The organism is Megalodesulfovibrio gigas DSM 1382 = ATCC 19364 (assembly GCF_000468495.1).
Taxonomy (GTDB): Bacteria; Desulfobacterota; Desulfovibrionia; order Desulfovibrionales; family Desulfovibrionaceae; genus Megalodesulfovibrio; species Megalodesulfovibrio gigas.
The window spans coordinates 1,861,848-1,977,190 of sequence record NC_022444.1 but is presented as its reverse complement, the minus strand read 5'-3'; the positions used below and the strand labels follow the sequence as shown (position 1 = coordinate 1,977,190).

Annotated in this window: 99 protein-coding genes, 5 tRNA genes and 1 pseudogene (2 of these 105 cut by a window edge); 46 read left to right on the top strand and 59 right to left on the bottom strand. The window is 64.6% G+C overall.

Annotated features, from left to right (window positions below):
- Window positions 1–576 carry the 5' portion of a putative MerR family transcriptional regulator gene (locus tag DGI_RS17150; RefSeq protein WP_021760531.1) on the bottom strand. It extends 63 nt beyond the left edge of the window, so the window shows 576 of its 639 coding nt (coding positions 1–576); it begins with the start codon at window positions 574–576; its stop codon lies off the left edge, out of view.
- A 239-nt stretch (window positions 577–815) separates the two neighbouring features.
- On the opposite strand from DGI_RS17150, the gene DGI_RS08625 reads away from it, so the two are divergent.
- Window positions 816–1,193, top strand: coding sequence for a hypothetical protein (locus tag DGI_RS08625; protein ID WP_034607244.1), 378 nt, complete (start codon window positions 816–818; stop codon window positions 1,191–1,193).
- On the opposite strand, the gene DGI_RS08620 is transcribed toward DGI_RS08625, so the two are convergent.
- Window positions 1,174–2,973, bottom strand: coding sequence for an ABC transporter ATP-binding protein (locus DGI_RS08620; RefSeq protein ID WP_021760529.1), 1,800 nt, complete (start codon window positions 2,971–2,973; stop codon window positions 1,174–1,176). The two genes, DGI_RS08625 and DGI_RS08620, sit on opposite strands and share 20 nt — an antisense overlap.
- 65 nt (window positions 2,974–3,038) lie before the next feature.
- Window positions 3,039–5,498: a sensor domain-containing protein gene (locus DGI_RS17145; RefSeq protein WP_051286375.1), complete on the bottom strand. Its 2,460-nt coding sequence runs from the start codon at window positions 5,496–5,498 to the stop codon at window positions 3,039–3,041.
- Window positions 5,499–5,649: 151 nt separating this feature from the next.
- Here DGI_RS17145 and DGI_RS18750 point away from each other — a divergent pair, with 151 nt between their 5' ends.
- The 9 genes from DGI_RS18750 (at window position 5,650) to DGI_RS08575 (ending at window position 15,318) form a co-directional block, all read left to right on the top strand.
- Complete coding sequence (locus DGI_RS18750; RefSeq protein WP_021760527.1) at window positions 5,650–6,429, top strand: 3'(2'),5'-bisphosphate nucleotidase CysQ family protein; 780 nt, start codon at window positions 5,650–5,652, stop codon at window positions 6,427–6,429.
- Between the two features lie 105 nt (window positions 6,430–6,534).
- Window positions 6,535–7,677 (top strand): NADP-dependent isocitrate dehydrogenase, encoded by a 1,143-nt coding sequence (gene icd / locus DGI_RS08605; RefSeq protein ID WP_027192964.1) that lies wholly within the window; start codon window positions 6,535–6,537, stop codon window positions 7,675–7,677.
- Between the two features lie 63 nt (window positions 7,678–7,740).
- The gene (locus tag DGI_RS08600; protein ID WP_021760524.1) at window positions 7,741–8,523 is read left to right on the top strand and encodes a tRNA1(Val) (adenine(37)-N6)-methyltransferase; all 783 of its coding nucleotides are present in this window, start codon (window positions 7,741–7,743) and stop codon (window positions 8,521–8,523) included.
- Window positions 8,520–9,869, top strand: coding sequence for an AAA family ATPase (locus DGI_RS17140; RefSeq protein WP_021760522.1), 1,350 nt, complete (start codon window positions 8,520–8,522; stop codon window positions 9,867–9,869). The genes DGI_RS08600 and DGI_RS17140 overlap by 4 nt, the downstream gene beginning before the upstream one ends.
- The gene (locus DGI_RS08590; protein ID WP_021760521.1) at window positions 9,859–10,842 is read left to right on the top strand and encodes a metallophosphoesterase family protein; all 984 of its coding nucleotides are present in this window, start codon (window positions 9,859–9,861) and stop codon (window positions 10,840–10,842) included. The genes DGI_RS17140 and DGI_RS08590 overlap by 11 nt, the downstream gene beginning before the upstream one ends.
- Window positions 10,820–11,134 (top strand): hypothetical protein, encoded by a 315-nt coding sequence (locus DGI_RS08585; protein ID WP_021760520.1) that lies wholly within the window; start codon window positions 10,820–10,822, stop codon window positions 11,132–11,134. The genes DGI_RS08590 and DGI_RS08585 overlap by 23 nt, the downstream gene beginning before the upstream one ends.
- Entirely contained in the window at window positions 11,131–11,871 is a 741-nt protein-coding gene (locus DGI_RS08580; RefSeq protein ID WP_021760519.1) for a P-loop NTPase family protein, read from the top strand. The genes DGI_RS08585 and DGI_RS08580 overlap by 4 nt, the downstream gene beginning before the upstream one ends.
- A 126-nt stretch (window positions 11,872–11,997) precedes the next feature.
- Window positions 11,998–12,132, top strand: coding sequence for a hypothetical protein (locus tag DGI_RS19420; RefSeq protein ID WP_021760518.1), 135 nt, complete (start codon window positions 11,998–12,000; stop codon window positions 12,130–12,132).
- Between the two features lie 510 nt (window positions 12,133–12,642).
- Window positions 12,643–15,318 (top strand): C25 family cysteine peptidase, encoded by a 2,676-nt coding sequence (locus DGI_RS08575; protein WP_158407305.1) that lies wholly within the window; start codon window positions 12,643–12,645, stop codon window positions 15,316–15,318.
- Between the two features lie 91 nt (window positions 15,319–15,409).
- On the opposite strand, the gene DGI_RS08570 is transcribed toward DGI_RS08575, so the two are convergent.
- Window positions 15,410–16,219, bottom strand: coding sequence for an AraC family transcriptional regulator (locus tag DGI_RS08570; RefSeq protein WP_021760516.1), 810 nt, complete (start codon window positions 16,217–16,219; stop codon window positions 15,410–15,412).
- A 129-nt stretch (window positions 16,220–16,348) separates the two neighbouring features.
- Window positions 16,349–18,865, bottom strand: coding sequence for a hybrid sensor histidine kinase/response regulator (locus DGI_RS17135; RefSeq protein WP_051286373.1), 2,517 nt, complete (start codon window positions 18,863–18,865; stop codon window positions 16,349–16,351).
- 141 nt (window positions 18,866–19,006) lie between these two features.
- Here DGI_RS17135 and DGI_RS18745 point away from each other — a divergent pair, with 141 nt between their 5' ends.
- Together DGI_RS18745 and DGI_RS08555 are read left to right on the top strand one after the other, a co-directional pair.
- Window positions 19,007–21,166, top strand: coding sequence for a M1 family metallopeptidase (locus DGI_RS18745; RefSeq protein ID WP_158407304.1), 2,160 nt, complete (start codon window positions 19,007–19,009; stop codon window positions 21,164–21,166).
- Window positions 21,167–21,297: 131 nt separating this feature from the next.
- Window positions 21,298–21,651: a hypothetical protein gene (locus DGI_RS08555; RefSeq protein WP_027192961.1), complete on the top strand. Its 354-nt coding sequence runs from the start codon at window positions 21,298–21,300 to the stop codon at window positions 21,649–21,651.
- 207 nt (window positions 21,652–21,858) lie between these two features.
- Here DGI_RS08555 and gluQRS read toward each other — a convergent pair whose 3' ends face one another.
- The 13 genes from gluQRS to gpt all read right to left on the bottom strand — a co-directional run bounded on the left by gluQRS (window position 21,859) and on the right by gpt (window position 35,605).
- Window positions 21,859–22,824, bottom strand: a complete 966-nt coding sequence (gene gluQRS, locus DGI_RS08550; protein WP_021760512.1) for a tRNA glutamyl-Q(34) synthetase GluQRS — start codon at window positions 22,822–22,824, stop codon at window positions 21,859–21,861.
- Window positions 22,811–24,247 carry an MBOAT family O-acyltransferase gene (locus DGI_RS08545; protein ID WP_021760511.1) on the bottom strand — a complete coding sequence of 479 codons (1,437 nt, stop codon included), beginning with the start codon at window positions 24,245–24,247 and terminating at the stop codon, window positions 22,811–22,813. The genes gluQRS and DGI_RS08545 overlap by 14 nt, the downstream gene beginning before the upstream one ends.
- The gene (locus DGI_RS08540) at window positions 24,247–25,866 is read right to left on the bottom strand and encodes an alginate O-acetyltransferase AlgX-related protein (protein ID WP_027192960.1); all 1,620 of its coding nucleotides are present in this window, start codon (window positions 25,864–25,866) and stop codon (window positions 24,247–24,249) included. The genes DGI_RS08545 and DGI_RS08540 overlap by 1 nt, the downstream gene beginning before the upstream one ends.
- A 159-nt stretch (window positions 25,867–26,025) precedes the next feature.
- Window positions 26,026–26,613, bottom strand: a complete 588-nt coding sequence (locus DGI_RS08535) for a histidinol phosphate phosphatase domain-containing protein (RefSeq protein ID WP_021760509.1) — start codon at window positions 26,611–26,613, stop codon at window positions 26,026–26,028.
- Window positions 26,614–26,672: 59 nt separating this feature from the next.
- Window positions 26,673–27,179, bottom strand: a complete 507-nt coding sequence (locus DGI_RS08530; protein ID WP_021760508.1) for a bifunctional nuclease family protein — start codon at window positions 27,177–27,179, stop codon at window positions 26,673–26,675.
- On the bottom strand, window positions 27,173–28,558 hold the full coding sequence (gene miaB, locus DGI_RS08525; protein ID WP_235619918.1) for a tRNA (N6-isopentenyl adenosine(37)-C2)-methylthiotransferase MiaB: 1,386 nt from the start codon (window positions 28,556–28,558) through the stop codon (window positions 27,173–27,175). Before miaB ends, DGI_RS08530 begins: the two co-directional genes overlap by 7 nt.
- A 66-nt stretch (window positions 28,559–28,624) precedes the next feature.
- The gene (locus DGI_RS08520) at window positions 28,625–29,254 is read right to left on the bottom strand and encodes an adenylyl-sulfate kinase (protein WP_235619917.1); all 630 of its coding nucleotides are present in this window, start codon (window positions 29,252–29,254) and stop codon (window positions 28,625–28,627) included.
- Entirely contained in the window at window positions 29,248–30,339 is a 1,092-nt protein-coding gene (locus DGI_RS08515) for a phosphotransferase family protein (protein ID WP_021760505.1), read from the bottom strand. The genes DGI_RS08520 and DGI_RS08515 overlap by 7 nt, the downstream gene beginning before the upstream one ends.
- 150 nt (window positions 30,340–30,489) lie before the next feature.
- A complete protein-coding gene (locus DGI_RS08510; RefSeq protein WP_021760504.1) occupies window positions 30,490–32,001 on the bottom strand; it encodes an ABC transporter ATP-binding protein in 1,512 nt (503 codons plus the stop codon).
- Complete coding sequence (locus DGI_RS08505) at window positions 32,002–32,955, bottom strand: ABC transporter permease (protein ID WP_144284148.1); 954 nt, start codon at window positions 32,953–32,955, stop codon at window positions 32,002–32,004.
- Window positions 32,952–34,022, bottom strand: coding sequence for an ABC transporter permease (locus DGI_RS08500; protein ID WP_021760502.1), 1,071 nt, complete (start codon window positions 34,020–34,022; stop codon window positions 32,952–32,954). The genes DGI_RS08505 and DGI_RS08500 overlap by 4 nt, the downstream gene beginning before the upstream one ends.
- A 7-nt stretch (window positions 34,023–34,029) precedes the next feature.
- Window positions 34,030–35,088, bottom strand: coding sequence for a BMP family ABC transporter substrate-binding protein (locus DGI_RS08495; RefSeq protein ID WP_021760501.1), 1,059 nt, complete (start codon window positions 35,086–35,088; stop codon window positions 34,030–34,032).
- Between the two features lie 22 nt (window positions 35,089–35,110).
- Window positions 35,111–35,605: a xanthine phosphoribosyltransferase gene (gene gpt / locus DGI_RS08490; RefSeq protein WP_021760500.1), complete on the bottom strand. Its 495-nt coding sequence runs from the start codon at window positions 35,603–35,605 to the stop codon at window positions 35,111–35,113.
- 147 nt (window positions 35,606–35,752) lie between these two features.
- Between gpt and DGI_RS08485 the strand changes: the two genes are divergently transcribed.
- The 5 genes from DGI_RS08485 (at window position 35,753) to DGI_RS08465 (ending at window position 40,212) form a co-directional block, all read left to right on the top strand.
- Window positions 35,753–36,745 (top strand): cation diffusion facilitator family transporter, encoded by a 993-nt coding sequence (locus tag DGI_RS08485; RefSeq protein ID WP_051286369.1) that lies wholly within the window; start codon window positions 35,753–35,755, stop codon window positions 36,743–36,745.
- Window positions 36,742–37,335, top strand: a complete 594-nt coding sequence (locus tag DGI_RS08480) for a GDSL-type esterase/lipase family protein (protein ID WP_021760498.1) — start codon at window positions 36,742–36,744, stop codon at window positions 37,333–37,335. The genes DGI_RS08485 and DGI_RS08480 overlap by 4 nt, the downstream gene beginning before the upstream one ends.
- An 89-nt stretch (window positions 37,336–37,424) precedes the next feature.
- Window positions 37,425–38,357: a sensor histidine kinase gene (locus tag DGI_RS08475; protein WP_051286367.1), complete on the top strand. Its 933-nt coding sequence runs from the start codon at window positions 37,425–37,427 to the stop codon at window positions 38,355–38,357.
- Window positions 38,358–38,445: 88 nt separating this feature from the next.
- On the top strand, window positions 38,446–38,949 hold the full coding sequence (locus tag DGI_RS08470) for a phosphatidylglycerophosphatase A family protein (protein ID WP_235619916.1): 504 nt from the start codon (window positions 38,446–38,448) through the stop codon (window positions 38,947–38,949).
- A 96-nt stretch (window positions 38,950–39,045) separates the two neighbouring features.
- Window positions 39,046–40,212, top strand: a complete 1,167-nt coding sequence (locus DGI_RS08465) for an MFS transporter (RefSeq protein ID WP_021760495.1) — start codon at window positions 39,046–39,048, stop codon at window positions 40,210–40,212.
- A 143-nt stretch (window positions 40,213–40,355) separates the two neighbouring features.
- On the opposite strand, the gene DGI_RS17130 is transcribed toward DGI_RS08465, so the two are convergent.
- Window positions 40,356–43,037: an ATP-binding protein gene (locus DGI_RS17130; RefSeq protein WP_021760494.1), complete on the bottom strand. Its 2,682-nt coding sequence runs from the start codon at window positions 43,035–43,037 to the stop codon at window positions 40,356–40,358.
- Between the two features lie 162 nt (window positions 43,038–43,199).
- Between DGI_RS17130 and DGI_RS17125 the strand changes: the two genes are divergently transcribed.
- The 10 genes from DGI_RS17125 (at window position 43,200) to purT (ending at window position 55,923) form a co-directional block, all read left to right on the top strand.
- On the top strand, window positions 43,200–44,789 hold the full coding sequence (locus tag DGI_RS17125) for a PAS domain-containing sensor histidine kinase (protein ID WP_021760493.1): 1,590 nt from the start codon (window positions 43,200–43,202) through the stop codon (window positions 44,787–44,789).
- Window positions 44,786–46,339, top strand: coding sequence for a sigma-54-dependent transcriptional regulator (locus DGI_RS08450; protein ID WP_051286363.1), 1,554 nt, complete (start codon window positions 44,786–44,788; stop codon window positions 46,337–46,339). The genes DGI_RS17125 and DGI_RS08450 overlap by 4 nt, the downstream gene beginning before the upstream one ends.
- A gap of 249 nt (window positions 46,340–46,588) precedes the next feature.
- Entirely contained in the window at window positions 46,589–47,830 is a 1,242-nt protein-coding gene (gene sqr / locus DGI_RS08445; protein ID WP_021760489.1) for a type III sulfide quinone reductase, selenoprotein subtype, read from the top strand.
- A 15-nt stretch (window positions 47,831–47,845) separates the two neighbouring features.
- On the top strand, window positions 47,846–48,493 hold the full coding sequence (locus tag DGI_RS08440; protein ID WP_021760487.1) for a DUF1641 domain-containing protein: 648 nt from the start codon (window positions 47,846–47,848) through the stop codon (window positions 48,491–48,493).
- 34 nt (window positions 48,494–48,527) lie between these two features.
- The gene (locus DGI_RS08435; protein ID WP_021760544.1) at window positions 48,528–48,884 is read left to right on the top strand and encodes a response regulator; all 357 of its coding nucleotides are present in this window, start codon (window positions 48,528–48,530) and stop codon (window positions 48,882–48,884) included.
- 82 nt (window positions 48,885–48,966) lie between these two features.
- Window positions 48,967–50,931 carry a response regulator gene (locus DGI_RS08430; RefSeq protein ID WP_051286361.1) on the top strand — a complete coding sequence of 655 codons (1,965 nt, stop codon included), beginning with the start codon at window positions 48,967–48,969 and terminating at the stop codon, window positions 50,929–50,931.
- Window positions 50,931–53,273: a PAS domain S-box protein gene (locus DGI_RS08425; RefSeq protein WP_081696779.1), complete on the top strand. Its 2,343-nt coding sequence runs from the start codon at window positions 50,931–50,933 to the stop codon at window positions 53,271–53,273. The genes DGI_RS08430 and DGI_RS08425 overlap by 1 nt, the downstream gene beginning before the upstream one ends.
- Window positions 53,274–53,305: 32 nt before the next feature.
- Window positions 53,306–53,671, top strand: a complete 366-nt coding sequence (locus DGI_RS08420; RefSeq protein WP_021760480.1) for a DsrE family protein — start codon at window positions 53,306–53,308, stop codon at window positions 53,669–53,671.
- 183 nt (window positions 53,672–53,854) lie between these two features.
- The gene (locus tag DGI_RS08415; RefSeq protein WP_021760479.1) at window positions 53,855–54,580 is read left to right on the top strand and encodes an N-acyl homoserine lactonase family protein; all 726 of its coding nucleotides are present in this window, start codon (window positions 53,855–53,857) and stop codon (window positions 54,578–54,580) included.
- Between the two features lie 161 nt (window positions 54,581–54,741).
- The gene (purT, locus tag DGI_RS08410) at window positions 54,742–55,923 is read left to right on the top strand and encodes a formate-dependent phosphoribosylglycinamide formyltransferase (RefSeq protein WP_021760478.1); all 1,182 of its coding nucleotides are present in this window, start codon (window positions 54,742–54,744) and stop codon (window positions 55,921–55,923) included.
- Between the two features lie 96 nt (window positions 55,924–56,019).
- Here the strand turns inward: purT and DGI_RS19030 are convergent, their stop codons facing one another.
- Complete coding sequence (locus DGI_RS19030; RefSeq protein ID WP_021760477.1) at window positions 56,020–56,715, bottom strand: PilZ domain-containing protein; 696 nt, start codon at window positions 56,713–56,715, stop codon at window positions 56,020–56,022.
- Window positions 56,716–56,898: 183 nt separating this feature from the next.
- Here DGI_RS19030 and folE2 point away from each other — a divergent pair, with 183 nt between their 5' ends.
- Window positions 56,899–57,729, top strand: a complete 831-nt coding sequence (gene folE2, locus DGI_RS08400) for a GTP cyclohydrolase FolE2 (protein WP_202961821.1) — start codon at window positions 56,899–56,901, stop codon at window positions 57,727–57,729.
- Window positions 57,730–57,849: 120 nt separating this feature from the next.
- On the opposite strand, the gene phoU is transcribed toward folE2, so the two are convergent.
- The 8 genes from phoU to DGI_RS08360 form a co-directional block, all read right to left on the bottom strand.
- The gene (phoU, locus tag DGI_RS08395) at window positions 57,850–58,521 is read right to left on the bottom strand and encodes a phosphate signaling complex protein PhoU (RefSeq protein WP_021760475.1); all 672 of its coding nucleotides are present in this window, start codon (window positions 58,519–58,521) and stop codon (window positions 57,850–57,852) included.
- Between the two features lie 19 nt (window positions 58,522–58,540).
- Complete coding sequence (gene pstB, locus DGI_RS08390) at window positions 58,541–59,287, bottom strand: phosphate ABC transporter ATP-binding protein PstB (protein WP_235619919.1); 747 nt, start codon at window positions 59,285–59,287, stop codon at window positions 58,541–58,543.
- Window positions 59,288–59,517: 230 nt separating this feature from the next.
- Window positions 59,518–60,570, bottom strand: a complete 1,053-nt coding sequence (locus DGI_RS08385; protein ID WP_034607239.1) for a substrate-binding domain-containing protein — start codon at window positions 60,568–60,570, stop codon at window positions 59,518–59,520.
- A gap of 103 nt (window positions 60,571–60,673) precedes the next feature.
- On the bottom strand, window positions 60,674–61,951 hold the full coding sequence (pstA, locus tag DGI_RS08380) for a phosphate ABC transporter permease PstA (RefSeq protein ID WP_021760472.1): 1,278 nt from the start codon (window positions 61,949–61,951) through the stop codon (window positions 60,674–60,676).
- Complete coding sequence (gene pstC, locus DGI_RS08375; RefSeq protein WP_021760545.1) at window positions 61,944–63,335, bottom strand: phosphate ABC transporter permease subunit PstC; 1,392 nt, start codon at window positions 63,333–63,335, stop codon at window positions 61,944–61,946. The genes pstA and pstC overlap by 8 nt, the downstream gene beginning before the upstream one ends.
- Before the next feature lie 271 nt (window positions 63,336–63,606).
- Entirely contained in the window at window positions 63,607–65,148 is a 1,542-nt protein-coding gene (locus DGI_RS08370) for a choice-of-anchor I family protein (protein WP_021760470.1), read from the bottom strand.
- A gap of 303 nt (window positions 65,149–65,451) precedes the next feature.
- A complete protein-coding gene (gene ald / locus DGI_RS08365) occupies window positions 65,452–66,564 on the bottom strand; it encodes an alanine dehydrogenase (RefSeq protein ID WP_021760469.1) in 1,113 nt (370 codons plus the stop codon).
- 57 nt (window positions 66,565–66,621) lie between these two features.
- Window positions 66,622–67,683 carry a cache domain-containing protein gene (locus tag DGI_RS08360; protein ID WP_021760468.1) on the bottom strand — a complete coding sequence of 354 codons (1,062 nt, stop codon included), beginning with the start codon at window positions 67,681–67,683 and terminating at the stop codon, window positions 66,622–66,624.
- A 322-nt stretch (window positions 67,684–68,005) separates the two neighbouring features.
- On the opposite strand from DGI_RS08360, the gene DGI_RS08355 reads away from it, so the two are divergent.
- Together DGI_RS08355 and DGI_RS08350 are read left to right on the top strand one after the other, a co-directional pair.
- The gene (locus tag DGI_RS08355; RefSeq protein WP_021760467.1) at window positions 68,006–68,482 is read left to right on the top strand and encodes a periplasmic heavy metal sensor; all 477 of its coding nucleotides are present in this window, start codon (window positions 68,006–68,008) and stop codon (window positions 68,480–68,482) included.
- A gap of 144 nt (window positions 68,483–68,626) precedes the next feature.
- Window positions 68,627–69,364 carry a sulfite exporter TauE/SafE family protein gene (locus tag DGI_RS08350; RefSeq protein ID WP_021760466.1) on the top strand — a complete coding sequence of 246 codons (738 nt, stop codon included), beginning with the start codon at window positions 68,627–68,629 and terminating at the stop codon, window positions 69,362–69,364.
- A 61-nt stretch (window positions 69,365–69,425) separates the two neighbouring features.
- Here the strand turns inward: DGI_RS08350 and DGI_RS08345 are convergent, their stop codons facing one another.
- The 6 genes from DGI_RS08345 to DGI_RS08320 all read right to left on the bottom strand — a co-directional run bounded on the left by DGI_RS08345 (window position 69,426) and on the right by DGI_RS08320 (window position 73,916).
- A complete protein-coding gene (locus DGI_RS08345) occupies window positions 69,426–69,731 on the bottom strand; it encodes a hypothetical protein (RefSeq protein ID WP_021760465.1) in 306 nt (101 codons plus the stop codon).
- 129 nt (window positions 69,732–69,860) lie between these two features.
- Window positions 69,861–70,391, bottom strand: coding sequence for a rhodanese-like domain-containing protein (locus DGI_RS08340; protein ID WP_021760464.1), 531 nt, complete (start codon window positions 70,389–70,391; stop codon window positions 69,861–69,863).
- On the bottom strand, window positions 70,375–70,956 hold the full coding sequence (locus DGI_RS17120) for a hypothetical protein (RefSeq protein ID WP_021760463.1): 582 nt from the start codon (window positions 70,954–70,956) through the stop codon (window positions 70,375–70,377). Before DGI_RS17120 ends, DGI_RS08340 begins: the two co-directional genes overlap by 17 nt.
- Window positions 70,957–71,053: 97 nt before the next feature.
- Complete coding sequence (locus DGI_RS08330; RefSeq protein WP_021760462.1) at window positions 71,054–72,340, bottom strand: TRAP transporter large permease; 1,287 nt, start codon at window positions 72,338–72,340, stop codon at window positions 71,054–71,056.
- Complete coding sequence (locus tag DGI_RS08325) at window positions 72,337–72,891, bottom strand: TRAP transporter small permease (protein ID WP_021760461.1); 555 nt, start codon at window positions 72,889–72,891, stop codon at window positions 72,337–72,339. The genes DGI_RS08330 and DGI_RS08325 overlap by 4 nt, the downstream gene beginning before the upstream one ends.
- Complete coding sequence (locus DGI_RS08320) at window positions 72,888–73,916, bottom strand: DctP family TRAP transporter solute-binding subunit (RefSeq protein WP_027192953.1); 1,029 nt, start codon at window positions 73,914–73,916, stop codon at window positions 72,888–72,890. The genes DGI_RS08325 and DGI_RS08320 overlap by 4 nt, the downstream gene beginning before the upstream one ends.
- Window positions 73,917–74,013: 97 nt before the next feature.
- Here DGI_RS08320 and DGI_RS08315 point away from each other — a divergent pair, with 97 nt between their 5' ends.
- Window positions 74,014–74,439 (top strand): hypothetical protein, encoded by a 426-nt coding sequence (locus DGI_RS08315; protein ID WP_021760459.1) that lies wholly within the window; start codon window positions 74,014–74,016, stop codon window positions 74,437–74,439.
- A gap of 220 nt (window positions 74,440–74,659) precedes the next feature.
- On the opposite strand, the gene DGI_RS08310 is transcribed toward DGI_RS08315, so the two are convergent.
- From DGI_RS08310 to rpmE, 23 genes are all read right to left on the bottom strand, one after another.
- Window positions 74,660–75,454: a hypothetical protein gene (locus DGI_RS08310; protein WP_027192952.1), complete on the bottom strand. Its 795-nt coding sequence runs from the start codon at window positions 75,452–75,454 to the stop codon at window positions 74,660–74,662.
- A gap of 77 nt (window positions 75,455–75,531) precedes the next feature.
- On the bottom strand, window positions 75,532–77,070 hold the full coding sequence (locus tag DGI_RS08305; RefSeq protein WP_021760457.1) for a YifB family Mg chelatase-like AAA ATPase: 1,539 nt from the start codon (window positions 77,068–77,070) through the stop codon (window positions 75,532–75,534).
- Window positions 77,071–77,077: 7 nt separating this feature from the next.
- Window positions 77,078–77,680, bottom strand: coding sequence for a signal peptidase I (lepB, locus tag DGI_RS08300; RefSeq protein WP_021760456.1), 603 nt, complete (start codon window positions 77,678–77,680; stop codon window positions 77,078–77,080).
- Between the two features lie 120 nt (window positions 77,681–77,800).
- Window positions 77,801–79,606: a translation elongation factor 4 gene (gene lepA, locus DGI_RS08295; protein WP_021760455.1), complete on the bottom strand. Its 1,806-nt coding sequence runs from the start codon at window positions 79,604–79,606 to the stop codon at window positions 77,801–77,803.
- Between the two features lie 233 nt (window positions 79,607–79,839).
- On the bottom strand, window positions 79,840–83,994 hold the full coding sequence (gene rpoC / locus DGI_RS08290) for a DNA-directed RNA polymerase subunit beta' (RefSeq protein ID WP_021760454.1): 4,155 nt from the start codon (window positions 83,992–83,994) through the stop codon (window positions 79,840–79,842).
- Between the two features lie 58 nt (window positions 83,995–84,052).
- A complete protein-coding gene (gene rpoB / locus DGI_RS08285; protein WP_021760453.1) occupies window positions 84,053–88,174 on the bottom strand; it encodes a DNA-directed RNA polymerase subunit beta in 4,122 nt (1,373 codons plus the stop codon).
- 402 nt (window positions 88,175–88,576) lie between these two features.
- Window positions 88,577–88,972, bottom strand: coding sequence for a 50S ribosomal protein L7/L12 (gene rplL, locus DGI_RS08280; protein WP_021760452.1), 396 nt, complete (start codon window positions 88,970–88,972; stop codon window positions 88,577–88,579).
- A 39-nt stretch (window positions 88,973–89,011) separates the two neighbouring features.
- Complete coding sequence (rplJ, locus tag DGI_RS08275) at window positions 89,012–89,539, bottom strand: 50S ribosomal protein L10 (RefSeq protein WP_021760450.1); 528 nt, start codon at window positions 89,537–89,539, stop codon at window positions 89,012–89,014.
- 278 nt (window positions 89,540–89,817) lie between these two features.
- Window positions 89,818–90,531 (bottom strand): 50S ribosomal protein L1, encoded by a 714-nt coding sequence (gene rplA, locus DGI_RS08270; RefSeq protein WP_021760448.1) that lies wholly within the window; start codon window positions 90,529–90,531, stop codon window positions 89,818–89,820.
- A gap of 18 nt (window positions 90,532–90,549) precedes the next feature.
- The gene (gene rplK, locus DGI_RS08265; protein WP_021760446.1) at window positions 90,550–90,975 is read right to left on the bottom strand and encodes a 50S ribosomal protein L11; all 426 of its coding nucleotides are present in this window, start codon (window positions 90,973–90,975) and stop codon (window positions 90,550–90,552) included.
- A 50-nt stretch (window positions 90,976–91,025) separates the two neighbouring features.
- The gene (nusG, locus tag DGI_RS08260; protein ID WP_021760444.1) at window positions 91,026–91,613 is read right to left on the bottom strand and encodes a transcription termination/antitermination protein NusG; all 588 of its coding nucleotides are present in this window, start codon (window positions 91,611–91,613) and stop codon (window positions 91,026–91,028) included.
- A 17-nt stretch (window positions 91,614–91,630) separates the two neighbouring features.
- The gene (secE, locus tag DGI_RS19525; protein ID WP_327024273.1) at window positions 91,631–91,987 is read right to left on the bottom strand and encodes a preprotein translocase subunit SecE; all 357 of its coding nucleotides are present in this window, start codon (window positions 91,985–91,987) and stop codon (window positions 91,631–91,633) included.
- 92 nt (window positions 91,988–92,079) lie between these two features.
- Window positions 92,080–92,155: transfer RNA gene (locus tag DGI_RS08250), tRNA-Trp, on the bottom strand.
- Between the two features lie 28 nt (window positions 92,156–92,183).
- Window positions 92,184–92,333 carry a 50S ribosomal protein L33 gene (gene rpmG / locus DGI_RS08245; protein WP_021760442.1) on the bottom strand — a complete coding sequence of 50 codons (150 nt, stop codon included), beginning with the start codon at window positions 92,331–92,333 and terminating at the stop codon, window positions 92,184–92,186.
- Window positions 92,334–92,337: 4 nt separating this feature from the next.
- Window positions 92,338–93,531, bottom strand: coding sequence for an elongation factor Tu (gene tuf / locus DGI_RS08240; RefSeq protein ID WP_021760441.1), 1,194 nt, complete (start codon window positions 93,529–93,531; stop codon window positions 92,338–92,340).
- 138 nt (window positions 93,532–93,669) lie between these two features.
- Window positions 93,670–93,745 (bottom strand) — tRNA-Thr (locus DGI_RS08235).
- A gap of 48 nt (window positions 93,746–93,793) precedes the next feature.
- Window positions 93,794–93,869 (bottom strand) — tRNA-Gly (locus DGI_RS08230).
- 87 nt (window positions 93,870–93,956) lie between these two features.
- Window positions 93,957–94,042, bottom strand: a tRNA-Tyr gene (locus DGI_RS08225).
- Window positions 94,043–94,044: 2 nt separating this feature from the next.
- Window positions 94,045–94,119 (bottom strand) — tRNA-Thr (locus tag DGI_RS08220).
- A 112-nt stretch (window positions 94,120–94,231) separates the two neighbouring features.
- On the bottom strand, window positions 94,232–95,140 hold the full coding sequence (gene prmC, locus DGI_RS08215; protein ID WP_021760440.1) for a peptide chain release factor N(5)-glutamine methyltransferase: 909 nt from the start codon (window positions 95,138–95,140) through the stop codon (window positions 94,232–94,234).
- Window positions 95,137–96,210: a peptide chain release factor 1 gene (gene prfA, locus DGI_RS08210; RefSeq protein WP_021760439.1), complete on the bottom strand. Its 1,074-nt coding sequence runs from the start codon at window positions 96,208–96,210 to the stop codon at window positions 95,137–95,139. Before prfA ends, prmC begins: the two co-directional genes overlap by 4 nt.
- A 39-nt stretch (window positions 96,211–96,249) precedes the next feature.
- The gene (locus DGI_RS08205; RefSeq protein WP_407656280.1) at window positions 96,250–97,323 is read right to left on the bottom strand and encodes a DUF1385 domain-containing protein; all 1,074 of its coding nucleotides are present in this window, start codon (window positions 97,321–97,323) and stop codon (window positions 96,250–96,252) included.
- Window position 97,324: 1 nt separating this feature from the next.
- Window positions 97,325–97,570, bottom strand: a complete 246-nt coding sequence (gene rpmE / locus DGI_RS08200) for a 50S ribosomal protein L31 (RefSeq protein WP_021760437.1) — start codon at window positions 97,568–97,570, stop codon at window positions 97,325–97,327.
- A 308-nt stretch (window positions 97,571–97,878) separates the two neighbouring features.
- Between rpmE and thiC the strand changes: the two genes are divergently transcribed.
- From thiC to DGI_RS08175, 5 genes are all read left to right on the top strand, one after another.
- Complete coding sequence (thiC, locus tag DGI_RS08195; protein WP_021760436.1) at window positions 97,879–99,159, top strand: phosphomethylpyrimidine synthase ThiC; 1,281 nt, start codon at window positions 97,879–97,881, stop codon at window positions 99,157–99,159.
- Window positions 99,160–99,172: 13 nt separating this feature from the next.
- Window positions 99,173–99,919 (top strand): 2,3-diphosphoglycerate-dependent phosphoglycerate mutase, encoded by a 747-nt coding sequence (gpmA, locus tag DGI_RS08190; protein ID WP_021760435.1) that lies wholly within the window; start codon window positions 99,173–99,175, stop codon window positions 99,917–99,919.
- 515 nt (window positions 99,920–100,434) lie between these two features.
- Complete coding sequence (locus DGI_RS08185; RefSeq protein ID WP_021760434.1) at window positions 100,435–101,796, top strand: PilZ domain-containing protein; 1,362 nt, start codon at window positions 100,435–100,437, stop codon at window positions 101,794–101,796.
- Between the two features lie 62 nt (window positions 101,797–101,858).
- Complete coding sequence (locus DGI_RS08180) at window positions 101,859–102,302, top strand: hypothetical protein (RefSeq protein ID WP_021760433.1); 444 nt, start codon at window positions 101,859–101,861, stop codon at window positions 102,300–102,302.
- Between the two features lie 66 nt (window positions 102,303–102,368).
- The gene (locus DGI_RS08175) at window positions 102,369–102,836 is read left to right on the top strand and encodes a hypothetical protein (protein WP_021760432.1); all 468 of its coding nucleotides are present in this window, start codon (window positions 102,369–102,371) and stop codon (window positions 102,834–102,836) included.
- Between the two features lie 79 nt (window positions 102,837–102,915).
- On the opposite strand, the gene DGI_RS08170 is transcribed toward DGI_RS08175, so the two are convergent.
- A complete protein-coding gene (locus DGI_RS08170) occupies window positions 102,916–103,620 on the bottom strand; it encodes a hypothetical protein (RefSeq protein WP_021760431.1) in 705 nt (234 codons plus the stop codon).
- A 203-nt stretch (window positions 103,621–103,823) separates the two neighbouring features.
- On the opposite strand from DGI_RS08170, the gene gatB reads away from it, so the two are divergent.
- The 10 genes and pseudogenes from gatB to acs all read left to right on the top strand — a co-directional run bounded on the left by gatB (window position 103,824) and on the right by acs (window position 114,530).
- Window positions 103,824–105,272, top strand: a complete 1,449-nt coding sequence (gatB, locus tag DGI_RS08165; RefSeq protein WP_021760430.1) for an Asp-tRNA(Asn)/Glu-tRNA(Gln) amidotransferase subunit GatB — start codon at window positions 103,824–103,826, stop codon at window positions 105,270–105,272.
- A gap of 16 nt (window positions 105,273–105,288) precedes the next feature.
- Entirely contained in the window at window positions 105,289–105,699 is a 411-nt protein-coding gene (locus tag DGI_RS08160; RefSeq protein WP_021760429.1) for an SxtJ family membrane protein, read from the top strand.
- A 36-nt stretch (window positions 105,700–105,735) separates the two neighbouring features.
- A complete protein-coding gene (locus DGI_RS18935) occupies window positions 105,736–105,885 on the top strand; it encodes a DUF5989 family protein (protein ID WP_021760428.1) in 150 nt (49 codons plus the stop codon).
- Window positions 105,886–105,897: 12 nt separating this feature from the next.
- Window positions 105,898–107,775: a carbamoyltransferase family protein gene (locus tag DGI_RS08155; protein ID WP_021760427.1), complete on the top strand. Its 1,878-nt coding sequence runs from the start codon at window positions 105,898–105,900 to the stop codon at window positions 107,773–107,775.
- A 136-nt stretch (window positions 107,776–107,911) separates the two neighbouring features.
- Window positions 107,912–108,097: pseudogene (locus DGI_RS17900) on the top strand (type II toxin-antitoxin system HicA family toxin).
- 151 nt (window positions 108,098–108,248) lie between these two features.
- A complete protein-coding gene (locus DGI_RS08150; RefSeq protein ID WP_021760426.1) occupies window positions 108,249–108,653 on the top strand; it encodes a type II toxin-antitoxin system HicB family antitoxin in 405 nt (134 codons plus the stop codon).
- A gap of 112 nt (window positions 108,654–108,765) precedes the next feature.
- Window positions 108,766–109,854 (top strand): S-methyl-5-thioribose-1-phosphate isomerase, encoded by a 1,089-nt coding sequence (mtnA, locus tag DGI_RS08145; protein ID WP_021760425.1) that lies wholly within the window; start codon window positions 108,766–108,768, stop codon window positions 109,852–109,854.
- Window positions 109,855–110,025: 171 nt separating this feature from the next.
- Window positions 110,026–111,435: a ribosome biogenesis GTPase Der gene (der, locus tag DGI_RS08140; RefSeq protein ID WP_027193082.1), complete on the top strand. Its 1,410-nt coding sequence runs from the start codon at window positions 110,026–110,028 to the stop codon at window positions 111,433–111,435.
- Between the two features lie 134 nt (window positions 111,436–111,569).
- A complete protein-coding gene (locus tag DGI_RS08135) occupies window positions 111,570–112,511 on the top strand; it encodes a LytR/AlgR family response regulator transcription factor (protein ID WP_021760423.1) in 942 nt (313 codons plus the stop codon).
- 87 nt (window positions 112,512–112,598) lie between these two features.
- Window positions 112,599–114,530, top strand: coding sequence for an acetate--CoA ligase (gene acs, locus DGI_RS08130; RefSeq protein ID WP_021760422.1), 1,932 nt, complete (start codon window positions 112,599–112,601; stop codon window positions 114,528–114,530).
- 41 nt (window positions 114,531–114,571) lie between these two features.
- Here acs and DGI_RS08125 read toward each other — a convergent pair whose 3' ends face one another.
- Window positions 114,572–115,343, bottom strand: the 3' portion of a protein-coding gene (locus DGI_RS08125) for a hypothetical protein (RefSeq protein WP_021760421.1). 146 nt of this gene lie beyond the right edge of the window; 772 of the gene's 918 nt are visible here — the last part of the coding sequence; its start codon lies off the right edge, out of view — the gene reads right to left on this strand; the stop codon is at window positions 114,572–114,574.

The window sequence follows — 115,343 nt, the reverse complement described above, 5'->3', positions numbered from 1 at the left end:
CTGCTGATGCGTCTTTTCCGCACTGTCCTGCAGCATGGTCAACCGGCGCAACTCCTCGCGCAGGGTCTGGGCTTCCTCTTCCCGGCGGGCCAAGGCCTGACGCAACGCAGCAAGCTCCTGCTGCTGGGACTGCATGGCCAGCAGCGCGCCGGCAATGGTCTCCAGCGCCGTTCCCTGCTGGCGCACGGCCTGGGCCAATTCGCCCAACTCATGCGGATGCAGGGCCGTGGGCTGGATGACGGCCAGTTCGCCCATGCGCGACGCCTCCTGCACGGCACGAGGCTGCGATTTTACTTGCGGCAATTGCGATCCTGCGAATGGCTCGCCCAGTTGCCGCTCCACCTGTCTGGCATCCTTGCATTCCTGCATGCCCTGCACAATGACGGCAAACACCGGCACCGCTTCCGGCAGAAACCGCCGCCGCTTGCCCAGTCCGGCATGGGGCAGCCAGGGCAGGAACCGCTTGCAATAATACCGGGCGGTGGATTCCGGCAGCAGGAACCGTCGCGCCAGATCCATGATGGACACGGGACCGTCCGCATGCAGGGGATCATCGTCGGGCAGGGAAGAAATCATGGGCACATCCTGGATTCCGGGTTCAGGGCAGGCAACCTGGATCGCAACTGTAAACGGTATGATTGCGATATGCAACCACCCACAAAAATAGATGGTATCCAGAATCCCGCCGCTGACTCCATCCCCCGGCGCGTTGACAAGCCCGCGCCACTGCCATAGGCTTGCCGAAACTCGGCCATGCATCCGAACTGTGCAGGCCGGCTGCATTGCGATTATATCGCAATCTTCACGAGGATCGCATGACCGCCACCACCCCCGATGCTGCTTCGCACCCTGCCCTGGCCCTGCTGCGCGACGTGGCTGCCCAGATCCGCGCCCGGGAAGCCGCCGCGCAGGCCGCCCTGGACAACAACTATGATACCGCCGCCCACGCCGCCGCCCTGGACGAAAAATGCGCCGTGCTCATCGACCTGCCGGACCGCATCACGCCCCTGCTGACGGACATGCCCAGGCATCTGGCGGAGATGATCCAGGATCAGGTCCGCAACATGGCCTTGCGCGCCCGGCAGGCCCGCAAGGTGAACAGCGTGTTTTACAAGGCCAGCCTGCTGTACCCGGACGACTACGCGCCCGGCCAGCCCAACGAGCTGGAACTGTTCATCGAGCAGCTGGGATAGGCGCTTCCGCCCGCGCCTCGCCGCTCTGCACGCGCCACAGGTGGGCATAGGCTCCCTGGCGGGCCAACAGCGCCTGGTGATCGCCGCGCTCCACCACCACCCCGTCCACCAGCACCAGAATGTCGTCACTGTGGCGGATGGTGGAGAGCCGGTGCGCCACGGCCAGCGTCATGCGGCCCTGGCGAAAGCGCTGCAGGTTCTGCTGGATAAGGGCTTCGGTGCGGGTGTCCACGGCGGAGGTGGCCTCGTCCAGAATCAGGATGGCCGGGTCCCGCAGCACGGCCCGCGCCAGGGACACGCGCTGGCGCTGTCCGCCCGAGAGCTTCACCCCGCGCTCGCCCACCAGGGTCTCGTAGCCCTGCGGCAGTTTCTCAATGAATTCGTCGGCGCCAGCCACGGCGGCGGCCCGGCGCACCGCCTCCGGGGTCGCCTCGGGGGAGCCCAGCCGGATGTTCTCGGCCACGGTGCCGTGGAAGAGGAAGGCCTCCTGCGATACATAGCCAAGATGCTTGCGGATGCTGGCCAGGGTATATTCCGAGAGGGGCCGGCCATTCAGCAGCACCGCCCCGCCCGTTGGATCGTAATATCGCAACACCAGTTTGATGCAGGTGGACTTGCCCGCTCCCGTGGGTCCCACCACGCCCAGCACCTGGCCGCGCTGCAGGCGGAACTGCACGTGGTTGAGCACCTGTTCGCGGCCGGGATAGGCAAAGCAGACATCGCGGAATTCCAGGCTGGCCGGCGGTTCCGGCAGTTCCACGGCCTGGGGCGCGTCCACCACCCGCGGCGTTGTGTGCAGCAGTTCCCGGATGCGCTGGGCCGAGGCTTCGGTGCGCTGGATCTGGTTGATGAGCATGCCGAAGACGAACAGCGGCAGAATCAACCGCATGGCCATGAGCACAAAAGTTGTGTAATCCCCAACAGATGGCCCGCTGCCCGAAAACGTGAGCCAGCCGCCGCCGCCAATGAGCACAGCGTATGACACCCCGGCCACGCCATACAGCAGGGGCACAAACCGGGCCCGCTCCAACCCGGCCTTGATGGCCGCGTCCCGATACATGGCGGACTGTTCCGCAATGCGCGCCGCCTGGCTGGCCTCGGCCGTGTATGCCTGGATGACGCCCATGCCCTGGATGTTGTTTTCCAGCAGGGAATTGATTTCCCCCACACTCTGTCTGGCCTTGCGATATTGCGGTTGCACGCGGGTGGCGAAGAAGCGCACCGCAAACAACCCCAGGGGCAACGGGCCGGCCAGCAGCAGGGCCAGTCGCCAGTCCAGCCAGAACAGAAAGCCGAACGTGCCGGCAAAGGTGATGACCGTGCGCACCATGCTGGTGGTGGCGTCGGAAAAAAACGTCTCCAGGTTGTCCACATCATTGGACACCACGGACAGGATGTCCCCGGTCTGGCGATCCTCGAAAAAGGCCAGATCCTGACGAGACAGGGCGGCATACAAATCCGTGCGCAGATCATGCCGGACCTTCTGGGCCATGGAATCCAGCAGATAATCCGACGTGCTCTGGAACAACGCCAGGCAGCAGAAGGCCGCCAGCACCATCAGACCATACTGCAAAAACGTCCCGGGATCGGGGAAGACGCCGCCGGGCGGGTTGGTCATGGCGTCCACCAGCCGGCCGATGAGCACCAGGGGCACCAGATCGAAAAACCGGGCCAGGGCGTTGCAGCCCAGGCCCAGGACAATGCGTTTCTTGTAAGGCTTGGCCCAGGCAAACAGCGGCCACACGGCTTGACCGAACAGGCGGGCGACGGGGGTGGACATGATGAGGGACTATGGGGATGAGGTGAGCGGGATCGGGACGCGTACGCCACAGGCGCAACGCAGGATCAATCGTTGCGGAATGGCTGGACGGGGTCGGCGAACAGGTGCACGGTGTTGCCGCCGTGCTGCTTGGCCCGGTACATGGCCACATCCGCCTTGCGCAACAAGGTTTCGGTGTCGCTGCCGTGTTCCGGGAACAGGCTGACGCCAATGCTGGCGCCGATGCGGCACTCCTGCTCGCCGCCCAGGGCCGGGGGCAGGTAGGGTTTGGTCACCGCCTGGATGATGCTCTGGCACACGTGGAAAATGTCTTCCCACACGGCGCTGCCCAGCAGCAGCACGGCAAATTCGTCCCCACCCAGACGGGCGGCGAAATCGGACTTGCGCACCCGTTCGCCCAGACGGCGGGCCACCTCGGCCAGCACCTGATCCCCGGTGTGGTGGCCGTGGGTGTCGTTGACCTGTTTGAAGCCGTCCAGGTCGATGTACAACACGGCCAGGGGCTGCTTGAGCCGGCGGCTCTGGGTCAGCAACTGCTCGAAACGCTCCATGAACTGGTAGCGGTTGGGGATGCCGGTCAACTCGTCCAGGGTGGCCTTCTGGTGCAGGATCAGCTCACAGGCCTTGCGCTCGGTAATGTCCTCGGCCAGGCCTTCCAGGTAGCGCAGGGTGCGGGTCTCGTCCATGAGCGCCCGGGCGCTGACGCTGATCCAGATGGTGCGCCCGTCGCGGTGTCGGGCTTCCATTTCGTGGTTGGCCACATGACCCTGGGTGGCCAGTTGCTCCAGCAGAGCGGCCCGCGCCTCGGGCCGGGTGCAGAGCAATTCCAGGGCCTGGGGGACCTCGGCGGCCATCATGGCCGGGGACGGGTAGCCAAACATGATGGCCATGGCAGGATTGATGCGGTGGAAGCCGCCTTCCAGCCCGGCCTGAAAGATGCCTTCCACGGCATTTTCAAAAATGGTGCGATAGGTGGCCTCGGCGGACCGCAAGGCCTCCTCCATCTCGTGACGGCGGGTGACATCTTCAATGATGGCAAAGCCATAGGCGGTCCTGCCGCCTCGGGCCACCACCAGACTCAGGGCGCATTGGGTCCAGAGACGGCGTCCCTCGCAGTCCACAAAGCGCATGTCCAGCCGCCGGGTGGTTCCAGGCTCGTTGAACAGCTCCTTGATGGCGCCGGCCAGCAGAGAAGCGTCCGCCGGGTGGGCATACCGCGCCAGAAGCGTGCCGGGCAGCTCGTGCGGAGGGCGCTTGAGCATGCCGGCCAGGCAGGGATTGGCATCCAGGCAGAAGCCGGAGACGTCGAACAGGGCAATGCCCATGCCGGCCTCGGTGAACATGGCGCGGAACCGGGCCTCACTGTCGCGCAGGGCGTCTTCGGCGCTGCGCTTTTCCGTCATGTCCATGCCCGTGGCGATGACGTGCCCCACAGCCTCGCCATCGCCGGCGCTCATGGCGGTGAAGGACCAGCTCACATGCCGGCGGGCTCCGGTGCGGGTGCGCACGGGCAGCTCCTCACGCAGCACATCGCCGTGCTGGGCTAGCCGGCGCAGGCTGGCCGCAAAGAAGTTCCCGGCATCCTGAAAGGCCAACAGTTCCTGAAACGGTCTGTCCTTGAGTTCAGAGGTCTGATACCCGGTAATGACTTCAAAGGCATGGTTGCAGTGCTTGAGCCGGCCGGTGACGTCCAACACGGCGATGAGCGCGCCGGCTGTCTCGAAAATGGTCTGGATGAAGTCGCGCTCAAGCTGCAGTGCCCGCTGGGCCTTGCGGCGCTCCTGAATTTCCAGGGAAAGGTCCGCCGTGCGGGCCTCCACCTCCTGCTGCAGCTGGGTGCGATGGTCGATGAGGTCGCGTTCGGAATCCGCCAGCCGGGCCACATTGGATTCCAAAGAGCGATTGATGGATTTGATGTATGCGTAGACCTCGAAGCTTTCGATGGCCGCCGCGGAAGACAGCAGCAGGATGGACGCCAGGGAGTGGTTCATGTCCTGCAGGCCAGACAAGGTCGGGTCCAGCAGGCCAACGAACATGCCCCGGATGCGCGACGCCGTGGCCAGGGGATGCAGGAACAGCCGCCCCGGCACATGCCGGGCCGAGAGCAGCCGCGGCTTGCGGGCAGAGAGGGCCCAGGCGAAGGCGTTGTCCTCGATCAGGCTGTCCGTCTCGCGCTCCATGAGGTCGCGCATGGATGCAGGCTCGCACTGCGCCAGCTGGAACGAGGCGTCCTCCTCCTGCACCAGATACATGGCCATGGCCTCGAACGGCAACAGCGCCCCAAGCTTTTCAAGCGTTTGCGAGATGATGTGCTGCATGCCATCAATATCATCCGCATCGGGCCGAAACACGCCCAGCAGCACGGCGTCTTCCAGGGCGTCCAGGGAGGTGATCTTCTCCCGGGTCAGGCGATCCACCTGGGCCTGCAATTGCGCAACCTGGGCTTTCAGCTGGTCCACCTGCCGCAGGGCAAGGGGACAGGCAGCATCGTCGCCGGGTTGGGTGTCTTGCTTGGCTGGTCGCATGCGTGATCCGCGCAATATGAGGTCGCTGAAAAATGGATGCATCTGTCTCTCACCAACCATAGCGGAAAATTGCAGTATTGCAAACAGTGCAGCCATGCCACCGCGCGCGAAGCGCTTGCCAACGGGCGGGCATTCCCATACATCGTGGCGCATGACACCCACTCCCCGTCTTGACCCTGCCGCCGTGCTGCCTGCACTCAAGGAAGCCTGCCAGACCTCCGGACGGCTGGTGGCCTCGCATTATGGCAAGCCCGTGGCCCAGTGGACCAAGGCGGACGACTCCCCCGTCACCGAGGCGGACACCGCCTCCCATGCCTGCATCGTCGCCGTGCTGGGCCGGCATTTCCCGGGCGTGCCTGTGCTTTCGGAAGAGGGCGACGCCTTTCCCTATGCCGTGCGCCGCAACTGGGACCAGTTCTTTCTGGTGGATCCCTTGGACGGCACCAAGGGGTTTTTGCGCCGCAACGGCGATTTCTGCGTGGCCATCGCCCTGGTGCAGGAGGGACGCAGTACGGCCGGCTGCATCCACATCCCCGTGGACGATGTGCTGTATGCCGGCGGTCCCGGCCTGGGGAGCGAGATGCTGGCTCCCGGTGCAGTCCCCGTGGGCATTCGCACCCGCAAGCCGGCTCCCGACGAGGGGCTGACCGTGCTGTGCAGCGTGACCCGGGAAACCCCCAAGCTGGATGCCTACCTGCAGCACACGCACGTGGCCCGCCGCTACTGCCGCGGCGGGGCGGTGAAGTTCTGCCTGCTGGCCCAGGGCGACGCCCACCTCTTCCCGTGCCTCTACCCCACCTACGAATGGGACGCCGCCGCGGGCCAGGCCATTGTGGAAGGCGCCGGCGGCGCCGTGCTGGATCTGAACGGCAACCCCATCCGCTACAACAAGGAAAATCTCATCAACCTGCCCTTTGTGGCGGCGGCGTGAGAACCCGGGACCACCATCGCCCGTTCGCCTTGCTCCTGCCCCTTGCCTCCCGCCGCGGCCTCCCGTACAACGCGGCATCCCACTTCGCTTCCGGAGGCATTGTTCATGCGCAAGACTGTATACTTCATCGAAGGCGACGGCATCGGGCCGGAGGTCTTCCGCGTTGCCCGGCAGGTCATCGACGCCGCCGTGGCCAAATCGTATTCCGACGGCCGCGGCCTGGACTGGTCCGAGCTCCTGGCCGGTGAAAAGGCCCACGCCGAAACCGGCTCCTACCTGCCCGAGGCCACCCTTGAGGCCCTGAAAACCGCCGAACTGGCCATGAAGGGCCCCCTGGCCACGCCCGTGAGCGGCGGCATCCGGTCCCTGAACGTGGCCCTGCGCCAGACGCTGGATCTGTATGCCTGCATCCGCCCCATCAAGTATTTCGAGGGCATCGAATCCCCGGTCAAACGGCCCGATCTGGTGGACATGACCGTCTTCCGCGAAAACACCGAGGACGTGTACGCCGGCATCGAATATCAGGCCAACACCCCGGAAGCCCGCAAGCTCCTGGCCTTCCTGCGTGACGAGATGGGCGCCAAGGTGGACCTCGCCGCCGGCGTGGGCGTGAAGCCCATGACCGAAAAGGGGTCCAAGCGTCTGGTGAAAAAGGCCATCGAGTTTGCCGTGGCCCAGGGCAAGCCCTCCGTGACCCTGGTGCACAAGGGCAACATCATGAAATTCACCGAAGGCGCGTTCCGTCTCTGGGGCTACGAGCTGGCCGCCGCGGAATTCGCCGACGTCACCTGCACGGAAAAGGATTCCGTACCCGGCAAGGTGATCATCAAGGACCGCATCGCCGACGCCATGTTCCAGGAAGCCTTGATCCGCCCGGAACAGTACAGCGTCCTGGCCACGCCCAACCTCAACGGCGACTACATCTCCGACGCCCTGGCCGCCCAGGTGGGCGGGCTGGGCATGGCTCCGGGCGTGAATATGAGCGATTCCCTGGCCTTCTACGAAGCCACCCACGGCACCGCCCCCACCATCGCCGGGCAGGACAAGGCCAATCCCTGCAGCCTGGTGCTGTGCGGGGCCATGCTGCTGGAGCACGTGGGCTGGCACGAGGCCGCCCAGGCCATCCACGCCGCGGTAAACACGGTCATCGGCAAGAAAACCGTCACCGTGGACCTGGCCACCCAGATGCAGGACGCCACCACCGTGGGCTGCACGGCCTTCGGCGACCTGCTGCTGTCGGCCATGTAACCTGCTGCCATTGCATTGAAAGAGGCCTGCCACCCGGCAGGCCTCCCGCATCCGCAGGAACGTATGATCGAGCAGCCGGCCCGCCTGTTTCCCCGCGGCCTGGCCCAGCCGGCGCAGGGCTTCCGCTTTGCCGTGGATTCCCTGCTCCTGGCTGCCTGGGCAGCGCAGGGGCTGCGGCCCGGCGGGCGCATCCTGGACCTCGGCTGCGGGTCGGGCGTCATCGGCCTGGGCCTGCTGCTGTTGGACGAGGCCGCCACGCTCCTGGGCCTGGATATTGATCCGGACATGCTCGCCTGCGCCCGGGAGAACGCCCGCCGGCTGGCACTGGCAGAACGCGCCGGATTTGTGGCGGCGGATGTGCGCGAAGCCAGGACGACGCTGCCTGCCGCCGGCTTCGGGCTGGTGGTCTGCAATCCGCCCTGGCGGACGCCGGGATCCGGACAGCCGGCGCAGCCGCAACGGCAGGCCGCCCGGTTTCACGAGGATGGCTCGTCCCTGGCGGATTTTCTGACCCTGGCCGCCCATGCCCTGCCGGTGCGCGGCCGCTGTTGCCTGGTGCATCGGGCCGATGCCCTGGCCGAGGTGATCGCCGTCTGCCGCGCTGCCGGGCTGGAGCCCAAACGGCTGCGCTGCGTGCATCCCCGGCCGGATCGTCCGGCCAAACTGCTGCTGCTGGAGGCGCGCAAGCACGCCGGGCAGGAGCTGGCCATTGAACCGCCGCTCTTTTTGTACGATGATGCGCCGGCCCCGGCGCCGCTGCCGGGCGCACGTGCGCCGCTCTCCGCCGCCGCCCTGGCGCTGTGCCCCTGGCTGGCCTGCAACGCAGGCGGGACTGTCTCGTCATGATCAAAAAAATCATCCTCCACAACTTCATGGCCCACGGCCACAGCGAAATCGCCCTGGCCGAGGGCGTGACCGTGCTCACCGGCCCCAACAACACCGGCAAATCCGCCGTGGTGGAGGCCCTGCGCTGCCTGAGCGAAAATCCGGCCCTGGGTCGGGCGTTCATCCGGCACGGAAAAAAGCAGGCCACCGTGGCCGTGGAGCTGGAAGACGGCACCCTCCTGCGCTGGCATCGCAAGAAAACCACGTCCTGGTACGAGATCGAGCGGCCAGGGCAGGAGCCGGAATCCTTCTATAAAATGGGCCAGGGCAAGGCCCCGCCGCAGGTGCTGGAGCTGCTGCGGATCCAGCCCGTGGACATCGACGACAAGAATCGCGTGGATGTGCACCTGAGCGACCAACGCACGCCCATTTTTCTCATCGACCGCCCCCCGGCCCAGGTGGCCCACTTTTTCGCCGCCTCCAGCGAGGGCGCGCACCTGCTGGCCATGCAGGATCTGTTGAAGAGCAAGATTCGGGACGCCAAAAAGGATCGCCAGACCCTGCAGCTTGCCCAGCAGGCCCAGCGCGGCATGCTGGATCGCCTGGCGGCGCTGCCGGATATCGCCCTGGCCCTGGAGGCCGCCGAAGCCGAGGAGCACGAACTGACCGCCCTGGCCGCCGCCCTGCCGCGACTGGCCCAGTGCGTAACGCAAATGCGGCAGCTTCGGGAACGCCGGGCACTGCTGGCCCGTCGCCGCCTTGTCCTGGAGCCCCTGGACCTTCCGCCGACCCTGGAGCCGGTGGATCGCCTGCTCCGGCACCTGGCCCGCCGGGCCGAACTGGCAGCCACGCAGCAATCCCTCCTCGGTCGTCGCCATGTCCTGGAGCCCCTGGCCGGCCCCTCCGGGCTGGAGCCGGTGCGGCCCCTGGCGCGCCATCTGGCGGATCGGCAGGCCCTGGCGATGCGGACAACCCGTCTGGAGAGACGCAAGACCGTGCTGCAGGCATTGGACGAACCGCCGGCACTGGCCGAGGCAGCCCGACCCGCCGCCCTGCTGCAGCAGTGGCGTGATCTCGCGCAACGGCAGGCAGCCGCCAGGGGCCGGGGGGATGCCCTGGAAACCCTGAACCCGCCGCCCGTGCTGGAGCCGGTGGCTCCCCTGGCGGCCATGCTGCAGGCCCTGCGCCGCCTCAATGTGCAACGCGAACAGGCCCGGCAGCGGCGGCAGGCGGCGGAATCGGCCCTGGTGGCACAACGCGAGGCCGTCGCCGCCCGGTTGGAGGCCATCGGCCACTGCCCCACCTGCGGGCAGGTCCTCTCCCGCGCCACCCTGGACGAATTTCTGGAGGGCGGCCATGGACATTGAACGCGCCGATCTTCCCGCCATCGCCTGCGCAGGCATCCTGTTTTGCACGGATGTCCACCTGGCCGGCACGCCGCCCGGGCAGCGCCTGCCCGGCTACACCGAACAGACCCTGGCCAAGCTGGCCTTTTGTCTGGAGCAGGCCGCATCCCGCAACCTGCTGCCGGTCATCTGCGGCGATCTTTTCCACTGGCCGCGGGAGAATCCAAACACCCTGCTGGTGCGCTGCATCGAGCTGTTCAAACCCCTGGCCGCCACCCCCCTCAAGTGCTGGGTGCTCGTGGGCAACCATGACAAATGGCAGGCCAATTACACGGACGACGTCTCCATGGCCGTGCTGGAGAGCGCCGGCGTGATCCACGTGATGAAGGAAGCCGGCCCGCAGTGCCGCGTCCTGATTGACGGGCATGTGGCCCTGCTGGGCGCATCGCCGGACATGGCCCCCCTGCCCAAGGCCGTGGAGCGCGACGAGGCCGATACCGTGCTCTGGGTCTCCCATCACGGGCTGGGGTTCCCAGACTATGCAGACCAGCGCCAGCCCCTGCGCGAGCTGCCGGGTGTGGATTGGCTGATCAACGGCCACCTGCACCAGCCCCAGCCGCCCCAGCGCCGCGGCATGACCACCTGGGTGAACCTCGGCAGCCTGACGCGCATGAGCTTTGCCCCGCGAGTCAAGGAGCGTCGCCCGGCCGCAGCCATCTGGCGTCCCGGCATGACCGAGCTGGAACGGCTGGACGTGCCCTTTCTGCCCTTTGAAGACGTCTTCCCCGATCAACCGTTCCCGGACACCCAGATCAAGGAAGGCGGGGAATCCCTGTTCCTCAGGGGCCTGGAGCGGCTGGTCTGGAAACGCACCCGCGAGGGCGCGGGCCTGGGGCAGTTCCTCAGCGACAATCTTGACCCTACCCTCCCGGAATCACAAATCATTCTCAGCCTGTACGAGGAGATCATCCATGGCGGCGCCCAAAACGACTGACCGTGACACGGCCCTGGACCAGGAGCTCGGAAAGTTGCGCAACAAGTTCGAGCAGTTGAAGGAAGACAAGGTCCGCACGGAAGAACAACTGGCCAGCATCGAACAGCAGCTGGGGGCGCTGGAGAAACAGGCCCTGGAGGAGTACGGCGTCAGCGATCCCGAGGCCCTGCAGCAACTCCTGGATGCACGCCGTGCGGAAAACGAGCGCCGCGTGGCCGCCTACCGCGAACACATCGCCGGGGTGCAGGCCGGTCTGGCCGCCGCCGAGCAGGCGGCAGGATCTGCCGAATGACGCCGGCCGACCATACCGATTCTGCCGGAGAGTTGACGGCCCTTTCCCGGCAGCTGCGGGAGCTTTCCCGCCGTCTGGACCGCCTGGAGGCTCGCGCCGGCCAGGCCCATGCCCAGCTTGCCGAACAACGCCAGGCCGTTGCCGAGGTGGAAGCCTTTCTGGACGTCGCCCCCCGCGCCCAGGAGCTGCTGGACGAACTGACACGCCGGCTCTTTGATGAAATGCTGGGCGACGTGGAATCGACGCTCACCCAGGCCATCCGCGAGATTCTGGGCCAGGAACGCCAGGCCCGCACCCGGCGCAGCGTCAAGGATGGCCGGCTGGCCATCGAATTCTATATCGAAAGCCCCGAGGGCGAGGAAGACATCCGCCGCGGCCAGGGCGGCTCGGTGTGCAACATTGTTTCGGCCGGGCTGCGGCTTATCGCCCTCTCCCAGCTGGATCAGGCCCGACACCGGCCCTTCCTGGTGCTGGACGAAGGCGACTGCTGGCTCAAGCCGGATCTGGTGCCCCGGTTCATGGACCTCGTGGCCCGCACGGCCAAGGCGCTTGGACTGCAAGTGCTGGTCATCAGTCATCATCCTATGGACCTGTTCGCCCTCAAGGCAGACCGCATCTTCGGCCTGGCGCCATCCCGCGAGCATGGCGTGGTTCTGGACTGCATTCTGGAACATGGCCGCAAGACCCAGCGGCAGCACCAAGAACCGGCACGCGGATTGCAAGTCGAACAGCATTGATTTTGTCAATGCACTCAGGGAACCCGGGGAACGCGATAGAAGGGTAATCCTTTCCGCAATGCTGCCGATCACTATCAACGGTGGCGCATTCTGCCCCCACGGAACCCGCGGCCCAGGGAGGTCGCCATGGACGCCATTCGCAACGCCATTCAACACCACTGCAATCCCCTGCATGTCTATTGCCGCCTGCGCGGCCTGGGCCTGAGCTACACCACGGCCCACTGGCTGAGCAAAGTCTACGAGCGCCTGTTCTTCGCATAGCCCGCGCCAGAAACCGGACGCCGTGCAATGCATTGCCCGTGCCGCCGGCGTGCGCCGACGTGCACTCCCCCATGCAGCAGGGCCCTTTTTCTGCTTTGATGCAGCAATCACACGCTGCACGCACAATGGCATGCATGCTTCATTGGCAATAATCTTGAAGCAATACGCCGTCATGGCAACGCATCATCCCGCACGCAATTGACCCTACTTCACAAAAGGGGTATATTTATCTCCTTGAAGAACTGCCCATGCAGTCACACATGCCTGCACTCAACAGGTGCTTCAAGACGCATGCAACTCTCCATGCAACCATTGTTATGCATGGATTGATGCCATTCAATTACGCAGGTGTACAACGCGGAGGTGGGGGAAATGGCAATGCGGACAAGGCTGCGCTCCTTTCGTGTGCATGGCGTCATGCTCGGGATTGCGCTGGTTGTCGCTCTTGTTTTTGGTCAAAACGCATTTGCGGAAACAATAACCCATACGTATACCATCCAAAAGCCGACGGTGCTATACGGTGCCGACGGCAAAGCCATCGTGGAATTGCCAGGGACACAACAGGACACCAAGACCATTGGCGCGCCCATGCTGCCCCTCATGCTGTCACGATTGTATGTTCCTGCAGGCCAGCATGTGGACACTGTGGAAGTCTCATTTGGTGCAATGCAGGCGTTGCCCGGCACATATACGCTGGCTCATGCCGTTTCGCCGCAACCATTGAGCATGGGCAACACCTCGCTGCCTGCGGCACTGCCCAACCCCACCATTTACGGCAGCAACCAGCCCTACCCCAGCCAGACATGGGCCAGGGCGTCGGATCAGCACCTGCATGGTTATCGGATCGTCACCACCGAGCTCAGGCCGGTGCGGTATCTTCCGGCTTCGGGCGTTGTGGAATACGCCACCTCCATCAAGGTGACCGTGCATACATCCGTGCAAAAAAATGCCGTGGCGACAGACTTGCAACCCCGGCGCAGCGGCACGGATCTGCAGGACGTTTTGAATCTGATCGACAACGGGGACGCCGTCCCTTTTGACGTCCAGAAAAACGCCCTCCCGCTGGACAGCAGCCGCCAGTTTTTGGTCATCACCACCAATGCCCTCAAGTCCGCCTTCACTCCCCTGCTCACGCACCGCGCCTCCAGCGCCGGCGGCGGGTTCACCACGTACATCACCACAGTGGAGGACATCGCCAGCGGCCAGAGCGGGCGGGATCTGGCGGAAAAAATGCGCAACTACATCAAGGGCTGCTACACGAATTACGGCACGCAGTATGTGGTGCTGGGCGGCGATGCGGACGGTCCGCAAGCCTCCCAGGCCGTGCCCACCCGGGGCTGCCCAGCCACTGTTGGCTCCTACTCCGACAGTTATATCCCCACGGACTATTACTATGCCTGCCTTGACGGCACCTGGGACAACGACAACGACAACATTTTCGGTGAATCCACCGACGGCGTAAGCGGTGGCGACATCGACTGGCTGGCCGAAGTGGCCGTGGGCCGCATTCCCGCGGACACAACCCAGGAAGTGCAGAACGCCATCAACAAGATCATCGCCTACGACACGGCATCCGCACCATACAAGGCCCTGCTGGTGGGGGAAAATCTTGACAGCACCCCCACCTGGGGCGGCGACAAGATGGATTACGTGTACGAGGCCATGAACGCCATGCCCCGGGACACGCTGTACGACCGCGATGCAGCATCCAACGACTGGCCCAAAAGCGAACTGATCTCCCTGCTCTCTGGCAACGCCTACAGCATCGTCTTCCACCTTGGGCACTCGAACGTCACGTACAACATGAAGATGTCCAACTCGGACCTCGACAGCATCACCAACACGAAATACCAATTCATCTACAGCCAGGGCTGCTACTCCAATTCCTATGACGGCCGCACCACCACGGTCGGCTCCTATTCCTCCTCCGACAGCATCGGGGAAGATTTTCTGGTCCGCAACACCAAGAACGCCTTCGCCTACATCGGGAACTCACGATACGGCTGGTATAATTTCGGTCAGGTTTACAATGGCGCTTCCAACCTGGTGCACCGTCGTTTTGCCGAAGCCGTGTTCCAGTCCTCCATCCGCCGCCTTGGCCCTGCCAACAACCAGTCCAAGGCGTCCCTCAACTATTCGGACGGGGTGTACCGCTGGCTGGGGTTTGAAATCAACCTGATGGGCGACCCGGCCTCCCAGCTCAAACTTTCCTGCACCGACAGCACCCTGGCCGTGGCCATCACCACCCCCGCGGCGCAATTCACGGCGCGCGTCAATACCGCGCAACAACTGACTGCCCAAGTGGTCACGGGATGCGGCACCGCCCTGACGGGCGGCACGGTGCAGGCCACGTTCAGCACAGGCCAGACCGCCGTCACCCTGTACGACGATGGCGCGCACCAGGACGGCGTGGCCAACGACGGCACCTACGGCGGCAGCTGGACACCAAACGCCGCCGGCAACGTGACCATCACCATCCGGGCCTCCAAAAGCGGCTACACCGCAGCAACGGCAACTGTTTCCGGCACCGTAAACCAGGCGTTCGCGTACGTCATGCAGGCCGGCACCTACAACTGGGTGGACGATTCCACCGCCACCACCATCATCTCTTCTGGCGATGATACCGTTGTCTCCCTGAATCTCGGGTTCAGCTTCCCCTTCTTCGACGGTGTGTATTCCTCGGTGTACGTCTGCAGTAACGGCTTCCTGTCGTTCACCACGTCCTCCCCGTACTACAGCAACACGGCCATCCCCAACACGGCGAACCCCAATGCCATGATCGCCCCGTTCTGGGACGATCTGGTCGTGACCAGCTCCCTGGGCGGCCGGGTGACGGCCCAGCAGCTGGGCGCCTCGCCCAATGCCCGCATGGTCATCACCTGGGGCAACATTCGCCATTACGGGGAATCCGTCACCAGTGCGCCGGCCACCTTCCAGGTCGTTCTCGATGAGCGGACCGGCACAATCACCATGCAGTACGCCAACGTCACCTTTGCCACCAGCAGCTACACCGGCGGCGGCAACGCCACCGTGGGCATTGAGAACCTCGACGGCAGCGAGGGGCTGCAGTACTCATACAATCAGGCCAGCCTCAGCGCCAATCAGGCCCTCGTCTTCCTGCCGCAGGGCGTCACGGACAGCGCCGCCGAGACGATCGTCCCGACGCTGTACCTCCTGCTGCAGTAGTCCGGACCAAACGCGACCACCCCTGCCTGCAGTGGCATACCGCTGCAGGCAGGGCGCTTCCGCCCAAATTGGCCACCTGTTCATCACGGACTCAACGCATGGCGGCGAACGCCCCGGGGGTGAGGCCGTGCACGGCCTTGAAGCGCCGGGTGAAGTGGCTTTGATCGGCAAATCCGGCCAGGGCGGCAGCCTCTGCCGGGGTGCGTCCCTGCTCCAACGCCTTGCGGCCCAACTGCACGCGGTGCCGCAGCAGCCAGGCATGCGGCGCCAGGCCAGTGGCCTCCTTGAACACCCGCAGCAGATGAAACTTGGACAGGCCAACCTCGCGGGCCAGGGCATCCAGCGTGGGATTTTCCAGGGCATGCGCCCGCAGGTACTCCCGGGCCTGGCGCACGGCAGCGTCGTGCCGGGCACAGGGTACGGCGAGCCTGGGAAAGGCATGACGGGAAAAGAGGGTGTGCAACATGGGCAGCAGCAGCTCGTCGAGACGCTCGGGCTGCAGTTCCACCACCCGCAAGGCCTGGTCCAGACTGCGGGCCAGGGGCGCATCCACAGTGACGGGGCTTTTGAACGCATGCAGATCCCGGCCCCGAAACGCACCATCGAACAACGCTTCCAGTGTGGGAATACCGACGTAGAGCATGCGATAGGCGTAGCCATCGCAGGTGGCGGACTGGCCGTCGTGCACTTCATCGGGATTGACGCTGATGATGGACAAGGGCGGCGCCTCGTGCCGCGCCCCCTTGTGCACAAAGCGTTGACCGCCTTCCTCGATGACGCCCAGGGCGAATTCCTCGTGGGCGTGGCGGTCGAAGACAAAGGACGTGAAACGGGCCTTGAAGAGCCGGAATCCCGGGTGCCCGGGCGGTGTCCAGAGCTGGGCTTCGTTACGGGAGTTCATGACGCATTCTAGGGCAAGGTATTTTTGCAAGGAGTTGTCGGGGGAAAACCTTTTGCGAAAAGGTTTCCCCTCTCGCAACGTCCTTTTTCAAAAGTAACATGCTCTAGCCCCAGCCGTACGACAAGGCAATCACACCATCACGATGCGGTCCAGCACGTCCTGCAGGCGGTCCAGCACTGCGGCCGCCCCATCACTGTCGCCCCGGAGGGCTGCCCCTTCGAGCTGGGCCCCAAGTTCACCCAGAATCGGAAACCCGAAGGCTGCCCCTTCTCCCTTGAGCTGATGTCCCAGCCGGGACAGGGCCTCCATGTCCTCCGGAAGCAGGGCGCGGCGGAACGGGGAAATTTTGGACTGTATGGCCTGCAGGAACGTGGGCGCCAAATCCTTGAGCTCCGGGTCCACGCACACGGGGATGGGGCTGCCGTCCTGCATGATGGCGTCTGCTTCCACAATCGGGCAGGTGTCTTGCGGCGGGAGTGCCTCGAGCATGCCCGCGCTGCCTGCGTCGATCTCCAGGGACTCTGCCGCCACCGCAGCGCCCCGCAGCACCTGCTTGCCCGTGAACCGGGCGATGGCCTGCAGCAAGTCCCGCCGGCTCACCGGCTTGGCCAGATGGGCCGAGCAGCCGGCCGTCAGGCTCCGCTCCCGCTGCTCGTCCATGGCGTGGGCGGTCATGGCCAGCACGGGGGTGACAGGCAGGCCCTCGGCCGCTTCCAGATCGCGGATGGCGCGGGTGGCGGTGTAGCCGTCCATCACCGGCATCTGCATGTCCATGAGCACCACGTCGAAGGTCCCCTTTGCATACGCCTTCAGTCCTTCCTCGCCATTGCTGGCGATGGTGACGCGACAGGCGGTGCCCTTGAGATACGAGGCCACCACAAAGGCATTGAATTCAGAGTCTTCCACAAGCAGGACGTGGCAGGTATCCGCGGTTGCGGGCACGCCGGGGGCAGAAGGCCGACGCCGGGCCGCTGCCGACGCCGAGTCGGCCATGTCTGACGGGGGCACCCCGAACCCCAGGGCAAGGAAAAAGGTGCTCCCCTGGCCCACCTCGCTTTCCAGCCAGAGCTGCCCCCCCAGCAGCCGGGCCAGCTCGCGGCACAGGGCCAGCCCCAGGCCACTGCCGCCATACTGCCGGGTGGTGGACTCGTCCACTTGGACAAAGTGTTCAAAAACAGCCTGTTGCCTGGATTCTGGAATGCCGGGGCCGGTATCTGCCACCTCGAACAGCACTTCCGCCCCCTGCTCCTGCTGACGCAACAACGTGGCCTGCACGCGAAGACTCCCCGCCGAGGTGAACTTGACGGCATTCTCCAGCAGATTCGACAAGATTTGCTGCAGCCGCAAGGCGTCGCCCAGGAGCAGATCCGGCAGGGCCGGGTCCAAGATAAATTCCAACCGCAGTCCCTTGGTCTGGCAGCGCAGGGCAAACAGATCCCGCAGCCGGGTCAGCACTTCCGCCGGGCGGAACGGGGCGTGCTCCGGCTGCATCTGGCCGGATTCCGCACGGCTGAAGTCCAGAATATTGTTGATGATGGCCATGAGCGACTCGCCCGAGGTCGTCAGCACCTGCACAAACCCCTCCTGCTCACGATCCAGCCGGGTTTCGCGCAGCATTTCGGCCATGCCCAGGATGGCGTTCATGGGCGTACGGATCTCGTGGCTCATGGCCGCCAGCAGGCGGGATTTGGCGAGATTGGCCGCATCGGCCTTCTGCTTGGCAAATTGCAGATCGCGCTCCAGGGCCAGCCGTTGCGTCACGTCGTGGCACATGCCCAACACGCCGCCGGGCTGGGGGCCATCGCCCGGCAGGGGCAGCAGATGCACCTGCACGGTGTGCCCCTCCCCTGTTTCCGGATGCGTCACCTCATGCAGATCCAGCACCGGCACGCCCGTGGCCAACACCTGACGTTCCAGCAACTCGCGCCGCGGATCAGGCTGCCACGCGCGCGAGCAGGCATCCTGCCTGAGGGGCGCTGTCTGATCCAGCAAGGACCAGCCATTGCAGCCGTCAAGGCGCAGCGCGGCATCCTTCCAATACAAATGCAGCGGCAGCGTCTTGAGCACGGCATCGAGCTTGCGCACACCGGCCCGACAGGCCGCGGCAGCGTCTTTCCGGGCGTGGATGTCCGTCAATCCACCACCGAGACGTAACACCCGGCCCTGACCGTCTCGCAAGATCGGCGCGCCACGGCAGCACGTCCACTGCCACTGCCCGGCGGCGTTCATGAGACGAATTTCCACGGCCATGCCCGGCGCGTCGCCACGGACAACCGCCTGCACCGCCTCCTGCAGGCGGGGACGGTCTTCAGGATGCAGCAAGGCCTCGAAGGTGCGCACGGTGTCGGCATCCTGGCGCGGGCCATAGCCCAGCATGGACCTCCAGGCCTCACGCGGGCTGAACACGCCGTTTTCGGCATCCAGCTCCCAGGACGCATCGCAGGCGGCAGCCAGGGTTTGCCGAAGGCGGTCCTGCTCCTGCCGCAAGGCAGCTTCGGTCCGCCGACGCCGCCCGATTTCCCGATACAGCATCAGCGCCCAGACGCCCAGGCCCAGCAACAGCCCGATCAACACGCCGGTGAGCGCCTCCCCCTCGGGATACGCCAGAAACGCCACGATGGCGCGCACTGCGGGCAAATCGCTCATGATAAAACGCCGGGGGTTCAGTTGCTGCGCGTGGAAAACGCATAGGCAGCATGGCACAGCCCAGTGGAAAAGGGAATGGGCCGACAGAAATTCGCTTCCGTTGCGCGCAGATTTGTGTATGCTGCAGGCATGGTTCAACGCATGCCCCTCCTGCGTTGCCCGGCGATCTATTGCGCCGTGGCCCTGTTTTCCTTCCTTGCGTACGCCCCTGCCTGGGGCACCCCGCAAGCGCGCCCGTTGACGCATCGACTGGAGGCGCGCCTGCTGCCCGAGCTCGCCCGCATCGACGTGCACGACATCATCGAACTGCCCAAGGACTTCTTCCAAGACGTCCCGCAAGACACCCCCCCGGTGCTGGAACTGCGCATGGCCCGGCAGGTGGAAGTGTTGCAGGCCGTCCTGCATGCTCCGGCGGAGGATGGCGCCCCCCGACAGATCGCCGTCCCTGTGGAGCAGGAAAACGGCCGCCTGCGACTTCTGCTGCCCGAACAGGCCGCAGGTGGCGAGCTGCACCTGCACACGCGGTGCGTTTTTCAGGAAGACGTGGATGAAGCCCCCGCCAACATGGACAATCCAGGATTCGGCGTGGAAGGCGTCATCCACCCCAAAGGCGCCATGCTCCTGGCCGGCAGCGGCTGGCATCCCGTCTCCGCCCAACCAAACGGCGACCGCTTCCACATCACGGTGCGCGCGCCGGCGGGCATGCTCGCAGTGACCACCGGCACCCTGGTGGCATTTTCGGAAGCTGACGGGGAGAGCCTCTCCGTCTGGGAGACCATGCCCGTCCTCGGCCCGTTGCCCCTGGCCGCCGGATGGTGGGAGGTGCAGGAGTCTCGCGAGGCCGGCGTGCGCGTCCTCACCTGTCTGACCAAAGACACCGCCGCCCTGGCGTCGCGCTATCTGGAGGCCTCGGCACGCTGGATCCGGTTCTACGAACGGCTGCACGGCCCCTACCCCTTTGCCCAGTTCCTGGTGGTGGAAAACTTCCTGCCCACGGGCTACGGCTTTCCCGGCTTCACCCTGCTGGGCAGCGCCGTGCTGCGATTGCCATTCATCCCGGACACCAGCCTGCGCCACGAAATCGCCCATTGCTGGTGGGGCAACGGCGTATTTGTGGATTACAGCCAGGGCAACTGGTGCGAGGGCCTGGCCTCCTATGTGGCGGACTACCTGGGCGAGGAAGAAAAATCCCCCGACGCCGCCAGGGACTACCGCCTGCGCACCCTGCGCCGCTACGCCCAACTGGCTGCCGGCCCCGAAGATTTTCCCCTGGCACGCTTCGCCTCGCGCATGAGCCCAGCCACCCAGGCCGTGGGCTACGGCAAAGCCATGTTCGTCTTCCACATGATCCGCACCCGCCTGGGAGACGAGGCCTTCTGGAACGCCCTGCGGACCGTATACCGCGAATGGCTGTTCCGGGAAGCCGGCTGGGAGGATCTGCGTCGCGCCTTTGTGGAGCATGGCGGCTGGGACGAGGAGGAAAGCCGGCGCTTCCTACAGCAATGGATCGCCCGGCCCGGCGCGCCCGTGCTGGCCCTGGACGCGGTGCGCCGCCAGCGACGAACCTTTGCCGACCACGACGGGTGGCAGGTGGATGGCGTACTGACGCAGCAGGAACCGGCCTACGCCCTGCCCGTGCGCCTGGAAGTCGGCATGGGCAACGCCGTTGTGACGCGGACAATGTCCCTGCCGCAAGCCCGGGCGGCCTTTTCCCTGGAAACACCGGGCAGGCCGCAGGCCGTGATCATTGATCCGGACGCCCACCTGTTCCGGCTGCTCGACCCGCAGGAAATTCCCGCCACCGTGGACACCCTCAAGGGCTCGGCCACCTGCACCGCCGTGCTGGGCGCAGGAGTGCCGCCGGCATACCGGGAGATGCTGCCCACCCTGCTGGCCGGAATTTCCCAGCCGCGCGCCCGCATCGTGGAGGAAACCTCCCTGCAGGAAGCCGACGTGCACGCCCTGGGGCATCGGGACCTGCTGTTCTTCGGCCAGCCGGAAACCCCCATCGGCCGGCAGTTGCTGGGGCGAATCCCTGCCCTGCCCGAGGCCGCCGCAACCGCCATGCCGGACGTGCACCTGCTGGTCATGCACGGCGATCATGCCGACATGCCCCGCGGCGTGCGCGGGCTGGTGCACCTCGCGCCCCAGGCCTCCGCGCAGGCGGTCTCGCGTCCGGCCTTCCTCATCGGCCATTACGGCCGCTACAGCGTGCTTGCCTTCCGCGAGGGGCAGGCCGTGTTCAAGGACACCTGGCCCCCCGGCGACGGGGGCACCGTCCACCGCTTCACGGAAGAATGATCGGGCCGAACGGCCCTGACGGAAGCGCAAACCCGACCCTCTTGTCACCCAGGGTAAAACCGTGCATATGGGGTATAAACCGGCATGTGCCGGCTCATTTTTGGCACACCGTAACCCGGAGGGGACTGGATATGCGCGCATCCTGTAGTCACATCGTGCGGCTGCTCATATTGGCGGTTGCGATCATGCTCGTCGCCGCGCCGGCCATGGCGGAGACCTGCCAGTACAACACGCCATGGGGCGTGCTGACCCTGCACTTCAACTACAACAACAACACCTTCAGCGGCGACTATCCCCACCATAGCGGCCAGGTGATGGGCGTGCTGACCGGCAGCTCCGCCAAGGGGCAGTGGGCGCAATCCGATGGCAGCGGGTCCTTGCTGTTCAACTTCCACAAGGCTGGATTCCAGGGCAAATGGAACAACGCCTCGGACAAGAACTGGCGGGGCGACTGGAACGGCAAGCTCATCCGCTGCTGGCAGTAGCCGGAGCGTGTTTCAATGTGCTGAGACAAGGACGCTGCGAGAGGGGTCCCTTTTTGCAACAAGTGCTTCCCTCTCGCGCTCTCCCCTTCCAAAACATTGATAGTATCTTATAATTATACCAAAAGTCTTTGGGGAGGGGGGGGGCTGGGGGAACCCCTTTCTACAGAAAGGGGTTCCCCCAGGAACTCTTCTCAAAGATACCTTGCCCTAGCCAAGCCGGCGCAGCAGGGCGGCAATGCCGTCGGGTGTCGAGACCGGTCCCGAGGGCAATGCCGCTGGCGTGAACCGGGGAATGAGTTCGCCCGCGGCGCAGGGCATGGGGATGGGCGTGTCCAGCAGGCCGGCCCGGGCTCCCAGCCAGCCGATGACGGCCGCCGGCCGTACCCCGGCCTCTCGCAGGGCTGCCAGTTCCACGCTGCCGTGCCGCTTGGCCAGACGCTCCCCGGACGCATCCACCAGCAGGGGCACGTGCAGATACTGCGGGGCGGGCGCGCCCAGCAATCCCAGCAAGAACACCTGCCAGGGCGTGGAGTCCAGCAGATCTTCGCCGCGCACCACCTGGGTCACGCCCATGGCGGCATCATCCACGGTGACGGCCAGTTGATAGGCCCAGACGCCGTCCGAACGCCGCAGGGCCACGTCCCCCAGGCTGGCCGGGGCAATGCGCTGCTCGCCGCGACGCGCATCCACAAAGGTTGCCGGCTCGTCGGAACACCGCAACCGCCATGCCGGCCGCCGGCCCTGGGCCTCCCGGGCGGCGCAGTCCCCGGACGAAAGACCGGCGCAGGTGCCGGGATACACCGGCCCGACCTCGCCGGCATGCGGTGCGGAGGCCAGGCCGCGCAACTCCTTACGGGTGCAGTAGCAGGGATAGACCAGCCCGCGCCGCCGCAGATCCTCCATGGCGGCCTCGTACCGATCCAGGTGATGGCTCTGGAAATGCGGTCCCTCGTCCCAATCCAGGCCCAGCCATTCCAGATCGCGCTGCATCTGGCCGGCAAAGGCCGGCCTGGCGCGCACGGTGTCGATGTCTTCCATCCGCAGAATCACCCGGCCGCCGCGGCTGCGGGCCGCCAGCCAGGCTAGCAGCATGGCCCAGGCGTTGCCCAGATGCAGCCGGCCCGTGGGACTGGGGGCCAGTCGGCCCGTGGGAGCACGACTAGAACTGGGCATAAATGAACGGCTGGAAGGTCTTGCCCGCCAGAGGAGCCATGCTGACGGCAAACAGCACGGCCAGCGCCGCCGTGCGGGCCAGGGCAAACACCGGTGACGCCGCCAGCCCCGCGGGCAGGCGCTGGGCAATCCATGACGCCGTGGGCAGGGAGAAGAGCACGCCCAGGAGCAGGGCCGCCTGCACGTCCACGCCGTGCAGGTGCCACAGGACTTCCTTCACCGCCTCCCCGGGCGTGGAGAGGCCAACCAGCGCGCCGTAATAGTCCAGGGCCGCGGCCAGGGTGGGCGCACGGAACAGCGTCCAGCCCAGCATGATGGCCAGCATCAGATACCCATGCTGCAGCAGGCGGGGCATCCTGTCGAAAAAGACAGGGAAGAATCGCTCCAGGCTGATGCACAGGCCATGGTACGCCCCCCAGGCGATGAAGGCCCAGCCTGCGCCGTGCCACATGCCGCACAGGAAGAAGACCATGAACAGATTGAAGGCCGTGCGCGCCGAGCCGCGCCGGTTGCCGCCCAGGGGGATGTACAGGTAATCCCGAAACCAGCTGGACAGCGACATGTGCCAACGCTGCCAGAATTCCCGCACGCTGCGGGCGATGTACGGATAGTTGAAGTTTTCGGCGATGCGCAGGCCCAGCATGCGGGCCAGCCCCACGGCCATGTCCGTATAGCCGCTGAAATCGAAGAAGATCTGCAGGGTGTAGCAGACGAGGCCAACCCAGGCCATGGTCCAGGAAAGTTCCTGAGCCGGGGCGTTGAAGGCGGCATCTGCCACCTTGGCCAGGGTGTCCGCCAGCAGGGCCTTTTTGGCCAGCCCGAGGATGAACCGCCGCGCGCCTTCGGCAAAGCCCTCGCAGTCCAGACGACGGGCGGCAAGCTGCGGAGCCAGGAGGGGATGCCGATCGATGGGACCGGCCACCAACTGCGGGAACAACGCCATGTAGCAGCCGAAGGTCAACGGCGAACGGCTGGCCCGGGTGACGCCGCGAGACACGTCCAGCACGTAGCTGATGCCGCGGAAGGTGAAAAAGCTCACCCCCAGGGGCTGGGCAATGCGCTCCGCCAGGCCCATCCCGGCTGCATCCATAAAGAAATTCATGTACTTGTAATAGATGAGCAGCCCCAGATTCAGCACCACGGCCACAGCGACGGCCCTGTGCTGCCGGTTCCCGGTCCGCAGGGAGGCCACGGCCAGGCCGGCGGCGTAGTTCAGGCCGATGGACGCCCCCAGCACCAGCAGATGCCGCGGTTCGCCCCAGGCATAGAAGACCAGACTGGCGGCCAGCAGGAAGGCGTTGGCCGCCTCCTGCCAGACGCGATGCGCCGCGCCGTCCCGCTGGGCCAGCCACTGCAACAGGGTGTGCCCGGCCAGCACGGCAGGCAGGAACGCCCCCAGGAAAAACATGCTGGAAAAGAGCATCAGCGGCCTCCTGCCGTGCCGTTCTGGCGGAATTGACGGAGCAGTTCAGGTTCCAGCAGCAGCCATCGGCCTTCGCTCTGGGGAGCCAGGGCCGCCGTGAGCCGCACCGGTGTGCCAGGCGTGCCGGGTACCGCCACGCAGAAGACCTCGTCTTCATTGTCGAAGGTCACGGCCATCTCCTCCGCACCACCGCGGATGGCCAGCCGAATGCTCCCGCCTCCGGCGATGCGCTGCACCCGGCCCGTCACCAACACGCGGCCGTGGGCGTCGGCCACCGCCTCAGGCAGGGAGATGACCGTGGGCTCGCGGATGTCCCATGGCTCGTCCACGACGGGCTTTCCCTCCGCGGTCCCGGCCCGGGTCAGTTCCAGGAGCGGGGATCCCAGCACGGCTTCGCCCAGGGCCATCAGCTCGGGATCCATCAGATGCCAGGGCCAGAGCATGCTGCGTTCGGCATAGGCATGCACCAGCAAGGCGGGCTGCTCGTCCCGGAAGAACCGCTCCAGGGCCGGGCGCGTCATGGCGTCGTGATGAAAATGCACAAATGTATGAAAGAGATACGGCAGCGGCGTGGGGAACCAGGGAGTGTCCTTGTCGGTGCCGGGCATGCCGCCCTGGCCTACGTGGGTGGAGAAGTAGGAGTCCGTGGCAAAGAGCACGGCGCTGCCCTGTTTCTGCGGCAGGGCATCGTTGACGATGCGGTAGGGCTTGAGCCAGATGGACGGCATCGCCGCCACCGTGGCCAGGAAGGCCGGGGTGTGGTCGTAGCGCAAGGACAAGGCGTCGGAGAACACCAGCAGCGGCACCACGTCTTCGTCATACACCGTGACGGCGCGTTCATCGCGCAGATGCATGCGGGCCGAGGTGTCCACGTCGGGCAGCCCCGGCAGCCGACGGCGCACGGCACCCACCAGCAACTCGTTGGCCAGACGCAGGCCGCGGCCGTTCCAGTGGGCCGTGTCCGAAAGGACGTTGAACAGCCGTCCCTGGTCCTTGCGTTCCACAAACTCGGAAGACACATCCAGCACGGGCACAGGGGTGCCGGCCATCATGGCCAGGAACTGCTCCTGCCGCGTCTGGCCCTGCTGGTCCTGGATCCAGTCCGGCAGCCATTCCGGATGGATGGTGGTCTTGTTGGGGCCGAGCATGAACAGATAGGCCACGCCCTGCCCCTCGCACCAGGCCTGCAGGCCGGTCAGGTAGGCGCGGCGACGCAGCAGTTCGTCCTGCGCCAGGGGCCTCATGCCCATGTAATCCCGCACGGTGTTTTCGTCGCTCATGACGAAGAACAATTCCCCGTGCTTGCCCAGCAGATGCGCATCCACGGGCACGCCCAGCCAGCGTTCCATGACCATGATGTACGCGGCCACCAGGTGCGTGCGGAAGGGGAAGTGGTCCGCCACGTACAGCTCCACGGCGCGGGAGGCCTCGGCCAGGGGCATGGCGGCGAGATCCGGCCAGGGGGCGAGCGGACGGTTTTCCTGAAGATCCAGGGGGGCGGGCCGGAGCGCAGGCAAGAGCGCCAGCACTGGCGCGGCCAGCAGCAGCACAAACACCACCGTCAGACTGCGGGCAAACAGACCCGGCGAATGTGGCGCGAAACCGTGTGAGCGGGACATGGACAACCCTGAACACGCAACCGTGGAAGAGGATGACGAACGCCGAACAGTGGAGGCTTCAATGCCCCTGGGCAGCGTGCTTAGGCGTTTTTGCCTGACGCGTCATCAGGATTCATGCCGGATTCGCGTAAAACTTTTGTACCTGCGCCAGGCTGCGTCTCACCAGCCAGCCCCCTGCCGCACCAGAGAAAGGCCCCGGGGATCCAGCAACTGCTCCACGCTGCGCGCGCCGCTGCCGGTCACCAGCACCGCGCCGTGCTCCAGGGCCAGCCGGGCCACGTGCCCATTGGCCAGACAATGCCGGGGATGCGCGCACAGCTCCAGCCGCACGCCGTATTCCGCCGCCAGCGCAACTTCCTGCGGTGTGATCAGACCCGGATGCAGCAGCACGTCGGCCCGGGCCTCGATGGCGGCCAGGTTCGTCCCGCGCGGCACGTGATCGCCCAGGGTCTCGCCGTAGACGGCCACCTGCCTTGCCCCCAGCGCCCGCGCCCGGGCCACCAGCTCCTCCAACCGTCCCGGCGGCACATGGGCCAGACACACGCCGGGCACCAGCTCCACATCCAGGTGCAGGGCGTCGGACAAGAGCGCCAATTGCGCCGTCAGCACCGGCTCCAGGGTGGCGGCGTCCACCAGATCGGCCAGATGCACGGCATGCAGCCCCAGGGCCCGGGCGCGGCACAGCATGGCCAGGGGCGCATCGGCACCCAGGCCAAGGCGGGTATGAATATGGAAGTCCGTGCGCATGGAGGGAGGTCGGGGGAACCCGGTTCAGCAACACCCGGTTCCCCCGAAAAAATGCGTCCTTACATCTTGTACTTCGTTTCCTCGACATTGAGCTTTTCCAGCATGTCGCTCCATTTGTCCGCGTCTTCGGTCGTGAGCACGGGGGTGCCGCCGGTCCCGGTTTCCTGAAGCGAGTCCGTGGCGGCCTGGGCCAGCACGTCTTCATGCACGCTGATGGGCGCTTCGGCACGCAGGGCCAGGGCAATGCCGTCCGAGGGCCGGCAGTCCACGCGACGCAGGGCGTCTCCCTGGCGGACCTGGATTTCAGCGTAATAGGTGCCATCCTGCAGGGAGACCACATCCACGCCCACCACGCGCGCGTCCAGGGCCTGCAGGGTGGAAAGGAGCAGATCGTGCGTCATGGGACGGGGGAGCGAGACGCCGTTGAGCGCCAGGGAGATGGCCATGGCTTCCATGGCGCCGATCCAGATGGGCAGAACCGTATTGCCGGCCAGATCCTTGAGCACCAGCACCGGGACCTGGGTGTCCTCATCCAGGGCGAGTCCGTATACCTTCATCTCTACCATGTCGCACCTGCCGCTTTTCCCGCGAGGGAATGTTTCAGGGCCGCGTCGATGCGGACTGGAACCATCATGCCAGAAAAGGACCGGTCTTGTCTCGCACGGATCAGCCCTTCGGGGTCGTGCACATTGACCACGCGATTCCAGGCATCGCGGCCGGTGAGCACCAGCCCGGCGGTGTCCTGACGGCGGGCCGGGCCTTCCAGCAGCACCTCCACCGTATGGCCGACAAAGGTTTCCAGCCGGGATTCGCTGATCTCCTGCTGCAGGGCCTGCAGCCGGGCCAGGCGGTCCAGACTTTGGGCGGGGTCGATTTTCTCCAGCATGGCGGATGCCTTGGTGCCCGGGCGGTCCGTGTAGCAGAAGGAAAAGGCCGAGGCGTAGCGCACCTGGCGGATGAGGTCCAGGGTCTCCTGAAAGTCGGCCTCGGTCTCGCCAGGGAAGCCCACAATGAAGTCCGTGCTGAAGGCCATGTCCGGCCGGGCTGCGCGCAGGGCGTCGATTAATTTATGGTAATGGGCCACGGTGTAGCGACGGCCCATGGCCTCCAGGACGCGGTCCGACCCGCTTTGCACCGGCAGGTGCAGCATGGGGGCCAAGGTGGATTCCTCCCCGAAGGCGGCAATGACGGCCTCGTCCAGATCCTTGGGATGCGACGTGGTGAACCGCAGCCGCACCAGACCGGGCAGCCGGGCCACGGCCCGCAGCAACTCGGCGAAGGACGAGGCGCCGGGACCCAAATCCAGGCCGTAGGCATTGACGTTCTGCCCCAGGAGGGTGATTTCCCGCGCGCCGGCGTCCACCAGACGGCGGCACTCGTCCAGGATGTCCGCAAAGGGGCGGGACCGCTGCGGCCCGCGCACGCTGGGCACAATGCAGTAGCTACACCAGTTGTCGCAGCCGACCATGATGGTGACGAAGGCCTGCGGCGAAGGCGGCGCGGCCTCCAGGTGATCCTCACGCGGCCGCCAGCTTTCGGAAAAATCCAGCAGGGAGATGCGCAAGCGGGGATGCGCCAGCAGCCGCTCCAGGGCCTCCGGGGCCTCGGGCAGGGAATCCCCGCCGAACACCAGCCGCACAAAGGGAAACCGCCGCCACAGCTCCGGGCCCACCTGCTGGGCCACGCAGCCGCCCACGGCGCAAAAGGCGCGGGGATTGGCCCGAAAATACGCCGCCAGCCTGCCCAGCAGGCTGTACACCTTTTGTTCGGGTTTCTCGCGCACGCTGCACGTATGCAGGATGACGCAGTCCGCACCGGCCAGCACCTGGGGCGAAAGCTCCTCGCCCGGTCCCAGCAGCACCGGATGCCGGGCATGCCCACGGGCCACAAGGGCGCGATCCAGCCAGGCGGCGTCGTGCACGTTCATCTGACAGCCGAAAGTCATGGTATGGAATTGCATGGGGGGACTGTAAGCAGTGTTGCAGCGGAAGGGAAGAGCGTGGAGGCGTTTCTAGCCGGCACGATCCGCTTGCGCAAGCCAGTCCAGGATGCGCCCCGCGGCCTGCTGCGGGGAGAGCGCCGCGCCGTCCAGCACCAGCACGCCGGGGGTGCCAGGGACACTGGGAGCGGGCATCTCAAAGGGCACATCCACCCCCGGCACCTCGCCCAGGCCGGGATCCGGCCGGCCGCTGCGGCGGCGCTCCAGGGCGCGACGATACAGCTGCGCCTGCACCAGCCCTTCGGGCCGGGCCGCCTCGCGGGCCATGGCCACCTCCAGGGGCACATGGATGATGACCTCGCCGAAATGCGCCGCCCGCGCCCGGGCTGCCTCCCGCCAGGCGCGACGATGGGCCGTGGCGTCGATGAGCACCACCCTGCCCTGCCGCTGCAGGGCCACGGCTTCGTCCACCAACATGGCATAGGCCCGCTCGCGTTCCTCGGCCGTGTATTCTGGGTGCGGGATATAGACTTTTCGCCGCTCATCCATGGCCAAAAGCACGACGTCCAGCCCTTGCAAGACCAGCGCATCCCGCACCAGCCGGGCGATGGTGGACTTGCCGGACCCGGGCAGCCCGGCGATCCAGAGGAGGGGGAGCCGCACGGGCATGCCGTTGGCGGCGTCTCCGTCCCTGCTCAGCACAGGAACGTCTCCGGCTGTCTGAAGTCGAAGGGCTTGCCCGCCACCCGCTCCATGAACCGCAACAGCCCCTGCCGCACGGCTGGCGGGTGGCCGGGGTACCATTGCGGCGAGGCCACCACCAGGCAGCGGAACACGAAGAACGGCCCAATGACCTCCAGGGCCTGGGCATCTGCGGTGCGGGCCAGATATTCCTCGAAAAAGGCGTCCCACAACTCGCGGAACGGCCCGCGGAATTCCAGCGGTGTTTCGGGATGCATGAGCAGGCCCAGGAGCAGATAATTCACGGCCATGGCCGCCAGATCCCCGGCGGGCTCGCCCCACTCGCCGCGGCTGCGGTCCAGCAGGCCGAAGCTGCCGTCTTCGCTGGTCAGGACATTGAACGGGTGGAAGTCGCCGTGCACCTGGGCCAGCCGATGGTGCAGGGGCTTGAGGGTCCAGCGCCAGTCCAGCAGCCGCTTTTCCAGGGCCAGGAAGCGGTCGGCGGAAAAATCCGGAAAGTCCGGCGGGTAGGCCTCGTCGATCAGCCCCAGAATGCATTCACTGGAGCCGATGAGGTTGCGGATATGCCGCCAGTAGAGGTCGGGATCGGCCTTTCGTGTCTGATGGATGTCCGCCAGCCAGGCCGCCAGGGAGCGGGCCATGACCAGATCCGAGGGGCGGAAGTCGCCGCGGCGGATGCGCTCCAGGTCGTCATAATAGTCGTGCCCGGGCAGCTTTTCCTGGAGGACGAAGAATTCCTCGATGTCATTGCACAGCACCAGCCGCCCCCCCGCGCCCACGTATCCCAGGGCCAGGGACCGGGCATGCCCGGGCAGCCGGGCCGAGGTCTCGTGCTGGAACATGAGGATGGCGGCGCGGTCCCAGTAGAACTGGTGGCCGTATTTGTCGCCGCGCATGGAGGAGAACACGGCCTCGCGGCGCTGGCCGTCCAGCTCGTATTCCACCAGCACGGGCTTGCCGTAGCCGAATTCCTTGATGCCCTGCTTGGACGCTCCGGCCATGGTGCGCACGGCCGTCAGACTGGCCGAGGGGCCGAACCGGGCTTTCAGAAACGCATCCAGGGCCGGAAGTTCCACATCGCGCATAGGACTGCTGCTCCTGAAGAAAGTTTCCGGACGCGTCTTCCGTCCATCCAGGGTGGGGTTCCTTTTTGGTTACGACACTATCCGTTTTCCCTCAAATACGCGTCGTTGGAAAGGGGTTCTTCCGAAAAAGCCTGCTGTTGACGACACGTCTTACGCCAGCCCGGCCATCCAGCGGCCGATGCGGGCGCGGGCGTCTTCGCTGTCCTGCCCCCGCCGGACCTCGCCCATGATGCGGCCGGCATACAGCACCAGGATGCGGTCGGCCAGCAGCAGGGCCTCGGTGAGGTCGCTGGTCACCAGGAGCACGCCGGCCCGGGCGCGCATGGCCAGCAGCCGCCGCCAGACGTCCTCGGTGGCGCCCACGTCCAGCCCCTGGGCCGGCTGTTCGGCCACCACCAGACGCGGATCGCGCGAGAATTCCCGTCCCAGCACCAGCTTTTGCAGGTTGCCGCCCGAGAGCCGGCCGCCCGGCGTGGCAGGCTCGGGCGGGCGGACATTGAAATCCTCAATGAGCTGCCGCACGTCCTGCAGGGCCTGACGACGGTCGATGAGCATGCCGCGGGTGTAGCGGCGGCGGGTGGTCAGCAGATAGTTGTCCAGCAGGTCCAGATTGCCGGCGGTGGCCGCGCCGCGGCGGTCTTCGGGAATCACGGCCAGACCGCGGCCGGGCTCCTCGCCGCTGTAGAAGTCCTGCCAGGAGTGATCCAGCAGGCGCACCTCGCCGCCCTCCGGCGGGCACACGCCGGCCAGCACTTCCACCAGGGGCTTCTGCCCGTTGCCGGCCACACCGGCCAGGGCCACGATTTCCCCCTGGCGCACGGTCAGGGAGACGCCTTGCAGTCCCGGAGCCTGGAGGCCCCGACAGCACAGCACCTCGTCGCCCAGGGGGTGCGCGGCGGCGGCCAGGTGCGCCACCTGGGCCAGATCCACCTCGCGGCCCACCATGGCCCGGATGAGTTCGGACTCGCTGGGGGTGTCCTGCGTCAGATCGTAGCGGGCCACCACTTCGCCCTGGCGCAGCACAGCCACATCCACCGGGGCCCGGGCGGCCAGGGCCATGATTTCCGGCAACTTGTGGGAGATGAAGACCACGGCCTTGCCTTGCGCCACCATGCCGCACAGGGCGTCGGCCAGGATGGAGGCCTCGCCGGGAGTGAGCACGGCGGTGGGCTCGTCGAAGATCAGCACGCTGCAGTCCCGGGCCAGGAGCTTCAGGATCTCCACCCGCTGCCGCTCGCCCATGGACAATGCGCCGACGCGGGCAGTGGGGTCGATCTCCAGCCCGAAACGGCGGCCCACGTCGCGCACCAGGGTGGCCATGCGCCGTGGCGACAGCCAGAACGCCCCGGGCAGCCCCAGGCAGACATTCTGGGCCACGCGCAACTGCTCCATGAGCAGAAAATGCTGATGCACCATGCCGATGCCCGCGGCCAGACTGGCGGCGGGTGTGCCCGGCGGCAGGGCCAAGCCGTCTACCAAAATCTGCCCGGTGTCCGGCGTCAGGGTGCCGGCCAGGATGGACATAAGCGTGGACTTGCCGGCGCCGTTCTCGCCCAGGAGCGCCAGGATGCGGCCGGCCCGGATATCCAGGGAGACATTCCGATTGGCCTGTTGCATGCCGAAGGACTTGGAGATGCCCTCAATGCGAATATGTCCGGCCATCTATCCGCCCTCCCCGCCCAGGGGCACGCCCAGGGACGCCGGCGGCAGATTCCGGCCCGCGGCCCTGGCCTTGGCCCGGGAGAAGACCACCAGCGCCAGCACGGTCATGGCGTAGGGCATCATCAGCAGCAACGAGGATGGCAATGCCGCCCCCATGGCCTGGAGCCTGAGCTGCAAGGCCATGACGCCGCCGAAGAGATACGCCCCCAGCATGGCCCGTTCCGGCCGCCAGGCGGAAAAAATCACCAGCGCCACGGCAATCCAGCCACGGCCGGCGGTGAGGTTGGTGGTCCACAGATGCGTGGCCGCCAGACTCAGATACGCGCCGCCCAGGCCACACAATGCACCGCCCGCCAGAATGCCGATCCACCGCCAGCGCAACGGGGAGATGCCGGCGGCGCGGGCCGCGGCAGGATTCTCCCCGGCCGCCTGCAGGTGCAGGCCCCAGCGGGTGCGGCACAGCAGCAGCCACACGGCCAGGGGCATCACATAGCTCAGGTACACCAGGGGATCCTGATTGAAGAGGGCCGGCCCAAGCACGGGAATGGTTGAAAGCAGGGGAACAGCCACAGGATCAAAGCCCGGTGACACCTGGCCGATGTGTCCCGCACCCAGGGTGTCTGCCAGGCCCACGCCCAGGATGGTCAGGGCCAGGCCCGAGACCACCTGGTTGCCGCCGCAGGTCAGGGTGGACAATCCATGCAGCACGGCCAGCAGGGATCCCGCGGCGCAGCCTGCCAGCGCCCCCAGCCAGGGCGAGCCCGTGCCCAGGCTGACCACGAACGCCGCCAGCGCGCCGCACAGCATCATGCCTTCCACGCCCAGGTTCAGCGTGCCGCTGCGCTCCGTGACAATCTCCCCCACCGTGGCAAAAAGAATGGGCGCGCCGGACTGAATGGCCGCAGCCAGCAACGGCGTGAACATCGCCAGGGGTCCCCACATGTCCGGCATCATGACGTCCTTTTTCCTGACGCCCAGACCAGGCGGCGATGGTTGAGGAGCTGGCCGGACAACACCGCCATCAAAATCGTGCCTTCCAGCACCCCGGCCATGGCTGCCGGAGCCTGCAGCTCGATTTGCAGATTCTCCACCCCCACGCGGAAGCCCGCCAGCAGGAGCGAGAACGCCGCAATGGCCGGCACGCGCAGCCGACCCAGCCAGGCCACCACCACGGCGGTGAAGCCGTAGCCTACCATGATGGAGGGCTGGAGACGATGCACCGAGGCCGAGGCCTCCAGAAATCCGGCCACCCCGGCCAGGGCCCCGCAGCCGCCCATGGCCAGACAGATGAGCATGCCATACGACATGTGGGCAAAGCGGGCCGCGCGGGGATTCTCGCCGCAGGCCACCAGCTCAAAGCCCAGGCGCGTGCGGGAAATCCACCACCAGAAGCCCAGCCCGGCGGCCACGCAATACAACAGGCCGTAATGGATGCGCGAGCCCGGCAGCAGGCCCACCTGGGCGGCAGGGCTGAACAGCTCGGTCATGGGAAAGCCGTAACTCACGGGATCTTTCCACGCGCCGTAGACGAGATACTGCAGCACCAGCACGCCGATGTAGTTGGCCATGAGGGTGGTGATGATCTCGTTCACCCCCAGCCAGCGCTTGAGCAGGGCCGGCCCCAGGGCCCACAGCGCCCCGGCGGCGGCGCCGGCCAGGCACATGCAGGGCAGCACGGCCCAGGCCGGCCAGTGGCCGCCGTGCAGGGCCACGGCCGTGGCGCCCACGGCACCCAGGGCAAACTGCCCTTCCGCCCCGATGTTCCACAGCTTCATGCGGAAACACAGCGCCACCCCAAGGGAGCACAGGAAGATGGGAATGGCCTTGCGCACGGCGTCTTCCAGGGCATAGCCGTGCAGAAAGCCGCCATCCACCAGCAGCCAGACACCGTGCAGGCCGGGCTTGCCCTGCCAGGCCAGCAACAGGGCGCAGACGACCAGTGCGGCGGCCAGGGAAAGCGCTGCAACAAAAAAGCCCCCCCAAGGGAGGGGCTTGGTGCGATCGACAAGTCTGAAGGGCACGGTCAACCTACTCGGTAGAACCCACAACGCCTTCCACAAACCACGTCATGCCCAGGAGATCCTTATCCGCGGGCTCGGCGCCTTCCTTGATGCGCACCTCGCCTTTCTGGTCCCGCACAGGGCCGCCAAACACGACGAGGGTGTTGTCGATGATGGCCTGCCTCTTGGCTTCCACCAGATCCTTGACGCCCTGGGGCACCATGGGGCCCATGGGGGCGATGTCCACCAGACCGGACTCCATGCCCCACCACATGGATTCGGGAGCCCAGGTCTTATCCTGCACCTGACGGACCATGGTCGTGTAGAACACGGGCCAGTTCCAGATGGCAGCAGTCAGGTGGGCTTTGGGAGCGAAGGAGCTCATGTCGGAGTTGTAGCCGATGGAGTAGACGCCCTTTTCCATGGCGGCTTCCTGGGGGCCGGGGGAATCCTGATGCTGGGCGATGATGTCCGCGCCCACGTCCAGCAGGCTCTTGGCGGCGTCCTTTTCCAGGGCAGGATCGTACCAGGTCTTGGTCCAGACCACGCGGACCTCGGCCTTGGGATTCACTTCCCGCACGCCCAGGGTGAAGGCGTTGATGCCGCGGATGACCTCGGGAATGGGGAAGGCCGCCACGTACCCGACGATGTTGGACTTGGTCATCTTGCCGGCCACCAGCCCGGTGAGGTAGCGGGCCTGATAGATGCGGCCAAAGTAGTTGCCCATGTTCGGCCCGGTCTTGAAGCCCGAGCAGTGCATGAAGGCCACATCCGGGAACTCGCCGGCCACCTTGAGGGTGGGGTCCATGTACCCGAAGCTGGTGGTGAAGATGAGGGAGTGCCCCTTGCGCGCCAGACCGGCGATGACGCGCTCGGCATCCGGCCCTTCAGGCACGCTTTCCACGAAGGAGGTGGTGACGCCATCCAGGGCTTCCACAGCCTTGCGGCCCTGGTCATGCGCCCAGGACCAGCCAGCGTCGCCCACGGGGGAGACGTAAATGAAGCCGACCTTCAGGTCTTCAGCCACGGCCTGCATCGGCAGACAGGCCAACAGGGCCAGGGCCAGGGCGACGACGAATGCGCGCATGGGATTCTCCTTGAAAAATTGCCTATTCTTTGCGAGCCGCCAGGGGTTGCACGTACTGGTGCTCCGTATCCCAGGGGAACAGAATCCATGTATCCTGGCTCACTTCGGTCACGTAGACGTCGGCCAGGGGTTTGCCCTCGGGCTTGGCGTACACGGTGGCGAAGAGGGCCTTGGGCAGCATTTCCCGCACAATGCGGGCCGTGCCGCCGGTGTCCGTCAGGTCGTCCACGATGAGCCAGCCCTCGCCGTCGGTCGGCACGTCCGCCCCCAGGGTCTTCAGGACGGAGGATTCGCGCTGGGCCTGCCAGTCGTAGCTCATGACGCACACGGTCTCGATGCGCCGGACTTCCAGCTCCCGGGCGATGACCGCCGCCGGGATGAGTCCGCCACGGGCCACGGCTACAATACCGCGAAACGGGCCTTTGTCCAGCAGCCGCCAGGCCAGGGCCTTGCTGTCCCGGTGGAGCTGCTCCCAGGAGATGGGGTAGGTTTTGACGTAGCGTTCGGAATTTTGCATGGATGGTTGCAGAGGGCGCAGCCCGTTGCTAGATGTGGGTTGCGGCTTTTCATTGCCGCTTCGGGGCGCGTTGTCAAGCAAGGACATGGGCAAGGACATGGGCCGGCTCACGCGCGATTTCAAACCAGAGCAGGAGGGGGCGCGAGAATGCGCAGGCAAACCGCCGTCGAACCCGGCAAAAGTGCCGCCACGCCAAAGCCGGCTACCGTGTTGCGGCTGGTGCGCCGGGCCGGCTGGGTGGGAGTGTGGGCCAACGTGGTCCTGGCTGCCGTCAAGCTCACCGCCGGCGTCCTGGCCAACAGCCAGGCCCTCATGGCCGATGGTGTGGAGAGTCTGACGGACATCGTCTCCAGCATGCTGCTGGTGGTCGGCGTAAAATACTGGGAAGCCCCGCCGGACGCGGCCCATCCTCACGGACACAAACGTCTGGAAACACTCTTTTCCGCCGGCGTGGGACTGGCCATGGTGGCCGTGGCTGGGGGCCTGGCCTGGAACGCCCTGCACAGCCTGCGGCAGGATTCCCCCCTCGCCCCCAATGCCTGGGCCCTTGCCGTGGCCGTGCTGACCATCGTGTCCAAGGAACTCCTGTACCGCTGGACCCTGCATCAAAGCCGGCTGGCCGGCTCGCCCGCCGTGGCGGCCAATGCCTGGCATCACCGGTCCGACGCCATCTCCTCCCTGCCCGTGGCCCTGGCCATCGGCCTGGCCTGGATCTCCCCGCAGTGGGCGTTTGTGGACAAGGTGGGCGCGGTGGTGGTGTCGTTCTTCATCCTGCATGCGGCGTGGAAGATTCTGGGACCGGCCCTGAACGAACTCATGGACAAGGGCGCGCCCGCGGAAGAGGTACAGCGCATCCTGACGCTGTGCTGCGCCGCGCCGGAGGTGCGCGGGGCGCATCACATCCGCACGCGCTACCTGAGCGCCGGCGTGGACGTGAGCCTGCACCTGCTGGTGGATCCGAACATCACAGTGCTTGAGGGACATACCCTGGCGCACGAGGCCAAGGAGCGCATCATGGCCGGCATGCCCCACGTGCTGGACGTGACCATCCATGTGGAGCCCTTCGGCGCAACCACCGCCCGCCCCCTGCTCCCCGGCGCATGCGACCCCGTCACGTCAACTCCTCAGGTGACGCCATGATCCTGTGCTTTTTCGGCGATTCCCTCACCAACGGCGTGGGCGATCCCCAGGCCCTGGGCTGGGCCGGCCGGCTGCTGGCCGCCGCCAGGGCTGCCGGACACGACGTGACCGGCTACAACCTCGGCGTACGCCGGCACTCCAGCGCGGCGATCCTGGCCCGGTTCGAGGCCGAAACCCGCTGCCGCGTGTATGAAGACCAGCCCATGCGGCTGCTGTTCTCCTTTGGCGTGGTGGACGCCCTGCCCAAGGCCGGCCTGCCCCTGGAGCAGACCATCGCCAACACCCGACAGATCCTGGAGCGCAGCCGGGCGCTGGGGCAGGCGCTGTTCGTGGGCCCTGCCCCAGCAGCAGACCGGCGCAGCAGCGAGGCCATCGCCGAGCGCGGCACGGCCATTGCCGCCTGCTGCCGGGAACTGGGCGTGCCCTATCTGGACATCTTTCCCGAACTGCAGGCCTCGGAACTCTATCTGGATGAACTGGTGGGCGGCGACGGCATCCATCCCGGCCAGGCCGGCTACAGCCACATTTTCCGGCTGGTGAACGTCTGGGATGCCTGGCGCGCCTGGCTGCAACCGCCGACGACAAAATAACGCGCCGTGCGGATTGCTTTTCCGGGCCGATCAGGGTAGACTTGCAGGAGTCAAGTCGCACTAACCGCTTTCCTCTCCAAGGGAAATCGATGCACGAGTGCAATGCCGGCACTCCCCGGACCCAGTGGAACCAGCGGCCCCAGGCGGAAGAACCCGCGTTGCATCGCCGGGAACAAGAGCTGGAAGCCCGCGTGGCCCTGCTGGAGCTGCAGTTGCAGGAAGCCCAGGCCAACAACGCCCGCATGCTGGAGAACTTCCGGCTGCAGAATGCCTTTTTCGCCACCGTGGCCCACGACCTGCGCACCCCCATGACCTCCATCTTTGGCTATGCCAAGCTGGTGCGCCGGGATATTGAACGCGCCATCCTGCCCTTCATCCGCAGCAAATCCGAGGCCGCAGGGGCCGCAGAAGCCATGGACAAGGCAAAACGCACCCTGGCCAACCTGCAGGTGATGCACGCCGAAGGCGACCGCCTGACCCGCCTCATCAACAACCTGCTGGATCTGAACAAAATCGAAGCCGGCCAAGCCGTATGGCGCGACCGGCTTGTGAACATCGCCGACTGCATCTACGAAGCCCTGCTGTCCGTGGCCGGTCAGTTTGCAGACAAGCCGGACGTCAACCTGCAGGCAAACGCCTCCCGCGAACTGCCCGTCATCCGGGTGGATCCCGACCGCATTGCCCAGGTGCTGGTGAACCTGCTGCACAACGCCGCCAAGTTCACCGAACGCGGCCACGTGGAAATCTCCGCCCTGGTGGTGGAGACAGGCCACCTGGAAATCTGCGTCCGGGATACGGGCACAGGCATCCCCCCCGAGGAGCTGCCCCGCATCTTCGATCTCTTCCAGCAAGCCTGCCTGGAAGACACGCTGCAGGGCACCCGCTGCGGCACCGGCCTGGGCCTGGCCATTTGCCGGCAGATCGTGGAGCATTACGGCGGGCAGATCTGGGCCGAATCCCAGCCGGGCCAGGGCAGCACGTTCCGGTTTCAACTGCCCATCCAGGGAGCGCAACACGCCTGACGGCAACGCCCACTCCCCAGCCACGCCACCCCAGGGACTTGCCCCCCAATACAACCAGCCGCAGCAATGCGGCCAGAGGCGATGCAACGTGTTGAATAAATTTCAAATACTGCTCAGCGGCACATCCGGCGGCCCGCGATGGGACGCCGCAGCCCTGTTCATCGCCCGGGGATTCGGCTCTGGATTGCTGCCCAAGGCTCCGGGCACCTGGGGATCCGTGGCGGCCATGCTGGCCGCGGCGCTGGTGTTCATGCCCCTGCCGGTGTGGCTACGGTTGCTGCTGCTCGTGCCCCTGACCCTGGCCGGAGTATGGGCTGCGGCGCGGGCGGAAATCCTGCTGGGCAGACACGATGCCAGCGAAATAGTGGTGGATGAGTGGCTGGGACTGTGGCTGACCTATGCCGCCTTCCCGTCCCTGGGCTGGCTGGATCTGCTGGCCGGCTTTCTGCTGTTCCGATTCTTCGACATCATCAAACCCGGTCCCATTGGCACCCTGCAGCATCTTCCCGGCGGCTGGGGCGTGATGGCGGACGACCTGGCCGCCGGCGTGGCCGCGGGTGTGCTGCTGGCGCTCATGCGCGCCCTGTCGTAGTCCCGAAAGGGTGCCACACAAAACAGTTGCGGCTGCAACTCGCCTGGGCTAAGAGGGCTTCTTTCGTATTCCCTCTTTCCGCCAGGACGTTTTTTCATGACTCCCCCGCAGCAACGCATGTATCGGTTTCTCATGGTCACCTCCATTGCCGCCACCATCGGCATGATGGGCTGGGTGACACTGCTCAGCAACTTTGCCGTGGAAAGCGCCGGCCTGGGGCCGCTCGAGATAGGCATCACCCAGTCCATACGGGAAATTCCCGGTTTTCTGTCACTGTTGGTGATCTATCTGCTGCTGGTGCTGACCGAGCACCGCGCCGCGGCGCTGTCGATTCTGGTCATGGGGCTTGGGGTGAGCATCACCGGCTATCTGCCCAGCTTCTGGGGGGTGGTGTGCTCCACGCTCATCATGTCCACGGGCTTTCACTTTTTCGAGCCGCTGAACCAGTCCCTCTCCCTGCAGTATTTCAGCCTGGAGGCCGCGCCCATCATGCTCAGCCGCCTGCGCGCGGCCATGGCCCTGGCCAACATCGGCGTGGGCGGGGTGATTTTCGCCTTGTCCGGGTGGCTGGGCTATCCAACGCTTTTTCTGCTCATCGGGGCGGTGGTCACGGGGATCGGGGTGTGGGCCGTGCTGCAGGATCCGTCAGACAAATCCATGCCCCCGCAGCACAAGAAGATGCTGTTTCGCTGGAAATACTGGCTGTACTACGCACTGACGTTTCTTTCCGGCTCGCGGCGGCAGATTTTCATGGTCTTTGCCACGTTTCTGCTGGTGAAGAAGTTTGAACTGTCCCTGATGGCCATCAGCGGGCTGTTCATGGTCAACAACATCATCGCCTGGGCCGTGAACCCGGTCATCGGCAGGATGATCAACCGCTACGGCGAACGCGCACTGCTGACCGTCGAGTACTCGACGCTGATTGTGGTCTTTCTGGGCTATTCCTACACCGAATCGCCCTATGTGGCCGGCGCGTTGTTCATCATGGACCATCTGGCCTTCAACTTCGTGGTCTGCATCCGCACGTATCTGCAGAAGATCGCCGACCGGCCAGACATCGCGCCTTCCTCGGCCGTGGGCTTCACCATCAATCACATTGCTGCGGTGGTCATCCCGGCGCTGGGAGGCTGGCTGTGGACCATCGACTACCACATCCCCTTCCTGGCCGGGGCGGTCATGGCGGCCATCTCGCTGGTGCTCAGCCAGTTCGTACGCACCCCCGGGCCGGTGGCAGCTACAGCCGAAGGCAGGGCGTCCCCCTAGGGCAGGTTATCTTTGAAAGAAGTTCTCGGGGGAAAACCGTTCTGCAGAAAGGTTCTTCCCNGGAAGGGGAGAGCGCGAGAGACGCGAACCTTTTGCAAAAAGGTTTCCCCGCTCGCACGAATCCTTTTCTACGCGAATGTGCCCTACCCCATACGCCGGGCGTGGCGCAGGGCCTGTTCCAGGGTGGCCTGCACCAGCTCCATGGCCAGGGGTTTTTCCAGATAGCCATTCATGCCGATCTGCAGAAAGCGTTCCCGGTCTCCCTTCATGGCATGAGCGGTCAGGGCGATGATGGGCACGTTGCGCACGGCCTCTCCGGCCAGGCCGGCGCGAATGCGGCGGGTGGCTTCGATGCCGTCCAGCACGGGCATCTGAATGTCCATGAACACGCAGTCAACGTGCCGGCTGCGCAGCAGATCCAGCACCTGCTGCCCGTGTTCCGCGCACACCACCTCGTGGCCGGCCTGAGTCAGCAGGCGTTCGGCCACCAGCCGGTTGGTGGCTTCGTCCTCGGCCAGCAGCAGGTGCAGATGCGCCGTCGCCGGCCGCGGATCGATCGGCTGCGCTGCGGTGTGGTCTTGCCTGCCCGGCTCTGCGGGGGAGGCGTCCCCGTCCGGCAGCGCCAGCGGCACCACCACATGCATGCACGTGCCCTCGCCGGGCATCGTATCCACGGTGATGTGGCCGCGCATGAGTTCCGTGACCCGGCGCACGATGGCCAGCCCCAGGCCGGCGCCGTGGTCCGGCCGGGTGCCGGACGTATCCAGCTGGGTGAACGGGCTGAACAACTCCTGGAGCCGTTCGGGCGGAATGCCGATGCCCGTATCGCAGACGGTGATGAGCATGCGCACCGGGGCTTCCCGCGTGGGCGACAACGCGATAAGTTCCACCAGTATCGAGCCTTCAGCCGTGAACTTGATGGCGTTGTTCACCAGATTGAACAGGATCTGGCGCAGGCGAACCTCGTCCCCCACCAGCAGCTCGGGCAGGCCGGCATCCGTGCGCATATCCAGGGCCAGGCCCTTTTCCGCAGCAGGGGTGGCGAAGAGTTCCCGCACCGCTTCCTGCAGATCCCGGGGATGGAAGGGGGCGTGCTGCAGGGTCATCCGGCCGGACTCCACCTGGGAGAGGTCCAGGATATCCGCCAGCAGCCGCGTGAGCCGGCGCGAGGAGAGGATGGCCTTTTCCACATACAGCTGCTGCTCTGCCTCCAGGGATGAACGCTGCAGCAACTGCAGCATACCCAGCACGCCGTTCATGGGCGTGCGGATTTCGTGGCTCATGTTGGCCAGGAAGACGGATTTGGCCAAGTTGGCGGCCTCGGCGGCGTCCTTGGCCTTCAGCGCCGCGGCCTCGGCCCGCTTGAGGTCGGAGAGATCCACATCCAGGCAGAACATCTCCACATGCTCGCCTACGCGCAGCCGCACGTGGCTGGAAAAAACCGGAGTCAACGTGCCGTCCTTGCGCCGCAAATACAGCTCGCCTGCCGGAATAACAAAATCCGAGACGGCCATGCGCCGGATACCCCGTCGCACCTCCTCGTGCATGGGCTCCGGGATGATGAGTTCCAGCAGGTTCCGCCCCAGGGCCTCCTGCGCGGTGTAGCCGTAGAGCAGTTCCGAGGCCCGGTTCCAGTACAGCACCGCACCCTCCATGGTATAGCCCTGCACGGCCACGGTCTGCACCTCGTCCAACAGCCTGCGGAAGCGCTGTTCGCTCAGACGCAAGCTCTCCTCGGCGCGGGTGCGGTCCGCATCATGGGACTGAAGCTGCCCGGCCATGGTGTCGAAGACGGTAGCCAGCTGGGCCACGTCATCCGTGGCAGGCGGCAGGCCCGTGCGCGCGGCGAAGTCTCCCTGCCCCAGGGCCTGCGCCGCGCGGGAAATGGCCTCCAGCCGGCGGACCACCACAGCATGACCATACAGATACGCCCCGCCGCAGCCCACCAGCGCCGCCAGCAGCCAGAGCGCCAGATTGCGCCTGGTGATGGCCGCCGAAGCCGCCAGGACATCGTTCGCCGCCATGCCGGCCACGCAATAGATGTACGGCGCCCCTCCGGGACGCAGCCGCAGCCGCTTCCAGCTGAAGAACCGGTCCAGCCCGTCGGACCCCACCTGCCGGACCACGCCGTCATCGGCCTGGGTGCCAGTCATGGCCCGCCAGACGCCACTGTTGACGGGCTGGCCCGGTGGATTGGTGGGGGCGGGGGGATGATAAAACAGACGCATGCCGGCATAATCCACAATACCGATGATGACATCCTCCGACGCACCCGCTTCCTGCAGATAGCTGCGGTACACGGTGAGCTTGAAGGAGGCGATGAGGATGGCCGTCACCTCGCCGGCGTCGTCCAGGATGGGCAGGGAAAAGGGAAAGGCCGGTTCCCCGGTGGTGCGCGAGACAATATATTCCCCGGCGGAGAACTGCTTGCTGGTCAGCGCATCGCGGAAGTGTTTACGGTCCGACAAATTGATGTTCTCGAAGGGCACCCCGGAGGCGAACACGTCCCCTTGCGGAGTAGTGGCCAGGATGTTGGCATAGTCCGGATGGCTTGCCAGGAGCCGGGCAAAGAGCTGGCTGCAGGCCTCGCCGTCGCCCTGGCGCACGACATTCATGAAGGCCACCGTCTCCAACAAATGCCGGGTGGACTCGGCATGGCGCTGCTGAATCTCGGCCAGGCCCTTGGCCAGCAGCATCACCCGGGCCGTGGCGTCGGCAATGCGCTGCTGCCGCAACTCCCAGCCGCTGTACAGAAAGATGCACAACGCGGGCAGGGCCGAAAGCGCCGTCAGCAAAACGATTCGGGACCGTGTTGATCGCAGCATGCAGCCCCCACCCCCTGAATGCGGACAATGCAATATCGTAAGGGGAATTGCTGCTTTTTGCAACCGAGTCTGACAAACGCACCGGCTCATGCGCCGCATTGCACTTGCCAACGGCCCGCTGCCTGGGCTACTGAGCAAATTCCATACTAACCAGGACTGAATATGCTGGACGCCACACTATCCGCCACCCTCGGCCCCATCTATGACGCCCTGCCCGTGGGCGTGATTCTGGCTGACGACGCCGATGACGTCGTCTTCGTGAACCGGGAATTCCATCGCGTCACCGAGGTCACCCCGCGGGATCTGGAATTCATGGGCTTCCAGGATGTCCTGTCCCTGTTCTGCCTGGGCATGTGCGCCGCCATGCCGGACATCTGCTGCCCCAAGAACAAGTGGCTCAATGTGGAACGCTCCATCGCCAGGGCAGACGGCTCCACCGGCTGGGTGCGCATCCACTGCGCCACTGTGACGGTGGACGGGCAAACGCTGCAGCAGTTGATTGTAGAAGACGTGACCAAGTACCGCGACTGCATCGACGGCCTGCTCAACCGCAAAAAGAAGTATCAAAGCATCCTGGAAAAACGGCCGGATCCCATCTGCTGCTTTCTGCCAGATTTCTCCATCACCTACGCCAATGCCTCCTGCTGCCGGTGCTTCGGCCGGCGGCGCAACGAATGCGTGGGGGAAAACCTGCTGCTGGCCCTGCCGCCGGCGGTGCGGGAGGGATTCCACAGCGCCGTGGCGTCCATCAGCCCCGAGCATCCCGTGGCCGAAGTGGAACAGCGCCTGGAGGATGCCGGCAGCCTGGGGCCGCTGGAGGACCGGCCCATGTGGATCCGCTGGGTGGTGCAGGGATTTTTCTACAAAACCGGACACATCCGCGAGTATCAGGCCGTGGGCATGGACATTTCGGATCAGAAGCTGGCGGAAAGCCGGGTGCTGCACGCGGACCGGCTGCTTTCCCTGGGCGCGCTGGTGTCCGAGGTGGCGCACGAGATCAACAATCCCAACAACTTCATCATGCTCAACGCGCCATTGCTCATGGATTTGTGGTGGCGGCTGCAGCCGGCCCTGGAACGCCTGCGCGAGGAGGATGTGGAGCCGGCCATGGGCGACGTGGGCATTCCGGAAATTGTGGACTTTGTGCCCAGGCTCCTGCAGGGCGTGGTGGAAGGCTCCACGCGCATCAACCGCATTGTCAAGGAACTCAAGCAGTACAGCCGCCAAGACGTGGACGGCGGCTTCGAGCTGCTGGGCATCAACGAAGTGGTCCAGGCTGCGGCCCTGCTGATGCACAAGAACATCGGCCGCCGCACCCGGCGGTTTGACGTGCGCTACGGCACGGGTCTGCCCCTGGTTCGCGGCCGACGGCAACGGCTGGAGCAGGTGGTGGTCAATCTGCTGCAGAACGCCTGCCACGCCCTGGAGCACGAAGGCCAAGGCATTGTGGTGGAAACCCGGCGCAACGTCGAGGCCGGGGCCGTGGAAATTGTGGTGACCGACGAAGGCGTGGGCATCCCCCCCGAGGCCCTGCCCCTGGTGACGCAGCCCTTCTACTCCACCAAGGGCAGCCAGGGCGGCACCGGGCTGGGGCTGTCCATCTCCCTGTCCATCGCCCGGGAACACGGCGGCCGGCTGGAGCTGGAATCCACCCCGGGCCTGGGCACCCGCGCCGTGCTGGCCCTGCCCGAAGCCCTGCCCGGCAGCGGAGCCATCAATGCACCCAGCACGATGCAGGACAAGAGGTCATGACCATGTCTCCCGTCGCCCGTCCCCGAAATTCCCACGGTACCCAAGGGTCCCAGGCCCTCACCCCGTCCGCGCCCATCCTCATTGTGGACGACGAGGAACAGGCCCTCACCAGCTACGCCCTGAACCTGCGCTTTTCCGGCATCACCAACACCATGCTCTGTGCGGACAGCCGTGCCGTACCGGGCCTGCTGGCCAGCCGGACGTTTTCCCTGGTGATGCTCGATCTCTCCATGCCCCACACCACCGGCGAGGAGATCCTGGCCCACATGCGCGCCCGGGGGCTGGACGTGCCGGCCATCGTCATCACCGGGCACAACGAGGTGGAAACAGCCGTGCGCTGCATGCAGGCCGGGGCGTTGGATTACTTGGTCAAGCCCGTGGACCGCGCCCGACTGCTGGCCGCCGTCACCCAGGCCCTGGCCGGGCGGCCCGCTCCCGGCCCTGCCGTCACCGCCCAGCCGGCAGCGCCTCCTGCGGATTCCGGCGGCGAACTGCTGACCCGCAATCCGGCCATGCGCGCGGTGCAGGCCCAGCTGGTCGCCGTGGCCCGCTCCCGGGAACCGGCGCTGGTGGTGGGGGAAACCGGCGTGGGCAAGGAACTGGCCGCCCGGGGCATCCACGCCGCCGCCGGGCTGGTCGCGGGATTGGGCACGCGTGTGGCCCGGCCCTTCATCGGCTGCAACGTGGCCGGGCTGGACGACGTGATGCTCTCGGACACCCTCTTCGGCCACAAAAAGGGCGCCTACACCGGCGCCCAGGGCGGCCGCGCCGGCCTGATGGAGGAAGCCGGAGACGGCACGCTCTTCCTGGACGAAATCGGCGACCTCTCCCTTTCCTCCCAGCTCAAGCTGCTGCGCTGCATCCAGGAGCGCGAATACTATCCCTTGGGCGCGGATGCCCCCCGGCCCATGGAATGCAGGCTGGTGGCCGCCACCAACAAGACCGTGGCCGAACTGCTGGACCCGGCCGTGTTCCGGCGGGATCTCTTCTTCCGACTCAGGACGCACCTCATTGAGATTCCACCGCTTCGTGATCGCCTGGAAGACCTGTCGCTGCTGGTGCCCCTGTTTCTGGAAGAGGCCGCCCGCCAGACCCGCATGCCGGCCCCGGCCATCCCGCGGGAGCTGTATCCCCTGCTGGAGGGCTACCCCTTCCCTGGCAACGTGCGCGAGCTCAAGTCCATGCTGTTCCACGCCTGCACCCTGCACCAGGGCAGCGGGCCGCTGGATCTGGCGCCCCTGAAGGGCTGGATGGATTCCGTTCGCCAGGGCCTGGAGCACGCCGCACCGCCGCCCTCCCCTGCAGCGTCTGCCCCTGCTGCGCCCGCCCCGCTCCCGGCCCGGGAGGCCCTGCCCACCCTGCGGCAGGCCGAGGCCCGCGTGGCCGAGGATGTGATCCTTCAGGCCCTCAAAGAGGCCGGCGGCAACCAGAGCAAGGCGGCGAAGCTCCTGGGCATTTCCCGCCAGGCCCTGCACAAGCGCCTCAAGGGCCTGGGCGGCGTCACCCCCGGACAACACGTCAACCCTGGACAACATGTCAACCAGGGTTGACATCTGATGTATTGCCCTGAAAACACAGCACAACCGCAAATCATACCAATTCAGGTGTAAACACAGGTTGCGCCAGGGCGGCCACCCCGGCCATAGATTGACGCAACAAGCTGCATTCACAGAATAAAAAACTTGGCCCGCCCCTTGCTCTCTCGGCTCCATGCAGCGGGCGGCCTGCCTTCTCCCGGGCGAGCGGACGCCGTGCTGTCCACCTGGCATCCACATCCTAATCAGGGAGCCGTGAACGATATGAAAAAGCTGTTGATCCTGGGTTCTGGCGCCGGCGGCGTCATGGTGGCCGCCAAGATGGCCAAACTGCTGAACCCCAAAGAATGGAAGATCACCATCATCGACCGGTCCTGGCAGCATCACTATCAGGCTGGCTGGCTGTTCATCCCCTTCGGCATCTATTCGCTCAAGGACTGCATCAAGCCGCAGATGGATTTCATCCCCTCCAATGTGGAGTTCGTGCAGGACGAGATTGAGAACATCGACCCCGTGGCCAAGAAGGTCACCTGCAAGGGCGGCACCCACACGTACGATTGGGTGGTGGTGGGCACCGGCTGCCGCATCGTGCCTGACGAAATCGACGGCATGAGCGACGGCTGGCGCAAGGACATCCACGACTTCTACACCCCCGACGGCGCCGTGGCCCTGGCCAAGAAGCTCAAGCACTTCAACAAGGGCAAGCTGGTGCTGAACATCGCCGAAATGCCCATCAAGTGCCCGGTGGCCCCGCTGGAATTCGTGTTTCTGGCCGACTGGTTCTACATGATCAACGACAGCCGCTGCAACATCGAGATCGAGCTGGTCACCCCCCTCACGGGCGCGTTCACCAAGCCCGTGGCTGCCGAGATCCTGGGCAAGCTGTGCGAAGAAAAGAACATCAAGATCACGCCCAACTTTGAAATCGGCAGCGTGGACGTGGGCCGCAAGGTCATCGAATCCCACAAGGGCGAGGAAGTGGAATACGACCTGCTGGTCTCCATCCCGCCCAACTTCGGCTCCAAGGTCATCGAGGATTCCGAAATCGGCGATGCCATGGCCTACCTGGACACGGACCACTACACGCTGAAGTCCAAGAAGTACGAAAACATGTACGTCATTGGCGACGCCACCAACGTGCCCACCTCCAAGGCCGGCTCCGTGGCGCACTTCGAGTCCGACGTGGTGGCCGAAAACCTGCACCGCGAAATCGAAGGCCTGGATCCGCGCCCCGAATTCGACGGTCACTCCACCTGCTTCATCGTCACCGGCTACGAAAAGGCCACCCTCATCGACTTCAACTACAAAATCGAGCCCCTGCCGGGCAAATATCCCTTCCCCGGCCTCGGCCCCATGGATCTGCTGGGCGAATCCTTCATGAACTACATGGGCAAGATGATGTTCAAGTGGGTGTACTTCAATCTCATGCTCAAGGGCAAGGAACTGCCTCTGGAACCCCAGATGTTCATGGCCGGCAAGAAGCGCATGGGCGCGTGCAGCCTGTAAGGAGGGTTCTGCATCATGAAGAACGAGGACCTGATTCTGCAAAAACTGGAGACCATCGAAGCCGAGCTGATGGAAATGCGCAAGTCCCGGCTGGAACTTCAGGAGCTCAAGGACGACCTGAGCCCCCTGATGAAGTCTTCCTTCCAGCATCTGCTGCGCGAACTCGGTCAGGTGGACCACGGCTTCGAGCTTGAAGACGGGTTCCTCATGCTCAAGCGCTTCCTGCGCAACATGAAGAACATCGCCTACATGCTGGACCAGATGGAAAACGCCATCGAACTGTTCCACACCATGGAACCCATGCTCAAGAGCTCCGTGCACAACACCATCCGCTTCCTGGGCACCATGGAGCAGCGTGGCGTGTTCCGCACCTACGAAGCCATGCTGGAGGTGCGCGCCAAGGTGGCCGCCCAGTACGGCCCCGAAGACATCGAACAAATGAGCGACAGCTTTGTGCAGATGCTGGGCTTGCTCAAGAAGATATCCACTCCGGGATCCATAGCATTCCTGAACAAACTCGCAGAGATGCCGGCCAGTATGAACCTGAAGGACGCCGAGCCCCTCGGCTTCCGGGGCATGCTCGCCGCCATGCGCGACCCCGAACTGCGCGAGGGTCTGGGCGTGGGCCTGCAAATGGCAAAGTCTCTCCAGAAACTGAAGTAATCCACCAGCGTACACGGTGAATCACGAGGTGCATATGTCCAAGAAAATTCTCATCATCGACGACGATCCGGATATCGTGTCCTACCTGAAGGACGTGTTCGACGAGGCCGGCTTCACCACGTTCGTGGCCTCCAACGGGGTGGAGGGCCTGGAACGCGCCCAGGTGCATCGCCCGGACCTCATCACCCTGGATATGGACATGCCCGGCCGCGGCGGCACGCTGTTCTATGTCAAACTGCGCCAGGAACCGTCCCTGGCCGAGATTCCGGTCATCGTCATCTCCGGCGTCGGCCCCCGCCCGCCGGCAATTAACAAGAACGTCCCCGTGCTCTCCAAGCCCGTGGATCCCCAGAAAACCCTGGCCCTGGCCAAGGAAATGATGGGCGCGTAAGAACAGGCGACACCGAAGCGCGAGGGGGAACCCCTTTCTACAGAAAGGGGTTCCCCGACAACATCCGACGCAGGAGCCGAGCATGCAAGACGGGTTGCCCGAGCGTGTTCTGATCGTGGACGACGAAGCCCCCATCCGGGAGGTGCTGGAGCTGTCCGTGGCCGACCTGGGCTACGCCGTGCAGACCGCCGCCCATGGGGAGGCCGCCCTGGCAGCCTGCGAAACCTTCGGCCCCGGCATCGTGCTCACGGACATCAAGATGCCCGGCATGGACGGCATCGAGCTGCTCAAGCGCATCAAGGCGGCCTGGCCGGATATCGAGGTCATCATGGTCAGCGGGCACGGGGATATGGAGCTGGCCATCAAGAGTCTGCAACTGGAGGCCATGGACTTCATCACCAAGCCCGTGCGCGACGAGTTGCTGGTGAACGCCCTCAAGCGGGCCTCGGAAAAGATTGCCATGCGCCGCCAGCTTCGGGAGCACACGCAAAACCTGGAGCGCATCGTCAAGGAAAAAAGCGCCCGCCTGGTGGAGCTGGAACGCCAACTGGCCGTGGGTCAGGTGGTGGAGGGCCTCTCCACGGCCATGCGCAGCCTTGCCGCGGCCTTCGAGGAAGGCCCCAGCTACTTCAACGAGCTGCCGTGCTTCATCTCCATCCACAACAGGTATCTGGAGATTGTGGCCGCAAACCAGCTGTGCAAAACCCGCCTGGGCGATCTGGTGGGGCACCATTCCTGGGAAGCCTACGCCGACCGCGCCGGCAGCGGCAACGCCTGCCCGGTGTGGCAGACCATCGAGACCGGCAAGGCCCAGCGCAGCCGCGAACGCCTGCGGGACAAGGACGGCCAGGAGATCCCGGTCATCGTCCACACGGCTCCCATCCTCAACCAGGACGGGCAGGTGGAGTTGGTGGTGGAGCTTTCGGTGGATGTCTCGGAAGTGAACCGCCTGCAGGAGGAACTACGCGCGGCCCGGGAAAAATGGCAGCGCCTGTTCGATGCCGTGCCGGCCACCATCGCCGTGGTGGACCGGGAATTCCGCATTGTGGACGCCAACCGCCGCTTTCGCCAGGACTTCGGGGAAACCAGGGGCGGGGAGGCCTGCCGCTGTCATGACCTGTTCGGGCATCGGGACCACCCTTGCGAGGCCTGCCCCGTGGCCGAGACTTTCGAGGACGGCCTGTCCCACGAGAGCGAAACCGTGGTGGCCACCCGCAGTGGTGCGCAACGGCATGTGCTCATCCAGACCGCGCCCGTGCGCAACGAGGCCGGGGAGATCGACCAGGTAATGGAAATCGCCACGGACATCACCCAGATTCGCCAGTTGCAGGACCATCTGGCCTCCCTGGGGCTGATGCTGGGCTCCATGTCCCACGGCGTCAAGGGCCTGCTCACCTCCCTGGACGGCGGCGTGTACAAGGTGGAAGCCGGCCTGCGCCGCGAGAACGACGCCAAGGTCCGCGAGGGTTGGGGCATCGTGCGGGACAAGATCGCCCGCATCCGCAAGATGGTCCTGGATATCCTGTACTACGCCAAGAGCCGCGAGCCGGAACGCGTCCGGGTGGATGCCGCCGCCTTTGCCCGGGATCTGGCCGAGGTGGCCGGCGCCAAGGCCGCATCCCGCGGCGTGCAATGCATCGTGGATATTGCCCCCGGGGCCGGCCAGATCGCCATGGACGAGACGGCCATGCACTCCGCCCTGGTCAATTTTCTGGAAAACGCCGTGGACGCCTGCGCCGAGGCCGCCCACCAGCAGCAGGTCCCGCCCGCCGAAAAGGCCGTGCGGCTGCATGTGGCCGATGTGGACGGCCAGTTGGCGTTTGAAATTGTGGATAACGGCGTGGGCATGGATCAGCACACCCGCGAGAAGATGTTCACCCTGTTCTTTTCCTCCAAGGGTTCCCGCGGCACAGGCCTGGGGCTGTTCATCTCCAACCAGATTGTGGCCCAGCACGGCGGCCGCATTCTGGTGGAAAGTGAGCCGGACCACGGTTCGCGCATCGTCATCACCCTGCCCCGCGGCGGCAGCGCCGGGGAGCGCGCCTGATGCCCCGCCCTGGCCGGCTGCTTCGCTCGCTGGCGCAGCGCATGGCGGCCTACGCCCGCACCCGGCTGACCCTCAAGCTGGCCGCGCCCATCGTCTGCATCCTGTTCGTCTGCATCCTGGCCTGGAGCTTTTACCACATCCGCCATCAGCAGGCCTTTGCCCGGCAGAGTATCGTGGCCAGCGCGGATCGCGTGGCCAGCACCGTGCAGCTTGGCCTGCATTACGCCATGATGCTCAACTCCCGGGACGACATCCGGGCCATTGTGGAAAACTGCGGCACCCTGCCGGAGATTCGCGGCATCCGCATCTTCAACAAGCAGCAACAGATGATGTTCTCCACCGATGCGCGGGAAGTGGGCGTGCGGTTCTCCCAGTTCGAGCCCCTGTGCCAGACCTGCCACGGCAGCACCCCCGCCCTGCTCACCCCTTCCCTGGAACAACGCCTGTACAGCGAGAACGTGGAGGACGGCGAGCGCCTGTTGCGGCTGGCCAGCCCCATCCCCAACGAGCCGGGCTGCTCGGACCCGGCCGGCTGCCACTTCCACAATGAGGAAGACAAGATCCTCGGCGTGCTGGACATCTCCTTCTCCACCCAGGGTAGTCAGGCGTTGGCGGATGAAAGCATGGTCCAGACGGTGTGGCTGGCCGTCATCCTCTTTCTGCTCTGCGCCGGCGCGCTCTTTTTGCTGGTGGTGGTGCTCATCAAGCGGCCCATCCAGCGCATCATCGAAGACGCCGCCATCCTTGCCCGCGGAGAGATGCCCCCTGCCCCCCCGGCGGTGCAGGAGGATGAAATCGGCCACCTGGCTGCCACCATCCGCACCATGGGCGGCGATCTGGTGGCCAAGAACAGCGAGCTCGCCCGCCAGCGCAACCTGTATCAGGATCTCTTCGAGGGTGTGCCCTGTCTGGTGACCGTGCAGGACCGCGACTACCGCCTGTTGCGCTTCAACCGCACCTTTCAGGAGCGGTTCTCCGCGGCCAAGGGCCAGTTCTGCTACAAAGCCTACAAAAACCGGGACGAAAAATGCCCGGATTGCCCCGTGGAAAAAACCTTCGAGACCGGCCGCTGCTGGACCACCGAGGAAAGCGGCTGCTACAAGGACGGCTCCAAGGCGCACTGGATTGTCCATACCGCCCCCATCCACGACACTGACGGCAACATCGTGGCCGCCATGGAAATGTGCCTGGACATCACCGAGCGCAAGGAGCTGGAACGCGAGCTCAAACGCTCCGAGCGCAAGTATGTGGACATCTTCAATAACATCCCCAGCGCCGTCTTTGTGCTGGACCCGTCCGACCCCGGCGAGCTGACCATCCTGGACTGCAACCGCGGCGCCGTGCTGCTCTACGGGCACGACAAGCAGGATCTGGTGGGCATGCGCTTTCTGGATCTCTTCGCCGCAGAGCAGGACCGCGCCCGCCTGACCGAGGCCGTCGCCAGCGGGTCCGGGCTGCATCGGGGGCTGGATCAGGCCCGCCAGCGCGCCCGCGACGGCCGCGAATTCTTCGTCAGTGTCAGCGTGTCCCGCTCGGAATTCTTCGACCGCACCGTGCTGCTGGCCACGGTCAGCGACATCACCAAGCGCCTGGAGGCTGAGCAGCAGCTCATCCAGGCCTCCAAAATGGCCACCCTGGGCGAGATGGCCACGGGGGTGGCGCATGAAATCAACCAGCCGCTTTCGGTCATCCAGACAAGCATGGATCTGGTCCGCCGCCGCCTCAACCGGGGCGAGCAGCCGGAACTGCCCCTGCTCACGCGCATGACCGAGCTGGCCACCCAGCAGATCGAACGCGCCACCCGCATCATCAACCACATGCGCGAATTTGGCCGCAAGGCAGAACTGCACCTGGAGCCCGTGAACCTCAACGACGTGCTCCGGCGCGCCTTCGATTTCTTCGGCCAGCAGCTGGCCCTGCGCAATATCGAGATGGTCTGGGATCTGGACGAAAAACTGCCCCTGGTGCGCTGCGAACCCAACCGCATGGAGCAGGTGTTCATCAATTTCCTGCTCAACGCCCGCGACGCCATTGAGGAGCACGCCGAACGGCTGGAAAAGACCGGCCACACGGCAGCACGCCGCATCACCGTGAAGACCATGCACAATCAGGAATACGTGACCCTGCGCATTTCGGATACCGGCGGCGGCGTGCCGCCGGCCATCGCGGCCCGCATCTTCGAGCCCTTCTTCACCACCAAACAGGTGGGCAAGGGCACGGGGCTGGGGTTGTCCATCAGTTACGGCATCATCCAGGATCACGGCGGGCAGATCCACGTCTCCACCAACGAGGCCGGCGGCGCGAGCTTCCACATCCGCCTGCCCGTGGCCCGGGAAGCATAGACCGACTCATCGAGACACACGGGGAGAAAACCATGAGCAAATACCTGTTCGTCCTGGCCCGGGGACCCGAAGACGGCGGCCGCGTGGAGCGCTGCCTGCGGCTGGCCCGGCTGGCCGTGCTCAAGGGGCACGAGGTCAGCCTGTTTCTGATGGACGAAGCCGTGCTGCTGGCCCAACGCTTCATCTGCTCGCAGCCGGACAAACTGCCGGAGGTGGCGCCGGATGCCCTGTGCCAGCACTTCCAGTTCCTGCGCAAGGCCAGGGCTTCCATCCTGCTGGATGTGCACAGCGCCCGGCAGCGCCTGGGGATCCGCCCGGCCCTGCCCAGCGGCCTGGCCCTGATGAGCGACGCCGCCATGCTGGACCTAGCAGAAGAATCGAAAGTGTTTTCGTTCTAGAGAAGATTGCGCTTGAAAAAGATCCGTGCGAGAGGGGAAACCTTTTGCAACAGGTTCTTCCCTCTCGCGTTCTCCCCTTCCAAAATGTTGATGGCACTTGCAATGATGCCAAAAAAGTCTTTGGGAGGGGGTCCCCCCGAGAACTCTTCTCAAAAACACACTGCTCTAACAGGAGTTGAGTGCATGTCATTTTCCATCACGCCCCTGCTGGTGGGGGTACGCAATGTGGACCAGGGGATCATGACCTGGCAGCGCGGCTACGGCAAGCGCATCTGGCTGCCCATATGGTCCTTCCTGCTCAGGGAAAAGGGCGGCGAAGGCCGCATCCTGCTGGTGGACACCGGCCTTGAAGACTTTGTGCCGCCGCAGGAATTCATTGACGAAACCGGTCTGGACGCCCAGCTCATGGAAGACGCCCTGGCCGCCGTGGGCATCAGGCCCGAAGACGTCTGGGGCGTCATCAACACCCACCTGCACGACGACCATTGCGGCAACAACCCGCTGTTTCCCAACGCCAGAATCTTCGTGCAGACACTGGAAGCCGAGGCCTGCCGCAATCCGCATCCCGTGGACTACCGCTATGATGCATCCTACATCGATGGCGTCAATCTGGTGGAGCTGGACGGCGACGCGGAAATCCTGCCCGGTCTCAAGGTCCTGCTGACCCCCGGCCATACCCCCGGCAGCCAGACTGTGGTGGTGGAGACAGACGAGGGGCCGGCCGTCATCGCCGGCATGTGCAGCAACCAGGAAAACTTCCCGGCATCTGGCCTGGCCGTGTGCCCTGGCGTGCACTGCAATGCATATGTCGCCCACGATACCGCCCAGGCCCTCAAGGCCATGCGGCAGGCCGGGGCCGAGCTCTACCCCCTGCACGACCTCACCGTGGCCACCCGCGCCAAGGCGTAATTGTTTCCCCGCCCGAGACGCCGCACACCGCCAACCCCAACCGGTCCGGGGGATGCCTTCTTGCACAAGGCATCCCCGGGGCCGCCCTCCTCCCCCTTGCCCTTCGCGCCGCTCCCTTGTAGCCTCCGGCCTCCCCCCTCACCTTTTTGAAGGAGACCCGCATGGCCAGCATCGGCACGCCCCTGACATCCTCCGCCACAAAACTGCTGCTCCTTGGCGCCGGCGAACTCGGCAAGGAAGTGGCCATCGAGGCCCAGCGGCTGGGCGTGGAGGTCATCGCCGTGGACCGCTACCCCAACGCCCCGGCCATGCAGGTGGCGCACCGGTCCCATGTGATCAGCATGCTGGACGCCGCAGCCCTGCGCGACATCATCACGGCCGAGCAGCCGGATTTCGTGGTCCCGGAGATCGAGGCCATCGCCACCGAAGAGCTGCTGGCGCTGGAGGCCGAGGGCGTGACCGTCATCCCCACGGCCAGAGCCGCCCGGCTGACCATGGACCGCGAAGGCATCCGCCGTCTGGCCGCCGAGGAGCTGGGGCTGCGGACCTCGCCGTATCGCTTTGCCGACACCAGGGCCGAATTTCTGGACGCCTGCCGCACGGTGGGGTTTCCCTGCGTGGTCAAGCCGGTGATGTCCTCCTCGGGCAAGGGGCAGAGCGTGGCCCGCGACGAGGCCGAGGCCGAAGCCTCCTGGGACTACGCCCAGACCGCCGGCCGCGCCGGCGCCGGCCGGGTGATTGTGGAAGGATTCGTGGATTTTGACTACGAAATCACCCTGCTCACGGTCCGCCATGCCGAGGGCGTATGCTTCTGCCAGCCCATAGGCCACCGCCAGGAAAAAGGCGACTACCGCGAATCCTGGCAGCCGCACCCCATGACGCCGGCCGCCCTGGCCGAGGCCCACCGCATGGCCGAGGCCATCACCGCCGCCCTGGGCGGGCGCGGCATCTTCGGCGTGGAACTGTTCATCAAGGGCGACGAGGTCATCTTCTCCGAGGTCTCCCCCCGCCCGCACGACACGGGCATGGTGACGCTCATCTCCCAGGATCTGTCGGAATTCGCGCTGCATGTCCGGGCCATTCTGGGCCTGCCCGTGCCGGCCATCCGGCAGTATGGCCCTGCGGCGTCGCGGGTCATCCTGGCCGAGGGCGACTCCGCCGCGCCGCGCTACGTCATTGCCCCCGAGGCCCTGGCCGAGCCGGACACCGCCATCCGTCTCTTCGGCAAACCCGAGGTGCGCGGCCTGCGGCGTATGGGCGTGGCCCTGGCCCTGGGAACCGACGTGGAAGACGCCAAGGCCAAGGCCATCCGCGTGGCCGGGCAGGTGCAGGTGACGCTGTAGGGCAAGGTAGCTTTGGAAAGGGGAAAACGCGAGAGGGGAGAACCTTTTTCAACAGGTGTCCCCTCTCGCAATGTCCTTTTTCAACATGAAAATGCCCTAATACAAATCATGCTCCCGCAGCTGGAAGCGGCCGGCATGCTTCTCGAATTCCAGGGCCACGGGATCGCGGAGGTACTGTTCGGTCAGCAGGCCCTGGTCGATGAGCAGGCGGATGCGACGTTGCAGGGACGAGTCCTCCAGCTCAAAGCGACAGCCCAGCGCAGTGGCGTTGTGCCGCACCACCACCAGCGGCGCTTTTGCGATGACCAGTTCCTGTTGGAACAGCAGATCAGCATACAGTTGTTCGCCCACCTGAAACTCGCGTTCCGGCGATGCGATGGCAAAGCCGGCACCGGTCTCGCTGATGTTCTGCACATCCGCATTGCCCACCAGCAATCCCAGGTAGGCAGTGAGGTCGTGCAACACATGGCGCATGGCGCGACGGCGCTCTTGTGGGGTGGCGACACTCCTGGAGGGCGGCGCAAGCGGCGCGGCCGCTTCGAGCGGCGGTTGATTCGGCAAATACAGGGAATCCGTGCGGCTCACTTGGCCGCAATGCGAACACTTGACCAGCACGCCAATGTGTCGGGCGCTCAGTTCACGCCGCAACCCGCAGTGAGGACAGGCGAAATACGCCGCGTTGGGAGCTGGCGGCAGAATGCGATGGCTGCAGTTGTGGCACCGAAACGCCGTTTTGGGCTGCAAGGATCCCACGGCCAGGAAGATGTTGCACTGCGGACAAAACATGCGCATGACTGGTTCCCCCAGGTCATATCATCATGCCGGCGGCAAAATTGTAAAGACCGAATTGCCGGACGGCGGGGCCATTTTCGGCCCGGAGTTTTCTTTGCCTCCCCTGGCCCTTGCTGGTACGGTACAGGGGCCAGCCAGGCGACGGATGCAGCCAGGCTGATCTTTTTGCTTTCGGAGATTCTTGTGAACCCCCCGCATGTTTCGTCGCTGTTGCTGGAAGACACCCAGAACCAGGCCGCGCCATGGCCCATTTTCATCGACGCCGTAGGCGTCTGCGGCCTGCGGCTGCCCGTGCTCGTGGCAGACAACGCCCGCGCCCCTCAACTGGTCACCGCCACCCTGTCCCTTTCCGCCAGCCTGGCGCATGACGCCAAGGGCTCGCATATGAGCCGGTTTGTGGAAGTGCTGGAGGAAGCCCGCACCCAGGTATTCTCGCCGCAGCGGCTGGCCGCCCTGCTGGACGAGCTGCGCCGCCGCCTGCAGGCCCGGCAGGCCGCCCTGGACATGGCGTTCCCCTTCTTCCTGGAACGTCGCGCCCCGCATACCGGCGCCGCGGCCCTCATGGACTATGCGTGCAGCTACCATGTGCGTTCCGGCGATGCCGATCCGCAATTCACCCTGGCCGTGGAAGCCCCGGTGGCGGCCCTGTGCCCCTGCAGCAAGGCCATCAGCGATTACGGCGCGCACAACCAGCGCGGCCGCATCCGCATGGAGATCACGCCGCGCCGGGCTGCCGAGGGCGGCTGGGACGTGCCGGGCATCGAGGAATGCATTGCCGTGGCCGAGGGCGCTGCCTCCTCCCCGGTCTATCCCCTGCTCAAGCGGCCCGACGAGCGCGTGGTGACCATGCGCATGTACGAAAATCCCGTCTTCGTGGAGGACATGGCCCGCCACACCGCGGCGGCCCTCATGGCCGACGAACGGGTGCAGGCCTTTCGGGTGCACGCGGAGACCCTGGAATCCATCCACAACCACAACGCCTTTGCCCGCATCGCCTGGACCAGGGACGCCTGAGCCTCCCCGCATCGCCTGGACCAGGGACGCCTGAGCCTCCCCGCAGCCGAGGCACGCACAACAGCCGGCGAAGGATCCGCTCCTTGCCGGCTGTTGTGCGTAGCAAGGCAGCCCTGGCGGCTACCCTTTGTAGATTTTTCCGGTAACGGAATAGATGAGATGGCTGGCCACGTTGGTGACGTGATCGGCCAGGCGTTCCAGGGAGCGGGCCACGAAGATGAGCTGGGAATTCACGGCCAAGTGCTCCGGATGGGCGGCGATCTCCTCGTGCAGCGTCTGCATGAGGGCCAGATAGGCCGCATCCACGGCGTCGTCGCCTTGCCACACGGCCACGGCGGCTTCCTCGCTTTCTTCCTCCAGGGCCTTCACCACGTCCGCCAGCAACTGCTTCGCCACATCGGCCAGGGCCTCGACCTTCTCCATCACCACATCGGAGGGGGCGGCGGGCATGGCCAGGGAGCTGCCGGCCACGCTGGCGGCATAGTCGGCCACGCGCTCCAGGTCCGTGGCCATCTTGAGGGCGGCCACCACGTGGCGCAGATCTGTGGCCACGGGCTGACGGGTGGCCAGCAGGCCCACGGTCAGGGTATTGACCTGGGCGTGCATGGAGTCCACCAGATCGTCCGCGCGCAGGATGGCGTGGGCCAGATCGGCGTCCCGGGTGCGCAGGACCTGCACCGCTTTCTCCAACTGCACCAAGGCCTTCTCTCCCATGCTGACCAGCAGGGAGGTCATGCTTTCCAGCTCTTCGTCAAAAGAGCGGACAATATGCGGTTTATCTTTGGCCGTCATACAATTCCTCGCAAATGGCCTAGCCGAAGCGGCCAGTGATGTAATCGTGCGTCAATTCATGGAGCGGGTTCGTGAAAATCTGCTCCGTGGGGCCGATTTCGATGAGGTCGCCCAGGTGAAAATAGGCTGTACGCTGGGAAACGCGGGAGGCCTGCTGCATGGAATGCGTGACGATTGCGATGGCGAAATGTTCGCGCAGTTCGTCGATCAAGTCTTCGATAATCGACGTCGCAATGGGGTCCAGGGCGGAGCACGGCTCATCCATGAGGATGACTTCCGGACTCACGGCGATGGTGCGGGCAATGCACAGGCGCTGCTGCTGCCCGCCGGAAAGCCCGGTGCCGGGCTGGTCCAGCCGGTCCTTGGCCTCGTTCCACAACCCGGCGCGCTTGAGGGACGTTTCCACAATCTCGTCCATCTCGCTCTTGGTGTTCACCAGGCCATGGATGCGCGGCCCATAGGCGATGTTTTCATAAATGGATTTTGGGAACGGGTTGGGCTTCTGGAACACCATGCCCACCTGGGCCCGCAGGGGGACTACGTCCACCTTGGGATCATAGATGTTCCGGCCGTCCAGTTCAATAAGTCCGGTGACGCGGCAGCTGTCGATGGTGTCGTTCATGCGGTTCAGGCATCGCAGGAAGGTGGACTTCCCGCAGCCCGAGGGACCGATCATGGCGATGACCTCGTTGTTGCCGATGTCCATGGACACGTTGTTGATGGCATGCTTGTCGCCGTAATAGACGTTGACATCCACGCAACGCATGCGCGGTTCGGGAACGTGCTGGGTCCCGACGGTCTGGCGATTGTCGCGGGGGACGCGTTTGGGCCCCTTTCCGGAGGCGCCGGCCTTGGCCGTGGCGGAGGATGCGTCGGGGGTGCGCTCGTCCATGGCGGTGTTCCTGTCTGAATTCCTGAATGGAGAGTGAAAAGTGATGCAACAAGAGGCAGGCGGGCCGGCAGCGCTGGCATGCCGGCCCGCCTGGACAAGAATGCCTACTTCAGGGCGCCGCAGTCAACGGGGGTCAAGCCCTTGGCTTTGGCAGCGAATTCCTTGCGCTCGGCGTCGGGCATGGGGATCATGCCCTTGGAGGCCAGGTAACCGTCCTTACCCCAGGCCTTTTCGCTGGTGAATTCAGCCAGGTACTCAGGAATGCCGGGAATGACGGAAGCATGCGCCTTTTTCACGTAGAAGTACAGGGGGCGGGACACGGAGTACTTGCCGGAGGCGATGTTGTCGAAGGTGGGGGCAACGCCATCCACTTCGGAACCCTGGATCTTGTCGGCGTTCTGGTCCAGGAAGGAGAAGCCGAAGATGCCCAGGGCGCTGGGGTTGGCGTCCAGCTTCTGAACAATGAGGTTGTCGTTTTCGCCAGCGTCGATGTAGGCGCCGTCTTCACGAATGGTGTGCGCGTAGGCTTTCCACTTCTTGCCGTCTTCCTTTTCCAGGGCCTTCAGGAAGGGGGAGGACTTGGCGCCGACTTCCATCACCAGTTCGAGGAAGGCGTCACGGGTGCCGGATGTGGGAGGGGGCCCGAGCACTTCGATCTTGGCGGCGGGCAGCGCGGGGTTCACTTCCTTCCAGGTCTTGAAGGGGTTGGCGACCATCTTGCCGTCAACTTCCACTTCCTTGGCCATGGCGCGGTACAAATCCACGATGGCCAGCTTGAACAGCCCGGTCTTCTTGGAGTTGGCGATGACAATGCCGTCGTAGCCGACCTTGACTTCCACCACTTCCTTGACACCATTCTTCATGCAGTCTTCGCACTCGGACTTCTTCATGCGGCGGGAGGCGTTGGTGATGTCGGGGTGGCCCACGCCCACGCCGGCGCAGAACAGCTTCATGCCGCCGCCGGTGCCGGTGGATTCAATGGTGGGCGTCTTGAACTTGCCGCCCTTGCCAAAGGTTTCCGCAACCACGGTGGAGAAGGGGTAGACCGTGGAAGAACCCACGACCTTGATGGTGTCCCTGGCGGCCTGGGCGTGCGCGAAGTTCACGCTGGTGGCCAGCAGCAAAGCAGCCGCTGCGACGGTGAGACCTTTCAACATGATGTTCCTCCTCAGGAGCATTGTGCAAAGCACGTGTGTTGTTTGCGTTGCTGTATATCCAAAGCTGCCAGGCGGCCCTGCGGAGTGCAGAGGCCGTCGGCCATTACCAACGACGTTCGAATTTCTTGCGCAGAATCACCGCCAGGGCGTTCATGGCCAGCAGGAAGACCAACAGCACGATGATGGCCGCGCTGGTCTTTTCCCGGAAGCCGCGTTCCGGCGAGTCCGACCACAGGTAGATCTGCACCGGCAGGGCCGTGGCGGCGTCCGTAATGCCTTGCGGCACGTCCACGATGAAGGCCACCATGCCGATCATCAGCAGCGGCGCCGTTTCCCCCAGGGCGCGGGCCATGCCGATGATGGCCCCGGTGAGCATGCCCGGCATGGCCAGGGGCAGCACATGGTTGAGCACCGTCTGCAACTGGGAGGAACCGATGCCCAGGGCTGCCTCCCGGATGGAAGGCGGCACGCTTTTCAGGGCCGCGCGCGAGGCGATGATGATGACCGGCAGGGTCATCAGGGTGAGCACCAGACCGCCCACCAGCGGCGCCGAGCGCGGCAGCTCGAAGAAGTTCAGGAACACCGCCAGCCCCAGCAGACCGAACACGATGGAGGGCACGGCGGCCAGGTTGTTGATGTTCACCTCGATGAGGTCCGTCCACTTGTTCTTGGGCGCGAACTCTTCCAGATACACCGCCGCGGAGATGCCAATGGGGAACGAGAGCAGCAGCGTGATGAGCAGGGAGTAGAAAGACCCCATCACCGCGCCCCAGATGCCGGCCTGCTCGGGCTCGCGGGAGTCCCCGGTGGTCAGGAACACGGTGTTGAACTTCCGTTCCAGCAGGCCGCGTTTCTTCAGGGAATCCACCCAGGCAATCTGCCGGTCACTCATGCGGCGCTCGATTTCGGGCACGTCGCGGTCGATGTGGCCCTTCACCAGCTGATCCACGTCGTCATCGGCCAGCACCCACAAGGTGACGGACTTGCCGATGAGAGACGGGTCCGCAAAGACGGCCTTTTCCAGATCAAAGGGCGCGCTGTTGCTGATGAAGTTGTCGATATCGCGCACTTCGCGACGCTCGGTCACCTCGGGAAAATAGCTGCGGATGGCCTGCTTGATGAACAATGGATAGTTGGCCGCGTTCAGATTCTCGCGGTCGAACTCCGCTTCCGGCAGCGCCACCTCCAGCTTGAGGTACGTCTGGGTGAAGGCGGGCAAGCCGTCGTACACGATGGTCACGAACAGCAATCCCAGAAAGCACAGGCTGATGACGATGGCCGAGAAGCCGTACAGCCGAAAGCGCTTCTCCGCAGCATAGCGCTTGGCCAGCCCGGCGTTGACAATGTCGATGGGGCGCGGCTTGGTGGTGGTGTTATTCATACTGTTCCCGATACTTGCGCACGACATGCAGGGCGAAGATGTTCAGACACAGCGTCACCAGGAACAGCACCAGCCCCAGGGCGAAGGCCGCCAGGGTCTTCGGGCTGTCGAATTCCTGGTCCCCGATGAGCAGCGTGACGATCTGCACCGTCACGGTGGTCACGGTTTCGAAGGGGTTGAGGGTCAGATTGGCCGAGAGCCCGGCCGCCATGACCACGATCATCGTTTCCCCGATGGCGCGGGACATGGCCAGCAGCACCGAGCCCACAATGCCCGGCAGGGCAGCAGGCAACACCACCTTGCGCACCGTTTCCGAGGACGTGGAGCCCAGGGCCAAGGCGCCGTCGCGCAGGGATTGCGGCACGGCGTTGATGACGTCATCAGACAGGGAGGAGACAAAGGGGATAATCATGATCCCCATCACCAGCCCGGCCACCAGCCCGCTTTCCGAAGAAACACTCAGCCCCACGGCGCTGCCCCAATCCCGGACAATGGGCGCCACGGTAAGAGCGGCGAAGAAGCCGTATACCACCGTGGGGATGCCAGCCAGAATTTCCATGAGCGGCTTGGCCGTGGCGCGGAACTTGCGCGAGGCGTATTCAGACATGTAGATGGCCGCCATCAGCCCGATGGGCACAGCCACCACCATGGCGATGATGGAGATGAGCGCCGTGCCCACGAACACCGGGACAGCGCCGAATGCGCCGGACCCGCCCACCTGATCTTCCCGGATGGCCATCTGCGGGCTCCACTCCAGCCCGAAGAGAAAATCCTGCACCGGAATGATCTTGAAAAAGCGGATGGCCTCGAACAGCACCGAAAGAATGATGCCCACAGTGGTGAAGATGGCCAGCATTGAACAGGCGATGAGCAGCCACTTGACCAGCCGCTCCACCTTGTTGCGGGCGCGCAGCTGGGGCGTGATGCCCTTGCGCGACAGCAGCAACCCGCCCGCGGCCAGCATGGCGCACACTCCCAGCAGCAGCACCCGGGAATACACGCGCAGCCGGATGAACTCGTCCGCCGCCTTGCGAAGTTCCGGCGAGGGATCCCCGCTCAGAATGTTGCCGCCCACCAGATTCTTGACGTCGTTGACCACCAGCCCGAGCCGATCCGGCGGCAAGGCCTGCACCTCTGGCGGCAGATGGGAAACCACCAGCCCGGTGATGACGCCGCCCTCGCTGGCCTGCCATAGTGCAAACACGATGATGGCCGGCCCGAAGCACCACAGCGCGGTGAGCGCCCCGTAATACCCGGGACGGGAATGCAGGTGGCGCAGCCCGGCAGGACCGCCGGCCACGGCAAACGCCCTGTTCCGCCCGAGCATGTACGCCACGGCGCTCAAGGCTAGCAACAACAGCAAGATGACATACGCTGGGATCATGGACTGCTCGATGACATGTGCGCTTCTGGAAGTCCCGGAAGGTTCAGGTTGCCGAATCCGGCCGCAGGTGCCGCACGGCCTGTGCGCTGGAAGCGGCATGCCCGCATTTCCCTCGCACCCGCAGACCATACCAACCGAGAAAGGTGACCACGTGACAAAACGTCACGATTCGGCAACAGTTCTGTGACAATATGATGACAATGCCGGCCTTGCCCAAAAAAGAACAGGCCGGCGCATGGGCCGGCCTGTTCTCCAAATCGTCACAAATCGCTTACTTGCGCGCAGCAAACACGGCCACAGTGCCGCTCACCTCGTTGGCCGTCACCACCAGGGCCTGGCCGGTGGGGCTGTCCTTGGCGGCGATGAACAGCACGCCTTCGGGCGCAACATCCCCGGCGGCTTCGGATTTCTGGTCGGCTGCGTAGTCGCGGCTGTTGATGTACTGCACGAAGCTGGCCTTGGCCGGCTCGGTCACGTCGTACACCATCAGGCCGCCCTGGCGTTCCAGGCCCACGAAGGCATAGGTGCGGCCGTCCACCACGCCCACGGTCACGCCCTCGGGCTCGGGGCCCTTGTCGTCGCTACGGTCGTCGAACTTTTCTTCGGCGTTGAAGTATTCCGGTGCCTCCTTGGCGATGATGCGCTCGAACTGGTCGGCGCTGTCGAACACCTGCGCCCCGGTGGCGGCGTTCCAGATGGAGAAGGAGCGCGCGCCATAGGCCACGATGCGGTCGGCCAGGCCGTCGCCGTCCGTGTCCAGCATGTCCTTGACCACCTTGAGGCGGCCAAGCTGCTTGTCGCGGGTGAGCCATTTGGCGTCGGGGAAGATGCGGTCGTTCAGGTAGACCTTGCCCAGGCGGGCTTCGTCGCTGTAGCCGTCGTAATCGCGGGAGTCACCCTCATTGGCCGTCACCAGATAGACCTTGCCCTTGGCGGCAAAGGCGGCGACGGAGTCCGGCATGTACAGGCCATGCACCGGCCAGGGCTTGATGTTGATCTTCTTGTCCTTGTCGCTGGCGTCCAGGCCGCCGGCCTTTTTCCAGTCCTTCATGCCCAGGGGCTTGATGTCCTTGACCTTGGCCGTGGCCACGTCCAGCACGGCGAAGGCGTTGTTCTCCTGCAGGACCACATAGGCGGTCTTGGAATCCGGGGACACGGCGATATACTCGGGCTCCAGATCCTGGGACACGGTGGCCTTGGGATGGGAGATGCGCACGCCCTTGGCCTGCAGCTGGGCTTTCTGGGTGTTGAAGCTGTGGAAGTAGGCCATGGTGCAGGTGGCGGCGTCCACGCCCTTGGCGAGGCTGATCACCGCGATGCTGCCTTCGGGGTCCACGCTGTAGTCTTTGTTGGGTTCGCCTTCGCAGGCGGCCAGCACGTACTTGCCGTCCGGGGTGAAGGCCACCATGTCCGGCAGCGCGCCCACGTCGAAGCGCTTGCGCACCGTGCCGTCCAGATTCATGAGGATGATCTTGCCGGAATCCTGTTTGGGATCGGCCTCCACAGCCACGGCCACCAGCCCGTTCTTCACGGCCACGCTGTTGATGCCGCCGCCATGCTCCTTGAGGGAGATGCTGGACTTCTTCACCGGAGCGGCGGGGTTGCTCAGGTCCACCACTTCCACGGCCGTCTCGCCGGCATTGACCACGAACAGCAATTTGGACTGGGGATCAAAGCTGCAGATTTCCGCAGCGCCTTCCCCGCCCAGTTTGAGGCCACCGATCTTTTCCAGATGCAGCGAGGCGGCGCCGGCCGGGGCTGCCGCAAACACCAAGGCCAAACCCAGGGCCAGACGACGAACGAAGGGACGCATGCGCGGACTCCTTGTCTATGATGATATGCATGGACTGAAGCGACAGTCATGCCATGAACAAGGTGCCGCGCCGTGACGATCAGGCGACGTTTGTGCGGCGGGAATGCGCTAAAGCAAGGCATCTTTGAAGGGAGTTCTCGGGGGAAAACCTTTCTAAAGAAAGGTTCTTCCCCCGAACCCCCTTTCCAAAGATTTTTTTGGGTATAATTACAAAGAACTGTCAATTTTCTGGAAGGGGAGCGAGAGAGAGGGGAGAACCTTTTGCAAAAAGGTTTCCCCTCTCGCAACGTACGGCTCCAGACCCTACAGGGCCTGGACCACGCCGGACAGGGACTCGCAGCTCATGCCGAAGGCCTCGGCCACACCGCTGCAGGTAAGCTGGCCCTGCCAGGTGTTCAGGCCACGGGCCAGGGGGGCATCGTCCCTCAGGGCCTTGCAGCCCTTGTTGGCCAGGGACAGGGCATACGGCAGGGTCTGGTTCACCAGGGCAAAGGTGGAGGTGCGGGGCACTGCGCCGGGCATGTTGGCCACGCCGTAATGGACCACGCCATCCACAACATAGGTGGGATCGGCGTGGGTGGTGGCCTTGATGGTCTCCACGCAGCCGCCCTGGTCCACGGCCACATCCACAATGACCGAGCCGGGCTTCATGCACGGCAGCATCTCCCGCGTGACCAGCCGCGGCGCCTTGGCCCCGGGGATGAGCACCGCGCCGATCACCAGATCCGCCTTGCACAGGGCAGCACGGATGTTCGCCTCATGCGACATGAGCGTCACCACGCGGCTGTGGAAGATGTCGTCCAGATACTGCAGCCGGCTGTGGTTCACGTCCAGCACGGTCACGCGGGCGCCCATGCCCACGGCAATCTTGGTGGCGTTCACCCCCACCACCCCGCCGCCGAGGATGACCACTTCCGCCGGCTCCACGCCCGGCACGCCGCCCAGCAGCATGCCGCGGCCGCCGTGGGGCTTTTCCAGGCACTGCGCCCCCACCTGCGGGGCCATGCGGCCGGCCACTTCGCTCATGGGCACCAGCAGGGGCAGCGCGCCATTGTCCAGCTGCACGGTCTCGTAGGCCACGCCGGTGGTCTTGCTTTCCAGCAGGGCTTCGGTCAGCGGCTTGTCCGCGGCCAGATGCAGGTATGTGAAAAGAAGGAGCCCATCGCGCAGGTACTTGTATTCCTGCTGGATGGGCTCTTTGACCTTGATGACCATTTCTGCGGCCCAGGCGTCATCCGCCGAGACCAACCGCGCTCCGGCGGCGGCGTACTCCTCGTCGCGCAGGCCGCTGCCAACACCGGCGCCTCGCTCCACCAACACTGTATGGCCATTGCGCACAAACGCGCCCACCGCGCCGGGCGTCATGGCCACGCGGTTTTCCATGGTTTTGATTTCCTTGGGAATACCAACGATCATGCAGTGTGCCTCCTGGGCAGATCTATCAATAGTGCGGATCAAACAACCAGTTCCACCTCATGACCCATCCTTGCCCGGCTGTAAAGAGCCAGAGATCAAGAGAATGCACACAGCCGCCACAAGGATGCCGCCCGCCAGCAGCCAGCCCCACAGCCCGGCCGGCGTGGGGGAAATGCGGACCAGCGTCCAGCCCAGGGCGGCATGCGACACCCCCAGGACCTCAACGGGGCCCGGATCGCCGGGAAGGTCTTCCAGCCGCGCCGGTCCTTCCACAAGCGCGGTCAGCAGCAGCCGGGACTGCGCTTCCGGACTGCCCAGCATGTTGGCGGCCGTGACCGCCCGGACCAGCCGGTTGGAGGCCGGCAACTGCGTGACCGGCGCGCCCAGCAATCGCCCGCGCTGATCCAGCAGACAAAAGACTGCCTCCCGCGCCGCGTCGGTCTGCGCCAGGAGAGTCAGCAAGGCCTGGGCTTCCTGCGTGCGCAGTTCGCGCTCGCGCCGGGCCGCGTCCTCCATGTCCAGAAACATGGCCAGGGTCCAGTTGAATTCCGGCAGATGCACCGCCATGCCCAGATGCGGCGTCATGCGGGCGGCGCCCCGGGCCTTCCAGTCGAACGCCGCCGAGGCGCGCCCCCACTGCCGGGCTTCCTCTCGCAACACGCGCAGCAGGGAGCGGCCGCGACGGTCGCGATAGGGGGACAGATCCAGCCCTCGCAAGGCGAGTTCGGGATAGGTCAGCGCGATGATGCGCGCATCGTACACAAAGCACAGCACGCCCGGTTCCAGGAACACATCGTCCAGCAGGGCCAGGGCCAGCGTGCCGGCATGCTCCCAGGTTTCCCGTGGGGGCAGGCGCTGCCGGCGGGCATCCTGCATGGCGAAGTCGGCCAGACGGCGGGCCATGGCGGCAGTCTGCTCCAGACGCTGCAGGCGCTCGCGCACGAGCAGCCGACGCTCGCCCAGCAGCCGGGCATAGGTCTGCTGCAATTGTCGGGTGACCAGCAGGGCCATGTCCCGGGCGGACGGCGCATCGGGTCGGGCTGCGCGGGGGATCCACGCCGATGCCAGCAGAACCAGCAACAACGCCGCCGCCAGGCACAGGCCTATGCCCGCCAGCACCCGGCGACGGGTGCCACCCTCCCGAGCAAAAACGCGAGCACAAGCGCGGGCAAGGACACGAACCGGTGATGATGGAAACGGCATGCAGATTCCCGGGTGAGATGTACGACCGTCGCCTCCCTCCTATCATGCACTGACCTGCGGTGACAATTCCGCCATGCGCCACATTGCACACCCGGCGCAACATTCTGCACAACCTGTGCCGCACTGCATGGGGTGATTGTTTGCAACATGGTGTAAAAACGAGAAAACAACACTGGCACGACACCTGCTATAGCCGTAGTGTCCATGCAGGACACACCACAACACAAGGAGTAGCACCATGAACCGTTTGTACAGTCTGAGCCTTGCAGCCCTGCTTTGCTGCACCGTGTTGGTCGCATCCAGTGTGGCCCAGCCCTTCGGCATGGGCAGGCCCGGCGAAGGATCGGAAGAAGGACCCGGCCGAGGGCCGGGCGGGCTTGGCATGAACGCCCCTCACGAACGATTCCGGGGCTGCAGCCCCCTGGAGCGCCTGGAACAATTCCTGCCCCCCGAAGTCCGCGAGAGCGCAAAGACCCTGCTCATGGAACATCGCAAGGCCATCTACCCCCTGCAGGAACGCGCCAAGGGCAAGAAACACGAACTCAACGCCCTCATCGCCACGCCCAACACCAGCGACGACACCATCAACAAGCTGGTGGACGAAATCAACGGCCTGCACGCGCAAATCTTCAAGGCAAACGTGGCCATGCGTAAGGAGTTCTTCAAGGTCACCGGCGTGCCCCTGCCGGAAAAGCCCGGCCGCGGCCCCCGATAGGGCGAGTTATCTTTGCAAGAAGTCCCCGGGGGAACACCTTTCTGAAGAAAGGTTCTTCCCCCACCCTTCCCTGCCAGAACCGTTGCCAGCTCCGCGCCGCGCAGGGGCTGGCACTTTTCTGCTTCCGGTGATACGCGCCTATACATGTTTGAAGCCATTCTGCTCAGTTGCATTGCGGGGTTCGGATCCTTCACGCAAGGATTGGCCGGTGTGGGGGTGGTGCTGGTGGCCCTGCCCCTCATGGCCCTGATTCTGGACGTCAAGACCGTCATTGTCCTGGTGAACCTTCTGGCCCTGAGCATCAACATTGTGCTCGGTGTGCATCTGTTCAAGCACATGCGGGCGCGGCACCTGATCCCGCTGCTTGTCGGTGCGGTGCCGGGCATTCCGGCGGGAGTGCTGGTGCTCAAGGCTGTCTCCCCCGAGGTGCTGCAAATCCTCCTGGGACTGGTGCTGCTGGGCTATGCGGGGTACGCGTTGTCCGGTCTGCTCAGCCAGCGGGAGACAAGAATGGCCTGGGCCTATGTGGCCGGCTTTCTGGGAGGATGCCTTGGCGGGGCCATCACGGCGTCCGGCCCGCCCATCATCATTTACACGGCGCTGCAGCCCTGGACCAAAGACAGGATCAAGGCGACCATGATCGGCTTTTTTCTCATCACCACCATTGCCATCACCGCCATGCATGCGGCCACGGGCATGATCACCCCGGCGGTGCTGTCCGGCTACTGCAGTGCCCTTCCGGGCCTGGCCCTGGGCCTGTGGGGCGGCATGCGCTGCTACGGACGCATCAGCGACACGGTGTATCGCCGCATCATCACGTACCTGTTGCTGATTCTTGGGATCATTCTGCTGGTGAAGGGACTTTGGCACACGCTGGCGTAGTGTGCTGCCACACGCAGCGCCCCTGTTGCATCAGAGGCTCTCAGGAGCCTGCGCTACGCCATCAGTCCAACAGGGCCGACGGCCGTGCTGATTTACAAAAAAACTGGTCGCCGGTAACAATGAACCCAGCGGCACAGAGGCAGCCAAGCAATCCGGACCAGGTATCGCCCCAGCTCCAGTGCTTCTTGCTCCAAAGATCCAAGGCTTCCTTGACCAAGGTCACGACGACCCCGGAGGCGAACAACGGCCACCAATATACGCCCAGCAACGTCAAGATGAAACCCCAGAAAAAATGCACCTGCAAATCCAGGCGAAAGACTGACATCGTCTTGGTTCCGAGCTTCCTGTATGACTCCAGTAGCGTCATTGTGTGTCCTTTATTTCATTGTTGGGGCATTCCATTTTTCGAAAAGAGCTCTCGGCAGAACACCTTTCTAAAGAACGGTTCTGCCCCCGAACCCTCTCTCGCAACGTCCTTTTCCAAAATCAACCTGCTCTAATAGATCCCTTCCACCCCGGCTGACGCCAGATCCCATGTGCTGTCATACACATGCAAGCGGGAGACGGGCCGGCCCTGGGCGTCCACCAGCGGGCCGGCGGCGTGCGTCCAGTTGAGCATGCCCCCATACAGGTTGAGCACGCTCACCCCCTGGGACGCCATCTTCCGGGCAAAGACCCCGCTGCGGTAGCCGATGGTGCAATAGGCCACCACAATGGCATCGTGATGCAGCTCCGGTTGCGCCAGGAATTGCGCCTCGGTCACTGCGCCGGGCAGCATGGAGACGGCCTGCTCCTTGGCGTCCCGCGAATCCACAAGCACCACGGGCACGCCGCGCTGCAACAGGCCGAGCACCGCTTCGGGGTGAATGTCCTGCGTGTCGGCAAAGGCCTCGGCCTTGTACTGCTCGAACATGGCCAGCACTTGCGCCCGCCGGGCAGCGTCATCCCCGGCTGCTGTTGCAGGCAGGGTCCAGCACAACAGCCACCACGCGGCAAGCAACGCGATCCGTTTAGCGGAAGAATTCATAGAGCACATTCTTGAGGTTGGGGACATAATACAGATAGGCCCACAGGCCTGCGCCACTGCAGATCAGCGTCAGCAAGGAAAAGAACACCGCATTGAGCCAGGGGAACCGCACCAGCCGCAGCACGCCTTCCATCAAGGTCGCCACCATGAGCGCCAGCAGAAACAGCAGCAGGGAAAACGAGGCGGCCATGGCCCATTGCAGAAGCTGGGCGTAATAGTTGAAGTCCGTATCCGCGGGCATCACACCGCGCACCAGCTTGGCCACGTCCGTGGTGGTCACCAGGCTGTGTTCGTGAAACACCTTGGCATTGAGCACCAGAATGGCGGCAAAAATGGCGCCGGCCAGCAGGGTTCGCTGCAGTCCGTCCAGCAGGGCGCGCCGCTTGGCGCGCGCGGAAAGGCCGGCGGCGTCTTCGGTCTGCTCGGCAAGTCCGGTCAGGTCATCGCGCAGGGCCTGCACGCCGGCGGCGTCCAGGGTCTGCGGATCCAGAAGGGCCAGACTGTCTGCCCGCTGCCGCAGGGCGGCGCACAGTTTCCTGAGTTCTTTTGCGTGGGAGGGTGCCATGCGTGTCGCGCCTTGTCTTGCGGTTGAGGGTTCACGCCAATCCGTACCCCATGCCTACATTCGATCCCAGCATAAAGGAAGCAGTCCCTTTCTTCAATCAGGAAAACAAATATGATGGCAGCCAGGTGGTCAGGGGCGGCCAAAGCGCCACCAGCGCCAGCACGGCCAGCAGGGCCGCCACATGGACGAGGGCCGCCCGGCTGGAGGCTCCCATGCCCTGCCCGGCCATGGCGCTGGACAGCATCAGGCACACCCCCATGGGCGGCGTGAGCATGCCGATGGCCAGATTCATGACCACCATCACCCCCATCTGCTCCGGCGCAAGCCCGGCGAGCCTTGCCAGGGGCGCCAGCAGGGGCACGAACAGCAGCAGGCAGGAGGTGGTTTCCAGGATGGCCCCGGCCAGCAGCAGGACAAGGTTGATCACCAGCAGCAGGACCAGGGGGGAGCCGGCCATATCCGCCAGCAGGACGCCGATGCGCGCCGGCGCCTGATCCATGGCCAGGATCCAGGTCAGGGGCGTGGCAGCGGCGATGATGCACAGCACCCTGGCGGCCGCGATGCCGGCATCCATGAAACAGCCCGGCAGCATGGCCGGCCGCAGCTCGCGGGTGCCCAGCAGTCCGGCCAGCACCACATAGCCCAGGCCCAGGGCGGCCGCTTCCGTGGCCGTGGCCATGCCCAGCAGGATGGAGCCCACTACCAGCACCGGCGCGGGCGCCACCAGCGCAGCCCGACGCAAAGCCGGCCCGAAGGCCGGGGCCGGCTCATCCACGACATCAACCGCACCAGCTGCCGCCACCGCGCGACGTTCCTGCATCCAGGCCACGGCCGCCAGGGCCACGGCCATGAGCAGTCCCGGCAGCAGGCCGGCGGTGAACAGTCGTCCCACGGACACGCCGGTGACGGCGCTATAGACGATCATGGGGATGCTCGGCGGGATGACGATGCCCATGGAGCCCCCCGCCGCCTGCAAGGCGGCAGCCCTGGCCGGCGGCATACCACGGCGGAGCATGGCCGGGATGAACAGCGCGCCCACAGCGGTGACGTCCGCCGCCGCCGAGCCGGACACGCCGGCGAACAGCATGGAGGCCAGCACGCAGGCCAGACACACGCCCATGCGGCCGCGGCCCAGCGCCGCCAGGGACACATCCATCAGGCGCGTCAGCATGCCGCCGGCTTCCATCACCCGGCCCATGATCATGAACAGCGGCACCGCCAGCAGGGCCTGCATGCTCGCGCCGCCGTGCAGGCGTTCCACCAGCAGTTCCAGCGGGTATCCACCCCACAGCAGCGCCGCCACACCGGCCGCGCCCATGGCTACGACAATGGGCACGCCCAGCAGGAGCAGCCCCAGAAACAACCCCAACGCCATCAGGCTCATGCAGCATCCACCTTGGCCGGGAGGCGCGCAGCGCCCAGCACCGCCGCCAGGCTGTGCAGCAGCATCAGGCCGGCGCAGACGGGAATGGCGGCGTAGGAGACAACCTTCGTCACCCCCAGGGCCGGATAGCGCTGCGGCCAGAGCAGATCGCACAGCAGCAGGCCATGATAGAGCAGGACGGCAAAGAAAAAGATGCCGGCCAGATGCGGGATGGCCCTGACCAGCTGCGTCGCGCCCGCGCCCGCGCTGCCCGTACGCCGGCCCGTGAACCAACCCGTGGCCGCCGCCAGCCCCAGATGTGTGCCGCGCCTCCAGGCGGCCACACCGCCCAGAAACGTCAGCCACACCAGCAGCACCTGGGCCAGCTCATCCGGCCAGGGCAAGGAATTATTGAGCACATAGCGGCACAGGGCCTGCAGACACAGCACCGCCGCGATGACGATACACAGCACCCCCAGCAGCCGTTCCGCCGCCACCCCGCCGACATGGGCTGCCCGATCCAGCCGGCATCCCACCGCATGCAGCCCTGCCGGGCGTGGCGTCCGACTCATGGTGCGGGCGTCCGTACCGCGTCCGGGCGTGCGGCGTCCAGCACCTGCAGCAGCAGTGTGCGGACGGCGGGATTCGCATACACCGGGGCCTCCAGCATGCCGGCAGCCCTGGTCCTGAAGCTCTCCACATCCGGCTCGGTCACCTGCATGCCCGCGGCCTTGAGGGCTTCCAGGTAGGAAGCTTCGTGCTCCCGGGCCCAGGCCCGCTGCTGTACCGCGGCCTGGCGCATGGCCGTCTGCACGGCCTGCTGCATGGGCGCATCGAGCCTGTCGAACCAGCGCTGGTTGGCCAGGCAGACATGGGCGGAATAGACGTGGCGCGTGAGGCTCAGGTGGCGCTGCACCTCGTGCAATCGGGCCTCGGCCACCACCCAGAGCGGGTTTTCCTGGCCATCCAGGGCGCCCTGGGCCAGTTCGGTGTAGATGGGCCAGCCCATGGGGGTAGGATTCGCGCCCAGCATCCGCCACAGGGCATGGTGCATGGCCGAGCGCATGACGCGGATCTTCAGGCCGGCCACGTCGGCCACGGCATGCACCGGGCGCTTGCTGTTGGTGAGGTGGCGGAACCCGTTTTCAGAAAAGGCCAATCCCTTGAAGCCCACCGCCCCCAGCTGGTCCAACAGCTGCATGCCGAGGGGGCCATCCAGCACGGCATCCACCTGGGCATGGGAAGCGAACAGGTATGGATAACTGATGACGGCCACCGCCGGCACGAACTCTTCCAGCGGGCCGGACGTGATGATGCCCAGTTCCACCGCGCCAAGCTGGATCTGCTGCAGGATGGCCGTCTCATCCCCCAGGGAGGCGGAATGCTGGATGGAGACGGTCAGAGGACCGCCCGGCAGCTCCCGGGTGGCATTCTCCACCAGCTCCTTGAAGGCCACGGCGGCCACATGCTGGGCCGACCCCGGCGTGGTGACGATGGCCAGGGTGACCTGCCGGGCGGCCCACGCCTGACCGGCAGGGACAGCCATGGCCGCCAGGATCATGAGGCACAGCATCGAACCGATGCGAAAATGTCGCATTGCGGCTCCATACGCGGCCTGGAACAAGCCGGCCGGGAAAGCTCCCGGCTTGCCCCTTCCGCCATGACGCGTTATTGTCTGCGCAGAGGAGTCTGTCATGTTCACCCTCAATGGCGTCGGCATCGATACCTCCACGTTTGTGCACACCGCTCCGGCGGCGCGCGAAGTGTGGACCGGCCCGCCGGCCAGAGAAGTCTGGACCGGTCAGGCTGCACGCGAGGTGTGGACCGGCCCGCCAGCCCGGGAAGTCTGGACCGCACCACCCGGGCATGTGGTGGCGGAAGGACCGGGACGCGTGATCACCCATCCGCCCACCAAGGAATTCTCCACCACAGGGGAAGGCAAGGTGGCTGTGCAGCCCGCCACCAAGCATTTCAGCACGACCAGAGAAGGACAACTCACGGTGCAGCCCGCCACCAGGGAATTCACCGTCACCCCGGAAGGCCGGCTGGTGGTGGATCGGGTCACCAACCCCGACTTCATCGAGCGCAGCGGCGGCGCCATCGTCTACGCCAGGGCCTGATTCCATTCCTCGGGCACATTGTTTTTGAAAAGAACTCTCGGAGGAAAACCTTTCTGAAGAAAGGTTCTTCCGCCCTTCAAGAGCTGGCCCCCTTTCCAAAGACTTTTTGTGGTGATTCCAGGATACTATCAATGTTTTGGAAGAGGAGAGCGCGAGAGGGGAACCCTTTTGAAAAAGGTTCTCCCCTCTCGCAACGCTCTTGTTTTAAAGATACTTTTCTCTATTTCCTGCCCGGCCGTTCCGCCCCGCAGGGAGCCGGCGTCAGGGGCGGCAGTTCTGCCGCCGCATCCAGGGCCGGCATGCGGGCCTGCAGGCCGGCCAGCCCGTCCAGTTGCAGGCCGTACCGGCTCCAGGGCAGGCCGGCATCCTTGAATTGTTGCGCAAATTTGCCCACATCCGCCCTGGCGCCGGCGGCCAGCCACTGGTGCCCGAGGGGCTGCACCTCGTCGCGTCCGGCCAGGGCCTTGAGCCGCGGGACGATGACCTGCGCCACCCACTGCGGGTCTGCACCGCGGCCCTGGGCCACGACGATGAAGGCGTGAAAATCAGCCTCCGGCCCGAACGCCGCGCGCGTGGGCCAGCCGCTTTCCTGCAGCAGGGGCGTCTCCAGCAATGGGCGCAGCAGATTCAGGTTCTCCGTGCCCACCCGCTGGGCCAGACCGGTGGTGGCGCCGGGCGTCAGAAAATAGGCCACATAGGCGCGCTTGACTTCGTCCGGCCAGGGGGCATCCACCACTTCGTACAAGGCATCGCGGATGCGCAGGTTTTCCTCGGCCAGGGCCGCCAGGACCGCAGCCAGGGTGTCCTTGTCCACCACGGGCTGCCGCTTGCGGGCGTCCAGGGGCACCAGGGCCAGGCGCAAGGCTTCCAGCCGGGATTGGGCCTGACACAGGGCGGCGTCGAGGTCGCCCGTTTCCGGAGCGGCCGGCATCGCCTTGGGCTGCCGGGCCTGGGCAACGCCCGCAGCCGTCGTCAGCAGCATCAACACCATCATTGCCTGCAGCAGTGTGCGCATGGCTGTTCCTGTCGCCCGAGCCGGGCGGTTGCGGGGGACCTGCCCCAGGTCTGTTGCGTGATGCATGCTCGCCGTCCTCATGCCGCGCTGCTGTGTCGGTCCAGGCTGCGATAGTTGATGGCCTCGGCCAGGTGCTCCACCCGCAACGGGTCTGCGCCTTCCAGATCCGCGATGGACCGGGCGATGCGCAGCACCCGCGTGAAGGCCCGGGCCGAAAGGCCCAGCCGCTGCACCGCCTTTTCCAGGAAGGTCCGGTGCTCCGCCTCCAGGGGGCAGAAGGTCTCCAGCCACTTGCCGGAGAGGTCCGCATTGGTGCGGCAGGGGGTGCCGGCATAGCGGCGGGCCTGACGATCCCTGGCGGCGAAGATCCTGCCGCGCATGGAGGCGGAATCCGCCCCGGAGGCGCGCTGCATCAGGTCTGTATGATGCACAGCCGGCACGTCCACGTGCAGGTCGATGCGGTCCAGCAACGGGCCGGAGAGCCGGCTGCGATACCGCTGCAACTGGGGCGGGGCGCAGGTGCAGGCATGGCGGGAATCGGTCAGGTAGCCGCAGGGGCAGGGATTCATGGCTGCCACGAGCATCATGTCTGCGGGGTAGGACAGGCTCATGGCGGCGCGGGAGATGGTCACTTCGCCGTCTTCCAGGGGCTGGCGCAGCACTTCCAGGGCGCTTTTCTTGAATTCCGGCAGCTCGTCCAGAAAGAGCACGCCGCGGTGCGACAGGGAGACTTCCCCGGGCCGCGGGTATGTGCCGCCGCCCACCAGGCCGGCATCGGAAATGGTATGATGCGGACTGCGGAACGGCCGCGTGACGACCAGCGCCTGGTTCGATCCCAGCCGGCCGGCCACGGAATAGATCTTGGTCACTTCCAGGGCTTCATCAAAGGTCAGCGGCGGCAGCACCGAGGGAATGCGCTGGGCCAGCATGGTCTTGCCCGAGCCGGGCGGCCCCACGAAGAGCAGGTTGTGCCCGCCGGCGGCGGCAATCTCAATGGCCCGCTTGGCGTGCTCCTGGCCTTTGACCTCGGCGAAATCGATGTGAAACTGCTCGCGCTCGTTCCAGAGGGTGGCCAGATCCACCGCCAGCGGCGTCAGGGGCCGCTCGCCGGAGAGATGCGCCACGGCCTGTCCCAGGCTGGCCACAGGGTAGACGTCCAACCCCTCCACCACGGCCGCCTCGGCAGCATTGGCCGTGGGACACAACAATCCGCGCGCGCCCTCGGCCCTGGCCCGGATGGCCAGGGGCAGCACGCCGGGTACGGATCTGAGTTCGCTGGTCAGGGAAAGTTCGCCGCAGGCATGCCACCCCGCCAGGGCTTCGGCCGGCAGCATCTCGGCCGCGGCCAGCAGCGCCAGGGCCAGGGGCAGATCAAAGCCGCTGCCTTCCTTGCGCCGGTCCGCCGGGGCCAGATTCACGGTGATGCGCGCCGGTGGCAGCCGAAAGCCGGCATTCTTCAGCGCCGCAAACACCCGCTCCTTGGCCTCGCGCACCGCGCCTTCGGCCAGACCCACCATGGAAAAGCCGGGCAGGCCCTGGCGGGCGCAGTCCACCTCCAAAGAGACGGCGAAGGCGTCGATGCCGTACAGCGCGGCGCAGGCGGCGGCGGCGATCATGCCGGCGTCAATGCACCAGGGTCCCGATGCGATTCCAGCGGATGGAGCCCATGCTTTCCCAGGACCAATAGATCATCCAGGCCTTGCCGCGCAGGTTGCCCACGGGCACGAAGCCCCAGAAGCGGGAGTCCAGGGAATCGTCGCGGTTGTCGCCCATCACAAAATAGTTGCCGTCGGGCACCACGATGGGATCCTTGTGGTCCCGCGGTCCCATCACCACATTGGGATCCACGAACTGCACATAGGATTCGTCCAGGGCCTGCCCGTTGCGGTACACTTTCTTGTCCTTGATCTCGATGGTGTCGCCGGGCATGCCGATGACGCGCTTGATGAAATCCTTGGACGGATCGTTGGGATTCTCGAAGACGATGATGTCGCCATGCTCGGGCGTGGCCCACATGGTCAGATAACTATGGGTGAAGGGCACCTTGATGCCGTACGAGAGCTTGGAGACCAGCAGGTAATCCCCTATCTGCAACGTCTGCAGCATGGATCCCGAGGGGATGGTGAACGCCTGCACCACGAACGCGCGGATGAACATGGCCAGCACAAAGGCGATGATGAGCGCCTCTGCGTATTCCTTGAGCATTTTTTGCCAGCGAGGAGTCATGCGAGTGTCCTTGTTGAATGCCGAAAGCCGCCGCGCCAAAGACGGGAAAAGCACGCAGGCACGGCGAGGAGGCCGCCTCGTTCCAGCGGGTCCCCTCGCCTTCCACCCTGCAGCGTGGTGCTAGTCTTCTCCCACTTTCAGGGCTGCGAGGAAGGCTTCCTGGGGAATTTCCACGTTGCCCATGCGCTTCATGCGCTTTTTGCCTTCTTTCTGCTTTTCCAGCAGTTTTCGTTTACGGGTAATGTCGCCGCCGTAGCATTTGGCGGTGACGTTCTTGCGCATGGGGGCAATGCGCTCACGCGCGATGACCTTCATGCCGATGGAGGCCTGGATGATGACCTCGAAGAGCTGCCGCGGGATGGTGTTCTTGAGCTTGGTGGCCACCATTCGGCCCATGCGATAGGCGTTGTCCCGGTGAACAATGGAGGACAGCGCATCCACCGGCTCGGTATTGATGAGAATATCCAGCTTCACCAAGTCCGCGGGCCGGTAGTCGATGATCTCGTAATCCAGGGACGCATAGCCCTTGGTGCAGGACTTGAGCTTGTCGAAAAAGTCGAAGACGATTTCTGCAAACGGCAGCTCATACGTAATGATAACCCGCGCCGAGGTAAGGAAACGCACGTCCTTCTGGGTGCCGCGACGCTCCTCGCACAGGGCGAAGATGGCCCCCACGAACTCGTTGGGCACATGGATTTCCATGCGCACGTACGGTTCAGCAAAGGAGGCGATTTCTCCGGGCGGCGGCAGGGAGGCGGGGTTGTCTATCTCCACCACCTTGCCCTTGGTCGTCTCCACCCGATAGGCCACGGTGGGCGCGGTGGTGATGAGCTGGGCCTCGAACTCCCGCTCCAGCCGCTCCTGGATGATTTCCATGTGCAGCATGCCCAGGAACCCGGCACGGAAGCCAAAACCCAGGGCCTGGGAGGTTTCCGGCTCGAAGCTGAAGGCGGTGTCGTTGATCTGCAATTTTTCCAGAGCGAACTTGAGGGATTCGTACTCCGCCGGCTCCGTGGGATACAGGCCGCAAAAGACCATGGGCTTGATCTTCTTGAAGCCGGGAAATGGCTGCTCCGTGGGGCGCAACGGATCGGTGATGGTGTCGCCCACGTTGGCATCGCCAAGATTCTTGATGTTGGCCGTCAGAAAGCCCACCTCACCCACGGAAAGTTCCTGCACGGCCAGGGCATCCGGTGAGAACACCCCCAGCTTGGTGACTTCGAAATCTTTCTTGGTGAAATGCATGCGGATTTTCTGGCCCACACGGATGGATCCGTCCAGGATGCGGAAGAGCACCACCACGCCCTGATAGCTGTCGTGCCAGGAGTCGAACACCAGCGCCCGCAGCGGGGCGGCGGCATCGCCCGTGGGCGGCGGCAGCTTGGTGACGATGGCCTCCAGCACCTTTTCCACGTTCAGCCCGGTCTTGGCCGAGACGGCAATGGCGTCGGCACAGTCCAGGCCGATGCTCTCCTCCACTTCCTGCTTCACGCGGTCGGCGTCGGCGCTGGGGAGGTCCACCTTGTTCAGGACGGGGATGATTTCCAGATTGTGATCCAGGGCCAGATACACGTTGGCCAGGGTCTGGGCCTCCACCCCCTGGGTGGCGTCCACCACCAGCAGGGCGCCTTCGCAGGCGGCCAGGGAGCGCGAGACTTCGTAGCTGAAGTCCACGTGACCAGGGGTGTCGATGAGGTTCAGGATGTACTGCTTGCCGTCCGCCGCCTTGTACGGCAGGCGCACGCTCTGGGCCTTGATGGTGATGCCGCGTTCGCGCTCCAACTCCAGGCGGTCCAGATACTGCTCGCGCTTGTCGCGATCGGCAATCAGGCCCGTTTTTTCCATGAGCCTGTCGGCCAGGGTGGACTTGCCGTGGTCAATGTGCGCGATAATGCTGAAATTTCTAATGAGTTTTGGATCGGTCATTCTTTGTGTCTGGCGTATGGCTGGCGTGCGCCGGGTGCATTGAAAACGCGAAACCCCCTGCCTGCTTGCGCAGTCGCGGGGTATGAAACGCGCGCGTCAAGGCGGGAGTCCCCTGCCCTGCGCTCCGACTTCTCTTACTGGAAAGCCCTGGCGAAGTCTAATGGAAGGATGCGGGCTTTCCAAAAAAAGCGGCGCCCCGAAGGACGCCGCTGTGATGCGATGCGAGGAGCCTGCTACCCGTCGATGAGCAGCGGGTTGTCCTCCAGCTCTTCCAGGAACTTGTCGGGCCGTTCGGGCTGGTCCGGCACGGCGATTTCCGCATCCACGTATTTGCGGTAGCCCGTGCCCGCCGGGATGAGCCGGCCGACGATGACGTTTTCCTTCAGGCCGCGCAGGGGATCTTCCTTGGCCAGCAGAGAGGCCTCGGTGAGCACCTTGGTGGTTTCCTGGAAGGAGGCGGCAGAGATGAAGCTGTCCGTGGTGAGGGATGCCTGGGTGATGCCCAGCACCAGCGGTTCACCCTGGGCAGCGCGCTTGCCTTCCATGATGGCGCGGTTGTTTTCTTCCATGAAGCGATGCTTGTCCACCTGCTCGCCCAGGAGGAAGGTGGTGTCGCCCGGATCGAGGATGCTGATTTTCTTCAGCATCTGCCGGACAATGACCTCGATGTGCTTGTCGTTGATATTCACGCCCTGGAAGCGGTACACGTCCTGGATTTCTTCCACCAGGTAGTTGGCCAGGAACTTTTCGCCCTTGATCTTCAGGATGTCGTGCAGTTCCGGGTAGCCTTCGGTCAGCAGTTCGCCGGCTTCCACGAAGTCGCCGTCCTGGACGGTGATGTGCTTGCCCTTGGGGATGAGGTATTCCTTGAGCTCGCCGGCTTCGGGGGTGACCACCAGACGGCGCTTGCCCTTGGATTCCGTGCCGTGGGTGACGATGCCGTCGATTTCCGACACCACGGCGAGGTCCTTGGGCTTGCGGACTTCAAAGAGCTCGGCCACGCGGGGAAGACCGCCCACGATGTCCTTGGTCTTGGAGGTTTCGCGGGGCTTACGGGCGATGATGTCCCCGGCTCTCACTTCCATGCCGTCGCGCACCATGAGGATGGCGCCCACGGGCAGGGTGAACACGGCCGGGATGGCCGAATCCGGCCGCGGCCGCGGCGAGCCCGAGGCATCGCACACGGAGATGGAGGGTTTGAAGTTGGTGGACCGGTATTCGATGATGGTCTGGGTGGCCATCTTGGTGATTTCGTCGGTCTTTTCCTGGAAGGTCTTGCCGTCGATGATGTCCGTGAACTTGACCACGCCGTCCACGTCGGTGACGAAGGGCTCGTTGAAGGGGTCCCACTCGGCCAGGACCTGCCCCTTGCGGATCTGGTCGCCGGCCTGCACGTGCAGCTTGGCGCCCGTGGGCAGGACGTACTTTTCACGCTCGCGGCCCTGCTCGTCCACGATGCTGATCTGCCCGCTCTTGCCGAGCACCAGGAACTTGCCCTCGACGTTCTTGACCATCTTCACGCGGGACATGGCCACCGTGCCGGCGTGCTGCGCCTGGATGGAGGAGCGCTCGACTTCACGCGAGGCCGTACCGCCGATGTGGAAGGTACGCATGGTCAGCTGGGTGCCGGGTTCGCCGATGGACTGCGCGGCGATGATGCCCACGGTTTCGCCGATGTTCACCAAATCGCCCCGGGCCAGGTCGCGGCCGTAGCAATGGGCGCACACGCCGTGGCGGCTCTGGCAGGTGAGCGTGGAGCGCACCATGACCGAGGAGATGCCGCGGTCTTCGATCATCAGGGCCAGCTCTTCATTGACGAGCGTGTTGGCCGGCAGCATTTCTTCCAGGGTGTCCGGATCGAAGATGGGGAACAGGAGCGAGCGGCCGAGGATACGCTCGGACAGGCGAACCTTGATGTCCCCGCCCTTGACCAGATGCCCGATTTCCAGGCCGTCCACAGTGCCGCAATCGACTTCCCCGATGATCACGTCCTGCACCACGTCCACCAGACGACGGGTGAGGTACCCGGAGTTGGCGGTCTTGAGGGCCGTGTCGGCCAGGCCCTTTCGTGCGCCGTGGGTGGAGGTGAAGTACTGCAGCACCGAGAGCCCCTCGCGGAAGGAGGAGGTGATGGGCGTTTCGATGATTTCGCCGGAAGGCTTGGCCATCAGGCCGCGCATGCCGGCGAGCTGGCGCATCTGGTCTGCGTTGCCTCGGGAGCCGGAGTGGCTCATCATGTAGATGGGGTTAAAGCTGATGTTGGCTTCCACCCTGCCGGTTTTGGGATCAGTGATGAAGTCCTGGCTGATCTCGTCCATCATCTCCTTGGAGACGGCGTTGGTGACCTTGGTCCAGACGTCCACCACCTTGTTGTACTTCTCTGTCTTGGTGATGATACCTTCGCGGTACTGCTGCTCGATCTGGTCCACTTCGTTGCGGGCGTCTTCCAGGAGTTTGGGCTTCTTGGAAGGGATTTGCAGATCCTTCACGCCAATGGTCACGCCGGCGCGGGTGGCGAACTCGTAGCCGGTATCCTTGAGGCGGTCGCACAGGATGACCGTGGCCTTGGTGCCGGCGCGGCGGTAGGTCTCGCCCACCAGACGGGCGATGTTCTTTTTGGTGAGGATCTGGTTCACCATTTCAAAAGGCACCTGCTCGGGCACCACCTGCCCCAGGATGACGCGGCCGGGCGTGGTGTCCAGCAGTTCGCCATCGATGCGGCACTTGATGCGGGCGTGCAGATCCACGGTGTTGGCGTCGTACGCGGCAATGACTTCCCACGGCGCGGTGAAGATCTTGCCTTCCCCACGCTGGAAGCTGCGCTCCACGGTGAGGTAGTACAGCCCGAGCACGATATCCTGCGACGGCACGATGACCGGCGAGCCGTTGGCGGGCGACAGAATGTTGTTGGTGCTCATCATGAGCACGCGGCATTCGATGTTCGCCTCCACGGAAAGGGGCACGTGCACGGCCATCTGGTCGCCGTCAAAGTCGGCGTTGTAGGCGGAGCAGACCAGCGGGTGCAGCTGGATGGCCTTGCCTTCCACCAGGGTGGGTTCAAAGGCCTGAATGCCCAGACGGTGCAGCGTGGGCGCGCGGTTGAGCAGGATGGGATACTCCCGCACCACTTCTTCCAGGATGTCCCACACCACCAGCTCTTCGCGTTCCACCATCCGCTTGGCGGATTTGATGGTGGAGGCCAGCTCTCTTTCTTCCAGCTTGGCATAGATGAAGGGCTTGAACAGCTCCAGGGCCATCTTCTTGGGCAGGCCGCACTGGTGCAGCTTGAGCTTGGGGCCCACCACGATGACGGAACGGCCGGAGTAATCCACGCGCTTGCCCAGCAGGTTCTGGCGGAACCGGCCCTGCTTGCCCTTGATCATGTCCGAGAGAGACTTCAGGGGCCGGCCGTTGGTGCCGGTGATGGCCCGACCGCGGCGACCGTTGTCAAAGAGCGCGTCCACCGCTTCCTGCAGCATGCGCTTTTCGTTGCGGATGATGATGTCCGGCGCGCCAAGCTCGATGAGCCGCTTGAGGCGGTTGTTCCGGTTGATCACCCGGCGGTAGAGGTCGTTCAGGTCCGAGGTGGCGAAGCGGCCGCCGTCCAGGGGCACCAGGGGGCGCAGCTCGGGCGGAATGACCGGGATGACTTCCAGAATCATCCACTCGGGCCGGTTGCCGCTTTCCAGGAAGGCTTCAATGATCTTGAGCCGCTTGGTGAGCTTTTTCTTCTTGGTCTGGGAGCGGGTGGTCTGGCTGTCCTCGCGCAGTTCCACGCGCAGGGTTTCCAGGTCCAGCTCTTCGAGCAGGGAGCGCACGGCTTCCGCGCCCATGCCCACCTTCACGGCGTCCTCGCCGTAGTGGTCCAGCACCTGCATGTACTGCTCTTCCGTGATGACCTGATACTTCTGCAGCGTGGTGCCACCGGCGTCCAGCACCACATAGGAATCAAAGTAGAGGACCTTTTCCAGGTCCGCCATGGTCATGTCCAGGAGCGTGCCGATTTTGGACGGCAGGGTCTTGAGGAACCAGATGTGCGCCACGGGCGCGGCCAGCTCGATGTGGCCCATGCGTTCGCGACGAACCTTGGACGCAATGACTTCCACGCCGCACTTTTCGCAGACAATGCCGCGGTGCTTCATGCGCTTGTACTTGCCGCAGTTGCACTCGTAATCCTTCACCGGGCCGAAGATCTTGGCGCAGAACAGGCCATCGCGCTCCGGCTTGAAGGTGCGGTAGTTGATGGTCTCCGGCTTCTTGACTTCCCCGAAGCTCCATTCCCGGATCTTCTCCGGCGAGGCGATGGAGATCTTGATGGCCTTCAGGGTATGGCTGGTGACCGCCTGATTGGCGGCGCCGCGGAAGGAGAACAAATCGTCCAGACTCATATATCGACTCCCTGGCGTGACAGGTGGTTGCCGTGGGATGGTTGCTGCAATTGCCGGATTAGTTGTTGGAGAGGAACTGCGGTTCCCGTCTGGCCTTTTTGCGTTCTTCCTCGATGAGGGTCACGTCCAGGCCCAGGCTCATCAGTTCTTTCACCAGCACGTTGAAGCTCTCGGGCAGGCCTGCTTCCAGGAAGTTCTCGCCCTTGACGATCTTCTCGTACATTTTCACGCGACCGGCCACGTCGTCCGACTTGACGGTGAGGAATTCCTGCAGCAAGTGCGCCGCGCCGTAGGCTTCCAGCGCCCACACTTCCATTTCCCCCAGCCGCTGGCCGCCGAACTGGGCCTTGCCGCCCAGGGGCTGCTGCGTGACCAGGGAGTACGGGCCTGTGGAGCGGGCGTGGATCTTCTCGTCCACCAGGTGGTGCAGCTTGAGCATGTACATGACGCCCACGGTGACGCGGTTCATGAACTCGTCGCCGGTGCGGCCGTCGTAGAGCACGCTCTTGCCGTCGTCAGGCAGGCCGGCCAGGGCCAGCCAGGACCAGATTTCGTCTTCGTGGGCGCCGTCAAAGACCGGCGTCTTGGTGACGATGCCGTTGCGCAGATCCCGGGCCATGGGGATGAGTTCCTCATCGCTTACTTCCGCCAGCATGGCTTCGATTTCCGAGGTCTTGAAGACACGGGAGATCTCCGCGCGCAGGACTTGCGGGTCCACGGCGGCGTCGGCCATGCGGGCCAGCTGGGCGCCCAGCTCGCGCGCGGCCCAGCCCAGGTGGGTTTCCATGATCTGCCCGATGTTCATACGCGAAGGCACGCCCAGGGGGTTGAGCACGATGTCCACGGGGGTGCCGTCGGCAAAGAAGGGCATGTCCTGGATGGGCAGAATGCAGGAGACAACGCCCTTGTTGCCGTGGCGGCCGGCCATCTTGTCGCCCACGGAGAGCTTGCGCTTCACGGCGATGTGAACCTTGACCATCTTGATGACGCCGGGGGGCAGGTCGTCCCCCTCGGTCACGCGGCCCTTCTTCACTTCATAGAAGCGGTTGATGAAGGCCAGCTGGTTGTCGTACTCGTCCAGCAGGGCCTGAATTTCGTCGTTGGTTTCCTTGCTCTTGAACAGACCGGCCATCTTTTTGATGGGCGCGTCGTCCAGCATGTCGCGGGTCAGGGTGTGGCCGGTTTCCGCCAGCACCTGGCCCTTTTTCTTGCCCATGAGGTTGGTGACGATCTGCTTGCCCTGGATGAGACCCCAGATCTTGTCGCGCATGCTGTTGGTCAGGGCGGTGATGTGCTGCCCTTCCATGCGCTCCAGGCGGGCCAGTTCCCAATCCTCAATGGCCTTGGTGCGTTCGTCCTTCTCGCCGCTTCTGCGGTTGAAGACCTTGACGTCGATGATGGTCCCTTCAATGCCCGGGGGCACTTTGAGGGAGGTGTTTTTCACGTCGCGGGCCTTGTCGCCGAAGATGGCGCGCAGCAGCTTTTCTTCCGGGGTGAGCTGGGTTTCGCCCTTGGGGGTGATCTTGCCCACCAGGATGTCATCCGCCTTGACGTTGGCGCCGATGCGGATGATGCCGCTCTCGTCCAGATTGCGGAGCATGTCTTCGGAGACGTTGGGGATATCCCGCGTCACTTCCTCGGGGCCAAGCTTGGTGTCCCGGGCCACCACTTCGAACTCCTCGATGTGCACGGAGGTGTACACGTCTTCCTTCACCACGCGTTCGGAGATGAGGATGGAGTCTTCGAAGTTGTACCCGCACCAGGGCATGAAGGCCACCAGCAGGTTCTTGCCCAGGGCCAGCTCGCCATTCTGGATGGAGGGACCGTCGGCCAGCACGGTGCCGCGCTTGACCTTGGTGCCGGGAATGGCCAGGGGCCGCTGCCCGAAGCAGGAGTTCTGGTTGGACTTGTGGTACTTCTGCAGCTCGTAGGCCTTCACCCCGCCGGTGCGCTTGTGCAGGTCGCCCTCGTAGCTGACGATGACGCGCTGGGCGTCCGCATGGCGCACCACGCCTTCGCCCTCGGCCAGCAGACAGGAGCCGGAGTCCTTGGCCACCACGCCTTCCATGCCCGTGCCCACCAGGGGCACTTCGGGCCGCAAGAGCGGCACGGCCTGGCGCTGCATGTTCGAGCCCATGAGGGCGCGGTTGGCGTCGTCATGTTCCAGGAAGGGGATGAGCGCGGCGGAGATGGAGACCATCTGGCTGGGCGAGATGTCCATCAGGGTCACTTCTTCCCGCGGGCTCATGAGCACGTCGCCCTTCATCCGGGTGGTGAGCATGTCGGCTTCGAAGCCGCCGTCATCCTGCAAGGTGGCGTTGGCCTGGGCGATGACTTCGTCATACTCCCGGGAGGCGTCCAGGAAGTAGATGTCGCTGGTGACCTTGCTGTCCTTGACCACGCGATACGGCGTTTCGATGAAGCCGAAGTCGTTCACCCGGGCGTAGGTGGTCAATGAGACGATGAGGCCGATGTTCGGGCCTTCCGGTGTTTCGATGGGGCAGATACGGCCGTAGTGGGAGACGTGCACGTCGCGCACTTCAAAGCCGGCCCGCTCACGGGTGAGGCCACCGGGCCCAAGGGCCGAAAGCCGGCGCTTGTGGGTGACTTCGGAGAGCGGGTTGGTCTGGTCCATGAACTGGGAGAGCTGGGAGGTGCCGAAGAACTCCTTGAGCACAGCCGCCACGGGCTTGGGGTTGATGAGGTCGTGGGGCATCAGCGTGGCCACTTCCTGCAGGCTCATGCGCTCCTTGATGGCGCGCTCCATGCGCACCAGGCCGATGCGGTACTGGTTTTCCACCAGTTCGCCCACGGGCCGCACGCGGCGGTTGCCCAGGTGGTCGATGTCGTCGGCCGGGCCGTGGGAGTCCTTCAGGCGGCACAGCAGGCGGATGGCGGCCAGGATGTCCTCATCGGAAAGGGTCCGCTCGTCGCGGGTCTGCGGGAAGCTCAGACGCTGGTTGAGCTTGTAGCGGCCCACGGGGGAGAGGTCGTAATAATCCGCGTTGCGGAACAGGTTCTCGAAGAACGCGGCGGCGATTTCGGGCGTGGGCGGGGAGCTAGGGCGCAGGCGGCGGTAGATTTCCACCTGGGCCTGTTCCATGTCTGCGGTCTTGTCCAGCATCAGGGTGTCGCGCATGGAGGGGGACACGTCCGTGCCGCGGGTGTGCAGCACGGGCAGCCGCTCAATGCCGGCCGCCTGGAGCTTGCCCAGCAGATCCATGGTGATGTCGTCCCCGGCTTCGGCCATGACCTCGCCCGTCTCGGGGTTGGCCATGTCCTTGGCCAGGAACAGGCCTTCCAGGGTTTCCCGGGCCAGGGGCACCACCTCGACGTTCTTTTCGCCGAAGATGCGCCAGTGGCGCTTGGTCAGGGGCTTGCCAGCCTCCACGATGACCTTGCCGTCGGCGTCGGTGATGTCGTTGACCGGCGTTTCCTTGCGGTACATGTGCTTTTGCACTTCCCACAGCACGCGCTCGGTATCCAGGCGGTACCACTCGGTTTCATAAAAATAGTCAAGGATGTCCGCCTTGTTCATGCCCATGGCCTTGAACAGGATGGTGGCGGGCATCTTGCGGCGGCGGTCGATGCGGACGTACAGGATGTCCTTGTGGTCAAAATCGAAATCCAGCCAGCTGCCGCGCATGGGGATGATGCGGCAGGAGTACAGCACGCGGCGGCTGGAGTGCGTCTTGCCGGAATCATGCTCGAAGATGATGCCGGGGGAGCGCTGCAGCTGGTTGACGATGACGCGCTCGGTGCCGTTGATGATGAAGGTGCCCTTGTCCGTCATCAGGGGGAGCTTGCCAAAATAAATGGGCTGCTCCTTCATGTCGCGCAGGGTACGGATGCCGGTTTCGACATCCACATCGAAGACCACCAGGCGGACCTGGATTTTGATGGGGGCCTCGAAAGTCAGGCCCTTGGAGATGCACTCGTCCTCATCGTACTCGGGGTCGTAGATCTCGTAGCCGACGTACTCCAGACTGGCCGTCTTGTTGAAGTCCTCGATGGGGAAGACGCTGCGGAACACGGCTTCCAGGCCCACGTCGGGCTTGCGGTCTTCCGCCGCCACGCCGATTTGCAGGAACTGCCTGTAGGACTCCACCTGCAGGTCCAATAGGTGCGGGATGGGCAGGGAGTGGTGAATCTTGCCGAATTTCTTGACGAGCTGACCCATTGTCGATCCTTTGCGTGTGCGGACTGCGGACTTCCTGCCATGCGGCTGCGTGGGCACGGCGCGCAGGGCGGCGCGGCGGGAAGGCCGTGGTCAGTGGCGATAAGGTGGACCGTTAGCGGCGCATTTCCCTAAAATGAAAAAAAGCTGGGCAACGTACAACATCCCGAGCGCCTCCTACAGGGGAGCGCCCAGGGCTGTTGACGTTCACGCCAGCAACAAGTATCTGGAATGAAAACTCATTCGTGTGGCACGTTGGCAAAGCAGACGCCTTTATGGACGCCATCGCGGGCCGCCGTATCTGGGTCTATTAGCCCGCGCGTACAAAAAAAGCAAGGGAGTTGGAGAAAAAAAACCGGACGCCCTGCCACAGCAAGGCGCCCGGGTGCACATTCATCCAAACGACTACTTGACTTCCACCGTGGCGCCGGCTTCTTCCAGCTGCTTCTTGGCGGCTTCGGCGTCTTCCTTGGACACGGCTTCCTTGATGGGCTGGGGAGCAGCGTCCACCTTGTCCTTGGCTTCCTTCAGGCCCAGGCCGGTGAGGGCGCGCACGGCCTTGATGACGGCGATCTTGTTGCCGCCGGCTTCCTTGAGGATGACGTCGAATTCGGTCTTTTCTTCCACTTCTTCAGCGGGGGCGTCAGCAGCGCCCATGCCGGGCATCATCATCATGCCGGCCATGGGGGCAGCAGCAGACACGCCGAACTTTTCTTCCAGTTCCTTGATGAAGTCAGCCAGCTCCAGCACGGTCATATTGGAGATGAAGTCAACAACTTGTTCTTTGGTCACGGTAGACATTGGAAAGCTCCTTGGGGGGTGAAGAACGGTGGCGAGGCGCTAGGCGGCTGCCTTTTCCTTCTCGTCTTTGATGGCGGTCAGCACGTTCAAGAACGACCGAGGCACATTGGCCAGCAGGCTCACAAAGTTCTGGGGCACGGCGCGCATGGTCCCCAGGGCCTGGGCCAACAACTCGGGCCGGCTCGGCAGCTTGGAGAGGTCTTTGAGACCTTCGTCGCTGATCTGCTTGCCCTGCAGGTTGGCGTAGCGGATGGTGAACTTCTTGTTGGATTTGGCGTAATCGGTGATGACCTTGGCGGTCAGCACCGGATCGTCATATCCAATGACCACAGCGCAGTTCTCCTTGAGCACATCGCCCAAGGGTTTAAATGCGCTTTCGGTAAAGGCGATCCGCGCCAGGGTGTTCTTGACGACTTGCAGATCAATCTGCTGCGCTCTGAGCTTCACCCTGAGGTCGGTCATTTCCTCTACCTTGAGGCCCTTGAAGTCCGTGACCACCATGATCTGCGCCTTGCCTGCCTTGACGCGCAAGGCGTCGATGATGGCGGCTTTTGCGTTTCTATCCATGGTCACTGCTCCTTTTCCCGGGACGTCCCGGGAAATCAGTCCTCAGGCACAGAAAATGAGCCAAAGTCTCGGCAGGACGCTTCAGGACCCGAAAGCCCGCCTGCTGTCTTCGACTCGTCCCCGTGTCTGTCTGTCGACGAACGAACATGCACACTGCATGCCCCCTCGTCTCTATCGCGTCGTTCCGCCGCGCGCCGGCGGACGTGGTGCGCTGTAATAACGCGAGGGGATGCCCTGGCGTGGTGCGCCGGCATCCCCTCGCGCGAGTGGCGTCCTGATTAGCTGGCGCCTTCGAGCATCTTGCGAACGCTCAGGGCGTCCACTTTCACGCCGGGCCCCATGGTGGTGGCCAGGGCCACCTTCTTGAGGTACGTTCCCTTGGCGGCGGAGGGCTTCAGACGAACCACATGGTCCACCAGGGCCTTGAGGTTGTCCAGGAGCTTTTCCGGCCCGAAGGACACCTTGCCCAGGGGAGCGTGGAGCACGCCGGCCTTGTCCACCTTGAATTCCACGCGGCCGGCCTTCATTTCGCGCACCGCGGTGGCGAGGTCGAAGGTCACCGTGCCGGTTTTGGCGTTGGGCATGAGGCCGCGCGGGCCGAGGATACGGCCAATCTGGCCCACCTTGGCCATCATATCCGGGGTGGCCACGGCCTTGTCAAACTCAAGGAAGCCTTCCTTGATTTTGTCCACCAGATCGTCGCCGCCAACGATGTCCGCCCCGGCATCGCGGGCTTCGGCCACCTTGTCGCCTTTGCAGAAGACGGCCACGCGCACGGTCTTGCCCAGGCCATGCGGCATGGTGACAGCGCCGCGGACCATCTGGTCGGAATACTTGGGATCCACTCCCAGATTCATGGCCACGTCCACCGTTTCATCGAATTTGGCCACGCGGCTCGCCACGGCGAGCTTCATGCCTTCTTCAATGTCATAGAGCTTCAGCGGATCAATGGCTTCCGCAGCCTTGCGATAGTTCTTGCCGTGTTTGGGCATGACATGTCTCCTGTGAAACTAGCCTTGGATATCAATGCCCATGCTGCGGGCGGTACCCATGATGGTCTTCATGGCAGCGGGAAGATCCGCGGCAGTCATGTCCACCATCTTGAGTTTGGCAATTTCCTCAACCTGCGCCATGGTGAGGGTGCCAATCTTGTTGCGGTTGGGCTCACCGGACCCCTTGTCTTTCTTGGCGGCCTTCATCAGCAGCACCGAGGCCGGAGGGGTCTTGGTGATGAAGGTGAAGGTACGGTCGGCGTAAATGGTGATTTCCACCGGAATGATGGTGCCGACCTGATCCTGGGTCTTGGCGTTGAAAGCCTTGCAGAACTCCATGATATTCACGCCGTGCTGGCCCAGGGCGGGACCGACTGGCGGAGAAGGGTTGGCCTTGCCGGCCTGGAGCTGCAGCTTCACCTTGCCCGTAATTTTCTTGGCCATGACTTTCTGCCTCGCTTGAACCGTCTCGATGCGAAACCGCGTGCCGGGGCCTAGCCCTTGGTCACCTGGACGAAGTCCAGTTCCACCGGCGTCTGGCGGCCGAAGATGGAGACTTCCACCCGCAGTTTGCCTTTGTCGTAATTGACATCGTCCACCACGCCGTTGAAGCCGTTGAAGGGCCCGTCGATCACGCGCACTTCGTCCCCGCGTTCAAAGTGGAACTTGGGCCGGGGCTGCTCCTGTCGGCTGACCATCATTTCAAGAATGCGCTGGGCCTCATGCTCATGCATGGGGCTGGGCTTGTTCTTGCCCCCCAGAAACGCCGAGACCTTGGGGATGTTAAGCACCATGTAGGCGGACTCGTCGTTCATCAGCATCTTGACCATCACGTACCCAGGGTAGAACTTGCGGGTGGAGGTGCGCTTAATGCCTTGCACCAGTTCCACCACTCGCTCCGTAGGCACCACCACTTGCTTGATGTAGCCCTTGTCCTGCCCGGTACGCATCATTTCAAGCAGCGTCTTTTCCACACGCTGTTCGAACCCTGAAAAGGTATGCAATATATACCAGCGGGCCTTGGGGCCGGCGCCTTCCTGGAGTTCCAGAGAAGGCTGAGGCGCCTGGGGGCCGGTTTCCATTTCCGTCATAGCCCCCCCTAGGAAAGCAACAACTCCACAATTTTGGACAAGGACATGTCCGTCAGCCCCAGGAACACTGCCATCACCACCGTCAACACGAGCACGGCAATGCTTGTGGCCTGTGCTTCCTTGCGCGAAGGCCAAGTGATCTTCTTCAGTTCGACCTTGGCTTCTTCAAAGAACTCCTTGAGCTCCTGCACCTTGCGGGCCAAGCCTTGGGGGGAGTCAGCTTCTTTTTTGGCACCATCGCGACGGGCAGACTTGCTGGCCGCAGGCGTTGCCTTGTCGCGGGCCGCCTTGTCGCGGGCCTGGGCGCCAGGAGAATTCTTACGTTCCGTGTCGCTCACATGGGCCATGATACACAACCTTCGCATTTCGGCCGCAGCTGGGGCCGGAGTTCGGCCACGGTACGTCCTGTTAGCTGGGCGCCTGCGCCGCTGCCACAAGCGGCTTTTCGAAATAAATATGGCAGGGCAGGAGGGACTCGAACCCCCAACATCCGGTTTTGGAGACCGGCGCTCTACCATTAGAGCTACTGCCCTGCGCTTCACGCGCCGCGAAACTTACAGACTACTTGGTTTCGCGATGCACCGTGTGCTTTTTGTCCCACGGGCAGTACTTCTTGACTTCAAGACGCCCGGTGGTGTTCTTCTTGTTCTTTTCCGTCGCGTAGTTGCGGCGTTTGCATTCCGTGCAGGCAAGCTGGATGTTGATGCGCATCTGGTTACTCCATGATCTCAGACACAACGCCAGCGCCAACCGTGCGGCCGCCTTCGCGGATGGCGAAGCGCATGCCTTTTTCCATGGCGATGGGGTGGATGAGCTCGACCTCGAAGGTCGCGTTATCGCCGGGCATGACCATTTCCACGCCCTCGGCCAGCTTGATCACGCCAGTCACGTCCGTGGTCCGGATGTAGAACTGGGGGCGATAGCCGGTGAAGAACGGCGTGTGCCGGCCGCCTTCTTCCTTGGAGAGCACGTACACTTCCGCCTTGAACTTCTTGTGCGGGGTGATGGAACCGGGCTTGGCAAGCACCTGGCCGCGTTCCACATCCTCACGCTTGACGCCGCGAAGCAGCGCACCAATGTTGTCGCCGGCCTGGCCCTGATCCAGCAGCTTGCGGAACATTTCCACGCCCGTGCAAGTGGTCTTCACCGTGTTCTTGATGCCGATGATTTCCACTTCCTCGCCCACTTTCACAATCCCGCGCTCCACGCGACCGGTCACCACAGTGCCGCGGCCGGAGATGGAGAACACGTCTTCGATGGGCATCAGGAAGGGCTTGTCGATGTCGCGCACGGGCTCGGGGATGAAGCTGTCGCACGCGGCCATCAGTTCGTGGATGCAGGCGGTGGCCGGATCGTCAGCCGTATCGACCTGCAGCGCGCCCAGGGCAGAGCCGCGGATCACCGGGATGTCGTCGCCGGGGAAGCCGTACTTGGAGAGCAGCTCGCGCACTTCCAGTTCCACCAGCTCCAGCAGTTCTTCGTCATCCACCAGGTCCACTTTGTTCATGAACACCACCAGCGTGGGCACGCCGACCTGACGGGCGAGCAGGATGTGCTCACGGGTCTGGGGCATGGGGCCGTCAGTGGCGGCCACCACGAGGATGGCGCCGTCCATCTGGGCTGCGCCGGTGATCATGTTCTTGATGTAGTCGGCGTGGCCGGGGCAGTCCACGTGCGCGTAATGGCGATTGGCGGTTTCGTACTCCACGTGGGCCGTGGCGATGGTGATGCCGCGTTCCTTTTCTTCAGGCGCCTTGTCGATCTGGTCGAAGGCGATGAACTTGGACTGGCCCTTCATCGACAACACCTTGGTGATGGCAGCCGTCAGCGTGGTCTTGCCATGGTCGATGTGCCCGATGGTGCCGATGTTAACGTGCGGCTTGGACCGTTCGAATTTTGCCTTGCCCATGCTATAACCCCTTGCAGCGTTTGCGTTCGTATCGTTGGCACGCGTTGCCCGGCGTTTCTCCCGGCGAGGCGGTCTATCCTGGCGGCCAACAGCCGGAGACATCGCCACATGGGCCGGGCCTGCCCAAAAAAAATGTACTGGAGCCCATGACCGGATTTGAACCGGTGACCTCTTCCTTACCAAGGAAGTGCTCTGCCGACTGAGCTACATGGGCCCTCTTGCCATGACGAGAGGAGTGGTGTGAAGTGGCGGGACATGCGAGTGGAGCGGGAAACGGGACTCGAACCCGCAACCCTCAGCTTGGAAGGCTGATGCTCTAGCCATTGAGCTATTCCCGCGTCCTGCTTCCCCTGCACCGTAGTTCCACAACAGCGACTCGCAGATGCGACACCGTCTCCTACAGCCATCAGGCTTGCAATGCAATATGGTGGAGGGGGGTGGATTTGAACCACCGAAGGCGTACGCCGACAGATTTACAGTCTGTTCCCTTTGGCCACTCGGGAACCCCTCCACTGGAGCTGGCGATGGGACTTGAACCCGCAACCTGCTGATTACAAGTCAGCTGCTCTACCATTGAGCTACGCCAGCGTGCCTTTCAAAGAACTGCCGCGCGTTGGTTGCGCGCTGCAAAGATGGTTTCAATACGCAGACGGCGCCGGCCCGTCAAGCAGAATTTTATTCCGCCGCAAAAAAAGTTGTCTCACCCTGCGCGGCGCGCCCGGAGCATGCGGTCCAGTCCAGCCAGATCCCGCACCACATCCACCTCGCACCAGGGGCCATCCGCCAGCAGCATCGCGGCGCGAGGTCCCTGCAACCACCCTATTTCACAGACAAACAATCCGCCAGGGGCAAGCACCCTGCCCGCTTCCCCTGCCAGGGGGGCCAGGGCGGCAAGGCCGTCGTCCTCCGGCGGTGCGGCGTGGGGCACCAGGGCGGCCGCCGGCTCGAAATTTCGCACGCCCGGGTCCAGCTCGATGTATTCCCGCGGGGACACGTACGGCGGATTGGCCACCACCACGTCGGCCCAGCCATCGGCCAGGGGCAGGCAGGCAAAATCCGACTCCAGGAGCGCCACCCGATCCTGCACGCCATGTGCGACGAGGTTGCGTCGCGCCCAGGCCAGGGCCTCGCGGGAGCGGTCCACGGCCACGCCCCTGCCGGCGGGGAACAGCCGCCCCAAGGTTCCGGCCAGGCAGCCGCTGCCCGTGCCGCAATCGGCAAAGCGCAGGCGGGCGTTGCGGTCATGGGCGGCCAGCACAGCTTCCACCAGCATCTCGGTTTCCGGCCTGGGGATGAGGCACCCCTGCCCCACCGCGAAATCCATCCCGAAAAATTCCTTTGTCCCGGTGAGGTAGGCCACCGGCTCACCCTCGCAGCGTCGCCGGGCCAGGGCCAGGAGGCGATGACGTTGCGCTTCGGTCAGCGTCCGGTGGGGTTCCATCACGTGCAGGCGCTCGTCGGTGTCCAGGGCATGCTCCAGCAGTACGCTGGCGCTCAGGCCGGGGGACTCCACGCCGGCATCCTCAAAGGCGGCCCTGAGGGCCAGCCGGGCCTGCCGCACGGTGCAGTCGGACGCGAGGGAGACGGGCGGGGACTGCTGCAGCGTCACGCCGCATCGGCCTGAGACTTGAGGGCCTCGGCCTGATAGTGGGTCACCAGGGCCTCCAGCATCTCGTCCAGATCGCCATCCAGGAAGTTGGGCAGCTGATAGATGGTGACGTTGATGCGGTGGTCCGTCACGCGGCCCTGGGGAAAATTGTAGGTGCGGATGCGTTCGGAACGGTCGCCGCTGCCCACCAGGGCGCGGCGGTTTTCAGCTTCCACGGCATGCTGGCGTTCCTGCTCGGCCTGGAGGATGCGCGAACGCAGCACCTTCATGGCCTTGATCTTGTTCTTGGTCTGCGATTTTTCGTCCTGGCAGCTCACCACCACTCCCGTGGGGATGTGGGTGATGCGCACGGCGGAGTCCGTGGTGTTCACGCTCTGCCCGCCGGGGCCGCTGGCACGGAAGACTTCGACGCGCAGATCGTCCTGACGGATATCCACGTCCACTTCTTCCGCCTCGGGCATGATGGCCACGGTGCAGGCCGAGGTATGGATGCGGCCCTGACTTTCCGTGGCTGGCACGCGCTGGACACGGTGGGCGCCGGATTCGTACTTCAGCCGGCTGTACACGCGGTCGCCGCTGATGGTGGCGATGACTTCCTTGTACCCGCCGGTGGCCGATTCGCTGGCCGACAGGATCTCGTACTTCCAGCCCTTGCGCTCGGCAAAACGGCAGTACATGCGGAAGAGGTCTGCGGCAAAGAGAGCGGCTTCCTCGCCGCCGGTGCCGGCACGCACTTCCAGGATGACGTTCTTCTCGTCCAGGGGGTCCTTGGGCAGGAGCAGGATCTTCAGCCGTTGCTCCAGCTCCGGCAAGAGGGCCTTGAGGCGTTCCAGCTCCTCCTCGGCCATGGCCCGGATCTCCAGATCGCCATCCTTGAGCATTTCCTTGTTTTCGTCCAGCTCCTGGAGGCCCTTGCGGTGTTCGCGGTAGGTGGCCACGATATCCTTGAGATCGGAATGGGCCTTGGTCAGGGCGCGGTACCGTGTCTGGTCGTTGTAGATCTCGCCGTCCGAGAGCTGCCGTTCCAGCGTTTCGAACTTCTGCTCAATGGATTCGAGTTTGGCGAACATGACAAAATACCGTCCCTGAAATGCTGGCGCACGCAGGCGCTAGGAGGCGGAAGGAATGACCGAGGCCTTGTGCGTGGCTTCGATAAAAAAGCCGTCGTCGTCGGCAAGTTCCTCGGGCGTGGCAGCCAGGGCAGCGGTCAGCGCGGCGGCAGCCACTTCGAGCTGGTCGTCTTCGGGCTCAAAGGTCGTCAGCCGTTGCAGACACATGCCCGGGCCGGAAAGGAAGCGGCAGAAGGCGCTGCCATCGTACCGGCTGGCCAGACGGATGGCTTCGTAGGCCAGGGAGCTGATGGGCGCAAGCATCAGGAGCTTGCCCGCCACCACATACAGGTGCTTGAGCACGCTGTTTTCCGGCGAATACACCGCCAGCAGCTGCGGCACCAGAATGGTGTGCATGCAGATGGACAGGCTGAGCACCAGCAGCAGGAAGGTGGTGCCGCAACGCGGATGCAGCCGGCTGTATGCCCGGGCGCAGGCCGGCTCCAGGGGCTGGCCCTTCTCGTGGGCCCAGATCATCTTGTGCTCCGCGCCATGATACTGAAAGACGCGGCGAATGTCCGGCACAAAGGAAATGGAGACGATGTAGCCCAGGAAAATGCCCAGCTTGAAGATGCCATCCCAGACATGGAAGAGGATGCCATCCATGTCGCTGCCCAGGCCGATGGCCTGCATCCCCAACGAGAAGAGATGCGGCACCACCACAAAAAGCCCCAGGGCCAGGCCAATGGAAGCAGCCAGGGTAAGCACCAGATGCCAGGATTTGAGCCCGCCGCCCGGCTCGCGCGGGCCGGCAGCTGCCGGGTCCGCAGGCCCGTCCATGTCCTCCGCAGCCAGCACGGCGGAATGGTTCAGGGCCTTCACGCCGTTCACCAGCGTTTCCAGCAGCACGGGAAAGCCGCGGATCATGGGCTTGCGCAACCAGGCCGCCTTGGTGAGGCTGAACCACGGCCACGTTTCCACGTGGATGGAGCCGTCGGCCCGGCGCACGGCCAGGGCCAGCTTGTCCGCGTGGCGCATCATCACCCCTTCCATGACTGCCTGCCCGCCCACCATGGGGCGAGAAGAGCCAAGCAGAGGCAACAACCGTTTGAGCGCGCCCCGAGCCATATGCATGCTACCGTTTGCCCTGCTTGGGCGCCTTGGCGGCCTTGGCGGCGTCCAGGTTTGCGTACTTCTTGCGGAAGCGGTCGATACGGCCGGCGGTGTCCACAAAGCGCTGCTTGCCGGTGTAGAACGGATGGCAGGCGGAGCAGATTTCCACGGGCACTTCAGGACCCTTGGTGGAGATGGCCTTGATTTCGTACCCGCAGGCGCAGCGAATGGTGGCCTCAAAGGTCTTGGGGTGGCCTTCTTTCTTCATGACACGTCTCCTGACGAAATTGGCGGAAGGATGGAAAAGAGAACTCGGATACTCGAAGCACCCTGCCTTGGCAAGCAGAATTTTTCCCTGCGCCTTCGTTCCCGAGCGTCCTGTCTGCATTTGTACATATATCGCCATTCCCGCCCTGGCAAGCCGTGAAATATGGCACAATGTAACGGGACTGGCATTTTTTCCCGGCGTAGGCTAGATTGATTGCTCGACCAACTGCGTCCGACCGGCCGCCGCATCCGCCGGCCGCTTGTTCTGTTCACCTCTGCCGTGCATCCACAGTGCTTTTTGGAGACACCATGCTTTCCTTCACGCCCAACGCCGCCCTGCAGGCGCTCCTTGACGAGCATCTTCCCCAGCTTGCCGCCTCCGAAGGTCTTTCCCTGGAATGTGTTGCCCAGGCCATTGCCCAGGGCACCATGGTTCTGTTGGGCAACCCCGCCCATCCCGGCCTGCGTCCCCTGCTGGTGGGCCAGCCCACGCGCGTCAAGGTCAACGCCAACCTCGGCGCCTCGCCCATGGCCTTTTCCCACGACTCGGAAATGACCAAGCTGGATGTCGCCCTGCAAGCCGGCGCAGACACCGTGATGGATCTCTCCACCGGCGGCGACCTGACCCCCATCCGCACGGAAATGCTTGCCCGCTGCCCCGTGCCCCTGGGCACCGTGCCCCTGTACGGCGTGGTCCAGCGCCGTCTGGACGCCAAGGCCGACATGCACGACTGGACCGCCGACGATCTGGTGGAGGAAATCCGCCTCCAGGCCGAACAGGGCGTGGACTTCATGACCCTGCACATGGGCGTCACCCGTCGCGGCGCAGACCTGGCCCAGGCCAAGGATGCCCGCGTCCTGGGCATCGTTTCCCGCGGCGGTTCCATCACCGCGGCCTGGATGCGCAAGCACGGCATGGAAAATCCCCTGCTCGAACGCATGGATGAGGTGCTGGACATCTGCGCCCGTCACAATGTGGTCATCAGCCTGGGAGACGGGCTCAGGCCCGGCGCAGGCGTGGACGCCGGCGACGCCGCCCAGTGGGAAGAAGTCATCGTCCTGGGCGAGGTGGCCAAACTGGCCCGGGCCCGCGGCGTGCAGGTAATGATTGAAGGTCCCGGCCACGTCCCCCTGCATCAGGTGGGCGCGCAAATCCAGGGCATCAAGCGCCTGTGCCAGGGCGCGCCGCTGTACGTCCTTGGCCCGTTGGTGGTGGACTGCTCCCCGGGGTACGACCACATCGCCGCGGCCATCGGCGGTGCGCTGGCCGTGCAGCACGGGGCGGATTTTCTGTGCTACGTGACTCCGGCCGAGCACCTGACCCTGCCCGAAGTGGAAGACGTGCGCCAGGGCGTAATGGCCTCGCGCATTGCCGCCCAGGCCGGCGAAGTGGCCCTGGGCCGGCCCCACGCCCTGGCCCGCAACCTGGAAATCTCCAAGGCCCGCGCCCGGCTGGACTGGGAGGGCATGGCCGCCAATGCGCTGGATCCGGCCATGGTCTGCCGTCGCGGCCCCGGCGCCAAGGAAAAAGCATGCGCCATGTGCGGCGATTTCTGCGCCGTGCGGCTGAACGAGCAACTCTTCAAATAAGCAGGAGCGTTCCATGTTCACCCTCGTCCTTGTGCGTCACGGCGAAAGCGTCTGGAATCTGGAAAACCGTTTCACCGGCTGGACCGATGTCGGCCTGACCGACAAAGGCCGCCAGGAAGCCAAGGACGCCGCCCGGCTGCTCAAGGACGGGGGCTATGTGTTTGATGTCTGCTACACTTCCTACCTGCGCCGGGCCATCGAGACCCTGCATCTCATCCAAAGCGAGATGGACACCCTCTGGCTGCCCGTGCTCAAGTCCTGGCGGCTGAACGAACGCCACTACGGCGCGCTGCAGGGACTGAACAAGAGCGAGATGGCGGCCCAGTTCGGCGAGGAACAGGTCTTCATCTGGCGGCGCAGCTACGACACCCCGCCTCCGGCCCTGACCGAGGATGATCCCCGCCACCCCGGCAAGGACCCGCGCTACGCCGCCCTCCCCCCCGAAGAGCTGCCCCTGACCGAAAGCCTCAAGCTCACCGTGGCCCGGGTGCTGCCCTACTGGGATGCCGAACTGGCCCCGGCCATCCGCGCCGGCCGGCGGCTGCTGGTGGCCGCACACGGCAACTCCATCCGCGCCCTGGTGAAGCATCTGGATCAGATGTCCGACGAGGCCATCGCCGGCCTGAACATCCCCACGGGCGTGCCCCTGGTCTACGAACTGGACGACACCCTCGCCCCCATCCGTCATTTCTACCTGGGCGATCCCGAGGCCGTGGCCGCCAGACAGGCCGCCGTGGCCGCCCAGGGCAAGAAGGGATAACCTCCGCACTCCAAACCGCGCGCGGTTCCAGCTTCCGGAACAAGGGCGTTGCACGGGAGCCCCCGCTTGAGAGGGCTCCCGTGTGCAATCTTTATCCTTGCGCACTTCCCACACGCTTATCCACACTGTGGAAAAGACATCCTCCCAAGCCCCCCGCACCACCTGCCCGCGAGGGGCAATTGCCGCTGCATGTCGGATCATTAAACAAACACTAGATTCTTACTAGACTTTTTCGCACTCTTGTTTTGTCTCTGCACACCGCAATATACCTCACGCCGCACAGCGATACGCCGTACACAGGATGGTTCCTGAATCTTGACACGGCGTCCATTTTTGTATCATAACCCCACAAAAGTTTCTATAATAGTTGCCATGTCGCTTCATCCGCATCACGCGACTGTTTTTGGCATGTCTGATGCGATGCGCGCAACAGACACGCTGGTCTGCAAGCGCAGCCGGCGCACATGCCGTACCTGTGTCGGACAGATACTCGCCGTCATGCATCGGGGGCCTGGATGCTACGCGAATCGGAATGCAACCGCCTGGCGGCGGAGTTCCACACCTTCCTTCAGGAATATGCCTGCGCCGAGGAATGCGCCGGACTGGGCATGCCCGAGGACGCCGCCTGCTCCAACTTTGTGCACTACTACAAGCTGGTGCTCATCGTCCTGTGGAGCCAGGCCCTGGAATTCGTTTTCCCCGGGCAGGCCAAGGCGGTGTTCAAGAAATTCATGATGCAGTTGCAGCAGTCGCTGCCGGCCAGTCAGCGCAAGAAGCAGTACCCCATGCTGCTGGATACGCTGGGGTCCATTTCCGGCATGCTGCAGCAGGATCAGGGCGTGGTGAAGCTGGCCCAGCAATGCGTGCTGGCCTTTGCGTCCAGCAACTCGGAGGATCCCTCCGCCCGGGTGGTGCGCCTGACACGCCAGACGCTTGAGCATTTGCAGCGCAGCATTGCGCAACTCTCCATGCTGCGGGATCAGGGATTCACCGATCTGTCGTCCGCCCTGGCCGTGGCCTTTGCGCCTTCCCAGGCTGCTGCCCCGCCTGCTGCCGCGCCTTCCCAGCCCCCACCACCAGCGCCAACAGCCGCAGCACCACCAGCACCGGCACCGGCGCCAGCGTCGCCCCGACCAGCGCCACAGCCGGAACCGGCGGCCCGGCCCGAGGACTCCTCGACCCCTGCGGCCATCATCGTGCCCCTGGCTGCCGCCACGCCCGAGCTCCTGGATCTCGACCCGCCGCCGCAGGACGCCCCAGGCCCCGGCGACGAGGACGAGGACGCGGAAGAATGCAGCATCATCCTCGGCGACGACGACGAGGAACTCACTCTGGATCCGGAAGACCAGGACTCGCCGCGCGAAGCCATTCCTGCGCCGCCGCCGGAGTCCCTGTTTGAAATCTCGGACCCGCCGCCGCCGCATCTTTCCCACGGGCGCATTCACACCAGTCCTCCGCTGGAGGGCACCTCTGCGCCCCCTGTCCGACCGGCCGCCAGCGCCCGGGCCGCGCGCCCCGGCAAGTCCCTGGAACGCCGTGGCGCCGAACGCGTGAACGGCGAGGGGCTGTCCGCCTTTATCAACGAATCGGCCCGGCAGCTGCCCCTCCAAAACCTGAGCGAAAGCGGCCTGACCGTCTACCACGAAGGCTGGACGTTCGCGATTGACCAGACGATTTCCCTTGACGTGATGACCACGTCCAAGGTGTTGTTGAAGGACGTGCACTGCAAGGTGATTCGCTGCGACGCCACCGTGATGGCGTGCACCTTTGTTGGCCTGGACCGGCACACCCAGGCCATGCTGCAGGCCATCGTCAAACGGCTGGTCCAAATCCGGTGCCGGGGCACAACTCCGGGCAGCCGGCCGAAATCGTCGTAACAGCCCGCCGGCACGCGGACGGCGCGTCAAGCAAACAGCCAGGAAACCAACGGGGTGCGGCAATGCTGAAATGGGCAGCCAAGAAACTGGGGGTTGGCGTGGTGGAAGTGCACCTGGACGATCTTGCCGAGTACATCGAGCTGCTGGCCAGGGCCGGTGACGAGGAACGCCGGCTCATCGCAGCGGAGGCCCTGGCCCTGCGGCAGGCCCTGGAGGCCCAGGGCATCGCGGTGGGTGCGCCCATCGACTATATCCGCCGCAAGCCAGCCATGCTCACGCGGCTGGAAGACTATGTGGAGGACATGGCCAGGAAGGACAGAATCAAGTCCCTGGGCATGGCCGCCTGGATGCACACCCTGCGGGCCGCCAGGCATGTGGTTGACGGGCAACGCGCTGAAATTTTTCGTGAACTGACATTAAAGATGTGGCGAGAGCTGGGCAAGGGCCTTGCCGCAGACACGGCCGTTGGGCTCTTCCCCCTCGACTTCAATCCCGCGAACGCGTAACGGCTTTGCACGCAGCGACGCCGGAGCGGACGAGCATCCCCCCGGCAGGGACGCAAGGAGCGCACCATGGATCAGGCATTACGCGACACCATCGTTTCCGTCGTGCTCGGAGCTGCCACCGGATTTCTGGTGGTGCAGCTCCTCGTGTTTGTTTCGTCCATCGGCATCAGCCTGATCGGGCTGCTGAAGGAACGCGTCTTCAACCGAAAGTATTTCTATGTCTGGCTGAAGTCCGTGGCCGGCATCGCCGCCTGCGGCATCGTCTTCTTCCTGGGCGACTACATTTTCAGCGTCAAACTGGGCTTTTCCGCCGCCATGCTGGACCCGGTGGTGTTCGGCGGGGTGACGCTGCTGGTGGTCATCGGATTTTTGTTCCACATCATGTCCCGCCTGCGCAAGATCAAGCAATACATGGAGACTTCAGAGTTCGACGCCATCCTCGGCACCCGGCAGGAAGGCCCCGGGGTGGAGGATTACGTCCGCAAGAACCTGGAGCTGCTCCAGGCCCTGCAAGGCATGGACAAGCGCCGATAGCGTCTCTTCCGCTTTAATAAAGAACTGCGCGAAAGGGGAACCCGTTTGAAAAAGGGGTTCCCTCTACGTCCTGCGTCGGTCATGCCTCCACGGTCACCGGCTCGCGCACAGCCACCCGGGCGGCGATGGCCTTGAGGAACTCCGCCGCCGAGGGCGAGACATCCCAGCGCAGCAACAGGCGGTCCTCGGCGGCGTACTCCACCGGGCACGGCTCTCCCACGCAGCGGTCCTGCCGGTCTGCCTCCTGCAGCAAATGCCGCCGCAAAAACGAGAGCTGGGGCGAGACGCAGCCCAGTTCCACAAAGGTCAGTATCCGCCGCTGGATGTTGCCGGGGATGGGGCTCTTGATATAGCGGACGTCATGCCGCAGCCTGGCCCAGGCGATTTCTTTCCACTCCAGAAAAAACACCGCCACGCCATCTGCGGCGTCCCCGGGTGCTGTCTCCGAATCCGTGCCGGAGCGCCTGCCAGGGCCGGACGGCAGGCGCGCATTGAGCAGCAGGCCGTCTGCATACAGCTTCACCAGCCAGGCGCGCTGCCCCATGGACGCCCGGGCCATGTACAGGCACACCCCGGCCAAAAACAGCGGCAGCACGGCGATTTCCAGGGAAATGCGCCAGCGCAGGGGCTGGCCCTCCAGCTCGAACACCCCCAGCCACCCCGCCAATGCCGCCAGAAACACCGCCAGGCAGCACAGCCCTGCCCCGAGCAGGGGCCACGGGCTTCTGGCGTAGGTCTTCAACGTGTTGGCCGGGGGAACATACGTGGCGACATGAAAGCGCATGACGGCCTCCTGTGTCTCCAGACAATACCGCGCCGGCCAGCACCGTCAAGCAGTCTTGCGGATGCATCGCTGCCGATCAGCACCCCTCTTGACGCCGCTTCCCCTGCCGGGTACATCCATGTCTAGTCGCATTCCGGATATGACGTTGGCGATTCCAGGCCGGATGCATCCACCCCTCAGCAACTACCCCATCAGATCACCACATGGCAGCATATCAAGCCGTCATCGGGCTGGAAGTGCACGCCCAGCTCTCGACGAAGTCCAAGTTGTTTTGCAGTTGCCCCACCGCCTTCGGCGCCGAGCCCAACCGCCATGTGTGCGAGGTGTGCTGCGGCATGCCCGGCGTGCTGCCGGTGCTGAACAAAAAGGCCGTGGAACTGGCCGTCAAGGCCGGGCTGGCCCTTGGCTGCGAGATCCAACTGCGCTCCATCTTTGCCCGCAAGAACTACTTTTACCCGGACCTGCCCAAGGCCTACCAGATCTCCCAATACGAGGAGCCCGTATGCCAGGGCGGCAGCGTGGAGATCGAAACGTCCCAGGGCGTGCGCGTGGTCCCGCTGACGCGCATCCATATGGAAGAGGACGCCGGCAAGTCCATCCATGCCGCCCATGAGCACAAAAGCTACGTGGACCTGAACCGCGCCGGGGTGCCGCTCATCGAGATCGTCTCCGAGCCGGCCATGCACTCCGCCGAGGAAGCCGCCGCCTACCTGAAGGCCCTGCACGCCATTCTGGTGTACCTGGGCGTGTGCGACGGCAACATGGAAGAAGGCTCCTTCCGCTGCGATGCGAACATCTCCCTGCGGCCCGTGGGCGAAACCGCCCTGGGCACCCGCACGGAGCTGAAGAACCTGAATTCCTTTCGCAACGTGCAGCGGGCCATCGAGTTCGAGATCGCCCGGCAGCAGGATGTGCTGGATGACGGCGACCGCGTGATCCAGGAAACCCGCCTGTTCGATGCGGACAAGAACGCCACCTTCTCCATGCGCGGCAAGGAAGAGGCCCACGACTACCGCTACTTCCCCGATCCGGACCTGGCTGCGGTGCAGTTGGATCAGGCCTGGGTGGACGCCTGGAAGACGGAACTGCCCGAGCTGCCCCGCGCCCGGCGGCAACGCTTCATCGCCGAGCTGGGCCTGCCCCCGGCCGATGCCGACATGCTCACCGCGGACAAGCGTCTGGCGGACTATCTGGAAGCCGCCCTGGCCAGCTACGGCCCAGGCAGGCCCGAGGCCGCCAAAAAGCTGGCCAACTGGATCATGGGCGAACTGGTGCGCGAACTCAACGCCGCCGGCGTGAGCGCCTGCGCCTCGCCCTTCACCCCGGCGCATCTGGCCGAGCTGGTGGAATGCGTGGAAGCCGGCACCATCAGCGGCAAGATCGGCAAGCAGATCTTCCCCGAACTGTTCGCCGGCGGCGCCTCGCCCAAGGCATACATCGAGGCCAAGGGACTGGTGCAGATTTCCGACTCCTCGGCCCTGGAGACGGAGATCCTGGCCGTCATCGCCGCCAATCCCAAGGAACATGCGGAGTTCAAGGCCGGCAAGACCAAGCTCATGGGCTTTTTCGTGGGCCAGGTCATGCGCCGCACCAAGGGTCAGGCCAACCCGGCCCTGGTCAACGAACTCCTGGCCAAACACCTGAACGGGTAATCCAAAGGGACGCCGCATGTCCGCATCTTCCTCCAATAAGCCCGCCTTTCACATGGGCCACGATACGCTGGCCTGCCTGAACAGCGGGCTGGCCCTCATCTTCATCCTGCTGCTGGTCATCTTCCTGGGCAAACACGAGTTCCTGATGCTGCCCACCCTGGCCGTCACGCTGCTGCTGATGATCCGCCCCACCCTGTTCCGGCCCTTTGCCGCGCTGTGGCTGGGCTTTTCCGAAGTGCTGGGGCGGGTGATGTCCAAGGTGATTCTCACCCTCGTCTTTCTGCTGGTTGTCACCCCCATCGCCCTTGTCCGCAGTCTGGGCGGCGCAGATGCCATGCAGAAGAAAAAGTGGAAACAAGACACCGGCTCCGTCTATCGGACCATCGACAAGACCCTGGGCCCCGAAGACCTGGAACACCTGTTCTAGCTGCCTGGCATCCTCACTCCCACAGGAGCATATGCAATGGATTTTGTGAAAGATCTTTGGGCCTTCATGAAGGTCCGCAAGAAGTTTTGGCTGCTGCCGCTCATCGTCACTCTGCTGCTCTTCGGCGTGCTCATCGTGCTGACCTCCGGCACGGCCGTGGCGCCCTTCATCTACACCATCTTCTAGCTGGAGCAGTGCATGGCCGACGCCATTCTCGGCATCTCCGCCTTCTATCACGATAGCGCCGCCGCCCTGCTGCTGGACGGGGAGATCATCGCCGCCGCCCATGAAGAGCGCTTCACCCGCAAGAAGCATGACGAACGCTTCCCGGCCAATGCCGTGCAGTACGTGCTGGATGAAGCAGGCCTCACCCCGGGTGATCTCAAGGCTGTGGCCTTCTACGACAAGCCGTATCTCAAGTTTGAGCGGCTGTTGGAAACCTACCACGCCTTCGCCCCCAAGGGCCTGGCCAGCTTCATCCTGTCCATGCCCGTGTGGATCAAGGAAAAGCTCTTCATGAAAAAGACGCTGCGCGACGAGCTGGAGGCCATCGGCCCCGGCCGGCCGCCGTTTCTCTTTCCCGAGCATCACCTTTCCCACGTGGCCAGCGCCTTCTACCCCTCGCCCTTCGAAGAAGCCGCCGTGCTGACCATTGACGGCGTGGGCGAATGGGCCACCACCACCATCGCCACGGGCGCGGGCAACCGCATCGCCCTGCATCGCCAGCTGGACTTCCCCCACTCCCTGGGCCTGCTGTACTCCGCCTTCACCTACTATACCGGCTTCAAGGTGAACTCCGGCGAATACAAGCTCATGGGCCTGGCCCCTTACGGCGATCCCACGGCCGGGCGCACCAAAGAGTGGAAGCAACTGATCCTGGACGAGCTCATCGACGTGCGCGAAGACGGGTCCCTGCTCCTGAACATGGAGTACTTCGACTTCGCCACCGGCCTGACCATGTGCTGCGACCGCAAGTGGGAACGCCTCTTCGGCGTGCCACGGCGCGAGGCCGAATCCGACATCACCCAGCCGTACATGGACATGGCCCTGGCCATCCAGCAGGTGACGGAAGATGTGGTGCTGCAGATGGCCCGGGCCGCCCGGGACATCACCGGCAAGGCCAATCTGGTGATGGCCGGCGGCGTGGCCCTCAACTGCGTGGCCAACGGCAAACTCATCCGCGAGAAGATCTTCGACCGTGTCTGGATCCAGCCCGCGGCCGGGGATGCCGGCGGCGCCCTGGGCGCGGCCCTGGCGGCGCATTACATCTCCTTTGGCCACGAACGCATCGTGCCGGAGCAGTCCGGCCCGCGTCCGCAAGACATGATGGAAGGTTCCTACCTGGGACCGGTGTACGGCGAGGGTGACATCCTGCGCACCATCCGCCGCCACAGTGCGCCCCATCAACGATTCGACTGCTTCGATTCCCTGTGCGACACCGTGGCCGAAAAGCTCTCCCAGGGCGCGGCCGTGGGCTGGTTCCAGGGCCGCATGGAGTGGGGTCCCCGGGCCCTGGGCAATCGCTCCATCCTGGGCGATCCACGCGATCCCGAAACGCAGAAGAAGCTCAACCTGAAGATCAAGTATCGCGAAGGCTTCCGCCCCTTCGCGCCGTCCGTCCTGGCCGAGGACGCCGACGAATACTTCCAGCTTGATGGCGACGACTCGCCCTACATGCTTGTGGTGGCTCCCGTGCGCGAGCGCCATCGTCAGCCCGTGCCCGAGAACTACGCCAGCATGGAGATGTACGAACGGCTCTATCACCAGCGTTCAGACATCCCGGCCATCACCCACGTGGATTACTCGGCCCGCATCCAGACCGTGCACAAGGAAACCAACCCGCGCTACCACGCCGTCATCAGCGCTTTCAAAAAGCGCACCGGCTGCGGGCTGGTGGTGAATACCAGCTTCAACGTGCGCGGCGAGCCCATCGTCTGCACCCCGGAAGACGCTTACCGCTGCTTCATGCGCACGGAAATGGACTACCTGGTCCTGGGTGATTTCCTCTTCGTCAAGGCCGACCAGCCTCCCTTCAAGGACGCCGGCGACTGGCGCAACGAGTACGAGCTGGATTAAGCTGGGAAGACCTTCATTGCCAAGGGCGGGTGCAGGCTTCCCTCCTGTACCCGCCCTTGACAATCCGCTCCTCCGGACGTAGTTTCTCCTTCTGCATGGTGACGTTTCTTGTCTGCCCCAAGGACAGGTGTACTGCATGAGCAGCAAGGAATTGATCCGATTATTGCAAGAGGCCGGGTTTGAATTCGTTTCAAGTCGTGGGAGCCACTGCAAGTACCGCTAAGGCGATGTCACGGTGATTGTACCGCATCCCAGAAAGGACTTGAAAAAAGGCACGGAGGTGGCAATTTTGCGACAAGCTGGCATTCATTTGTCACGCTAGATGCAGCATGACGGCGGCAGTGAAAAAGACGCAAGCCACACTACGACATGAAAACGACTTTTAACGTCAGCAATCAAAATCCGTGCTAAAGCACGCCCAAAGTGGCTGCAAACAGAGCACAAATCATCGCAATTAGTCCCTAGGACATGCCATGCACTATCCTATCATCATCATCGCCGACAAGGCCCGTGGCGGAGCGACCATCGTTGCTCCGGATCTCCCCGGGCTTGTGACCGAGGGCGATTCCATGGAAGAGGCGCTGCACAATCTGCAAGAAGCTGTGGAGCTGTATCTCGAAGACGCCGATCACGCCCCTGCTCCGTCCTCCCTGGACGCGATCATGAACCACGAGGACGTTACCGTGCACGGCGGTGTGGTGGCCTTTGCGGACCTGGACCTGTCATTCCTGGACCGCCGGCCCCAGAAAGTCACGGTTTCCCTGCCCACAGGCTTATTGAAGCATGTTGACGCCGCTGCCCGCAAAAAAGGCATGACACGTTCCGGCTTTCTGGCTTGGTCCGCAGATCTGGCCATGCGGCAACGCCGCCTGTACTAGCCAACGGTGCGCCCGCCCCTGCGGGAGTACCGGAAAGGTTGCCAGCGCATGACGCGCAACGGCGCCCAGCCCCTGACATTCTGAGAACCTGAATCCGCGAGGCGCACTCCCCATGACCGAGCACATCCAATACGACGCCACCCGACAGGTCCTGGTGCTGCTGGACCAGCGCAAACTGCCCTGCCATGAGGAGTGGTTCGACTGCCGCACCACCGAGGAGCTGATCTACGCCCTGCAGACCATGGTGGTCCGCGGCGCGCCGGCCATCGGCGTCACCGCGGCCTACGGCTGCCATCTCATCGCCCTGGAAGTGGCCAAGGAGACCGGCAGCAGCGGCAACTGGCGCCAGACACTGCGCGACAGGCTCCATCTGCTCAAGAACGCCCGCCCCACGGCCGTGAATCTGGCCTGGGCCGTGGATCGTTCCGTGGCCGCCTGGGATGCCCAGGCGGATCTGGAGCTGGCCCCCCTGGCCGCCCTGTGGCTGGAGATGGCCATCGCCCTGCATGCCGAGGATCTGGCCTGCTGCAAGTCCATCGGCCGCTTCGGCGGCGCGCTCCTGCAGGACGGCGACACCGTGATGACCCACTGCAATGCCGGGGCCCTGGCCACGGCCGGCTACGGCACGGCCCTGGGCGTGATCCGCGGCGCCATCGACCAGGGCAAGGCCATCAAGGTCATTGCCAACGAGACGCGGCCCTTCCTCCAGGGCGCACGCCTGACCGCCTGGGAACTGCACCGCGACGGCATCCCCGTGACCATTGCCTGCGACAACGCCTGCGGCCTGCTCATGCGCCGCGGCATGGTGGACGCCGTGGTGGTGGGCGCGGACCGCATCGCCGCCAATGGCGACGCCGTGAACAAAATCGGCACGTACGGCGTGGCCGTGCTGGCCAAGCAGCATGGCATTCCCTTCTACGTGGCCGCGCCCCTTTCCACCATCGACCGCGCCACTCCCACCGGGGACCACGTGCCCATCGAGGACCGCACCCCCCGCGAGGTGACCCATGTGGGCGACGTGCAGATCTGCCCCGACGGCGTGCCCGTCTTCAACTACGCCTTTGACCCCACCCCGGCGGAACTCATCGCCGGTATTGTCACCGAACGCGGCGTGCTCACGGCGCCCTATGCCGACTCCATCACCCGTGTCTTTGCCGAAGCCGCCCGCGATGCCGCCGGCATCGTGGATGAGATGGAGTAACCATCACAGGTGCGGGGGGAGACTGTTCTGAAGAAAGATTCTCCCCCGCACCTCCCTTCCAAAAACTTTCCATGGTATTCCATATCCACTTCGACTGATCGTTTTTTTGCAGTGGACCTGGGATGCGCGCCAGCACGGCGCGTCCCTTCATCTTTTTCCTGCGGAGCAGCCATGCCGGTTGTCGAATCCTTATTGCCAGTAGTGGCGCTCATTGGCCGGCCCAATGTGGGCAAGTCCACCCTGTTTAACGGTCTCACCGGCCGCCGGCGGGCCATCACCCACGACCGCCCCGGCGTCACCCGCGACCGCATGGACGGTCTGGTCCGCCGTCAGGGGCTCAGGCCCTTCCTGCTCATCGACACCGGCGGCGTGCATCTGGACGAAGCCGGCGCCGCCTCCCCGGATGTCCCCAAGGGCCTGCAGGGCTTTGAACGCGAGGTGCTGGCCCAGGCGCAGGCCGCCGTGCGCGAGGCCGATGTGCTGCTGCTGGTGGTGGACGGGCGCGAAGGCCTCTCCCCCCTGGATGAGCGGCTGGCCGACTACCTGCGCCAGCAGAACAAACCCCTGATTGCCGTGGTCAACAAAGTGGATGGCGGCGAGCAGGAAAACACCCTGCTGCTGGAGTTCTACGCCACCGGACTGGAGCTGCAGCCCGTCTCTGCGGCGCATGGCCGGCGCATGCACGAGCTGCTGGACCGCATCGAGGAATTGCTGCCTGCGGAGGCTGCCGAAACCACGACGCCGGCAGTGACGCCCGATCAGACAGACCGCGACGGCCGTGCGCTCAAGATCGCCATGCTGGGCAAGCCCAACGCCGGCAAGTCCTCCCTGGTCAACGCCCTGGCCGGCGAGGAACGGATGATCGTCAGCGAAATCGCCGGCACCACCCGGGACAGCGTGGACGTGCGCGTGGAGCGCGGCGGCAAGCAGTACCTCTTTGTGGACACAGCCGGCATCCGCCGACGCACCAAAATCATCGACAGCGTGGAGCGCTTCAGCGTCTCCTCTGCCCTGCTCTCGGCCCGCAAGGCCGACGTCATCCTGCTGGTGCTGGACGTGGTGGAAGGAGTCTCCCGTCAGGACAAAAAGCTCATCAGCTTTCTGGACGAGGAGAAACTGCCCTTCATCGTGCTGGTGAACAAGATGGACCTGCCGGAAACCAACGAGACCCAGGCCGTCAAGCGCAGCATCAAGGAGGAACTCTCCCTGGTGCCGCACGTGCCGGTGCTGTGGGTCTCCGCCGCCACGGGCAAGAATCTGAACGCCATCCTGTCAACGGCGGAATCCTTGTGGACCGAATGCGGGCAGCGCGTTTCCACATCCCTGCTCAACCGGTCCATGACCGAGGCCCTCACCAAGCACCAGCCCCCCGTGGTCAAGCGCGTGCGGGCGAAATTCTACTACCTGACCCAGGCCGACGTGCGGCCGCCGACCTTCGTCTTCTTCGTCAACGACCCGGATCGCATCAAGCCCAGCTACGGCAAATACCTGGAAAACCAACTCCGCGCCCGCCTGGGGCTGCCCCATGCGCCCATGCGCGTGCTGTACCGGGCCAGCCACACGAAGAAGAAAACCAAATAGCGCGTGTCGCTTTTGAACAAAACGCTCGGGGGGGAACATTTTTCTGACGAAAGATTCTCCCCCGGGCTCTTTTCCCGGCATGTGGAAAACAGCAGGCCTTGACGGCGTCCCGCCTCTTCTAGATACCTGCATCCATGCCCAGCTTCTCCAGGCCCAGACTCGACGCCCTGCTGCTGCACCCGGATCCGCAGGTCCGCCATGCCTTGCGCCGCGCCCTGGCGCAGTCCGAGGTGGTGCGCGTGCTTGGCGAGGCCGTGGAGCCCGCCGAGGCCCTGGCCCTGCTGGAGGCCCTGCAGCACGATGTCTGCTTTCTGGGCGTCGATCTGCAGACCGAAGGCGACGGCTTTGCCCTGGCCCTGCAACTGGCCCGACTGCCCCGGCGGCCGGCCCTGGTGTTTGTGGCCGACGACGAAGCCCGCGCCTTCCAGGCCCTGGAACTCGGCGCCACGGACTACCTGCGCTGGCCCTGCCCGGCCGCCCGTCTGGACAAGACCTTCGACCGCCTGAGCCTGTACAAGACCCGCAGCCGGCTCATCCCGCCGCCCGAGGAACGCTGGGAAGACGTGGCCGAGGAACACGCCGCCCGCAGCGCCCACTATGGTGATCCCTTCGACACCGGCCGCGACGACGACGAAAAAACCCTGCAGCTTCCCCTGGAAGAAGACGAGCAGGACCGCTTCCTCTGCGCCCTGCAACAGGCCTGGGACCATCAGCGCACCGTGCCCCCGGGACCGGCCATCGACCTGGAAAAGCTCGCCATCTCCCTGGAAGGCCGCACCATCCTGCTGCCGTACACGCAGATCATCTTCATTGAGGCCGTGGAAGATTACACCTACGTCCACACCGCGTCCCAAAAATTCCTGACCTCCTATCGCCTCAAGCACCTGGAAGAACGGCTCAGGCGGCACCGCTTTTTCCGCGTGCACCGCAAGTATCTGGTCAATCTGGAAATGGTGACGGAAATCGCCTCCCTGCCCGGCTCCAGTTTCATGTTGCGCACGGCCGGCAAAACACGCATCGAGCTGCCCATCAGCCGCCGCCGGGTGGGCGAGCTCAAAGAAATGCTGGGGCTGTGAGACGTCCACCGATGATTCCGCGCCGTTCGCCGATTTCAGAGCGCCGCGGGCTGGTCCTCCACCGGCAGGCGATGTACAGAAGGCGGCATGGCTGAACATCCAGATACACCTGACTTCGCTCCGCTGGATTCGCTGTTGCATGAAGAGCGGGTGTTCCGGCCCCTGCCCGAGACCCTGGCCGCGGCCCTCGTCTCCCCGGCCCGGCTGCGTCAGGCCCGGGAACAGGCCGAGGCCGATCCCCTGGCCTTCTGGGAAGAGGCGGCCGAAGAGCTGGACTGGTTCGGCCGCTGGGACCAGGTCCTGGACGATGCCTCCCCGCCCTTCTACCGCTGGTTCCCCGGCGGCCGCTGCAACATCGTCTACAATGCGCTGGACCGCCACATCCAGACCGCCGCCAAAAACCGCCTGGCCCTGATCTGGGAAGGCGAACCCGGCGACTGCCGCACCCTCACCTACTACGAACTCTTCCGCCACGTGAACCGCTTTGCCAACGCCCTCAAATCCCTGGGCGTGCGCAAGGGCGACCGCGTGGTGCTGTACATGCCGTCCCTGCCGGAAACCGTCATCGCCATGCTGGCCGTGGCCAAGATCGGCGCGGTGCATTCCCTCGTCTTCGCCGGCTATTCCGCCAAGGCCCTCAAGGACCGCATCGACGACGCCAGGGCCGTCTGCGTGATCACCGTGGACGGGTTCTACCGCAACGGCCGCGTGCTCCAGCTCAAGCAGGTGCTGGACGACGCCCTGCTCCTGGGCGGGCATGCGCCGGAAACCGTCGTCGTCTGCCACCGGGCCCACGTGGATGTGGAGATGCAGGACGGCCGCGACTACTGGTACGAAGAACTCGTCCGCGCCGAGCGGCCCCAGTGCCCCTGCGAGGTAATGGACTCCAACGACATGCTCTTCGTGCTGTACACCTCCGGCGCCACGGGCAAGCCCAAGGGCATTGTCCACACCCACGGCGGGTACATGGTGGGCGTCTCGCGCACCTTCCGCTGGGTCTTCGACATCAACCCCACGGATATTTACTGGTGCACCGCGGATCTGGGCTGGATTACCGGCCACAGCTATGCCGTGTACGGGCCGCTCATGGCCGGGGCCACCACGGTGCTGTACGAGGGCCACCCCCTCTACCCCCAGGCGGACCGGCTCTGGTCCACCATCGCCCGCTATGGCGTGACCATCCTCTATACCGTGCCCACCCTCATCCGCATGCTCATGCGCTTCGGCAAGGAACTGCCCCGCAAGCACGATCTCTCCACCCTGCGCCTGCTGGGCTCCGTGGGCGAGCCCCTGAACCCGGAGGCCTGGGTGTGGCTGCACAAGCACATCGGCCGCCAGCAGTGCCCCCTGCTGGATACCTGGTGGCAGACGGAGACGGGCATGATCATGGTCAGCCCGCTGCCGGCCTCGCTGCTCAAGCCCGGTTCGGTGACTCGGCCGCTGCCGGGCATCGTGGCAGACGTGGTGGACGCCGCCGGCGCGCCCGTGCCGCCGGACAAGGGCGGCCTGCTGGTGATCAAAACCCCCTGGCCGGCCATGCTGGCCGGCATCTACAATGATCCCGACCGCTACGTGGAAGAATACTGGTCCGTCATTCCCGGGGCCTACCTGACCGGGGACGTGGCCCGCAAGGACGAAGACGGCTACCTCTGGATGCAGGGCCGTGCCGACGACGTCTTGGTGATTGCCGGACACCGCATCGGCGCGGCAGAGCTGGAAAGCGGCCTCGTCTCGCACAAGGCCGTGGCCGAGGCCGCGGTGGTGGGCGTGCCGGACGCCATCCGCGGCGAGGTGGCCAAGGCCTTCGTCATCCTGGCCGAGGGCTACGAACCGGCATCCGCACTGATCAAGGAACTCAAGGCCCACCTGAAGCGGGAACTCGGCCCCGTGGCTGTGCTGGGGGCCATGGAGTTCCCGGCCTCCCTGCCCAAGACCCGCAGCGGCAAAATCGTGCGCCGGATCCTGAAAGCCCGGGAACGCGGGGAAGAGGTGGGGGATGTGACGGGAGTGGAGGAGTAAGGGGCGGCAAGGCCTGCCACCCCCCAATCACGGCCTACGTCCTACTTGCCTCGCAGGGTGCGCTGTTTCAGCAACTCCGGCGTGGCCAGTTCCTTGATGACCTCTTTGATGTCCGCCAGCACCAAATGTGTCGCCTTTGCCCGAAGGGGCTCAGGGATGCCCTTGGCAAGGAGATGTGCGGCCTGATCATCCCGCGCGCCGGCCATGAAGGCATAGAAGGTCGCCTCCACCGTGCTGCAGAACAATTCCTTCCTGATCAAATCCCGATCTGTCGCCTGCGGCATCTTCGCGGCGGACACTTTCATCAGCAAGGCATACTCATCGTAGCGCGTGAGTGGGGCGTCCACCACCCATTTGCCGTCTTTGAACTGCACAAATACGATAAACGCAGAATGCCACCCTGAATTCATTTCGAGACATTCGAGGCAAACACGCGCATCATGCTTGTACGCTTTCGGGCTCGTATACTTGCCAGGCCAGTAGCCGTAAAAGGGTTCATACAGGACGGCAAAGGCCCCTGCCGGGGTTGGCGCGTCACTCGTCATGCCCCCGAAATCGAAACCCAGCTCAAGGATGTCAGTCCCTGTCCAGGTGAGCAGGCGCGTCTCCTCACACCCTTTGCCACACACCATGGAAGTGAGCAGCGTATCCATGCCGGGTTGCGGAAAATCGCGGGCCACTTTCACGCTTTCGCCAAGGACAACAGGATACCCCATCCATTCATCTTCCAGTGTGAACAGCTTCTTGCCGCCAAGGGACACCACCAGGGAACTGCCCTTCGCCACCAGCTGCACCCCGTAAAACGTGGCCTGG

Coding starts and splice junctions, on each gene's coding strand:
- DGI_RS08430 (WP_051286361.1), top strand. CDS start 48,967: ATGCAAGACGGGTTGCCCGAGCGTGTTCTGATCGTGGACGACGAAGCC.
- pstA (WP_021760472.1), bottom strand. CDS start 61,951: ATGAATAACACCACCACCAAGCCGCGCCCCATCGACATTGTCAACGCC.
- DGI_RS17135 (WP_051286373.1), bottom strand. CDS start 18,865: ATGAGCGATTTGCCCGCAGTGCGCGCCATCGTGGCGTTTCTGGCGTAT.
- DGI_RS08590 (WP_021760521.1), top strand. CDS start 9,859: ATGGACATTGAACGCGCCGATCTTCCCGCCATCGCCTGCGCAGGCATC.
- icd (WP_027192964.1), top strand. CDS start 6,535: ATGCGCAAGACTGTATACTTCATCGAAGGCGACGGCATCGGGCCGGAG.
- rpoB (WP_021760453.1), bottom strand. CDS start 88,174: ATGGGTCAGCTCGTCAAGAAATTCGGCAAGATTCACCACTCCCTGCCC.
- gluQRS (WP_021760512.1), bottom strand. CDS start 22,824: ATGCCCAGTTCTAGTCGTGCTCCCACGGGCCGACTGGCCCCCAGTCCC.
- secE (WP_327024273.1), bottom strand. CDS start 91,987: ATGCGAAGGTTGTGTATCATGGCCCATGTGAGCGACACGGAACGTAAG.
- pstB (WP_235619919.1), bottom strand. CDS start 59,287: ATGCGTTGCGTGGATGTCAACGTCTATTACGGCGACAAGCATGCCATC.
- DGI_RS08425 (WP_081696779.1), top strand. CDS start 50,931: ATGCCCCGCCCTGGCCGGCTGCTTCGCTCGCTGGCGCAGCGCATGGCG.
- gpt (WP_021760500.1), bottom strand. CDS start 35,605: ATGCAAAATTCCGAACGCTACGTCAAAACCTACCCCATCTCCTGGGAG.
- lepA (WP_021760455.1), bottom strand. CDS start 79,606: ATGACCGATCCAAAACTCATTAGAAATTTCAGCATTATCGCGCACATT.
- DGI_RS18750 (WP_021760527.1), top strand. CDS start 5,650: ATGACACCCACTCCCCGTCTTGACCCTGCCGCCGTGCTGCCTGCACTC.
- DGI_RS08180 (WP_021760433.1), top strand. CDS start 101,859: ATGCTGAAATGGGCAGCCAAGAAACTGGGGGTTGGCGTGGTGGAAGTG.
- DGI_RS08435 (WP_021760544.1), top strand. CDS start 48,528: ATGTCCAAGAAAATTCTCATCATCGACGACGATCCGGATATCGTGTCC.
- pstC (WP_021760545.1), bottom strand. CDS start 63,335: ATGATCCCAGCGTATGTCATCTTGCTGTTGTTGCTAGCCTTGAGCGCC.
- DGI_RS17120 (WP_021760463.1), bottom strand. CDS start 70,956: ATGGCACCCTCCCACGCAAAAGAACTCAGGAAACTGTGCGCCGCCCTG.
- DGI_RS08620 (WP_021760529.1), bottom strand. CDS start 2,973: ATGTCCACCCCCGTCGCCCGCCTGTTCGGTCAAGCCGTGTGGCCGCTG.
- DGI_RS08415 (WP_021760479.1), top strand. CDS start 53,855: ATGTCATTTTCCATCACGCCCCTGCTGGTGGGGGTACGCAATGTGGAC.
- DGI_RS08540 (WP_027192960.1), bottom strand. CDS start 25,866: ATGTCCCGCTCACACGGTTTCGCGCCACATTCGCCGGGTCTGTTTGCC.
- DGI_RS08505 (WP_144284148.1), bottom strand. CDS start 32,955: ATGATGCCGGACATGTGGGGACCCCTGGCGATGTTCACGCCGTTGCTG.
- DGI_RS08485 (WP_051286369.1), top strand. CDS start 35,753: ATGCGCAGGCAAACCGCCGTCGAACCCGGCAAAAGTGCCGCCACGCCA.
- DGI_RS18935 (WP_021760428.1), top strand. CDS start 105,736: ATGGATTTTGTGAAAGATCTTTGGGCCTTCATGAAGGTCCGCAAGAAG.
- DGI_RS08355 (WP_021760467.1), top strand. CDS start 68,006: ATGAACCGTTTGTACAGTCTGAGCCTTGCAGCCCTGCTTTGCTGCACC.
- DGI_RS08580 (WP_021760519.1), top strand. CDS start 11,131: ATGACGCCGGCCGACCATACCGATTCTGCCGGAGAGTTGACGGCCCTT.
- prfA (WP_021760439.1), bottom strand. CDS start 96,210: ATGTTCGCCAAACTCGAATCCATTGAGCAGAAGTTCGAAACGCTGGAA.
- mtnA (WP_021760425.1), top strand. CDS start 108,766: ATGACCGAGCACATCCAATACGACGCCACCCGACAGGTCCTGGTGCTG.
- miaB (WP_235619918.1), bottom strand. CDS start 28,558: ATGACTTTCGGCTGTCAGATGAACGTGCACGACGCCGCCTGGCTGGAT.
- rpoC (WP_021760454.1), bottom strand. CDS start 83,994: ATGAGTCTGGACGATTTGTTCTCCTTCCGCGGCGCCGCCAATCAGGCG.
- DGI_RS08585 (WP_021760520.1), top strand. CDS start 10,820: ATGGCGGCGCCCAAAACGACTGACCGTGACACGGCCCTGGACCAGGAG.
- rpmE (WP_021760437.1), bottom strand. CDS start 97,570: ATGAAGAAAGAAGGCCACCCCAAGACCTTTGAGGCCACCATTCGCTGC.
- DGI_RS08325 (WP_021760461.1), bottom strand. CDS start 72,891: ATGAGTCGGACGCCACGCCCGGCAGGGCTGCATGCGGTGGGATGCCGG.
- rplJ (WP_021760450.1), bottom strand. CDS start 89,539: ATGGATAGAAACGCAAAAGCCGCCATCATCGACGCCTTGCGCGTCAAG.
- rplA (WP_021760448.1), bottom strand. CDS start 90,531: ATGCCCAAACACGGCAAGAACTATCGCAAGGCTGCGGAAGCCATTGAT.
- gpmA (WP_021760435.1), top strand. CDS start 99,173: ATGTTCACCCTCGTCCTTGTGCGTCACGGCGAAAGCGTCTGGAATCTG.
- tuf (WP_021760441.1), bottom strand. CDS start 93,531: ATGGGCAAGGCAAAATTCGAACGGTCCAAGCCGCACGTTAACATCGGC.
- rplL (WP_021760452.1), bottom strand. CDS start 88,972: ATGTCTACCGTGACCAAAGAACAAGTTGTTGACTTCATCTCCAATATG.
- DGI_RS08510 (WP_021760504.1), bottom strand. CDS start 32,001: ATGGCCGGACATATTCGCATTGAGGGCATCTCCAAGTCCTTCGGCATG.
- DGI_RS08135 (WP_021760423.1), top strand. CDS start 111,570: ATGCCCAGCTTCTCCAGGCCCAGACTCGACGCCCTGCTGCTGCACCCG.
- DGI_RS08625 (WP_034607244.1), top strand. CDS start 816: ATGACCGCCACCACCCCCGATGCTGCTTCGCACCCTGCCCTGGCCCTG.
- lepB (WP_021760456.1), bottom strand. CDS start 77,680: ATGACTCCTCGCTGGCAAAAAATGCTCAAGGAATACGCAGAGGCGCTC.
- DGI_RS08160 (WP_021760429.1), top strand. CDS start 105,289: ATGTCCGCATCTTCCTCCAATAAGCCCGCCTTTCACATGGGCCACGAT.
- DGI_RS08440 (WP_021760487.1), top strand. CDS start 47,846: ATGAAGAACGAGGACCTGATTCTGCAAAAACTGGAGACCATCGAAGCC.
- DGI_RS08315 (WP_021760459.1), top strand. CDS start 74,014: ATGTTCACCCTCAATGGCGTCGGCATCGATACCTCCACGTTTGTGCAC.
- DGI_RS08185 (WP_021760434.1), top strand. CDS start 100,435: ATGCTACGCGAATCGGAATGCAACCGCCTGGCGGCGGAGTTCCACACC.
- DGI_RS08370 (WP_021760470.1), bottom strand. CDS start 65,148: ATGCGTCCCTTCGTTCGTCGTCTGGCCCTGGGTTTGGCCTTGGTGTTT.
- DGI_RS08570 (WP_021760516.1), bottom strand. CDS start 16,219: ATGAACTCCCGTAACGAAGCCCAGCTCTGGACACCGCCCGGGCACCCG.
- DGI_RS08600 (WP_021760524.1), top strand. CDS start 7,741: ATGATCGAGCAGCCGGCCCGCCTGTTTCCCCGCGGCCTGGCCCAGCCG.
- DGI_RS08170 (WP_021760431.1), bottom strand. CDS start 103,620: ATGCGCTTTCATGTCGCCACGTATGTTCCCCCGGCCAACACGTTGAAG.
- DGI_RS19030 (WP_021760477.1), bottom strand. CDS start 56,715: ATGCGCATGTTTTGTCCGCAGTGCAACATCTTCCTGGCCGTGGGATCC.
- DGI_RS08345 (WP_021760465.1), bottom strand. CDS start 69,731: ATGACGCTACTGGAGTCATACAGGAAGCTCGGAACCAAGACGATGTCA.
- DGI_RS08350 (WP_021760466.1), top strand. CDS start 68,627: ATGTTTGAAGCCATTCTGCTCAGTTGCATTGCGGGGTTCGGATCCTTC.
- gatB (WP_021760430.1), top strand. CDS start 103,824: ATGGCAGCATATCAAGCCGTCATCGGGCTGGAAGTGCACGCCCAGCTC.
- DGI_RS08465 (WP_021760495.1), top strand. CDS start 39,046: ATGACTCCCCCGCAGCAACGCATGTATCGGTTTCTCATGGTCACCTCC.
- purT (WP_021760478.1), top strand. CDS start 54,742: ATGGCCAGCATCGGCACGCCCCTGACATCCTCCGCCACAAAACTGCTG.
- ald (WP_021760469.1), bottom strand. CDS start 66,564: ATGATCGTTGGTATTCCCAAGGAAATCAAAACCATGGAAAACCGCGTG.
- DGI_RS08495 (WP_021760501.1), bottom strand. CDS start 35,088: ATGCGCGCATTCGTCGTCGCCCTGGCCCTGGCCCTGTTGGCCTGTCTG.
- DGI_RS17145 (WP_051286375.1), bottom strand. CDS start 5,498: ATGCGACCAGCCAAGCAAGACACCCAACCCGGCGACGATGCTGCCTGT.
- DGI_RS08330 (WP_021760462.1), bottom strand. CDS start 72,340: ATGAGCCTGATGGCGTTGGGGTTGTTTCTGGGGCTGCTCCTGCTGGGC.
- DGI_RS08385 (WP_034607239.1), bottom strand. CDS start 60,570: ATGTTGAAAGGTCTCACCGTCGCAGCGGCTGCTTTGCTGCTGGCCACC.
- DGI_RS08450 (WP_051286363.1), top strand. CDS start 44,786: ATGACCATGTCTCCCGTCGCCCGTCCCCGAAATTCCCACGGTACCCAA.
- DGI_RS17125 (WP_021760493.1), top strand. CDS start 43,200: ATGCTGGACGCCACACTATCCGCCACCCTCGGCCCCATCTATGACGCC.
- DGI_RS08515 (WP_021760505.1), bottom strand. CDS start 30,339: ATGCGCGATGTGGAACTTCCGGCCCTGGATGCGTTTCTGAAAGCCCGG.
- DGI_RS08535 (WP_021760509.1), bottom strand. CDS start 26,613: ATGCGCACGGACTTCCATATTCATACCCGCCTTGGCCTGGGTGCCGAT.
- DGI_RS08150 (WP_021760426.1), top strand. CDS start 108,249: ATGCACTATCCTATCATCATCATCGCCGACAAGGCCCGTGGCGGAGCG.
- DGI_RS08555 (WP_027192961.1), top strand. CDS start 21,298: ATGCGCGCATCCTGTAGTCACATCGTGCGGCTGCTCATATTGGCGGTT.
- nusG (WP_021760444.1), bottom strand. CDS start 91,613: ATGGAAACCGGCCCCCAGGCGCCTCAGCCTTCTCTGGAACTCCAGGAA.
- DGI_RS08310 (WP_027192952.1), bottom strand. CDS start 75,454: ATGCGCACACTGCTGCAGGCAATGATGGTGTTGATGCTGCTGACGACG.
- DGI_RS08340 (WP_021760464.1), bottom strand. CDS start 70,391: ATGAATTCTTCCGCTAAACGGATCGCGTTGCTTGCCGCGTGGTGGCTG.
- DGI_RS08320 (WP_027192953.1), bottom strand. CDS start 73,916: ATGCGACATTTTCGCATCGGTTCGATGCTGTGCCTCATGATCCTGGCG.
- DGI_RS17140 (WP_021760522.1), top strand. CDS start 8,520: ATGATCAAAAAAATCATCCTCCACAACTTCATGGCCCACGGCCACAGC.
- DGI_RS08155 (WP_021760427.1), top strand. CDS start 105,898: ATGGCCGACGCCATTCTCGGCATCTCCGCCTTCTATCACGATAGCGCC.
- DGI_RS08480 (WP_021760498.1), top strand. CDS start 36,742: ATGATCCTGTGCTTTTTCGGCGATTCCCTCACCAACGGCGTGGGCGAT.
- DGI_RS08545 (WP_021760511.1), bottom strand. CDS start 24,247: ATGCTCTTTTCCAGCATGTTTTTCCTGGGGGCGTTCCTGCCTGCCGTG.
- DGI_RS08205 (WP_407656280.1), bottom strand. CDS start 97,323: ATGCATATGGCTCGGGGCGCGCTCAAACGGTTGTTGCCTCTGCTTGGC.
- phoU (WP_021760475.1), bottom strand. CDS start 58,521: ATGACGGCCAAAGATAAACCGCATATTGTCCGCTCTTTTGACGAAGAG.
- DGI_RS08475 (WP_051286367.1), top strand. CDS start 37,425: ATGCACGAGTGCAATGCCGGCACTCCCCGGACCCAGTGGAACCAGCGG.
- DGI_RS08175 (WP_021760432.1), top strand. CDS start 102,369: ATGGATCAGGCATTACGCGACACCATCGTTTCCGTCGTGCTCGGAGCT.
- der (WP_027193082.1), top strand. CDS start 110,026: ATGCCGGTTGTCGAATCCTTATTGCCAGTAGTGGCGCTCATTGGCCGG.
- DGI_RS17130 (WP_021760494.1), bottom strand. CDS start 43,037: ATGCTGCGATCAACACGGTCCCGAATCGTTTTGCTGACGGCGCTTTCG.
- sqr (WP_021760489.1), top strand. CDS start 46,589: ATGAAAAAGCTGTTGATCCTGGGTTCTGGCGCCGGCGGCGTCATGGTG.
- DGI_RS18745 (WP_158407304.1), top strand. CDS start 19,007: ATGCCCCTCCTGCGTTGCCCGGCGATCTATTGCGCCGTGGCCCTGTTT.
- rplK (WP_021760446.1), bottom strand. CDS start 90,975: ATGGCCAAGAAAATTACGGGCAAGGTGAAGCTGCAGCTCCAGGCCGGC.
- DGI_RS08305 (WP_021760457.1), bottom strand. CDS start 77,070: ATGATCGCCGCCGCCGCCTGCGCCGCGCTGTACGGCATCGACGCCTTC.
- rpmG (WP_021760442.1), bottom strand. CDS start 92,333: ATGCGCATCAACATCCAGCTTGCCTGCACGGAATGCAAACGCCGCAAC.
- DGI_RS08420 (WP_021760480.1), top strand. CDS start 53,306: ATGAGCAAATACCTGTTCGTCCTGGCCCGGGGACCCGAAGACGGCGGC.
- DGI_RS08530 (WP_021760508.1), bottom strand. CDS start 27,179: ATGGTAGAGATGAAGGTATACGGACTCGCCCTGGATGAGGACACCCAG.
- DGI_RS19420 (WP_021760518.1), top strand. CDS start 11,998: ATGGACGCCATTCGCAACGCCATTCAACACCACTGCAATCCCCTGCAT.
- acs (WP_021760422.1), top strand. CDS start 112,599: ATGGCTGAACATCCAGATACACCTGACTTCGCTCCGCTGGATTCGCTG.
- thiC (WP_021760436.1), top strand. CDS start 97,879: ATGCTTTCCTTCACGCCCAACGCCGCCCTGCAGGCGCTCCTTGACGAG.